This window comes from Halalkalibacter alkalisediminis (assembly GCF_028610705.1).
Lineage (GTDB): Bacteria > Bacillota > Bacilli > Bacillales > Bacillaceae_D > Halalkalibacter > Halalkalibacter alkalisediminis.
Map to the genome: position 1 here is coordinate 1 of NZ_JAQQWT010000013.1, position 103,272 is coordinate 103,272.

Consider the following 103,272-nt stretch of genomic DNA (forward strand, 5'->3'; position numbering starts at 1 on the left):
TGGCGGAATTGGCAGACGCGCTAGACTTAGGATCTAGTGTCTTATGACGTGGGGGTTCGACTCCCTTCACCCGCATTTTAAAAAAACCATACAAAATGTATGGTTTTTTTAATTTAATCTATTTTTTATTTAGAATCCATTTTATCTTTTTTTTCAGGAACTACATCAATGCCTCCAGGATGGAAAGGATGACACTTAGCTATTCTTTTGATCGTTAACCAAGCGCCTTTGAGTGCACCAAACCTCTTAATGGATTCTAACCCATAGTGTGAACAAGTAGGGTAAAAACGACAGGTTGGGGGTTTTAAAGGAGAGATAAAGCGTTGATAGAATGTAATAATTAGCAGAAACAAACTTTTCATAATAACAACCTTTCAAAAATATTTAAGTTTTAAAGAAGGAAATTACATACCGACGTCTAATTATAACAAATATCGACAATAGAAAGGAGGATAGTACATCTTTCTGCGAAAGGTTAATGATTTGCCATTTTTGCCCCGAATACTCCCCGAATTAAAAAACTACTGAGGTGATGAAAATGAATAAGCTTAAAAAAGAAGATGGATTTACTCTTGTAGAGATGCTTATTGTATTAATGATTATTTCCGTGTTGCTCTTGATTATCGTACCTAATATGAGTAAAAATACGGATGTTGCAAATGGAAAAGGTTGTGAGGCAACTGTTAAATTGTTGCAAGCTCAGGTACATGCATTTAAGTTAGAGACAGGAAACTTACCTCTGACACTTGAAGCATTAGAAGCAGGTAATTACGTTGAAAAAACAACTTGTCCTAATGGGGCAACAGTTGGTTACGAGCCATCAACTGGGAAAGTAACTCCCTCCACACAATGAAAGATTCTAACTCCGGTTATACTCTAATTGAACTTCTTATTACTCTCTCCTTGCTCTCCATTTTAATCAGTCTACCATTGGTGAATTTCCCAAAATTGCATGCTACCTCCCAAGAGGCCGATATCATTGCCAAACAAGTACAAGATACTCTTATTCTCGCACAGCAAGTTGCCATGTCAACTGGTCGAGCGACTCAAATAAGAGCTGATAATTCGATGAAAGAATTAACGATTCGATTTGCTCCTTATGATGATTACTCTGTAACCCCTTATCAACATCCAGATATGACACTTGAGCTTTTAACGATTTCTCCATCTAGTATTGCCTTTCTTGCTAATGGCCACCCTTCCCGTTCTGGAACATTCTTACTACGAATTGGTTCTCACCGCTATAGATTTACTGTTTATTTAGGGAAAGGAATGATCACTTATACGAAATTATAAAGGATTCACCTTTATTGAAGTAATGGGAGCCTTGTTCTTAATCGTACTTTTTTCTGCAACGGTTGTTCCCATGCTTTCAGTTGTCTATTTAGAAAGAGTGACAATTCGAGAAGAGTTAAAGGCACTCACTTTAGTAGAAGAATCTATTCATGAGTTTCTTATTGATGGAGTTCCTCGATTTAAAGGGATTGATGCTTTTGAAATTCGAAGTGAGATCGTAAGCAGTGGAATTGTGAAGACATGTTCGAATTGGATTGGCTCCAATGGGAGGGAATATGAACATTGTTTGCTGGCTAAGAATTAAAAAAGGATTTACCTTAATAGAAGTTTTGTTGGTATTGTCTCTTTTTCTGTTAGTTGTTTCGTTTTTTACCCCTTTTTTCTTAACCGTAACAACAGGGTATCAAGTAGAAAAAGTCACATTTCAACAAGTAACGATGTTCTACAATCATATCTCTCAGGACATAAAATTGGCTTCAGATGTAAAAGTAGAGCAAGGTTCTTTGATTTTGCGAAGAGAGGAAGAGAAGAACATAGAAATTAGATTGTTACCTAGTGGTCAGGTCAGACGCACAAGTGATGGAGAAGGCAACGTTTTACTCCTTGAAGACGTACAAACTTTTTCATGTCGTATACAATACCAACTTCTCCGTTGTAAGGTCGTGATCAGAAATTTAGATTCTTTTAATAAATCGTTTTTACTACCTCATAAGTACGAATGGGAGGGCTCATGATAAATGAGAAAGGATTTATTTTACCAACAACGTTATTTCTTTGTCTTTTGATCATTCACATAGTGATGCTGCAAGTTCATCTTTATCAAACAGAGAAACGTTTTATCTATGAACAGGAACGATTCCTCCAACTTGAAGCTCTTCTTCAAGTTGGAATAAAAGAATTTCAAGAGGGAGAGTATGAACCGGTTCTCAATCAGACTTTCTTGTTTTCTTATGAGACAGGTACGGTTGCTTTTACCATCAGAAGTTTGCATGATGGCATTAGTTCTATCTACGTGACGGTTAGCTTGAAATCGGGACACAAACGTTTAGCCGGATTTAAGTATATTTGGGAGAAGTCTGAAATCATTAATTACTGGGAAGTGATAAACCCAGATGTTTCCACTTTCCCACTTCCAATAAATGTATAAATGGTCGTCCTTTCCAATTTAGTCCAGTAATAAAAGTTACAATACTGGGGAATACTAACTTCTAGAAATCCATAGAGGTGAGAAGATGTCATTGAATGATTATGTTAAGTTCTTGACGCAGCAGGCTGTAATTAGAATGGATCAACCCAAAGAAGAGAGAAGAACAAAAAAATTAGCTAGAAAAGTCGGTAAACAACCTTTTACTACTCAAGCTTTTGGAATGATTCCTTTAGGAATTTCATTGTTCTGGAAAAAACATAAAAAGAAAAAGTAATTGCGTAGCTCTGTCTATGACAGTTGCTTCGCTTTTTCTTTGTCATTAATTGTTGAAAAAGAAAAACAAGTTATTTATTTGCGACCTTAACTGTACTATAATGGGAAGAAGATGGTAGTTTGGGAGTGAATAATATTATGGAACAAGAACAAAACACATTGAAAATTACTAGTGTGTTATCTGATCCAACACGATTCTCTATTTATCAATATGTTTCAAAAAAGCGTGAGAATGTAACAGTACAAGAAATTGCTGATCAATTTAGTATTCATCCAAATGTTGCACGTCTTCACTTAACTAAACTTGAAGATGTCAAAATGATTATCTCCGAAACGCAAAAAACTGGTAAAGGTGGTCGGCCTAGCCGCTTTTATAAACTTTCAAATGAAGTTATTCAATTGCAGTTTCCGTTTAGAGATTATCAACGTTTATCGAAAATGGCAATCGAGTCATTAGTTGAACTTGGTGACGTTGGCATAGAAGCCTTACATAAAGTTGGATATAAGTATGGACGAGAAAGTGCAGAACTTTATGTTCAGCAATTCCATATAGACATAACAACCCTTTCAATGGAAGACAAAGTGAAAATTATTGAAGAAATTGCTATTAACCAAGGACTCAGCCCTGAAATTAAATATGTGAAAGAAAAGGACGAGATTGAGTTTAGTATTTACAACTGTACATTTAAAGAATTAATGTCGGAGCACTCTATCTCACTTTGCTCAATGCACCACGAGTTATTTAGAGGGATTTTTTCACTGTTTGTAGGAGATCATATTCTTAAAGATAACACCAAATTAACTGATCCTAAGGCAAAGGCTTGTTCTTACGCTGTAGTAAAGCTTTTCAATTGAGAGAGCGACACAGTTTTGCCATTGTTCAAGCATTTACAAATAAAGAGACAGTCGATATAATAAGTCTGTACTCTATCATTTGATATCCTAAGCAAATAGTGCCATCGTCGGCAATAATTTGTGCGTGAAGGAGGGGAAACAAATGGACCGTATGTATCGTGTTTTAGCATTCTGGACAGGAATCTTTGCTGTTCTATTCTTTGTAGGAGATATGTTTAATGTGGCGTTGCTATTCTTCGCACAAACTGGTGCACTTTTAGCATTAAGCTATTTAAATTTATCTGAACGTGTGTATATCTATATTTTTGGCGCCTATTTAACGATATTCTTCGTTGGCTTCACGTATTATTCAACTTTCTTATTGGTACCAAGCTTTGGTGGACATTAATATTTGGTACATATACACTGATGAAAACCGTCCCTTTCTTGAAAGGGGCGGTTTTCTGTATGGAAAATGTTCCCTGATTGAACAATACAGTTATGGCCAGCAATGAACAGATCTAATAAAAAAAACGACCTCCAACTCAGTTGGAGGCCACATGGGGAGTAAATCGTATTGATGTAAGAACATTGAGGGGAGGGGGACTCCCATTCAAAGACTCACCAATCTAATTCTATTTTATAAACACTTTATCACTATGTCAATAGTAATAACAAATTGTAGAAGTTTTAGCATTAATATATAATGCTGGTTTTATCCATAAAATGGACTCACAAGTATTAGCGATTAAATAAGAAAAAAGTTAGGACTCTCAATGTCCTAACTCTTGTTGGGATGACTCAATTTTAGAAACCGGATAAGAAAGGGTTACTATCCATTTCAGATCCAATTGTGGTGGTTGGGCCGTGACCACAAGCAACTACAGTGTCTTCAGGGAGTTCAAGGAGCTTTTGGTGGATGCTTTCAAGTAGTTGTTGATGATTGCCACCAGGTAGGTCTGTCCGACCAATGCTTTGGGCGAACAAAGCATCACCAGAGAAGACAATTGAGTGCTCTTTTGAATAGAAAGAAACACTCCCTGGTGAATGTCCTGGAGTCTCTAATACCTCAAACTGAAAAGAACCCAACCTAAGTGTTTGTTCGTTTTCAATCGTATGATCTGCTGGTCTGGCTGTGATAGCGTTAGAACCTAAAAAGCGTTCTGATCCATTTTTTGACCCGTCTGGAAGCCAATCTTGTTCTTCTTGATGTATGTAAACAGGGCATTTAAATTCATTGCGGACGTCATCAACCGCTCCAATATGATCAAAATGAGCGTGAGTCAAAAGGATAGCCAGAGGTTTTAGATTTTGCTCTTTTAACCATTGTACGAGAGCAGGGCCTTCACTACCTGGATCAATAACAATGGCATCTTTTGCCTCGTTTTGAAGTACATAAGCGTTAGTCTGTAACGGTCCTAGTGGAAGTTGAGTCCATTTCATATTTGTAGCCTCCAAAAAAATAAGATAGTTCCATCATACATTATCGAAATCAGCTCGACAAACATTTAAAAAAAGAGTAAAATAAGACCAAAATGCCCATGCTAATTAAAGAGTTTAGTTTTGTGCTAGCTTTGTCAAAATTTAAGGCTGACAACGTTCTCATATAGCTTTATAATAGGACTAGTTAAGCTGGGTTCTTAGTTTCTACATAAGGAGGTTAAGTCAGTATGATCTTATCTATTATCCTTTTAATTGTAGCGCTTTTAAGTGCTGTTGCGATTGTTCGTGAAATTAAAAGAAAGAACTTCTTCGCAGTTGGCTTTGCAGGAATCTCATTTGTTGTGTTTGGCTGGTTTTCAATTGCGACTATCATTGCAATCATTACAACAGGTGGAGGAGCTCCTGTAGCTCACTAAGCCGTATGAAAAGGCGAACTACTTCGTGTAGTTCGCCTTTTTTCTTTGGTAGTTTTTATTAATCAATCAGATGTACATTCTGATAAGCTATAAGTTTTTAGAAAACTTGCTGTTGAAGATAAAACATCCCACCATTAACGATCGAAACATGGATGTTCGGTTCATACTGTTCTTTTAGAGCTTGTTTTTCTACGTGATAACTTTCTGGTTTTTCTTCTTCATCCTCATAAAACGCTTCTAATAATTTTTGGTCAGCTTCCCATCGTTGAACCGCTTCTACAGCCCAAGTTTCGTCTTCGTTCTCTGCGTATGTTTGGACCATCTTTTGTAGGCGGATTAATCCACTATTAGCGGTAATTAAAGGAGATAGTTTAAAACAATAGTCAGGAATGTTAGGAGTCAGGTCTTTTCGTCGAATCCGTTCATAAAACTGCGGAACGATTTGTCCATGGATGAGATTGAGTCCAAGTGACAGCAAAACGTCCTTTTTACGATCACACTGAAAGGATACTTTTGCATTTAAACAAAGCCAAGGTTGCAAAGGGATCGATTTATTCCCAGAAGCGTCTATTCGCTCAAAAAGACGGATAAACCCGCCTAGTTCTTTTGTTGAGTCAAATAATTGGCGCAACCGTGGTGAACCAAAATGAATTTGTTCCCCGCGGATATCTTCAGGTACTTGAGTTTGATCTGTAATAAAAGTTACTTGCATGGGGCGAGGTTCGCCACCGGTCTTCTCAAGGTAATGCCAATAAAAAGGCCGATTCATAAGGAGTTTATCTAGCTCAATAGAAAGTTGAACTTGCAAATAACCAGAATGGTTCTCAGTTATTGGACTATCATTTGCTTCGAAATATCTTTCTAAGAAATTATGAACTTGAGGCTGTTGCATCGATTGTATCCTCCTCATTTGCTTCAGCTGCTTCTTCGGCGGCCTCATTCATAATGGCGGCTAAATGCTCAAATTTGATTCTCATTTCGCCTTCAGAGTCTGATTGTAAAAGAATGTCTTGAACATGCTCTTCAACAGAAGGAAGTTCAATTTTGGTTAAGATATCATCTAGTTCGCCGATAACGGATTCAAAGAGATGGATCTTTTCATACAATAACTTAAGAATGTGTTGTTCAACCGTATCCGTAACAGCAAAATTATAAATACGTACATCTTCTTTTTGACCTAAACGATGGATTCTTCCAATCCTCTGTTCAATTCGCATGGGGTTCCAAGGCAAATCATAGTTAATAATGTGACTACAAAATTGAAGGTTGATCCCTTCTCCTCCTGCCTCAGTTGCGATTAACACCTGAGCATGGTTTTGAAAGAGCTGTCTCATCCAATCTTTTTTTCCGCGTTTAAATCCACCTCTAAAAGGAACAGAGGATATACCATTTTGTTTCAAATACCACTGCAAGTACAGTTGCGTAGCGCGATACTCTGTGAAAATGATCACTTTATCATCAATCTTCTTAATGATTTCAAGTGCTTTTTCCGCTTTTGCGTGACCATCGATTTCTCCGATTTTATTGAGGAGTTTTTCAGCGTCAGGTAAAGTACGACCTTCTGTATGTGCGCGCTCAACCATATTTTTTAAAGTCATGAAGGCTGCTTCTCTACTACTACAAAGCTCTCGTTTTAACGTTAATAAAGCAAAGTGACTAGATCCATCTTTTAATTGCTCAATTTCAGTATAAAAAGCACGTTCCGATTCACTAAATTCAATTGGGACGGTTTCAACAATTCGTTTGGTCCACTCGATTCCTGTTTCTTCTCGGCGGTTACGAACCATTACTTTATTAACGAGTTCTTTTAATTTTTCCTCATTTTTTGGTGAGCGTTTGTTGGATCGGTATTCTTTTTCAAAAGAAGTAATATCACCTAGGTGTCCCGGTTTTAAGAGTGACACTAGATTAAAGATTTCTTCTAACTTATTTTGAACAGGAGTTGCTGTTAATAGAAGGCAGAATTTCTTCTTTAGATGCTTAATGAATTCATAGTTCTTAGTTTTTGGATTTTTAAGTTTATGGGCTTCATCAATAATGACTAAATCATATGGTTGATCAAGCACGATGTCACGATGTGGTTGCCTTTTCGCCGTATCAATTGAAGCGACTACAACATCACATTGCTCCCATACGTAAGATTTTCTCTGAGCAATCGCAGGAATATGAAACTTTGTATTTAATTCAATGGCCCACTGAGACACAAGAGAAGCCGGTACTAAAATAAGAACTTTTTTGACAAGTCCCCGAATCATGTACTCTTTTAAAATGAGACCAGCCTCAATTGTTTTTCCAAGTCCCACTTCGTCAGCCAATATTGCTTTACCATTCATTTGTTCAATGACGGTATTTGCCACTTCGATCTGGTGAGGAAAAGGCTGTAATTGTGGGAGGTGCTTTGGTGCTTGTAATCCATGAAACTCGGGTATGACTTGATGTTCTTCAGCTTCATAAGCGAGTTTAAAGAGCTCCCAATTGGACCAGGGGCCATCTTGGTCTAACCTTTCTAAAAAGGTGTCCTTCCACTTCTGGTCAAAATGAATATCTATATTCACTATTTCTCATCCTTTCGAACAAACTTGAGTCAATATCCGAATGAAAACGACAAAATTCTATTAAATCATTTGATTTCAGAAAAAAATGTTGCGTCAAACCGTTCAACTTGATAGGATATTAATATAAATTCCGAATTAACCTTGCGTTATAAAAAATTTATAGTATAACGCTAGTATGTACCAATTGTAAGAAATTCATGAGTATAATTAGGAAACAATTGAATTCATTGCGGATGAGAATAAGGGGAGAGATTGCAGAACGTTGCAACGCCGAAGGAGCAAGTATTTGATAATGTGTTATCAATACGAATCTCTCAGGCAAAAAAGACTCTTATTTGACGCAACTCTGGAGAGTGCTTATAAAGCCACCTACGAAGACACTATATTCTGTGATTTTAGAATATAGGAAACTTTCTGGTATCAGGACAGAGTTATACACGCTTAAGTGTATAACTCTGTCCTTTTTGTTTTTTTATCTGAAGAGGAGGTAATCGAGAATGACAGATTTAAAGCGAACACCATTATTTAGTCTGTATAAAGAAAGTGGAGCTAAGACCATTGATTTTGGTGGATGGGACTTGCCTGTTCAATTTTCTAGTATTAAAGATGAACACGAAGCGGTCAGAACCAAGGCGGGGCTATTTGATGTTTCTCATATGGGTGAAGTCGAAGTGAAAGGTCAAGGGGCGCTTGATTATTTGCAGAAGCTCATGACCAATGATGTTTCTAAGATTGTTGACGGTCAAGCGCAGTATACGGCGATGTGCTATGAAAATGGTGGAACAGTCGATGATTTACTTATTTATCGTAAGTCAGAAGATGATTTTTTGTTGGTCATTAATGCGTCTAATATTGAGAAAGACGTTGAGTGGATGGAGCAGCATCTGACTGCAGATGTAACGATTAAGAACATTTCGAATGAGGTGGCACAATTAGCCATTCAAGGTCCACTTGCAGAGAGAATTTTACAAAAAGAAACAACTCATGACTTATCGTCTATTCGCTTTTTCCGATTCGCAGATCATGTTCAAATTGGAGGAGTAAATGCTTTAGTTTCTAGAACTGGTTATACTGGTGAAGACGGATTTGAGATTTACTGTGAAGCATCTGAAGCTCCTAAGCTTTGGAGTTTATTGCTAAAAGCTGGAGCGTCAGATGGACTTGTTCCGTGTGGTCTTGGTGCGCGTGATACGCTTCGCTTTGAGGTTCGCTTGCCATTATATGGTCAAGAGCTTACAAAGGAAATTACACCACTTGAGGCTGGAATTGGTTTTGCTGTGAAAGTAAATAAAGAAGCTGATTTTATTGGCAAATCCGTGTTGACGAAGCAAAAAGAAGAAGGTTTAACTAGAAAACTTGTTGGAATCGAGATGATTGACAAAGGAATTCCACGTACTGGGTATGAGGTCTTTGTTAACGACAAGCAAGTTGGTTTTGTAACAACTGGAACTCAATCTCCAACACTAAAAAAGAATGTCGGTCTTGCCATTGTTGACATTGCTTACACCGAGCTAGGTACAGAAGTGGAAGTACAAGTTCGTAAAAAGCGTCTTAAAGCTAAAGTAGTATCAACCCCTTTTTATAAAAAGTCGTAGGAGGAACCGTATATGAACCATCGCTATTTACCAATGACAGAAGCTGATCAAAAAGAAATGCTTGAGACGATTGGAGTGGAGTCAATCGAAGACTTATTCTCTGACATTCCAAACGACATTCGTTTCAAAGGAGAAATGGATCTCAAGGAAGCACTAAAAGAGACGGAGCTCGTTTCTTATTTTCAAGGTCTAGCAAGTAAGAACGTTTCAATTAAGCAAGTGCCTTCTTTCTTAGGTGCAGGTGTGTATGAGCATTACATTCCTTCTATTGTGGATCACGTGATTTCCCGTTCAGAGTTTTACACAGCTTACACACCCTATCAACCTGAAATTTCGCAAGGAGAATTACAAGCGATTTTTGAATTTCAAACAATGATTTGTGAGTTAACAGGTATGGATCTAGCCAACTCTTCTATGTATGATGGTCCAACTGCTTTAGCTGAAGCAGCTATGTTAAGTGCTGGACAAACGAAAAAGAAAACGATCCTTGTTTCAAAATCAGTGCATCCTGAAGCTCGTGCTGTCCTGCAGACGAATGCTACAGGTCAGCGCCTAAACGTCATTGAAATCGATACCGAAAACGGTTTGACCGATCTTGCCAGGTTAAAAGAAGTATACGGAGATGATACGGCTTGTGTGGTCGTCCAACATCCTAACTTTTTTGGGAATCTTGAACCTTTAGCTGAACTAGAGCAGATTACTCATAGTGGAAAAGCGTTGTTTGTCGTTTCAAGTAATCCACTTGCCCTTGGCTTATTAAAACCACCTGGCCATTTTGGAGCGGACATGGTTGTAGGAGATGCTCAACCATTTGGGATTGCTACTCAATTTGGAGGGCCACACTGTGGTTATTTTGCAACAACGAAGAAACTAATGCGTAAGGTACCAGGTCGCTTAGTCGGTCAAACCACAGATGAACATGGACAACGTGGGTTTGTGTTAACGTTACAAGCTCGTGAACAACATATTAGACGTGAAAAAGCGACATCTAATATTTGCTCGAATCAAGCTTTAAATGCACTAGCTGCTTCTGTTGCAATGACTGCAATTGGCAAAAACGGTGTTAAGGAAATGGCTTATCAAAATGTTCAGAAGGCAGCTTATTTGAAACAACAATTAAAGGCTAATGGCGTAGAAGTCGTTTTTGAGCAACCAACATTCAATGAGTTTGTCGTCAAGAGCGGTAAACCTGTTTCAGAAGTAAATGAAATCTTATTAACTAAAGGTTTTATTGGTGGCTATGATCTTGGACGAGATGATGCAGCACTAGAAGGACAAATGTTAATAGCGGTAACTGAGGTACGTACGAAAACAGAACTTGATCGTTTTGCTAAAGAATTGGGGGCTCTAGTATGATGACAACAAAAGATCAGCCACTTATTTTTGAACGTAGTAAGCCAGGCAGAGTAGGACATAGTCTTCCCACTTTAGATATTACAGAACAGAAAATAGAAGACTTGATCCCTAGTGAATTCTTACGAGAAGTAGAACCTGAGCTTCCTGAAGTATCCGAGCTTGAAATTATGCGTCACTACACCGCTTTATCAAAGCGAAACCACGGTGTAGATTCTGGCTTCTATCCACTCGGTTCTTGTACGATGAAATATAATCCAAAAATTAATGAGAATGTTGCTCGTTTTGAGGGGCTTGCTCATATTCACCCATATCAACCAGTTGAACAAGTTCAAGGTTCACTAGAGATGCTTTATGAATTGCAAACGTCATTAGCAGAGATTACTGGAATGGATGAAGTGACATTGCAGCCCGCAGCAGGAGCTCATGGTGAATGGACGGGGTTAATGATGATCCGTGCTTATCATGAAGCCAATGGTGATTTTGAACGTACAAAAGTAATTGTTCCTGATTCTGCACATGGAACAAATCCTGCATCCGCAACGGTTGCTGGCTTTGATTCAGTCACGGTCCGTACGGATGATAATGGTCTTGTAGATCTTGATCATTTGCGTGAAGTGGTTGGGGAAGATACGGCCGCACTTATGTTAACCAATCCGAATACACTTGGATTGTTTGAGACATATATTGTAGAAATGGCAAAAATCATTCATGACGCTGGTGGAAAGCTTTATTATGATGGAGCCAATTCAAATGCCATTTTAGGGATTGCAAGACCTGGAGATATGGGCTTTGATGTCGTCCATTTGAATCTTCATAAGACGTTTACAGGTCCACATGGCGGTGGGGGGCCTGGATCGGGTCCGGTTGGTGTGAAAAAGGATTTAATTCCGTTCCTACCAAAACCTCTTATTGTGAAGCGAGATGATCGTTATGATTTTGATTATGATCGTCCACAATCGATTGGTCGGGTAAAACCATACTATGGTAACTACGGAATCAATGTTCGGGCTTATACGTATATTCGGACAATGGGTCCAGATGGATTGCGCAAAGTATCGGAGTACGCTGTTTTGAATGCGAACTATATGATGCGCAGGCTAGAGCCTCACTTTGATTTACCATACACACAACATTGTAAGCATGAATTTGTGATTTCAGGTCGTCGTCAAAAGAAATTAGGCGTACGCACGTTGGATATTGCTAAGCGTTTACTAGACTTTGGTTATCATCCACCAACGATTTACTTCCCGTTAAATGTGGAGGAATGTATGATGATTGAGCCAACAGAAACAGAGTCGAAGGAAACATTAGACGAATTCATTGATGCGATGATTCAAATTGCTCGTGAAGCAGAAGAGAATCCAGAGATTGTTCAAGAAGCTCCACATACAACCGTTATTTCTAGACTTGATGAGACAACAGCTGCCAGGAAGCCAATTCTGAAATATGAACAAGTCTAAGCATAACGCTTAGACTTGTTAGAAAGACTCAGGGAGAACAATCTTCCTAAGTCTTTTTTTATTTCTTTTTAATTTTACCAGACCACTTTTTAAATCCACCTTGTAGATGCGACAAATCTTCTACTCCACGCTTCTTTTTCAGCAATTGAGCAGCTTGTCTACTGCGAGCACCGGATTGGCAATATAAATAAACTGGTTGATCTGTACGTACTTCATTGATTCGTTGGCGAAGCTGCGACATTGGAATGTTGCGTGCTCCTAAGATGTGACCACCATCATACTCGCGTGGCTCGCGCACATCAATAAGTTGAGCTTTGCGATATCCTTTAATGAAGTCGTCTTGTGTTAATGTTTTCAAATACTTTGGATTATAAAAGCGCTTAAACACCGTATAAGCCACAAAACCAAGCAGAATTAGCCATAAATATACCATATGTTAATCTCTACACTCCTTTACGTACTTCCGTCATTATTTATTATAATAGTCGTTGGACATTTACGCAATAAGATCTCACCCAGCATATAGCTTGGCTAGTGAAGGTTCGTTTGTTAAAATGACTAAGAGAAATGAATGAAAGAAGCGATGTATAATGAGAGAAACATGGCGTTTTATTGATTCAGGAGAGTGTTCTCCTGCTTATAATATGGCATTGGATGAGGCGTTACTTGATTGGCATAGCAAAGGGTTAATCCCGCCTACGATTCGTTTTTATGGTTGGAATCCGGCAACTCTATCAATCGGGTATTTTCAAAAAGTTGAAAAAGAAATTAATCTTGAGAAAGTCCACGAGTACGGTTTAGGCTTTGTCCGCAGACCTACAGGAGGTCGGGGGGTTCTGCACGACAAAGAGTTAACGTACAGTGTTATTGTGTCAGAAGACCATCCAGAGATGCCTGCTTCGGTAACGGAGGCGTATCGTGTCATTTCTCAAGGTATATTAGAGGGTTTTAAAGATGTTGGGCTTGATGCATACTTTTCTATTCCAAGAACAGATGAAGAGAAAAATGCGTTGAAAAATCCACGTTCTGCAGTTTGTTTCGATGCGCCTTCATGGTATGAACTTGTTGTGGAGGGACGGAAGGTTGCTGGCAGTGCTCAAACTAGACAAAAAGGTGTCATTTTACAGCATGGGTCGATTATTTTAGATATTGATGAGGATAAGCTTTTTGATTTGTTCAAGTATTCAAGTGATCGATTACGAGAACGAATGCAAAGAAATTTCAAGAATAAGGCAGTGGCGATCAATGCACTACGAAGTGAGCCATTAACAATGGAAGAAGCGAAAGAGGCGTTTAAAAGAGGGTTTGAAAAAGGATTAAACATTGAATTAGAGCCTTATACACTAAGTGAAGAAGAAGAAAAAGCGGTGAAAGAGATCTCAAAAAACCGCTACGAAAACGATGAATGGAATTTTAGAAAATAATAACTCAATTGGGGAAATGGTTGGAAAGAGCCAATAGGGGCAAGTAAAAAGCGTATTCATTGCGCTTTTTTTATTTTTGCGTCAGAGTCACGGTGGGTTTGTAGGACATAGTATCCCTTATATTCACTAAATAAGTACTTTTGGGAAGGCAAGCGGATATGAGATCCGTTATTTGTTGAAAATGTAGAGAAAATGGATGTAATTGAACAGAACAACGGAACTGATGTCCTTGATCGCTTTAAACGCAACGTTTAGGGGGTAATAGCGGAAATCATGTTCGCTCATACTAAAAAAAAAACGACGCTCTATATCTTGCATAGACTGTCCTCATAAAAAGAGGAGGTATAAATCAATTCGATTTATACCTCCAAACACATACTAATTAGATTTTGGTAAGATATCTTTGAATTTAGCCTGTAGATCCTTTGTGACTGGACCGACATCAAAAGTGGTAGAAAGTTGTCCTTTAACCGATTTGATTGGCGTAATTTCTACCGATGAACTTGTAATAAATGCTTCGTCTGCATGTTCAAGAACTTCAACAGGGAATGGTTCTTCAACCACAGAGTATTGGTGTTGTTCAGCTAATTCAATAACAAGCTGTCTTGTAATTCCATTAAGGATTAGGTTCGTAGCAGGGTGAGTGTAAAGAACCTTATCTTTTACTAAGAAAAGATTGGAGGAAGACCCTTCCGTAATCGTTCCGCTACGATGGAGGATCGCCTCCTGACAATTTTGGTCAGCTGCCTCTCTTTTGACCATAACGTTTCCTAGTAAGTTAATGGTCTTAATATCACAGCGTAACCAACGAATGTCATCTGTTAGCCAAACATCGACACCGTTTTTCTGTGTTTCTTCAAGATTTTGTGCAGGTTGTGTAAAAGCGGTAAAAACAGCTGTTGAATTTCTTGTGTATAAATGATTTCTCGGTTCTACACCTCGAGTAACTTGGAAGTAGACAAGGCCATTCATAACCTTATTTTTTTCGAGAAGCTCCATAAGCAAATCGATCATCTTCTTTTCTTCAAATGGAAGAGGGATTTCTAATTTTTCTGCGCTTGAGCGAAGTCGGTCTAAATGATGGTCCATGGCAAAAGGTTGTCCATGATAAACTTTAATCACTTCATATATACCATCACCAAAATAATAGCCACGATCTTCAAAATTAATAGAAGCCTCTGCCTTAGGTAGTAGTTGTTCATTTTGAATAATATATTCCATTGCAAATTCCTCCTGCAGGTATCACTTTGTAATTAACATTAATGATGTGAAAGTACGCTTCTAGAATATCATAATTAACCGAATAGGAACGAAATTTTTTTGTCAAATATTATGGTTGAAACGATAACTTAGGCTGTAGCAAGGCTTTGAAATAAAATGAAATCTGGCAAGAGACGAATTGGTTCAAAATGTCGAAAAAAAGCGGATTAAAGCCTATTAAACTCGTTTATGCTTCTTTTTTTTAGCCATTTCGAAGTTGACAAAATAACGAGAAATGAAAACTAACACAATATATGGTGTATTTTAAATAAAAGTGAGCACAATATATTGAATCTGTAGTCGGACTTGTGGTAAGCTTACCCAAGAATAATTTGTACATGGACGACCTTAAAAGTTAGCAACTAGATTGATAGCATAGATAGCCATGTAATTTTGAGGAGGAGAAGCGTATGGCGATGGCGATGTCGAATGTGTTACGCCTTGATGTAGAGCGTTTAAATAAGGATATCGAACTTTTTTCACAAGTACACCCAATCACGGAGGACATGCATATTCAGAAAAAAGGTGTATCGAGGCTTGTCATGTTAGACCGTTACACGTTTAAAGATACAGAAAAGAAGACATTAAAAAATGGAGATTTTGTTGTTTTGACGGTTAAAGACGATCCTAAGTTTCCTGCACGTGGGTATGGATTTGTAGTTGAACTTGATCGTGAAAAGAATCGTGCGAAAGTGCTTGTCGATGAGGATTTTCGTGGTGTTTTAGACGGAGAGGAAGCAGAAAGCGGAATCGTCTATCGTTCATTAGATACAATTGAAAAGCCACTAGAACTATATTATGAGCAAATCGCAAAACGGAATGCTACGGGCTTAGCTTCTGTGGAGACGACAGAAAAGAAAAGGCAAGAAGCGTTTGAACAGTTCTATGAGCAACTTGTATCAATGAACTTTATCCCAGCTGGACGTGTTTTATATGGCGCTGGAGCGGAAACAGATGTAACGTACTTTAACTGTTATGTCATGCCATTTGTTCAAGATTCGAGAGAAGGGATTTCAGAACATCGTAAGCAAGTCATGGAAATCATGAGTCGTGGCGGTGGAGTTGGTACGAATGGTTCGACTTTAAGACCACGTAATACATTAGCTCGTGGAGTAAACGGTAAATCATCCGGATCAGTTTCTTGGCTTGATGACATCGCAAAGTTAACGCATCTTGTTGAACAAGGTGGGTCAAGACGTGGTGCCCAAATGATTATGCTTGCAGACTGGCATCCAGACATTTTAGAATTTATTATTTCTAAAATGCAAAACCCACGTATTTTAAGATTTTTACTTGAAAATACAAAGGACGAAGTAATTCAAAAGCTCGTCAATGACAAGCTTTCTTTAACGCCATTGAATGCAGTTGAAGAATCCATGTACCAAGGAATCTTGAACTACAGAACGATTCCAGGTCAAGGCGGTTTTGACCAAAAGGTTATTAACGAAGCAGAAGAGAAGCTTCAAATTGGTGGAACTTATTCGGTTAATAATGCTGAGTTTCTTACAGGTGCTAACATCTCAGTTTGTTTAACGAAGGAATTCATGGAAGCTGTAGAAAACGATGAAGAGTATGCCTTACGCTTCCCGGATGTTGAGAATTATAACGAAGAAGAAATGGCTGTTTATAATGCAAAGTGGCATGAAGTAGGCGATGTTCGCGAATGGAAAGAACGTGGCTACGGAGTTAGAACGTACCGTATTATTAAAGCTAAGGAACTTTGGAATCTAATTAATATCTGTGCAACATACAGTGCAGAACCGGGAATCTTCTTTATTGATAATGCGAATGATAAAACAAATGCAAAAGCTTATGGACAAAAAGTCGTAGCAACAAACCCATGTGGGGAACAACCATTAGCGCCTTACTCAGTTTGTAACTTAGCAGCGATTAACTTAGCTGAAATGGCAGATAAAAAATCAAAGCAAATCGATTTTGATAAGCTAAAGAGAACAGTTGAAGTCGGCGTACGGATGCAAGATAATGTTATCGATGCAACCCCTTATTTCCTTGACGATAATACAAAGCAAGCGAAGGGTGAACGTCGGGTAGGTCTAGGTGTAATGGGTCTTCATGATTTGTTAATTTATTGCGAATCTGTTTACGGATCTGAAGAAGGTAATCAACTAGTTGATCGTGTGTTTGAGACCATTGCAACAACTGCATACCGAACAAGTATTGATTTGGCAAAAGAAAAGGGAAGCTTTCCGTTTCTCGTTGGTCAAACTGAGGAAGAAACGAAAGAGCTTCGCACGGCTTTTGTAAATACAGGTTATATGAGCGAGATGCCTGAGGATATTCGACAAGGGATATTAGAGCATGGTATTCGTAATTCTCATTTATTAACGGTCGCTCCTACGGGTAGTACAGGGACGATGGTAGGTGTCTCAACAGGACTTGAGCCATATTTCTCATTTTCTTATTTCCGTAGTGGTCGTTTAGGGAAGTTTATTGAAGTAAAAGCCGAGATTGTTCAAGAGTATCTAGATGCGAATCCTCATGCAGATGAACATCATTTACCAGAGTGGTTTATCTCAACAATGGAACTTTCTCCAGAAGCCCATGCGGATGTTCAATGTATCATTCAACGCTGGGTTGATAGTTCACTGTCGAAAACGGTAAATGCTCCTCGTGGTTATACAGTTGAACAAGTTCAAGGCGTCTATGAGCGTCTCTATAAAGGTGGGGCAAAAGGCGGTACGGTTTACGTAGATGGTAGCCGAGATGCACAAGTATTATCATTAAAAGCAGAAGAAAACCGTTTTGATGATGAGTCATCCCAAGTAGAATCAAGATCAGAAAGCAAAGTAGTCCTAGTTAATACGGTTGCTGAAGTGAGATCTACAAATGTAACGATCGGTTCGGAAGTTGGAAACACTTGTCCTGTATGTCGTGAAGGACAAGTTGAAGACATTGGTGGATGTAACACGTGCACAAGCTGCGGTGCGCAGTTGAAGTGTGGTCTTTAATTAAAGGTATGGTAAAAAAAAGCGTATGGGATCTGTGAACAGATCCATACGCTTTTTTTCTATTCTAAAAATCATAATGACCTTTTCTTTTTTCTATTATCTGGCTTGTCTTATTTGTTCGGATGTACACAAGCTATAAAAAAAAGAGAGGTGCATTTTCTTGAAAGCTTTTACACCACAATTGGTTTATATTGAACCAGGGGCGTTAGAATATCCTTTGGGCCGCGAATTAAAAGATAAATTTGAAAAAGAAGGCGTAGAAATTAGAGAAACAACATCGCATAATCAAGTCAGGAATATACCAGGAAACAATGAATTGCAACAATATCGTAATGCAAAATCTACCCTTGTTATTGGTGTGAGAAAAACACTTAAATTTGATACTTCAAAGCCATCTGCTGAATATGCACTTCCACTTGCAACTGGATGTATGGGCCATTGTCATTATTGTTATTTGCAAACGACTCTCGGTAATAAACCTTATATTCGTACTTATGTAAATTTAGAAGAGATCTTTGATTCGGCCGATCAATATATTAAAGAGAGAAGTCCAGATATTACTAGGTTTGAGGCAGCTTGTACTTCTGATGTTGTCGGTCTTGATCACCTTACTCATTCACTGAAAAAGACCATTGAACATATGGGACAAACGGACTTAGGACGGTTACGTTTCGTAACAAAATACCACCATGTTGATCACTTGCTAGATGCGAAACATAATGGGAATACGCGGTTTCGTTTTAGCGTAAACTCTGATTACGTCATAAAACAATTTGAGCCAGGAACATCTTCATTTTTAGAGCGAATTGAAGCAGCAGGAAAGGTGGCCAAAGCTGATTATCCATTAGGTTTTATCGTTGCGCCATTAATTCTGCATGAAAATTGGAAGGAAGGCTACTATGATCTTTTCGAACGATTAGAGGCTATTCTTCCTTTATACGCTAAGAAAGATTTGACCTTTGAATTAATTCAACACCGTTTCACAAAAACAGCTAAAAATATCATTCAAAAACGTTATCCTAAGTCCAAGCTTGAGATGAATGAAGAGGAGCGAAAATATAAGTGGGGTCGATATGGACGTGGGAAATACGTATATAAAAATGAACAAGCAGATGAATTAAAAGAGACGATCCAAACGTACATTGATCGCTTTTTTCCAGAAGCAAAAATGGAATACTTCACATAAACTTGTCTCTGTGCATTGTCCTCTTCGTATATTTTGTTGTAAAATAAAACTGTTGTTCATTTTTCAGTAACATTATAGTAAGAAACAGAATAAAGTAAAACACAGTTTAATTTGCACGTTTTATCACTATTAGTAATGGTAAAAAATGGAGGGGACACTATGCCAACACCTAGCATGGAAGATTATTTAGAAAGAATATATATGTTAATAGAGGAGAAAGGTTATGCCAGAGTATCCGATATTGCAGAGGCATTAGAAGTCCATCCTTCATCAGTCACAAAAATGGTACAGAAATTAGATAAGAGCGAATACCTAATATATGAACGGTACCGTGGATTAGTTCTTACATCAAAAGGAAAAAAAATCGGGAAACGCTTAGTGTATCGCCATGAGCTTCTAGAAGATTTTATGAAAATTATTGGGGTTAATGATTCTCATATTTATCAAGATGTGGAAGGAATTGAGCATCATCTTAGTTGGGATGCGATTGATCGAATTGGAGATCTTGTGCAATATTTTCAAGAGCAAGAAGAACGAGTTAACGCACTTAGAGATATTCAAAAAAGAAATGAAGAAGAATAACAAAAAACATTCGCAGGTTAATTGCGAATGTTTTTTGTTATTCTTCTTAGTGTGATAATAAGAAAAAAAGAGGTAGTCCCACTCAAATAGTGTCATATCGTATAAGTGGGAGGTGATTTCTAGTGATTGTAGATGGCGTATTTGCAGGGGGCGGTGTCAAAGCTTTTGCATTTGTTGGTGCTCTGCAAACAATGGAAAAGAGAGGTTTCCAATTTGATCGATTGGCAGGGACGAGTGCAGGTGCGATCGTTGCTGCACTTATTAAAGTTGGTTATACAAGTGATGAGATATTTAAGTTACTTGATGAATTAGATATAGAATCATTTAAAGATGAAAGAATGTCGATTCTACCTTTTACTATAGCCAAATGGGTTCATATGTATTATCGACTTGGTCTATATAAAGGGAATGCACTAGAAGCATGGTTGAAAAAGGTTCTAGAAGCAAAGGGAGTTAGAACGTTTGGAGATTTACCAAGAGGGTCTTTACGTATCATTGCATCAGATTTATCAAAAGGTAAATTACTGGTTCTTCCGGACGATCTAGAAAAATATGGAGTCATCCCTGATAAGTTTCCTGTAGCTAGAGCGATTCGAATGAGTTGTAGCATTCCATTCTTTTTTGAACCGGTGAAAATTTATGACCGTGGAAGTGGAGGGAAGGCATCTTATATCGTAGATGGTGGGTTGTTAAGTAATTTTCCTCTATGGTTATTTATGGATGGTAATGTAAAAAGATGGAAGAGGCCAGCGATCGGATTTCATCTGAAACCACAATTAAGTGAAATACCTCCCAAAAAAATTAATAATGCAGTCACGCTATATCGAGCGTTATTCGAAACGATGACATCAGCGCACGATTTAAAATATGTAGATGCAGATCATGAGAAAAATGTTGTCTTTATCCCAGTTCTCGATGTCAAAGCTACAGACTTTGAACTCTCAGAGGAACAAAAAGAAAAACTAGTCATCCTAGGAAAAGAAGAAACCAGTCACTTTTTAAAAAATTGGAGTTATTAAAGATCTCCTTCCAAAAGGCGATCTTCCCTTTTGGAAGGAGATCGATGCATGAGAGAAGCCGCCGCCATGACTTAAGCCTTCTGAGCGATCTTCTCAGAAGGCGCGCGGCGAGTGGAACCATGCAAAAGGAGAAGGAAAAACCAAGAAAAAAGGGCGATCTTCCCTTTTGGATGGAGATCTTCAATATAGCTATTTAAACAAAAGAAGAGTCGAGTGTTAGAAAAACGCTCGACTCTTCTTCTTTTGTTTCTTACCTTCAATTACTTTTAAGTGATGAGCCTCACGACGTTTCGTAGTGGAACGTATAGGCTTCTTTTTTGTTTGAACAGATGTTACTTTTTTGCTTTTAAATCCCGCGCTAGGTGGCGGGGGTGATTGTCGTTGTGTACTTGTGCGCTTTGCTTTTTTTAACTGCGCTCGACTAGGTCCTGACTGTGATGGAAATAACGGTGTACCGTATCGTCGAGACATGAACCAACGATAAATAAGAAAGATGACAGCAATAAACCCAACCATCATTAAAATTCTTGTTAAAAAGCCAAGTGGATTAAAAAGAAGCTCGTAACCAAGCCCAATAATGGCAAAAATCATAACAGCCGGAATAATGTACTTCATGATCGAACGCATGTATCTGCACCTCCAATATATTGACGATCAAAGGTTATACAATTTCTTTTGCTTTACATAAATCGTTTTCTAAACTTTTTTCACGTTCTAGTATCTTGTTAAAAGACGTAATGGCTACGGCGACTTGATCATTGGTGGGTTCCCTTGTTGTAAAGAGTTGAAGGGAGAGCTCTGGATAACCAAGCCACTTCAAAATGGGAATATTTCTGACCTTATTTGTTACTTGAAGTACTTCGTAGGAAATACCTAAGACAACAGGTAGGAGTAGAATTCGATGATAAAGTCGTTCCCAAATGTTATCAAAGGGGACCATAAGATAAACCAAGACCCCAACAATAATAGTAAACAAGATAAAACTACTCCCACATCGATAATGTAGCCTTGATTGGCATTGAATTTGATCGATAGTTAATGGTAAATTCCGTTCATAACAATTAATCACTTTATGTTCAGCCCCGTGGTATTGAAATACTCTTCGAATAAAAGGGGTAAGTGAGATAAAGTAAATGTAAGCTAAAAGAAGAGAAAAGCTTAATGAATCCTTCTATTAAGTTTTGAGCAACATGACCGGATACAAGAAAACGTAAACTTTCTGCGATAATAGCTGGTATGACTGTGAATATTAATTTTCCAAAAATAAAGGAAAGAACTCCAATAATAGCGACTCCAAAAAACATCGTTAATTTAGAGGAATATTCAACAGGTACAATAAAATCATCATTAACTGGATCCACAGTATAACGTTCTGTAGAAAAATTAAAATGCTTCGTGCCAACGCTACTAGATTCAATAATCCCTCTTATAAAAGGAATTTTTTTAAAATTTGTACCCAGGGTTAGATTCTTTTTTAACCTCGAAAGAGTCATGCGAACCATCTTTTCTAAGGATGGTTTATTACGGTTGTGTGCTTACCACCAAACATAACATCTTCTACGACGGCTTGCCCACCGTAATCAGATTTTGAATGACTAGATATGATGATACCAGCCTATCCTACATTTCAGATGTTTTTAATTAATTCTACATGAAATAATTAAAATCCTCTATTATAACTGCTAGGTCATACATCATAAAAAAACTTTTTTTTACAGTATACCCAAATTATTAGGTCTTCATTCTAGGTGTACAAGATAAATTTTATGAGTTTTCAAGTTTATTACCGGACATACTAGGCATGGAGGTGGTCATTTTGGAAAAAGAACATATGGCAAGAAATAGACAAGAAGAACAGATGTCGTACCCAATAAAAGTAGCCTTAATTGGTTTCTTCGGTGGATTAATTTGGTCCCTAATCGGATACTTCACTTTTTATTTTCACTTTATTCGAGTAGGCCCTGCTCTTGCTTTGATGCCTTTTGCTTTAGGAGATTGGAAGGATACGTATATTGGTCAATTAGTTGGAGTAGCCGTCATATCAGTTCTATCCATTGGAGTCGCTTTTTTATATAGACTTATATTACAGAAAATCAACAAAATTTGGGTAGGGATAGGTTTCGGATTAGTTCTCTGGCTTCTTGTTTTCTACGTACTAAACCCGATCTTTCCTGGACTTAAATCTGTTCAAAATCTTGATTTAAATACGATCATTACTTCAATTTGTTTGTATGTCCTTTATGGTACATTTATTGGTTATTCCATTTCTTATGAATATGCTGAACAGCAAAGAAATGTGTAGACTTCTCCTAATAAGCTTTGTGCTACAATAAGATATGTAGTGTTCCTAAACAAGTATAGGAATAAATGATGGTGCATGTGTGATTAAAAGAAAGGTCATGTGGATAGCCAATTCTTCTGAAGAATTCACAAGACCTCTTTATGTGCACCTATTAAAGGAGAGGGTATAGGATGAGTCGAATTGAAGCAGTACGTTCAAAATTAAAGGAATTTGAGATCGATGGTTTACTTGTTACGAGTTCTTATAACAGGCAGTATACAACCAACTTTACTGGAACGGCAGGGGTTGCTCTAATTTCGGAACAAAAGGCCATTTTCATTACTGATTTCCGCTATGTCGAACAAGCGAAAGAACAAGCACAAGGATTTGAGATTGTTCAGCATACTGGTCCTATCTATTTAGAAGTAGCTAATCAGGTTGCAAAGCTTGGTTTAAAAAAGCTTGGATTTGAACAATCACACCTTACATATGAAGCCTATCAGATCTACGAAAAACATATTGAAACAGCTTCACTAATACCCGTTTCAGATTTGGTAGAAGGGATTCGTCTTATAAAAGATGAAAAAGAAATCAAAATGATTCAAGATGCAGCTGATATTGCGGATGCCGCATTTGAGCATATCCTTACTTTTATTAGACCAGGTATAACAGAACTAGCTGTATCAAATGAGTTAGAATTTTTCATGAGAAATCAAGGTGCTGCGAGTTCATCCTTTGATATTATCGTTGCGTCAGGCTATAGATCAGCTCTTCCACACGGTGTGGCGAGTGAGAAGGTAATCGAAAAAGGGGAATTAGTCACATTAGATTTCGGTGCATATTTAAAAGGCTACTGTTCTGATATTACGCGAACAGTCGCAGTAGGTAATGTCAGTGAAGAGTTAAAAGCTATTTATAATACGGTGCTAGAAGCTCAGCTTTTAGGAATGAAAGGAATAAAGCCAGGCTTAACAGGTAAGCAAGCAGATGCTTTAACTCGTGATTATATCACTGAGAAAGGCTATGGCGATTATTTTGGGCATTCTACGGGGCATGGTCTGGGAATGGAAGTGCATGAAGGACCATCACTTTCCATGAAATCTGAAACGATTCTTGAGCCAGGAATGGTCGTAACAGTGGAACCTGGAATTTATATCTCAGGGGTAGGTGGTACAAGAATAGAAGACGATACACTTATTACAAAAGATGGGAATAAATCATTTACTCATTCAACAAAACAATTATTGATCATTGGTGAATAATTTTTGAGGAGAAAGTTTTTCCAAGCTGTGGTATAGTAATGATTGTGACTGAATGTTCAATAGATTTGGATGTAAAGATGGAGGAATAATTAATGATCTCAGTAAACGATTTTAAAACAGGCTTAACCATTGAAGTAGATAATGGAATTTGGCAAGTAATGGAATTTCAACATGTGAAGCCAGGTAAAGGAGCTGCTTTTGTTCGATCAAAGCTGCGTAATTTACGAACTGGATCTGTGCAAGAAAAAACATTTCGTGCGGGTGAGAAGGTTTCAAAAGCACATATTGAAAACCGTCGTATGGCGTACCTTTATGCATCTGGTGATATGCATAATTTTATGGACAACGAATCGTATGAACAAATTGAATTACCAACAGCTCAAATTGAACATGAATTAAAATTTTTAAAAGAAAACATGGTTGTTCAGATTATGAGTTACCAAGGTGAAACCCTTGGAGTAGAAGTGCCAAATACAGTTGAACTTGAAGTAACGGAAACAGAGCCTGGAATTAAAGGTGACACTGCTTCAGGCGGAACAAAGCCAGCTACGCTCGAAACAGGTCTTACAGTTCAAGTTCCTTTCTTCGTTAACCAAGGTGATGTTCTAATCATTGATACTCGTAACAGTTCTTATGTATCTCGTGCATAGTAAAAAGGCAGACCGGATCTCATTTATGTAGAGACTGGTCTGTTTTTTTGTAACGAAAGTACAAGTTGCTACCATACATCATGATGTTGGGATGAAGAAGTCCTGTTGGTAGGGCTTAGAAAAAGATTCATGTAAAAAGACGAACTAGTGAATTCAAAACTAGCTCGTCTTTTTTTGTTCTGAATGGAAGTCTTCTTTCATAGGTTGTACAAAGTGACTTTTAAGTTGAGGTGGAAGTATGAAGACCTGGTTCTACACAGTTGAGATGGCTTTACTTGTAATGGTTGGTTTGCGAGTGGTTTCGGGCTTAATCGAGCTAACCGTAGCAGGATTAATTTTGAAATTTAATAGTATTGAAAAAGCGGTTGCATTAAATGCTGTACTTGCGATCGTTGGTCCAGCCATCTTTATTTCATCAGTGGCCATTGGTTTAATCGGGATGTCTGATCGACTTTCCGTTTCGAAGTTCGTTTTTATAGGAGCAGGGGTCTTGTTAATTTTAGTTGGTATTAGAAAGTAAGTAAGGAGGGCAAAGCGGTGATGTTACAAGACGTTGCAGCAATATTACCAGGAAACATTAGAGAAATGCTTAAACATTTATCACCAGCAATCATAGAAAAAACCGAAGAAATCCGCCTCCGAGTAGGGCGTCCTCTAGAAGTCATTTCTGGAGGGATTCCCTATTATCCAAATGTTAACGAACGTCATTACCTCGTTCAAGCTGAAGATGCAAAATTTTTATTAAGTCAATTGAGTCAATATTCCATGTATGCCTTTGAAGAAGAGTTACGACGTGGTTTTATCACAATCAAAGGTGGACATCGAGTTGGATTGGCAGGAAAAGTGGTTCTAGATCACGGACAAGTTAAAACATTAAGAGATATAAGCTCATTCAATATAAGAATTGCTAGACAAACAATTGGTGTTGCGGACCGGCTTGTCTCACAATTATATGACCAAAAATGGTTAAACACTCTATTTATTGGTCCACCACAAACAGGTAAGACAACGATGCTACGAGATGTAGCACGATTGATAAGTCAAGGGATGCCTAGTCGAAACATTGCACCACTTAAAGTAGGGATTGTTGATGAACGCTCGGAAATAGCGGCAAGTATGAAGGGGGTTCCACAGCTTGAACTTGGTGCAAGAGTAGACGTTCTAGATGGATGCCCTAAGGCTGAAGGAATGATGATGCTCATTCGCTCGATGAGTCCAGATGTGATTATCGTCGATGAAATTGGGAGAGAAGAGGATGTTTTTGCTGTTCAAGAAGCGCTTCATGCCGGTGTAAAAGTAATGACAACTGCTCATGGTTATTCGCTTGAAGATATTGAGCGGCGCCCGGCATTAAGGTCATTGCTCGAATTGGATGCATTCGAACGTTGTGTTGAGTTAACAAGAACTACCCATGCAGGGGTGATACGACGAATTCGTAATCAACAAAGGAGAGACGTGGTGAGAGCAAAGTGAAGCTAATTGGTGCGGTAGTTATTATTCTCGCTACAACTTGGCTCGGATTTGAGTTTGCCAAACGATTAAGTGAAAGACCAAAGCAATTAAGGCAATTAAAAGTAGCAATCCAGTCGCTAGAAGCAGAGATCATGTATGGCTTAACGCCGCTCGCCGAGGCAAGTGAACATATTGCGAAGCAAATGCCAAAACCAATTTCCTATTTCTTTGAACACTTTTCAAATCGATTGCTCACAAAGCAAGAGACCGCATTTGAGGCGTGGGAAGAAAGTTTAAAAGAAACATGGAATTTAACTTCTATGCTAGATAGTGAAAGAGAAGTCATGATGCAATTTGGTGCAACGCTTGGCCAACATGATCGAGAGCAGCAGCAAAAACAGATTAAGTTGACACTGGCTCATTTAGAACGTGAAGAACATGAGGCTAAAGAACGGCAACATCGTTACGAGCGAATGATTAAGAGTCTAGGATTTCTTACAGGATTGCTAATTGTCATTCTTATGCTCTAGAGCAACAGTAGGAAATAGGAGGAGGAGAGGTCGTGGTGTACGATGTTAACACCATTTTTCAGATAGCAGGAATCGGAATAGTTGTGGCTATGATTCATACGGTACTAAAGCAAATGGGAAAAGAAGATTGGGCTCACTGGGTAACTTTAATTGGCTTCGTTGTTGTTTTATATATGGTTGCTACAATTGTAGATGATCTTTTTCAGAAAATAAAAGGGGTTTTCCTGTTTCAAGGGTAAAGGGGTGAGTTGCGATTGATATTATCCAAATTGTCGGGTTAGGGCTTATCGCAACCTTCCTAGCCTTGGTTATAAAAGAACAAAAACCGTTGTTTGCCTTTATGTTAACCGTTTTTGTAGGAATCTTAATTTTCCTGTTTTTAATAGATGAAATTGCGAAGATTATCAACATGCTCCAAGGAATTGCTGAACAAGCAAATATGAATATGATGTATCTGCAAACGATCTTAAAAATAATTGGGATTGCTTATATCGCGGAGTTCGGTGCACAAATAGCAAAAGATGCCGGACAAGCTGCGATAGCATCCAAAATTGAACTAGCTGGTAAAATTCTGATCTTAGTTATGGCAATTCCCATTTTAACAGCTGTAATTGAAATGGTTCTCGCTCTTTTACCTTCATAAAGAAAGAGCGAAAAAGGGAGGGACAAGCGTGATTCGGTTCATCGTCCAAGCAATAATCGTAGCTTCCATTCTGCTTATATGTACACCTATCAGTCATGCTGAAAATGAACCGTTGGACGAGCAGGGCTTCGTTGAAAAACAAATAGAACAACTCCAGTTAGATGAAGTTCGAGCTTATTGGGAAGAAATTTCTACAGAATACGGAGGTTTCCTACCTGAAAGTCAGAAAGGAACATTTATGGAATTCGTTCGTGGTGAAAAGCAATTCTCTATAAAAGAATGGGGACTAGGGCTTCTTCGCTTTTTGCTACACGAGTTACTTGTCAATGGAAAGCTACTTGGTTCGCTGATTTTATTAACCGTGTTTTGTATGATCTTACAGTCTCTTCAAAATGCATTTGAACAACACACAATCAGTAAAGTAGCTTATGCAATCACTTATATGGTACTAATGATTATCGCTTTAAATAGTTTTCACGTTGCGATCACATATGCCTCGGACGCTATTAGTAGCATGGTTCATTTTATGATAGCTCTTTTGCCTTTGTTACTGGCGATGATGGCCGCGATCGGTAATGTTACATCAGCTGCTTTGTTTCATCCATTAATCATTTTCTTTGTAAATACAAGTGGTTTATTAATTCAGCATGTTGTGCTCCCTTTGTTATTTTTGTCAGCTGTATTAAGTATCGTCTCAACTTTGACGGACCACTATAAAGTTACAAAGCTCGCCACATTCCTAAGAAATATAGCCGTAGGTACTTTAGGCATATTCTTGACAATCTTTCTTGGTGTTATCTCCGTACAAGGGGCAGCAACTGCTGTCTCAGATGGAATAACAGTTCGAACCGCTAAATTTATTGCAGGAAATCTAGTCCCCGTTGTCGGTCGAATGTTCACAGATGCAGCAGACACCGTACTCTCAGCATCCGTATTGTTAAAAAATACAATTGGAATTGCAGGATTAGGGATCCTTTTAATGCTATGTGCATTCCCAGCGCTGAAAGTACTATCCCTAGCTATCATCTTCAACCTCTCTGCCGCTGTATTACAGCCACTAGGAGGGGGACCTATCATCGAGTGTTTATCCATTATCGGAAAAGCCGTTATATTCGTCTTCGCAGCCATGGCCGTCGTCTGCCTCATGTTCTTCCTAGCCATTACCATCATGGTCGCAGCAGGGAATTTATCGATTATGATTAGATAGGTTTTGTTCAAAAAGGTACGAACTTCACCTTTTTGAACAAAACCGACGCGATGAGCGTAGTCGCTGCCATTTCTTAAGCCTTCTGAACGATCTTCTCAGAAGGCGCGCAGCGAACGAAGCCATCGCAAACATGTTCGCACAGAGCAAGGCCGAAGGTACGAACTTCACCTTTTTGATAAAGACCGACGCGATGAGCGTAGCCGCTGCCATGTTTTAAGCCTTCTGAGCGATCTTCTGGAGAAGGCGTGCTAGCTGAGCGGAGCCATCGCAACATTTTCACAGAGTAAGGCCGAAGGGCGTCATTTAACAAATCCACATCCAATATCATCCCGAAGAAAGGAATGAGACAACAATGGTTTTTTTGACAGAATGGCTAACGAATATCATTCTATTAATTTTACTAGCCACTATTCTAGAATTAATGCTGCCCAATTCGAATATGCAACGTTATGTCAAAATGGTTGTTGGCTTGCTTTTGCTAGTGGTTATGCTTCAACCGTTACTTTCTATTTTTACTGAAGACGTTGACGAGTGGCTTTTTTCCTTGTCAAATGCGACCGAGCAAACAGAAAAATCTATAAATAATCAAATAAATTTACAAAAAAGAGAAATAGAGTTGGGACAACGTGCATATCATTTAGAACAGGTGGCTGTCCAACTGGAGAGAGAAGTGGCAGAGACATTGCTTGAACAGCATGAGCTGATTATCAAACATGTCAATGTTAAATTGGATGACGATGCACTTGAACAAGTAGATAGTTTTGATCAGCAAATGAATGAAGAACAAATGATTAATGCATTAAAAGCTATTCATGTGTATGTTCAATCAGCGTCTGAATCAACTGTTGAACAAGAAAGATCAAGAGACGTTTCACCTGTTCAAGTTGTTCATATTGATACTTCTAAACCAAGAGCAACTACGGACGAAAAAGAGGAGACGAGTCATGATTTAGAACCAGTTCAACAATTTCTCTCTGAAAATTGGTACATCCCTAAAGATAAGATTTCACTAGCTTGGGAAGGGGGGAAACAAGCAGAATGAATCGCGACGAACAGAAGGATCAACAATGGCTACAGAATTTGTTTAAGAAGCAGGATAAAGGAAAAAAAAGGCGCTTGCCGCTTCACTATCTTTTGCTTCTTGGATGTGTAGGTCTTGCGCTCATGATTACGGGCAACCTTCTGACCAATCCAGCAGGAGACGAAGAACATTCCTTACCCGTCTTTAATGAACAAGAAGAGGAAGAGGATGAGCCAGTATTCAAGAGGAGCTCGTCAGTGGAGCCAAATTCGATGCAAGACTATGAAATGCGCTATGAAAATCAGTTAAAAGAACAACTTGAAAAGATTGTCGGAATCTCAGACGTATCTGTCATGATTAATTTAGCAGATACGGAGCGCAATGTGTACGAACGAAATACGAATGAAAAGCAACAGCACACAGATGAAACGGATCGTGAAGGTGGAACTAGAAAAGTAGAAGATACCTCTCGTGACGAACAACTAGTCATCGTTCGAAACGGCGACAAAGAAGAACCCATCTTAGTACAAACAGAAAAACCATCAGTGCGCGGAGTTTTGGTTGTAGCTAAAGGGGTGGAAAACGCTCAAGTGAAAAGTTGGGTGGTAGAAGCAGTAAGTCGATCATTAGATGTACCAACACATAGAGTTTCGGTTATGCCGAAGAAAACTAAGGAGGACTCATAAATGGTATTGAAAAAGCAGACAGTTTGGTTGTTAACAATGTTAAGTTTAATTATTGTACTTTCGGTGTATTATGTATCATCTCCAACAGCTCCAGGTGAAGAAATTGCGTTTGTCGACGAAGGTCAAGAGGAACAAGAGCTAGACTTTGATATTGAAGAGCTAACAAATGGCGATGCGAACGAAGTAGTTGTTAACATTGCTGAAGAATTAGACGAGGCTGAAGAAACAGAATCAGGTATGATTTCTTCTATCACAACAAATGAAGCTTTTGCATCTATTCGTATGGAGCTTCAAGCATCACGTGACCGCATGGTTGAAGAGTATACAAATATTCGAGCATCTGCAGATGCGTCTGCTGAAGAAAAAATTGATGCACATGAAAAAAGCATGGAACTACAACGTTTAGGTCAAAAAGAATATCAACTTGAAACATTAATTATTGCTAAAGGTTTCGAAGATGCACTTGTATTAGCTGAAGATAATAAAGTACGAGTGATTGTACAAACAGAAGAGCTTTCTGCAGCAGAAGCGAACGAGATTCTTAGCTTAACACTTAATCACTTAGGTACTCAATCAGATGTAACTGTAGCTCACCAAGCTTCAAAATAAAAAAAGAAGCAAAGTCGCCGTTTGGCGGCTTTTGTTCATTCACAAGCTAAGTGAAGCCTTAATTAACCATTTTGGGTGAGGAAGGTTGTCAAAGGAATCAAATGAAACCTCTTTTCTGCTTCTCCAATAGCATAAGAGTCTTTGCTAAAGAATAAGAGATAACAGATAAACGAAATATCAGAATGTTCATTAAGTGTCACTCTCAACCTTCTATCTGTATAAAAAAATCAAAACCAATCTTACAAAGGATGCAACTCGACATTTGACTATGATATAATACGCAAAGTAACTAATGACAGAGGAGCGATTCGAAATGGAATGGAATGATTTAACAGAAGGTGCAAAAGCCGTTTTGGAACAAACACGCAATATTAAAAATGATAATATCCAAATTGTCGAATTTGAAATTGGCTTTGAACAGCAATTCGAAGAAGACGATCAAGATACATACAAAGTCTCAATTCAAGAAGAGGATTACCAAAGCTTAAAGCGTTATACACAGGAAAATGAATATGGAGATAAATTTCATATGGCGCGTAATAAGGATATTGTAAAAATCATTCTATTAGAAAACGGTAAGATTCCAGATAACCTTTCGGAATTCCCAGTTTTCCGCCAATATAAAAAGGAAGCTTTAATAAAAAATGAAGTTGAAGCAGAAACAGAAACAAACGTTGAGACTTCTCAAGAATAAAGACTAAAGGCTGACTCCTTGTTTTTGCCGATACTTCTCGTAAACGGCTTCCTAAAAAGAGTCAGTCTTTTTTGTTAGTAACGATAGAAGGGATCTAGTCCTTTCTGTCGAAATCATTATGTTATAATAACGGTAAACTATCATTTAAACTAGAAATCCATGTCCCATTTAAGGACAAGCGAAATGAGGGAGTGTACAAAGATGTTAAAAGTACAAGAATTAAAAGAATTAATAAAAGCGTTGGATCAATCAAGCCTAGATGAATTAAAGTTCGAACAAGACGGTACTAAATTAGTTTTGAAAAAACAGGGCGCACCAGTACCTACTGTTGAAAAGGTTGTGGAAGTATCTAGAGAAGCAGTACCAGTAGCGGCACCAGTTGTACAAAAAGAAGAACAAGTAGTTGCACAAGCAGAGTCTGTAACTCCAAAGGCGCAAGAGTCAACAACAAATGCAAATGTACATACAATTACATCACCGATGGTAGGAACATTCTATTCGGCTCCATCACCTGATTCAGATCCTTATGTAAAACAAGGTGCTCAAGTAACGGAAGAATCTGTTGTTTGTATCGTTGAGGCTATGAAGCTAATGAACGAAATTGAAGCAGAAGTTAAAGGTAAAATTGTTGAGATTCTCGCTGAAAATGGGGAGCTTGTTGAATACGGTCAACCATTATTCGTTGTAGAGCTGTAATAGGAGAGATTAGATGATAAAAAAAGTCTTAATTGCCAATCGTGGAGAAATTGCTGTACGTATTATTCGTGCATGTAGAGAGTTAGACATTGAAACGGTAGCGGTGTATTCGGAAGCAGATAAAGATTCCTTACATGTTCGATTAGCTGATGAAGCTTATTGTATTGGCCCAACAGCTTCTAATAAAAGTTATTTAAATGTAACGAACATTATGAGTGTTGCTACGTTAACAGAGGTTGATGCGATTCATCCTGGTTACGGGTTTTTAGCAGAAAACGCAGACTTTGCGGAAATTTGTGCTGCTTGTAACATTACATTTATCGGTCCAAGCCCATATGCAATTAACCAAATGGGTACAAAGGACGTAGCTAGGGAAACAATGGCAAGTGCAGGAGTTCCTATTGTACCAGGCTCAAAAGGCATCGTCGAGAATGTAGAAGCGGGATTAGCCGTTGCAGAGGAAATTGGATTTCCTGTTATCATTAAAGCAACTGCTGGTGGAGGCGGAAAAGGAATTCGTGTTGCTAGAACCGCTGAAGAGTTAAAAAAGGGTATGAATATTACTCAACAAGAAGCTGCAACTGCTTTTGGTAATCCTGGTGTATACATTGAAAAGTACATTGAGGATTTCAGACATGTTGAAATTCAAGTACTAGCTGATAATCACGGGAATGTGATTCATCTGGGAGAACGAGATTGTAGTATTCAAAGAAGATTACAAAAGCTTTTAGAAGAGACACCATCACCTGCTATTTCATTTGAAACAAGAGCTGAGATGGGAGCAGCAGCGGTTAATGCAGCTAAAGCAGTTAGCTATTCTGGAGCTGGTACGGTTGAATTTATTTATGATCACATAAATGGAAATTTTTATTTCATGGAAATGAATACCCGTATCCAAGTAGAGCATCCTGTAACAGAAATGGTGACTGGGATTGACCTCATTAAAGAACAAATTCGCGTAGCAGGTGGAGAAGAATTGACACTTGCTCAGGAAGATGTTACTTTCCAAGGCTGGTCCATTGAATGTCGAATTAATGCAGAAAACCCGAAAAAGAATTTCATGCCGTCTCCAGGTAAGATTACAAAATACTTGGCACCAGGTGGTTTAGGGGTTCGAATCGACTCTGCGGCCTACCCAGGTTATGTGATTTCACCATTTTATGACTCTATGGTTGCGAAGGTTATCACGCACGGAGCGACTCGAGCGGAAGCGGTAGCGAAAATGAAACGAGCACTTGAAGAATTTGAGATTGAAGGTGTGGAAACAACGATTCCTTTCCATCTTCGACTTTTGAATCATGAGACGTTTATTTCAGGTGACTTTAATACGAAATTTCTTGAACAACATGATGTTATGTCCGTCAAACTAAAATAATGAGGAGGAACATAATATGAATGAAAATCATATTCTCGAACTCGAAGAACAAAAGTCTGAACTCGGTAAAGTAGAAATCTCACCAGAAGTTATTGAAGTTATTGCAGGGATTGCCGCATCAGAAGTAGACGGTGTAGCAACTATGCGTGGAAACTTTGCGACTGGAGTAGCTGAAAAGTTAGGTCGTAAAAACCATGGAAAAGGCGTTAAAGTCGAGCTTGCTGAAGATGGAATTACAGTAGATGTTTCTGTTGTAATCACTTATGGTGTAGCAGTTCCGGAAGTGGCGAATTTGATTCAATCAAATATTAAACAAGCATTACAAACAATGACAGCAATTGAATTACAAGCGATTAATGTTCATGTTGTAGGCGTGCAATTTGAAACAGCTGAACCTGTCGAAGACGAAAACTAATAGATGATAGTTTTTGGGCAGTTGAGGTATATCCTCGACTGTCTTTTCGTGGTTTTGGGCTATAATAGAACAGAAAAGATGAATAATCGGGTTACCGGTTACTTTTAAATTCAAACTACAATGAATAGAGCCGCTAACTTTGTGTCAGAATTGTATCATGTATAAATAGTCTATGAGTACCCATCAAAGGAGAAATGGGGTTAATACTCTTTACATATTTATAAGATGGGGAACCGTTCTTGTGCGCGCAAACATAATGAGATTGAGCATGGTTTGGTTGAAACCGAAAGATAAACATGAATTTAATCTAAATTGTTCTGTTTTAGGGTGCCATGATATGCTATTATCAACATATTAATTGTACAAGTATGTGATTTCGCTTGAGCATACATTCAAAAAGGAGATTTACAAATGAACCGAAGAGTAGCAAGACTTAGAGCCGCACAAGCGCTCTATCAGATTGATTTAACAGAAACAGATATAAACTCAGCAATAGAGAGTGTGCTTGATGAAGGAGAAACGGCAAGTGATTTTATGACTAACCTTGTAAGAGGGACAGTTGAACAAAAACATGTCATTGATCCATTAATTTCAGCAAGTCTTCAAGGCTGGACGATTGATCGAATGGGGCTTGTTGACCGTGCGATTGTTCGTATGTCACTTTATGAGATGAAATTCATTGAAGATATCCCTGTAAACGTAACATTTAATGAAGGCATTGAATTAGCAAAAGCATTCGGCGGGGAAGAATCTGGTAAATTTGTAAATGGAGTATTGTCCAAAGCAATGGAGGAAATTTAAAACTAAAGGAGTGGAGTAGTATGACAGCATTATTGTTAAATGGAAAAGAGTTGGCAGCTAAAAAGAGAGAGCAATTGAAAAAAGATGTGGAGCACTTAACGACAAAAAATGTGGTTCCAGGATTAGCAGTTATTTTAGTAGGGGAAGACCCAGCTTCACAAACATATGTCAAAGCAAAGCAAAAAGCATGTGAACAAGCTGGTATCCATTCTGTGTTAATTAAAAAGTCAGACACCATTACTGAAGAAGAACTACTAGCGGAGATTGAGCTTTTGAATCAAGACAAATCGATCGATGGGATATTAGTTCAACTTCCTATTCCAAAACATATCTCAGAACAAGCTGTTATTGAGAAAATTGCCCCTGAAAAAGACGTTGACGGTTTTCACCCGATTAATATTGGGAAAATGATGACCGGTGAAGATACATTTCTACCTTGTACGCCTTATGGGGTTGTAGAGATGTTAAAAGAAGCTGAGATTGATTTAGTCGGTAAGCATGTTGTCGTTGTTGGTCGCAGTAATATTGTTGGTAAGCCAGTTGGACAATTATTGCTAAATGAACATGCGACAGTTACATATTGTCATTCTCGCACTAAGAACTTACGTGAGATGACGAATTTAGCCGATATTTTGATCGTAGCGATTGGTAGACCTAACTTTATTAACGCAGAGGACGTCAAGCCAGGTGCTGTGGTTGTTGATGTAGGCATTAACCGAGTCGATGGAAAATTATGTGGTGATGTAGACTTTGATAGTGTGAAAGAAAAAGCCTCTTATTTAACCCCCGTTCCAGGTGGAGTAGGTCCTATGACGATTACAATGCTTCTGGAAAATACGGTCCAATCAGCACGAAAGCGTTTATAGGGTCCAATCATGTCAACACGTAATATTTGGTCGATTTCTGAGGCGACGCGCTACATTAAGTCGCTTTTAGAAGAAGACTCTATCCTTCATAACGTATGGTTAAGAGGAGAACTTTCCAATGTGAAGTTGCATAGTCGGGGGCATCTATATTTTACGATTAAAGATGATCAATCTAGAATGCAAGCTGTGATGTTTGCAGGGCATAACCGATACTTAGCGTTTAAACCGGAAAATGGAATGAAGGTAATCATCCGAGGTGAGGTAAATGTTTACGAGCCTTATGGACAATATCAATTTTATGCTAAAGAGATGCAGCCGGATGGAATCGGTAGTTTATACTTAGCTTATGAAAAACTAAAGGCTCAGCTTGAGCGTGAAGGCTTATTTGATGCGGAGAGAAAAAAGACGATCCCTACATTTCCAACTCGGATTGCGGTCATCACATCACCTACAGGAGCAGCGATTCGGGATATTGTGACTACGATAAAACGTCGTTACCCGATCGCTCAAATTACCTTACTTCCTGTTCTCGTTCAAGGAGAGCAAGCACCTGAATCGATTATTCATGCTATCAAGCAAGCGGATCTCGCTAAATGCTTTGATTGTTTAATTGTTGGTCGTGGTGGAGGGTCCATAGAAGAGCTATGGGCTTTTAATGATGAAGGAGTTGTTCGAGCAATTGCAGCTACTGAAGTACCTGTCATTTCTGCAGTTGGACATGAAACAGATTTTACAATTAGTGACTTTGTAGCGGACCTACGAGCGCCGACACCAACAGGGGCAGCGGAGCTTGCCGTACCTGATATAAGAGAAGTACAACGCTCTCTTCAGTTGATGCAGAAACGATTGAAAAAATTGATGAACGATCGGCTTGTAACAGAAAACAACAAGCTCGAGCGCTTAAAACGATCGTATGCTTTTCGATATCCAGAACAGTTAATCCGTCAAAAAGAACAACAGTTAGACGGATATATTGATCGTTTAAAACGTTCAATCGTAGCAACGGTAACAGAACCAGCCAATCGATTAGGTTACTTAGATAAAGCACTTAATCGATTGCATCCCCATGTTCGTGTTGGACAAGCAAGAGATAGAAAGCAACAAGTACAAGATGCATTAATCAAAGCCATGAAGCAACACCTGAAAGAGAAGCGTCAGCCGTTTGAAAAGGCGATCGGAGACTTGAATTTGCTAAGTCCACTAAGAATGATGGATCGTGGCTACAGCTTAGCTTACAACAAAGAGAATCATACACTTGTGAAATCGGTCGAACAGGTTAATAGCGGAGCAAAATTAGATATTCGAGTAAAAGATGGAACGATTCATTGTCTAGTTGAAGAAACAGAGATAGCGGAATAGGAGGAGAGAAAATGGCTGAGAAAACTGAATTAAGCTTTGAAGAGGCGATGGCCGAATTAGAGCAAGTAGTAGAGCGGCTTGAACAGGGGGACGTTCCACTTGAAAAAGCGATCACGATGTTCCAAGAAGGAATGGCATTGTCCAAACAATGTCATGAAAAGCTAGAACAGGTAGAAAAACAAATGGACCAAATTCTTCATGAAGATGGAGAGATTGAGCTTTTAGATTTTCAGGAGGATGAATAACTGTGGGTGAACAGCTTCGTTATTTTCTAACTGAGATAAAAGAGAAAATTGAGGAGCAATTACCAAGACATATAGATAAGCTTGCAGCTCCTCAGACCTTAAAAGAAGCCATGGTCTATTCCCTTAATGCCGGAGGCAAAAGAGTTCGTCCGGCTTTGGTACTAGCCACACTAAAAAGTTTCGGAAAACCAGTCGACGATGGATTTGACGTAGCATGTGCAATTGAAATGATTCATACCTACTCTCTTATTCATGATGACTTGCCCGCTATGGATGATGATGACTTAAGACGCGGAAAGCCTACGAACCATAAAGTATTTGGAGAAGCTTTGGCTATTTTAGCGGGAGATGCCTTATTTACATACAGCTTTGAACTCATTGCTACTATGCAAGGAGTTTCGGCAGAGAAAAAACTTTTGCTTGTTCAAGAGATTGCAAAAGCCTCAGGTCCAGAAGGAATGGTCGGTGGACAAGTAGCTGATATGGAAGGGGAAAATCAGTCCCTTTCGATTGATGAGCTTATGTATATTCATGAACATAAAACAGGTGATTTATTATCTGCTTCTATTATTTCAGGGGCTATTATTGCGGGTGCAACCTCTAATGACCTTATTAATCTAAAAATGTTTGCAAAAGAATTAGGACTTATGTTTCAGATTAAAGATGATATTCTAGACGTTGAGGGAGATGCGGAAACAATTGGTAAGCCGATTGGTAGCGATGATGGTAATAATAAAAGTACGTATCCAAATCTTTTAGGATTAGATGGTGCAAAAGCCAAGCTTAATGAGCATAAAGATAAAGCAAGAGAACATTTAGCTAAAGTAAATATGGATCAGCAATTACTATTAGCTTTGACTAACTATGTAGCAGAACGTGACCATTAATTCAAAGCATTTCCATTGAGCTTACAATAGGTGCATGCTATAATAACGAGACACGAGAGTGGTGCAGTATTCTAGTCAGTTCTCCGTTCTTGAAGGCGGGGCTAAAAATCCGCCAAAGGGCACATCGATGAAGCTCCTTGTCTTGGCTTGAGGCGCCCAGCCTTGGGTCTTGACTGGGAGATAAGGTAGTAGGGCGATCCACAAAGGCATGTGGGCGTTGACCCTCCTACCGTGGAGGCCTTTTGCTCGGTCCTTGCACGAGTAAGGTACAAGAGCAAAGGGTATGAACCTGCAACGGCAAGCTAGGGAGCTTGTCTGCAGCGTAGCCTGCCTTGAGTGGAGGAAGAGGGGATTATGGAAATGAGGGTTTGCTCTGTCGGCCAACAGAGCATCACCTTTACCCATATGAAATCTACTCTGCAAAAGAGGATAAAAGAACGGCAAGGAACTGCCGAGGAAATCTCCTAGACTGTTCAATAGACATTTAAAGAGGATTGCAGTGTAGACTAAGTGGTAATCCAGTCTGACGCTTGGTGACAACGTCAAATTCAGTGTAAAGGGAAACCGCCTTTGCGGCGACGCATTGGTTCTGAATTGGGAAATCCTACTGGACCTAAGCTACAGAGTTTACTCTTTAAATGACCACTCCTTTATTTCTATACATAGTCTATTTTTAAAAAGGTGATTTTAAGACAATTATGAAACCTCTTCAGAAATCAATACATTGGAGTTTGGGTATTGCCGTTATCACACTCGTGCTAGCGGCTATTTTTTCAGTTATTTCCACATTTATATTAAGTGGTGTTACATGGGCAATTGGAATGGGGATCGTTTTCATTATTGTCTTTTTAGGGGTGTTCTTTGATACAATAGGGGTAGCCGCTACTGCAGCTGATGAAAAGCCATTTCATGCAATGGCATCTGAGCGCTTGCACGGCGCAAAGCATGCGGTCTTAATTACAAGAAATGCAGATAAATTTGCTAACTTTTGTAACGATGTCATCGGTGATATTTCGGGGATTATTAGTGGTACTGCTTCTGCTTATGTGGTCTTACAGCTTTCGTTACAGCTTGGCTATAATGATACCTCCTATCAGCAATTTGCAATATCGATTCTTTTTACAAGTGTGGTTGCAGCCTTAACTGTAGGTGGAAAAGCAGTAGGAAAAACATTGGCGATTCACTATTCTACTCCGATCATCTATCAAGTTGGTAGATTATTATACATTTTAGAGGTAAGATTAAAGATAAAAGTGTTCTCAGCTACTAACGGGAAGACAAAGAAAAAAGACAAACTGACTCGAAAGTGAGGGTTCCTTTATGAAACTAGAGGAATTTAAAGACCCAAGCGAACTTAACGATTATTCAAAGAAACAATTAGAGGAACTAGCAGAAGACATTCGTCACTTTTTAATTGAGAAATTATCAGTAACGGGTGGGCACCTAGGACCTAATTTAGGTGTGGTTGAGCTTACACTCGCCTTACATCATTTATTTGATAGTCCTAAAGATAAGTTCATTTGGGACGTAGGGCACCAAGCGTATGTACACAAAATACTTACCGGTCGTGCCGATCAATTTGATAATTTACGACAGTACAAGGGTCTATGTGGTTTTCCAAAGCGAAACGAAAGTGAGCATGATGTTTGGGAAACGGGACATAGTTCTACCTCTCTTTCTGCTGCGATGGGAATGGCTACAGCTCGTGACATTAAAGGTACGGATGAAAGTGTAGTCGCTATTATTGGGGACGGCGCACTAACAGGTGGGATGGCTCTTGAGGCATTAAACCATATTGGTCATGAGCAGACCGACTTAATTGTCATTTTAAATGACAACGAAATGTCTATCGCACCAAACGTTGGCGCGCTTCATAACGTGCTAGCACGTTTGCGTACTGCTGGTAAGTATCATAAAGCAAAAGAAGAACTTGAGCAGCTAATTAAAAAAATACCTGCATTAGGTGGGAAGATTGCTTCTACTGCTGAACGTGTAAAAGATAGTTTAAAATATCTACTTGTTTCAGGTATCTTTTTCGAAGAACTGGGCTTTACTTATTTAGGTCCAGTTGATGGACATGACCTTGATGACTTAGCAGAAAATTTAAAGTATGCGAAGAAAACGAAAGGTCCAGTACTTGTCCATGTCTTAACGAAAAAAGGCAAGGGGTATGAACCGGCAGAAAATGATGCTAAAGGAACTTGGCACGGGCTTGGGCCATATAAGATAGAGTCTGGTGAAGTTGTTAAAAAACCAGGACCACCAAGTTATAGTGGTGTTTTTGCGGAAACGCTAAAGAAGATTGCTCGTGAAGACAAGCGTATTGTGGCTCTAACTGCTGCTATGCCTGGTGGAACAAAGCTTGATTTATTTGCCAAAGAATTTCCAAAGCGTATGTTTGATGTCGGGATTGCTGAACAGCATGCGACGACAATGGCCGGGGGGTTAGCAACGCAAGGAATGAAGCCAGTCTTTGCCGTGTACTCAACCTTCTTACAGCGTGGATACGATCAAGTCGTTCATGATATTTGTAGACAAAACTTAAATGTTGTCTTTGCGATTGACCGTGCTGGACTTGTTGGAGCAGATGGAGAAACGCATCAAGGTGTGTTTGATATTGCTTTCTTACGCCATCTTCCTAATATGAAAATATTAATGCCAAAAGATGAAAATGAGCTGCAACATATGATTTACACAGCGTGTAAATATGATGGTGGTCCGATTGCGGTTCGTTACCCACGTGGCAATGGATATGGAATTAAAATGGATGATGAGTTGAAGCAACTTCCGATTGGGAAGTGGGAAACATTAAAGGATGGAAAAGACGCCTGTATCTTAACTTTTGGAACGATGATTCCAGTAGCAGAAGAAGCGATGATTCAATTGGAAAAGCAAGGGATCTCAGTTAAGCTAATTAATGCAAACTCTGCTAAACCATTAGATGAAGAACTTTTACATCAGCTTGCAAAATTAAATGTTCCTGTTTTAACGTTGGAAGAAGCTGCTTTACAAGCAGGTTTTGGAAGTGCTGTACTTGAGTTTTTCCACGATAACGGCTATCACAATGTAGAAGTGAAACGTATGGGAATCCCTGATGAATTTATCGAACATGGGAGTGTCTCAGAATTGCTCGAAGAAATTGGGCTGACTTCGGCCAATGTGCTGGATCAGGTTATTACGCTATTACCAAAGAAAAGGCAAAGGGCGTAACAGACGTGACAAAGAAAGAACGAATAGATGTCTTATTAGTTGAACGTGGACTGATTGAAACGAGGGAAAAAGCAAAAAGGTCGATTATGGCCGGGCTAGTCTTTTCTGGAACGGAAAGAGTGGATAGGCCTGGATTAAAGGTGGACACTGAGACTCCTTTGGAAGTCAAAGGAAATCCACTTCCGTATGTCAGTCGTGGTGGTTTGAAGTTAGAAAAAGCGATCGAAGAGTTTAATCTATCGCTAAAAGATAAAATTGTTTTAGATATTGGGGCCTCTACAGGTGGATTTACGGATTGTTCGTTACAAAATGGTGCAAAAGCCGTTTATGCTCTGGATGTTGGCTATAATCAACTTGCTTGGAAGCTACGTCAAGACGAACGAGTAACAGTCATGGAGCGTACGAACTTTCGATATGTGAAGCCTGAGGATTTAACGGAAGGGTTACCTCATTTTGCAACAATTGATGTTTCTTTTATATCTCTTAAATTAATTCTCCCTGTCTTGAGCACGTTGCTCGTGCAAAACAGTGATGTCGTTGCACTAATAAAGCCTCAGTTCGAAGCTGGAAGAGAACAAGTCGGGAAAAAAGGGATTGTCCGTGATAAAAAAGTCCATGAAGAAGTAGTGACGAGAATTACCGAATATGCCACTCAACAAGGATTTGATGTTGCAGGACTGAGTTTTTCTCCGATAAAAGGTGGAGAAGGAAATATCGAATTTTTAATGCATTTGCATTTTACTGGTGAAAAAGAAATGGGAAGTCTTTCTGAGACGATATCTTCAAAAGATGTAGTGGAACAAGCGCATGAACAATTAAAAGTGAAGCAAGAAGACCAGTAAGAATAAAAGAGGAACGAAAAAGGACTAAACGATTAGGTTTGGTCCTTTTTTGTACGATTTAATTCTTCTTTTGGCCTTCTTCCATACGATCATGCGTTTCTTTTTTGTAGAAAAGGCGAGAAACAGCAAGACCGATGCCACCAAGCAATAAAAATAAAATGGCTCTTATCAAAATCGATACAGTTGGTAAATCAATGAAGACGACTTTGAGCAGGGTAAAGAAGATCAGAAATATACCAAAGAGACGGAACAGTTTATCTCGGTTTATATGGCCGTAGATGACGTTAGCAGCTGCGTATAAGATCCAAGTGGTTGATAAGACCATGGATTCTACTTTTGCATCGTTTGTTATTAATAAAGAGAGTTGCGAAAAATAGAGAAGCCCTAAAAAAGCCATGACGGTTTTAACAACGGTGAATAAATCTTTTTTATGACGTAACGTCTGATTAAACTTGATTTGTAACAAGAAGCAAACCATCAAAATGGTCCATGCAAGTGTTTCAATAGACGGAAATTGCTCAATTGGAAACACAAGAATACTAAATGCTCCTAGGGCAAAGATGCTAAAACCTATCCACCTTTGCAACTTAGAATGGAAAAGAAAGCTTAAATAAACAACGAGCGAACCTTCAATAACAAGAAAAATTCCAAGTGCGGATTGCTCAAAATGATCTATTAAAAACAGTAATAGAACGAGAGCGGTATTTGAGAGAAAGACAGAGCGCTTATCTAATTCCATTTTGATAAAAGCTACGATCAATATGTAGGATACTGTAACAACTAGTAACCAAAAGGAAGAAGTAAATGTTGCGAGAATCCAAAATGACATTAATACTGAACTTGTTAATACGGTAAATGCAACTTGTTCTTTTAATGTTTGTCGATAGAGAAAGTAAAGTATAATCATCAAGTGCTGGACCAACGTTACCAGTGCAAGTGTACGTATATCTTCGTTCCATTGGATCAAGGCAAAAATAAGAAAAGATAAGTGGAGCCCATACGTAACAACAAGGTAAAGAGACTTAAGCTTAGAAGATAAAGCCAACATCATAAAAACAATAAAAACAAGGAGTTCGTAAATAGAAAAAAATAAAATGTTGCCACTGTCTGATTGGAGTAAGAACGGAACTAAAAAGGCCCCAACACTGCTTACAATACCAATGGTTTGCGATTGAAATTTTCTTGTGAGAAGAAAGCCAAGTGTTACGATGATAATGTGTAAGCTAAACGCAATGGGTGTTGAGATTAGGTGATATAAAATATGAGCAGCGAAGGTCGTTAAAAAGAAAATAGCTACTGCGCCACCTAATAAGACTTGACTGAGAACAAGATTTTGTTTTTGCCATTGTTTACGTCCAACAAAAAGAAGTAGGAAACCAGCTGCATAACCAGCAGCAATACGAACAAAATCATTAATCAAACCTAATTCTGTACCTGCTTTAAACCCCCAGATAACTCCTAATAGTAAAACAAAAATAAAAACTCTTGGTAGCCAAACTTGACCTATTTTCTTTTCCCAGTCGATTGTACTTTTTGGTGGAGTACTTGTTTCTTGAGAATCAGGTCTAGTTAGCTTAGGGGAATGAATGAGCTTTTTCTCATCTTTTAAAATCATGACCTTTTTTTCTCTTTTTAGGGCTACGATTTCATTTTCTAGCGTCGTTACCCTAGCCTCTAACTTCTTTATCCGTTCATCCTCTGTCATGTTAAAAGTCACACCACTTCCATTAAATGTTAAGTAGACTATTCGATCTATCTATCACCAAATCCTCTACTTGTTAAAGGACAAATTTTTTTCTTTACATTTTGTTAGGTTTTGTCGACTCTTTGGTTGTATTAAGACAAGAATCCGTAGATAATGGAGAGAAGAGATTGTGGAAAGATTGGGTGGGAAAAATGAATAAAGGGCAAAGACATATTAAAATAAGAGAAATCATTGCGAATTTTGAAATTGAAACACAAGATGATTTAGTCGAGCAACTACGTCTAGCAGGGTATAATGTCACACAAGCAACAGTGTCTAGAGATATTAAAGAACTTCATCTTGTAAAAGTTCCAATGCTTGATGGACGTTATAAATATAGTTTACCGGCAGACCAACGCTTCAATCCACTTCAGAAACTTAAGCGTTCTTTAATGGATAGTTTCGTTAGTATCGATCTTTCGGAAAACTTAATTGTGATGAAAACATTGCCGGGTAATGCGAATTCGATTGGAGCGTTAATTGATAATTTAGATTGGACCGAAATAATGGGAACGATCTGTGGTGATGATACGATTCTAATTATATGTAAAAATCGTGAAGAATGTCCTGCCATTACACAAAGGTTTTTAGATATGCTATAAGGATGTGACTGAATGTTAATCGAATTATCAATTAGGCACTTTGCCATTATTGAAGAATTAACGGTCCAGTTTGAAAAAGGGTTAACCGTATTAACAGGAGAAACAGGTGCAGGTAAATCAATTATTATCGATGCCATTGGACTGTTGCTTGGCGGAAGAGGTTCATCTGAATTTGTTCGCTACGGGGAGAAACGAGCTGAAATTGAAGGTTTGTTTATCGTCGGAGATACTCATCCTGGTATAAAAAAGGCAATCGAATATGGAATAGATGTTCAGGACTCGATGTTCATCTTAAGGCGAAACATTACGTCTCAAGGAAAAACCATATGTAGAGTGAACGGAAAATTAGTTACGCTTGCGATATTGCGTGAGATAGGACAAGCCCTTGTCGACATTCATGGACAGCATGAGCACCAGACGTTGATGCATGCAGAACAACACATCTCCATGTTGGATGGATTTGCTCAAAACAAACTTTCATCTGCTTTGATCGAATATCAAGGCCTTTTTAGGAGAGCACGCCAATTGCAAAAGCAGTTGCTAAGCTTAAGTAAAAATGAGCAGGAAATGGCTCAGAAAATTGATTTATTTCAGTATCAATTACAAGAAATAGAGCAAGCTAATTTGCAGCCGAATGAAGATCATTTATTAAGTCAAGAACGGCATAAGCTCGCGCATAGTGAAAAATTATTCTCCCATCTACAAGACGGTTATTCAAGTTTATATGGTGAAGGAAGAGGACTTGACTTTCTTTCAACTACTGTTTCTCATTTGGAAGAAGCTACCACTATTGATGAAGAATTAAAAGACTTGTTCGAATCCGTAAGCAATAGCTACTACTTACTTGAAGAAGCAGCTTTTACACTTAGAGACCGAGTAGAGCAAATTGAGTTTGATCCAAGTCGTTTAGAGTTCATAGAAAGCAGGTTACATGATATCCAGCGCTTGAAACGAAAATATGGTTCGACTGTAGATGAGATATTGGAACATGCTGCTGTAGTTGAGGAAGAACTAGATTCGATCATTCATAAAGATGACCGCATTAGTAAGCTTCAAGAAGAAATAGATGGATTATGGAAAGATCTCTTAGTTGAAGCAAAAGGTCTAACAGAAATTAGAAAGCAGGCGGCAATCGAGCTTACTGATGCTATTCACAAACAGCTCCGTTCCTTATATATGGAAAAGACGACTTTTGATGTTCGAGTTCTTGAGAAATCAACAAGTAAATATTCACCAACCATTGACGGTAAGGTGATCCCTTTTAGTCATGATGGAATTGATCTAATTGAATTTTACTTGTCAACCAATCCTGGCGAACCGATGAAGCCTCTCTCTAAGGTTGCTTCAGGGGGGGAGATCTCTAGAATTATGTTAGCGATCAAATCAATTTTTTCGAATCAGCAAGGGGTAACATCTGTTATTTTTGACGAGGTCGATACAGGTGTAAGTGGTCGTGTAGCCCAAGCAATAGCTGAAAAGATTCATGGCATTTCACTTGGTTCTCAAGTACTGTGTATCACGCATTTGCCACAAGTAGCAGCTATGGCAGACTCTCACCTTTATATACAGAAGGCTGAAGAAAATAAGCGCGTGAAAACATCAGTGAAAATACTTACAACTGAGGAAAAAATTACGGAGATCGCTCGGATGATTTCAGGTGTAGAAATTACAGATTTGACATTAGAGCATGCAAAAGAACTGTTGGAACTTGCCGAAAAACTTAAACAACCCGTTTAATATAGCAAACCTAAAATAAAAAGCTACTTAAGAAGCTAAGACTAACCTTTAACTAATTTTAAAGAAACGGCAATGGCTCCACACGTTGCGCCTTTAAGTGAACCCCACTCATAACAGGCTTAAGATCAGGTGGTTGCACTCATTGCTTAGAGCCCTGAAAAAGTTAAGCTTTTTTCAGGGCTCTCCAAAAATAGGTTAGCTTTTTCTTTTTGTTCCAGTTATAAATGTTCCACCTGAAGGCAACATTAGTAATACAGCCAATAATGGAGGTGTGGGCAAGGAGCTAGGGGAGTGAAGTGAGTGAGAGGCGATGCATGGAGAAAAACAATAGGTGTCCTTGTTCTGCTATTCGTAATTAGCTTGGGGTTTTCAAATGAAGTCCGTGAATGGGCAAGTATCCCAACAGCAATGACTGTGTTTGAAGGGGAATTAGCGCCAATAGTTGAGGCGACAGAATCACTAAGTGCAGTAACTGTTTCAACTAATACTGCGGCACAAGCTTTCCAACCTAGCGGAGCAAGTGAAAATGAAGTTATTGAAAATGTGTCACTAGAAGTTGCTGGGTTTCCAGTGAAAAGTATTGATGTTAAGTCACTACCTATAACAGAAGTAATACCAGGTGGTCAGTCAATTGGAGTGAAGCTGAACACGGAGGGAGTTTTAGTCGTCGGTCATCATTTAGTCGATACGGACGAGGGTAGTTCTTCTCCGGGTGAAACTGCAGGGATTGAAATAGGTGATATGATCCTGAAAATTGACGGTCACGAAATACAGCGCATGAGTCAGGTTGGTGAGTATGTTCAAGCCGCTGGTGACGAAGGGCGCCCGTTAAAAATGGAAATCAAACGTGATCATCAGACAATTGAAAAAGATTTAAAGCCGTTAAAAGCAAAAGGAGAACATTCATACCGAATGGGTCTTTATATTCGAGATTCAGCTGCTGGTGTCGGGACGTTAACCTTTTATGACCCAGAATCAAAAAAATACGGGGCATTGGGTCATGTTATTTCAGATGTTGATACACAAAAACCAATTGTTGTACATGATGGTCAAATTATTCGTTCATCTGTCACATCCATTGAAAAGGGCAGTAATGGAGATCCAGGTGAAAAATTGGCTAGTTTATCTGAGAAACGCGAAGTTTTGGGTACAATTGAAAAGAATAGTTCCTTTGGAATCTTTGGAACACTTAAGGAAGCTAACTTAAAAAATGACATCCACGATAAAAAGATGCCAATTGCCTTATCTACACATGTTAAAGAAGGTCCTGCTAAAATCTTAACAGTAGTTGAAGGTGAACATGTAGAAGAGTATGATATTGAAATTGTCAGCTCTGTACCTCAAAAACAACCTGCAACAAAAGGAATGGTTATTAAAGTAACCGATCCTAAGTTGTTAGAGGCTACTGGTGGAATTGTCCAAGGCATGAGTGGAAGTCCAATTATACAAGATGGGAAAATTATCGGAGCTGTTACGCATGTGTTTGTTAACGATCCAACTAGTGGATATGGTTGTCATATTAGCTGGATGTTAGAAGAAGCAGGAGTAACAGATCATTTCTCAAATAAACAGGAAGCCAAAGCGAGTTAATTCGTTTTGGCTTCTTTTCTTCTGGATAATTTGTGGTATGATTAGAGGAGATAAAGAAAATTCGACAAAACGATAGCTGGCTTTTTGTCAAAATGCGAATATGGTCGAAAAAACAAGTAAATTGAAGTAAACATTAGAAAAACTTTAAAAAACAAATAAATTCCGAAAAATAAAAGGTATTTTAAGATCGTTGTCGAAAAAGTAAAAGTATGACAGAAAAAGCGGGAACAGAGGAGGATTTTTTGTGCAAAAAGTTAACGTTTGTATTGCCGATGATAATCGTGAGTTAGTCAATCTGCTCAATGAATACATATCAGCTCAGAATGACATGCAAGTGGTAGGGACAGCTTATAATGGGCAAGAATGCTTGGGATTAATCGAGGAAAAAGAACCAGGTGTACTGATTCTTGATATTATTATGCCTCATTTAGACGGGTTAGCTGTGTTAGAAAGAATTAATAAATCAGGTATGAAAAAGAAGCCTCATATTATTATGTTAACAGCGTTTGGCCAAGAAGATGTAACGAAAAAAGCTGTTAATCTAGGTGCTGCTTATTATGTACTGAAGCCATTTGATATGGAAGTCCTAATTTCAAATATCCGTGACATTAGTGGGCAAACGAGAAGTTTTCTACAATCTCCATCAACGCAATCATTTATATCATCACCACAACAACCTAAAGATAGAGGGTTTAATTTAGACGCTAGTATTACGAGTATCATCCATGAAATTGGCGTTCCTGCTCATATTAAAGGATACATGTACTTAAGAGAAGCTATTACAATGGTGTACAATGATATTGAACTACTTGGATCAATCACGAAAGTGCTTTATCCAGATATTGCAAAGAAGTTCAACACAACTTCAAGTCGTGTCGAGCGTGCGATTAGACATGCTATTGAGGTAGCGTGGAGTCGTGGGAACATTGATTCAATCTCAAGTCTATTTGGCTACACGGTAAGTCATTCTAAAGCCAAACCAACAAATAGTGAATTTATCGCCATGGTTGCCGATAAATTAAGAATTGAACATAAGGTTTCTTGAAAAGACAAGACCTAAAAATTCAAATTCCATTTGGAGTTTGTTTTTTTTTTTTTTTTTTTTTTTTTTGATTTGAGAGGTACCAATCTGCATCCATTAAAAATGTTCTAATAAATTTGTGGAAATCTGCTTATATTATGAACAAACGGTGCAAAGAGGGTTTTCATATGGTAGAGCTTATTAAAGGACCTATTTATGAACATAAACAAACAAAAAAGTTACTCCATTATTTGCCGAGCCGGAGTATGGTCTTTCTTTGGCACGAAGACCTAGATGGGGTAGCAGTGGATGGCTTAATAGCAGCTAAAGTAAAAGCTGTTGTTAATGGCAGAGCATCAATGAGTGGTCGATATAATCAGCACCATGTAAGAAATCTTCTTCGAGCGGGGATTCCAGTCTTCGATATTACATCCTTAAATGTAATAGAAGGCAAAGAATTGTATCAAGGAGAAGAAGCAATCATCTTTCAAAATGAGCTTTATATACAAGGTTTCGAAGAAAGTGAGCCGACATATATAGCTAAGTTAGTTGCCTATTCGGATGAACTAATTGAATTGAAAGATAAGCAAGCTGTCGCCAATTACTCACAACTATTTCAAGATTTTGTTCATAATACATTGTCATATGCAAAGAAAGAGTGTGATTGGTTTACAGAACATGTGACTATACCAAGCTCCTTTCATACGATTAAAGATAAGGAAGTCTTTATCGTAGCAAGAAATACAAATTATGAGAAAGATATACGTGCCTTGCGTCACGCATTACTAAAAAAAGAAGTGGTGATCGTAGCGGTTGATGGGGCTGCTGATGGTTTATTGAAACAAAGAATCTGTCCGGACTTTATTATAGGGGACATGGATTCAATTAGTGCTCAGGCTTTCGAATGTGGAGCAACCTTATTATGTCACGAGCATCCAAATGGTTCTTCTCCAGGAAGGGACCGACTTGAACAGTTAGGTTATCAAGTAGAAACGATTAAATTTGTCGGTACGAGCGAGGATGTGGCAATAACAGCTTCCTACCTATCAGGAGCCAATCATATCTTCTTAATTGGCTGCCGAATTGGAATGACAGAGTTTCTTGAAAAAGGAAGGCCTGGAATGGGGTCAACCTGGTTAAGCCGAATTCAAGCAGGGGAGAAGTTGACAGACTTAAAAGGAATTCATACATTAATGGGCAAAGGAAATGTATTCTCCTTAGCTTGGCGGAGGAATAATCGATTTAAGACTAAGATCGTAAAATCCATTCAGAACCTTCTTCCTGACAAAATAACGCCTTGGAAGAAGAAGGAGGTCCTTCGTCATGATTGATGTTACTTATATTATTCCTGCCTATAATGAAGAAGGCAGAATTGAGAAAACACTACAAGCGTTAAAGAACATCACTCATTCAAGTGAAATTATCGTCGTAGATGATGGTAGTACTGACCGAACGGCGGAAATTGCAAAACAATACGCTGATCAAGTGATTTCTTACCCTGTTAATAAAGGAAAAGGCTATGCTCTAAAGCAAGGTTGGCGAGAAGCGAATGGGACCTTTATTGCGTGTCTTGACGCCGACCTAGAAGAGACAGCGGAAGAAATCCTCTCTTTGATTGAACCAATCAAAAAGGGAGAGGCGGATATTGCGATTTCCATTATCAAGCCAGGAAAAAGGGCAGGGGCTGGAATTGTGAAAAAAAGAGTACAAGCACTTGTTTACAAAAAAACAGGTGTGAAGTTAGAAGCCCCCTTATCGGGACAACGTGTGTTTCATCGAAAATGGCTCCCAATGCTTCTGAACAAAACCTATAAAGGGTTTGGTATAGAAACTCAAATGACAATTGATTTACTGTGTGCAGGAGCAAGTTATCTCGAGGTAGCGACAACGATGAAGCATAGAGAAATGGGACGAGATCTTAAGGGCTTCTATCATAGGTTGAAGCAATGGGTTGATATTGAAAAGCAATTAAGAGGGGTTCAGTCATGATGGCCTTTTTTATTTCAGTTCCCATTATTGCTTACTTTAGTATGATTGCCTTTAAAAGAATGAATCTTAGTGTGAAGAATTACGAAGGGAAGGATGTGCCATACAGCTTAGGGGTTCTAATCTTTTATAGCTACTCGTTTCTGTACGCATATCCTCCGCATATAAATCCAGCTTTTTCCGTTGCTTCCTTTGCTTTTCTTTTAAGTATCTGGTTATTCGGTTTACTTGATGACGTCTATGGAAAGCCGTACCCTAAAGGTTTAAAAGGACATATGATGTACTTCTTTAAAAATCATATATTGACTACTGGCTTACTTAAGGCTGGCGGTACAATTGTGGCTGCTATCCTGTTTCTCTGGGTGAGTGAATTAAGATCCTATTTCGCTTATGTTGTCGCTTTCTTGCTAATAACGGGCTTGCCACATGTGATGAACCTTTTTGATACAAGGCCACTTCGTGTATGGAAATTGACCGTAAGTTTGACGATTTTAATCATGATTTTCAACCCTCTACCTTCTTTTCTATTTGTACTCATGCTTTTAATGGTATTTTATATTTGGTATGTGTTAGAAGGATCTAGGAAGGCCATGTTAGGAGACAATGGTGCAACCGTAGTTGGAGCTATTTTGGCTGTCGTTGTTGTGAACCACGTATCCTTCTCTGTTCAATATAGCTTTCTTGTGTTTGTGTTAGCGATGATATTAGTGGCAGAAAAATATTCTTTTTCTGCTTTTATTGAAAAATCTCGGTTTTTAAGAACAATTGATCAAATTGGGATTATAAAAAAAGGATGAAAAATGCAAAGGCCCCTAGTTTTAAATTGCTAACTAGGGGCTGATCAAGGTATTTATTTCTTTTTAAACCTGGGAGCAATTTTCCCATTTTTGCGATCGCGATAAAAAATAAACCCTCCAATAAAGCTTAAACAAACAATAAAAAGAATAAGCCCACTAAAAAATTGCAGTGTTAGATTAGAAAACGGGCTATTTAATATTTGAAAGATCGTATCTCTCATTAATTTAATTCCATACCCGGCAATTACACCTGGTATGACCAAGATCATTAAAGCTAAAAAGCGTCCCATATTTATGCCTCTTTCATTCTGAGTATGTCGAAAGCAGGTTACGTCACTCTTTTCATGTAACGATTTGCCTGTGTTGAAGAAGAAACCTTTACCTTCTATATTAACTAAAAACTTTACGTGTGTACATGTTTAGTAGTTGCATTTTTGTGTCATTTGCGTAATAGTAAAGGGAGAATTAATACTAGAAGTTAAGACCAAGTCTTAAAAAGGGGGAGTGTGAATGAAACGAGCTATAATTATTGGAGCGGGTCAAGGTGGAACTGCTTTGTTTCATTTACTAATGGATATGGAACACATTCAAGTAATGGCCGTGTTTGATATCAACCCATCTGCCCCTGGATTAAAGAAAGCTCATAGCTGTCATGTAGAGGTGGGGAACGATTGGAAAAAGTGTGATTATGAACACATCGATTTTGTTTTTGAAGCTACAGGAGATCCCAATGTATTAATTGATTTACGGAAAACCCTAAAGCCTAGAACGATGATTGTTCCGTCACAATTAGCTAGTTTATTTTACTCATTGATGAAAGAAAAAGATCAATTGATTCAAACGTTGAATGAACAGATGTCAATTCAAGAGACGATTTTAAATTCTACATATGACGGCATGATTGCAATAGATAACAAAGAAAGAATCCTTATATTTAACGAGGCGGCAGAACGTATTTCTGATATAAAGGCTAAGGAAGCAATTGGAAAGTCTATTAAGGAAGTATTGCCTTCAAGTGGACTTCCGCGCTTACTGAAAACAAAGCAAGTCGAACACCATCGTACGCAGCAATTTGAAAATGGCACAAGTGTCATTACAACAAGGGTGCCAATGTTTGAAAAAGGGCGTTTTATAGGGGCGATGGCTGTCTTTAAAGATGTGACTGAAATCGTTGAGATTTCAGATCAAGTAACGAACCTTAAAAAGATCCAGACGATGCTTGAAGCCATTATTCACTCCTCCGATGATGCCATTTCGGTTGTTGATGAAAATGGCAGTGGGATCCTGATAAACCCTGCTTACACGAGGCTAACGGGTTTATCACCTGACCAAGTAATAGGACATCCTGCAACAGCTGATATTTCTGAAGGGGAAAGCATGCATTTACAAGTCCTCGAAACAGGGAAAGCTGTAAGAGGAGTGCCACTAAAAGTTGGACCGAACATGAAAGACGTCATCGTCAATGTCGCTCCGATTATCGTGGATGGAAAAAAAAGAGGAAGCGTCGGTGTCATTCATGATGTATCAGAATTGACATCCTTACATAATCAGCTTGAAAAAGCAAAAAAACGCATCCAAACGCTCGAAGCTAAATACTCTTTTGATGAAATCGTTGGAAGCTCGGATGAAATGCGAGTGGCTAAAGAGCAAGCAAAATTAGCTGCCTCTACACCAGCCACGATTTTATTGAGGGGAGAATCAGGGACTGGGAAAGAACTGTTTGCTCACGCTATACACAATGAGAGCGGACGACGAGGCCAATCATTCGTTCGAGTTAATTGTGCAGCGCTATCTGAGAATTTGTTAGAGAGTGAGCTATTTGGTTATGAAGAAGGTGCTTTCTCAGGGGCAAAACGAGGAGGCAAGAGAGGACTTTTTGAAGAAGCGGATAACGGGAGCATCTTTCTCGATGAGTTAGGAGAGCTCTCGAGTTCTATGCAAGCCAAGCTTCTTCGAGTATTGCAAGAACAAGAAATTGTCCGAGTGGGTGGGACCAAACCCATTACGATTAATGTTCGGATTATCACGGCAACCAATGTTAATCTTGAAAAAGCAATTGCGGAAGGACGTTTTCGTGAAGATCTTTACTATCGATTAAATAAATTTCCTATTTACATACCTCCTTTACGTGAACGAACGAATGATTTAAAAGTACTAGCGGTTCATTTACTCTCGAAACTAAATAAAGACTACGGGCGCTATGTCCAATCGATTTCAGATGAAGCGATCGACTATTTAAGTGCTTATCATTGGCCAGGGAATGTCAGAGAGTTAGAAAATGTGCTAGCTCGAACGATGATATACATGGAACCGTCGAATCAATATGTAGAACGACATCATTTGCCTACCTTAAATGAAGGAATTTCAAAGGTCACAATAGAGAAGCTCGTAGAAAAAGAGTTAGATGGGAACTTACAACAATTAATGACTAATTATGAAAAGAATATTCTCACTCAGACATTAGAGCGTTACAATGGCAATCGAACAAAAGCAGCAAAATCCTTAGGGATATCGATTCGATCACTTTATTATAAATTAGAAAAATACAATCTTGCATAAAATTGCATGCAGTTTATTGCATGTCAGTGAAAAAACTTGCATGTTTTAATTTTGGAATGTGATCGTTTTGTGAAGACTGATAAGGGTTTACCACCATGACTCGGTTATGGCACGATACTTGCAACAAAGAGAGTGACTACATCTTGATGCCAGGATGACTTATTCAAGGAGGCTACAACATGGAATTATTTTCATATATGGAAGATTACGATTACGAGCAAGTGGTCGTATGTCAAGATAAACTATCAGGATTAAAAGCGATCATTGCGATTCATGATACAACACTCGGACCTGCTCTTGGGGGAACGAGAATGTGGATGTATAACTCTGAAGCTGATGCGTTTGAGGATGCGCTTCGTTTGGCGAAAGGGATGACTTATAAAAATGCGGCTGCTGGTTTGAACTTAGGCGGCGGGAAAACCGTTATTATCGGTGACCCACGTAAAGATAAGAATGAAGAGATGTTTCGTGCATTTGGTCGCTACATCCAAGGTTTAAATGGTCGTTATATCACAGCTGAGGATGTTGGAACAACGGTTCAAGACATGGATACCATTTACGAGGAAACAGACTATGTAACTGGGATTTCACCTGCTTTTGGTTCGTCTGGAAATCCTTCTCCTGTAACGGCTTACGGTGTATATGTTGGAATGAAAGCAGCAGCTAAAGAGGCGTTCGGTTCAGATGATTTAGCTGGTAAGACGATTGCGGTTCAAGGGGTAGGGAACGTTGCCTATAACTTATGTAAACATCTACATGAAGAAGGTGCGAACTTGATCGTAACGGATATTCATAAGGAATCTGTCCAACGTGCTGTTACAGATTTTAATGCTAAAGCTGTTGACGTAAATGATATTTACGGAGTAGAGTGTGATATTTTTGCTCCTTGTGCGTTAGGAGCGATCATTAATGATCTAACGATTCCACAGTTAAAAGCAAAAGTCATCGCTGGTGCGGCAAATAACCAATTAAAAGAAGAACGTCATGGTAGCTTGATTCATGAAATGGGGATTGTATATGCTCCAGATTATGTCATTAACGCTGGTGGCGTAATTAATGTAGCGGATGAGTTAAATGGCTATAACAGTGAACGTGCTCTGAAAAAAGTAGAAGGAATTTACCAAAACATTGAGAAGGTATTTGATATCTCAAAACGAGATCGAATTCCAACATTTAAAGCTGCAGATCGTATGGCAGAAGAACGAATTGAAAGAATGAGAAGGTCTCGCCGACAGTTTTTACAGAACGGACACCATATTTTATCTCGCCGCTAATATAGAGAAGCGAATATGTTGAAGTTGTGAACGAGGAGGAGAACATGGAATGGCTGAAGAATATGATCTTGTCATCTTAGGGGCAGGGACTGGTGGCTACGTAGCTGCTATCCGTGCAGCTCAACATGGAATGAAAGTTGCAGTTGTAGAAAAAGAAAAACTTGGTGGTACCTGCTTGCATAAAGGTTGTATACCGAGTAAAGCATTGTTAAGAAGCGCAGAGGTTTTTGCGACAACAAAGCGTTCAGAAGATTTCGGTGTTGTGACAAGCGACGTTCATCTAGATTTTCAAAAAGTCCAGGAACGAAAGAACGCCATCGTTGATCAACTGCATCGAGGGGTGCAGCACCTAATGAAAAAAGGAAAGATTGATGTATTTGAAGGAATAGGTCGAATTCTAGGGCCTTCCATTTTTTCTCCTACACCAGGAACGATTTCAATCGAACGAACAGATGGAGAAGAAAATACGATGTTAATTCCTCAATACGTTCTAATTGCTACAGGATCGTCCCCTAGGTCGCTTCCTGGATTAGAAGTAGACGGAAACTATGTTATGACTTCGGATCATGCACTAGCACTTGAACAGTTACCATCGTCTATTTTGATTGTAGGTGGTGGAGTAATTGGAATCGAGTGGGCATCGATGCTTTCGGATTTCGGTGTTGATGTGACCGTCATTGAATTTGCCAAACAGATCTTGCCAACTGAAGATGAAGACATTGCCAAGGAAGCGGCGAAACAGTTAAAGAAAAAAGGCATCAAAATTGTAACGAATGCCAAGGTTCTCCCTGAGACATTAGAAAAGAGCGAAGATATTACGATTCGTGCAGATGTCGATGGTACGGAGCAAACATTCCAGGCAGAGAAACTATTACTATCAGTAGGGCGTAGCCCGAATGTGAACAATATCGGGTTAGAAAACACTGATATCCAATTAGAAAACGGCGCTATTAAAGTAAATGAATTCGGACAAACAAAAGAATCTCATATGTATGCAATCGGTGATGTTATTGGCGGGTTGCAGCTTGCTCATGTTGCTTCTCACGAAGGGATCATTGCAGTTGATCATTTGGCAGGTAAAAAGCCAGATCCAATCAATTATGATTCTGTTCCAAAGTGCATTTACAGTAACCCAGAAATGGCGAGTGTCGGCTTGACGGAAGCACAAGCTAAGGAAAAAGGGTTTAAGATTAAAGTAGGATCATTCCCTTTTAAAGCTGTTGGGAAAGCATTAGTTTATGGGGATGCTGAAGGATTTGTGAAAGTGATTTCCAATGCAGATAACGATGATCTATTAGGTGTACATATGATTGGGCCTCACGTAACGGATCTGATCTCAGAGGCAGCACTCGCAAAGGTGTTGGATGCTGCGCATTTTGAAGTAGCAGAAATGATTCACCCACATCCAACTTTATCTGAAGTCATCGGGGAAGCGGCTTTGGCTGTTGATGGTCTTGCGATCCATTCATAAAAAGCAATACAAGAGGAGGAAGGAAAATGACTGAAAATCGACATCATGCTTTAGGCTTATCAGATGATACTGTGCTTGACATGTATAAAACGATGCTTCTTGCGCGTAAAATTGATGAACGCATGTGGCTATTAAATAGAGCTGGGAAAATTCCATTTGTGATCTCGTGTCAAGGACAGGAAGCTGCACAAGTAGGGGCGGCATATGCTCTTGATCGTAACAAAGATTACATTCTTCCTTATTACCGAGATATGGGAGTTGTGCTAACCTTTGGAATGACAGCACAAGATCTTATGCTTTCTGGCTTTGCTAAAGCAGAAGACCCGAACTCAGGTGGTCGCCAAATGCCTGGTCACTTCGGTCAAAAGAAAAACCGGATTGTAACAGGTTCTTCACCAGTTACAACACAAGTGCCTCATGCGGTTGGAATCGCTCTTGGGGGGAAAATGGAAGGCAAAGATTTCGTTACATTTACCACATTCGGGGAAGGTTCTTCTAACCAAGGGGATTTCCATGAAGGGGCGAACTTTGCAGGAGTTCACAAACTTCCTGTTATTTTCATGTGTGAAAACAACAAGTACGCGATTTCTGTTCCAATTGAAAAACAGCTCGCTTGTGAAAATGTGTCTGATCGGGCAATTGGATATGGGATGCCCGGAATCACCGTTGACGGAAACGATCCGCTAGCTGTCTATCAAGCTGTAAAAGAAGCAGCAGATCGCGCGAGAAGAGGCGAAGGTCCTTCATTAGTTGAAACCGTATCATACCGCCTGACTCCTCATTCGAGTGATGATGATGATCGTGCATATCGTCCTCGTGAAGAAGTGGAAGAAGCCAAAAAATTGGATGCCATTTATACTTTTGCTGATTACTTAAGAGAGCTCGGAATACTTACAGACGAACGGCAAACATCTATCGAAAATGAACTAGCGAAAATTGTAGACGATGCGACGGATTATGCAGAGCAAGCGCCGTATGCCGATCCTGAAGATTTAATGAAGCATGTGTATGCAGAGGAATAGAGAGGGGGAGAAACGAGTATGGCTATAATTTCTTATATAGAGGCAGTGACTCAAGCATTACGAGAAGAGATGGAGAGAGATGAAAAAGTTTTCGTTCTAGGAGAAGATGTTGGAGCACGCGGTGGGGTATTTAGAGCGACCAATGGCTTATATGAACAGTTTGGAGAACAACGTGTGATTGATACCCCATTAGCTGAATCTGCCATTGCAGGTGTTGGGATTGGAGCGGCGATGTATGGAATGAGACCTGTCGCTGAAATGCAATTTGCCGATTTCATCATGCCAGCGGTGAATCAAATCATCTCAGAGGCGGCCAAAATACGCTATCGTTCTAACAATGACTGGCAATGTCCAATAACGATTCGAGCTCCTTATGGCGGAGGTGTACACGGAGCACTCTACCACTCGCAATCGGTTGAGGCGATCTTTGCAAGTGTCCCAGGTTTGAAAATTGTCATGCCTTCGACTCCTTATGACGTAAAAGGCTTACTTAAGGCTGCCATTCGTGATAACGACCCCGTTCTATTTTTCGAACATAAACGTGCTTATCGTTTAATAAAAGGCGAAGTACCAGCAGGTGATTACACGCTTCCAATCGGAAAAGCAGATGTAAAGCGTGAAGGGGAAGATATTACCGTTATTACGTATGGTCTATCCGTTCATTTCGCCTTGCAAGCTGCAGAACGTCTTGAAAAGGATGGGATATCAGCCCATATCCTTGATTTAAGAACCGTTTATCCACTCGATAAAGAAGCGATTATTGAATCAGCTAGTAAGACGGGAAAGGTTTTATTAGTTACAGAAGATAATAAGGAAGGTAGTATCATGGGTGAAGTGGCTGCGGTTATCGCTGAACATTGTTTATTTGATTTAGATGCTCCAATTAAGCGATTAGCTGGACCAGATGTCCCAGCAATGCCTTATGCACCAACGATGGAAAAACATTTTATGATTAATCCAGATAAAGTAGAAGCGGCAATGAGAGAGCTTGCGGAGTTTTAACTAGAAGGGAGGAATCCTAAGTGGCAACAGAAATGAAAATGCCCCAGCTTGGGGAAAGTGTAACAGAAGGAACGATTAGCAAATGGCTCGTTGAACCAGGACAATACGTGAACAAGTATGACCCGATTGCAGAAGTGATGACGGACAAAGTAAATGCTGAAGTACCATCTTCCTTCTCAGGAACCATCAAAGAGCTCCTCGTACAAGAAGATGAAACGGTGGAGGTAGGCGTAGTTATTTGCACGATCGATGTAGAAGGCGAAGCCAAAGAAGAAATAACAAATGAAGCACCCGAACCCCAGACAGCAAAAGCAGCAGTTGTGTCTGAACCTGCAACGGATCAGTCGCAAAAGCGTCGTTATTCACCAGCTGTGTTGCGGATGTCGCAAGAGCACGGTATTAATCTTGAGCAAGTGAACGGTTCAGGAAAAGGTGGCAGAATTACACGAAAAGATCTTCAACGTCTCATCGATAGTGGTGAAAGACCAGCAGTTACACCAGTTGTGGCTGTTAAAGAGGAGTCAACTACTCTAACAGCTAAACAACCAGTCGTGCAAAGTCAAGCACCTTTTAAAAAGGCTGAAGTACCTGTGGCTGCTACAGGAGACTTGGAAATTCCTATAAGTGGAATTAGAAAAGCAATCGCGAGCAACATGGTTAAGAGTAAACATGAAGCGCCACATGCATGGATGATGGTTGAAGTAGATGTAACTAATCTAGTTCACTTCCGTAATCAAATCAAACAAGATTTTAAAGCCAAAGAAGGATTTAATTTAACATTCCTTCCGTTCTTCATTAAAGCAACGGTTGAAGCATTGAAGGAATTTCCACAGTTGAATTCAATGTGGGCAGAAGATAAGATCATACAGAAAAAAGATATTAATATTTCAATTGCTGTTGCAACAGAGGACGCCTTATATGTACCAGTGATTAAAAATGCAGATGAAAAATCGATTAAAGGGATCGGTCGTGAAGTTCAAGACTTAGCTTCGAAGGTTCGTTCAAACAAGTTAAGTGGTCAAGATATGAAAGGTGGCACATTTACGGTGAACAACACAGGTTCATTTGGCTCCGTGTTATCAACACCAATCATTAATCACCCACAAGCGGCAATTTTATCGATTGAATCAATCGTCAAGCGTCCAGTCGTGATCGAAAGCGACACAGGAGACATGATTGCCATTAGAAGTATGGTTAATCTATGTCTATCACTTGATCATAGAGTGTTGGACGGTCTTGTATGTGGTCGTTTCTTAGCGAGAGTAAAAGAAATTTTAGAAACGATGACAGCCGAAACAACATCCATTTACTAAACGTTTTTAAAAAAGCTGAGAACATTTCTCAGCTTTTTTTAAGTCCTCTTACATAAACTGGTTTTGTACTGGTTATTCTATAAGTAATTAAAGGAAAGGGTGACCAATACATGAAACGTTTTCATCAGCTATTCTTATTTGCCCAAATCATGTTAATTGCTTCGATTGTGATAACATCGTTGGCACCTGTACAAGCGGAAGTGTCAGATGATCAAAAAGAAGAAGCATGTTGTGAGCATGATCAAGCAATTAGCAAAGAATTAAAAGTACATCTAGATTTCTATTACGAATTACTCGCAGAAAAATATGCCCCAGATCAAATAGAAAAGTGGAAAGAAATTAGAGTAGAACGCGATTTATTACAAAAAAAATTAAAAGAAGCGAAACAACGAGGCGAACTTGAAAATGGTCAAACAGTTGACAAAACCTGGTTAGACAAACATGCTGAGCTTCAAAACGCATTTAACAATGCTGTTGAAAAACGCGATGAAGATAAGTTAAAAGAAATATTACCTAAAATGTTTGCTCAATATGCTGAATTAAATGCACTCTATAAACAGCGTTTAAAACTAGACCCCATTTCATAATTATTTGCCTGTCTTGATCACTATGATTAAAGGCAGGTTTTATTTTATATTTGCAGTTTACAAATCGTAAGGGTTACGATATAATTCATAACTGTGATAAAGCGTAATCGTTATGGAAGGGGCTTACTATGAAAAAGCGATCGAGTTTGTTTGCTTCTGTTCTGATTCTTTCTTCGTTTTTAGCGGCATGTGGAGGAAATCAAGAAACAGAAGAACAACCAACAACAGAAGAACCTATGGAAGAGACTGTCGAACAACTGGAATTATTCACAACTATTTTTCCTCTAGAAGATTTTGCAAACAAAATTGGTGGGGATTATGTGAACGTAACCAACCTCGTTCCGGTTGGCGCGGATGCACATTCATTTGAGCCAACAGCTAGAGAAATGATTAATGTAGCAGAAGGCGATGCCTTCATTTACAATGGTGCCGGACTTGAGGGTTTTGTAGATGCTCTTATTGAAACAATTGAAGGTGAAGGAGTTCAAGTTGTAAAGGCTTCAGAAGGTATTGAATTGATTGATTTTGATGATGAGCAAAGTCATGCACATGATGAACATGAGGCTGAAGAAGATCATGACCATGCGCACGATGAGCATGAGGATGAAAAAGATCATGACCATGCGCACGATGAGCATGAGCATGAGCATGAAGAAGATCACGATCATGCGCACGACGAGCATGAGCATGAAGAAGAACACGATCATGCGAATGATGAGCACGAGCACGAAGAAGAACATGATCATGCACACGATGATCACGCTCACGATCATGATGAAGATCCACATGTGTGGTTAGATCCAATCTTATCGATTACACTTGCTGAGAATATTAAAAACTCATTAATTGAGCTTTTACCAGAACAAGAAGAGTATTTCACGTCTAACTTTGAAGAAGTGAAAGCAGAGCTTGAAGTGATCGATTCAGAATTCCAAGCAATGGTAGATGCAGCTGAAAAAGATACATTTTTAGTATCACACGCTGGCTATGGTTATTGGGAAGCACGCTATGGTGTAAAGCAAATCGGAATTGCTGGCATCTCACCAACCAATGAACCTTCTCAGCGTCAACTACAAGATCTAATTGCATTTGCAAATGAGTACGGCTTAGAATATGTCATGTTTGAACAAAACATTCCAGCAAAGGTAGCAGATGTAGTTAGAGATGAAGTAGGTGCAGAAGCACTTTACCTTCACAATCTAGAGGCACTTGTTGCGGAAGATATTCAAAATGGAGAAGATTACTTTAGTTTGATGAGAAGAAATATTGAAGCGTTAGGGACTGCACTTCAGTAATATATAGATGTGAAACCGCAGCGACAGGTACCGCTGCGGTTTTGTCCTTATAAAAGGATGAATCTTACCTAATTTAAAGCAAAATAATTGGTTTTATTGATGGAACGGGTTACAATAAGAATAAAGATCTGTTGAGAGGTGGAGAATGATGCAATTTAACCAATTTAACATGTTTAATGATGTAGTGAATATTGCTCGTCAAGAAATGGTAGAAGCCGGATATGAACAGCTACAGACGACTGAAGAAGTAGACGCAGTCTTGAATAAAGAAGGAACGACACTTGTTATGATTAACTCGGTATGTGGATGTGCAGGTGGCATTGCTCGTCCAGCAGCTGCTTACATGAAAAATTATGAAACAAAGCCTGACCGTTTTGTAACGGTATTTGCAGGGCAAGACAAGGAAGCTACGGCTAAAGCTAGAGAATATTTCACAGGCTATGCCCCGTCATCCCCATCATTTGCTTTAGTAAAAGATGGTAAGATCATGACAATGGTTGAACGCTTTGAAATTGAAGGTCATGAACCAATCCAAGTAGTTCAGAAGCTTGAAAAAGCGTTTGATGAGTATTGCAAAGCTGACTAATAAAATGTAAAAAGAAAGTGACTTAGTTAGGAGTGTCTACCTAAGTCACTTTTTGTGAGTTTGTTGCAACAATTGAATACCAAGTACATCGCACGAAAAAAATATGGTATACTACAGTATAAGTTAAATAAGGAGTGTTCAATACAATGCAAGCTTTGTATGATCAAATTCAAGTATATTTAAATATGGATGAGGAAATCTCATTTAAAGAATTTAACGAATTCTACCGTAAAGTTACAACAGAATTAGGAGATGTTCATGAAACTTTAGACGAAGAGGGCGTTTGGAAAAGCCTTTTCATCGTGGAAAACATCATGTCTAATGCTGAAGGTCGCGCTAATTCAAGCAAAGGATCCGAAGCTAAAAAATACGCAAAAATGGCTCAGCGTCTTCAACTATGGGCGAAAAATCTAGCTGCTCGTTTAGGACAAGTTGGTTATACGGAAGAAGACATCAGTGAGCGTTTCAATAAAATGCTTGAAGAAGGAACTCCGGCTACAGAAGCTAAATAAATATTTGGCGAAGGTGTAAGTAGAAGAGAGTAGTCCTTGACGAGGCCACTGAAAAAGTCCCTTTTAGCAAATTCGGGGAAGTGCAATGGCTCCACACGTTGCGCGCCTGCTATGAGAAACCCACTCATAGCAGGCTTAAAAGAAGGCAACGGTTCCGCTCATTGCATAGAGGCCACTGAAAAAGGTGAAAATCACACCTTTTTCAGTGGCCTCTCCTTGACAACTTCTCTTTTTTACGTTACATTAGAACATGTCGCTTAATCATTGTGCGCCTATGGTGAAAGGGATATCATTCAAGATTCCGGTTCTTGCGTTGTAGGTTCGAGTCCTACTAGGCGCGCCAATTATATGTTGACATTTACCTAGCAATCAAGTATATTATTAATTGTCGCTATACCTTATAACTTGATCCGTTAGCTCAGCTGGGAGAGCGCCACCTTGACAGGGTGGAGGTCACTGGTTCGAACCCAGTACGGGTCATTCATAAGAAAGTTAGTAAAGACGCGCCTTCTCAGGTTTTGAGAGGCGTGTTTTTTGTGTACCTTGAACCTGCCAGTTCCTTTTATTTCAATGAACCAAGTTAAAAGATGCGCATATCACGATTGAGGTGTGCTTGATTGTTTTGGAAAACGACGACCAACAGTGATGAGTGGTTGAAGTGTTCTCGTTCCTTCCATTTTAAAGGGGTGACATGATGAGTCAGTCAAAAATGGTTGAATAATTAAATTAAAAAATTCATCCTATTAAATAATAAATACTTAATGCTTTTGATGAGCGAGAGGGCTTTTCTTTTTAAAATGAACACGGGCTCTAAATTACTAATTAATAACCTCCTGCTAGCGGCGATTACTTTAAATTTCCAAGTGGTAAAAGTGTGGGCGATATGCTAATGTTCTATACAAAGAATAGGTAGGAAGACTTAATTTACTGATTGAACATTTAACAGCGAATGAACTAGATTTATAGTGACGTATAAAATCTTAAGATAAAATGTAAGGGATTTCTTTTTTATCTTATTGGGAAAGAAGGCTGAGATGTTTTTTACATTGCGCAATCGTTTATTTCTTATTTTTACATGTTTGCTAACGATTCCATTTATTTTATTATCAATTATTATTCCAAGTTGGTTTACAACTATAATTAGAGATCAGGCACAAGACTTAACAATTGAAATGATGGATCAGTATTTGTTGTATGTTGACTCGATTACGACACAGGCCGAGGATTTAGGCAAGCAGGTGCTCATTAACGAAACGACCCAAGAGTGGTTAAGGCTGGAAAAAGAGAATGCTGCGGATGATGAGACTTTGCTGATGAAGAATGAACTAAGAAGTTTGTTATCTTCCATGATGGTGAACAATTCAAATTTTATGTCCATTTCCTTACATCTTTATGATGGCACTGGGATTTGGGGGGATAATCCAGACCTTGATGAGGAAGAGTGGTTCCAAGATTTTATTAAACATGAACAACAGTATGCAAAGTCACATATCGATCAATTGCAGCCATATTCAGGTGAAATAAACAGTTATATTTTGCCTCTCTTTGATACAAATACGTTAGTTCCAAGCGGGATCATAAAAATTAATTTTCCATCTGACTTGCTAGAGAAGGCTTTAAATAAAATTAAAATTGGACAAGAAGGTCGAGCCTATTTGATCGACCAAAAAGGGTCAAATGTTTTTCAAGGACAAGTCGATCTCCCTCATATTATTTTAAAACAAGGTTTGGCTGAAATAGCGAATGGTTATCAACAAAAAGGGTTAATCGAAGCGGACCATAATGGCGAAACTTACTTTATGTTTTTTCAAAAATTACCGATAGGAGATTGGATTTTAATTAGTGAAGTGACTGAGTCTGACTTGTTTTCAAAAGTGAACAATTTACAGCGCAACTTACTACTGACGAGTGGTGTTGTATTTATGCTAACAATAGTCGCTTCTTTCATGCTTTCTTCAACGATTACAAGACCACTTGGAAATTTGGCGAAAGCGATGGGATATATTGAACGTGGGGATTTCGCTGGGGCCAAACGCTTTATGCCGACAATAAAATCGCATAACGATGAAGTCGGTTATCTTATTAAAGTGTTCGATCGCACTATTGAACAATTAAAAAAGTTAATCGAAACAGAATACGAGGCGAACCTGCGTCGGAAAGATGCTGAGTACAAAGCGTTATTATTGCAGATTAATCCACATTTTTTAAACAATACTCTAGAAATCATTGGGGGATTAGCCGTTCAAGGAAAAAATAGAGAGGTTATGAATGTCAGTGTTTATTTAGGCAGAATGATGAGGTATTCATTGAATACAAAAAGCAACGTTGTGAAGTTAGGCGAAGAAGTAAGTTATATTAAAAGTTACACAGACATCTTAAAGCTAAGATATGAGGATGCGATAAAAGTTGAAATTGACGAGGAGCTGGAAACAAAACGATTTCCGATTATAAAATTTATTTTACAACCGCTCGTAGAAAATGCAGTGAAATATAGTTTTATTGAAAAATCGTCTGCACAAATCTACATAAAAACGGAAAAAGTTGAAAATAACGTATACATTGTTGTTGAAGATAAAGGGATAGGAATGTCTGAGGAGGTTATTGCTAATTTAGCTAAAGAAGAAATGGATGATGAAACGATGACTGTATTAGAGAGTAAGGGCAACAGTATTGGACTTAAAAATGTAATTGGGCGATTAAAGCTTTACTATGGAAAAGATTTTTCCTATCAAATAAAGTCCGAAAAGAATGTAGGGACACGGATTACATTGTGTATTAATTTTAGGGGGGATATGTGTGATGAAGGTCATAATCACGGATGATGAGATTCAAGTTCGTAAAGGCTTACGGTTTAAAGTCGACTGGGAAGTAGAAGGCTTTGAAATTGTTGCCGAAGCTTCCAACGGTCAAGAAGCACTTGAATTACTAAAAAACATTGATGTGGATTTAATCATTACTGATATGAGAATGCCGATTATGGACGGAGTCGAATTAGCTAAACGGTGTTACGAACAATATCCACATGTAAAGCTGATTGTTTTATCGGGATATTCTGATTTTGACTATGTGCGCGGCTCAATGAAGGAAGGAGTTAGAGACTATTTATTAAAACCCGTTGCCCCTGATGAGTTAGAAGAAGCATTAAGAAGAATACGGAAAGAAATTGAGGAAGAGAAGAAAAGTCAAATTGAATCAGATCGGATGCGTCAGCTTGTCCATTCTCATCTTCAGCAAGTACAAGAACAATATTTCCTTCAATTAGTAAAAGGAGAATGGTTGCAATTTAGGATGGTGAAAGAGAGGCTTCTGCAGCTGCAGTTAGAGGAACTGGCAGATGAAAATGTAACAGTGCAGTTTGCAACGGTAGAAATTAGAGAATCAGAGGATAATCCGAATCGATTAAAGGAATTATGGCTTCCTTTTCAAATGTTATGTAAGGAAATAGCGAAAGAGCATGAAGGAACGTACTCGTTTTACGATCCAAGTTATACGAATATGGTTCAATTCTTGCAGCTGCTCGATTCAAAAACTCCAGAGCAGACGCCAAACTTAGTTAAGTCCATTCAAGAAAAGGTCAAGAATTACTTAAACTTAGAAACGGTCATAGGAATTGGAAATGTTGTAAAAGGTCTTGAAGAATTTAGAAATGGGTATATCTCTAGCTTGCTTTCTTGGAGTCAAAGTCAACTTGGCGGTCAATCACAAGTAATCGATGAGACGGTAGCGAGAGAGGCAGTTTTTGATTTTTCTCCTGATTTTGAACGAAAGTTAACAAATGCTATTGAAAATGTTGATATCGAGATGTTTAAAGAAAATCTTAACAATGTCCTTGGGGGAGCAAAGGCGCAATCTGTTTTATCTTTTACCTTTGTAGCCAACCGAGTACTCTTTCTATTAGGTTCATTGGTGAAGAAATACGATACCGAGACGAAAGATATCCAAAACACGATTTGGAATTGCCAACAAAGTATTTGGGAGCTAAATTCTCAACATAAAGTAATCGAGTTTCTAATCCAATTAGCACAGTTAATTGTTGAAAAAATACGATTAGCTCGTTTTTCAAACAGCAAATTAATTGAAAGTATACGACACTATTTGGACGAGCATTATGCTAATGAGATTTCGCTTACTTCATTATCTAAATTATTTCATATAAATAGTGCTTATTTATCAGAAACGTTTAAACATCAAGTTGGACAAAACTTTAGTGATTATCTCGTTCATTTACGAATGGAGAAAGCGAAGCACTTTCTTAAAGATCAACAGCTAAAAATCATTGATGTGGCTAATTTAGTTGGTTTTTCGAATTCAGGCTACTTTAGTACCGTTTTTAAAAAACATTTTGGGCAAACACCTTTGGAATTCCGTAAATCAGAAGTGTCATAAATTGAAGGCTTAAGGAAAGAAAATGAAAGGGGAAACCAGATGAGCAACAGAGCTGTAATCGTCATTATTCTATGTTTACTTGCAGGGGTGTCATTAATTTATGTTGCCCCGTATTCTAGTGAGCGTGATGAAAAAAATGAGAAAGAACTAATTGAGCTTACGTTTTTACGTAATTTAGCGAACCTAGCGTCTAATCAGGCATATGAAGAGTTGGTTGCTGAGTTTGAAGAAGCTCATCCTCATATTAAGATCAATATGCTTTCCATGTACTGGGCTAATGAATATGAACTCAGGCTCCGAACTGAGTTAGTTGCTGGAAACCATCCAGACATTATGTCCATTGATAGTCCTAACTTAGCTTTATATGCCAATGCCGGTACGCTATTATCGTTAGATCGATACATGAAAGAAGAAGGCGATATTGAAGACATCTTTGAGCACACATTGAAAGGGTTAACCTATCAGGATGAAATTTATCTTGCCCCTATCGCCGAATCTAGTATTGCCTTATTTTATAATAAGCATCTTTTTATCGAGGCTGGGATCCCTTTTCCGTCAAGAGAACAAGCGATGACATGGGACGAGGTACTCGAGATTGCCCAAAAAATTCATAATCCAGAACAGGGTATTTATGGGATCGACCCGGCTCAAGGCTTTGGTGAAGGAGAAGGCCCTGCTTATTTTAAATTGCCATTCCTGTGGCAGTTCGGAGCAGATGTATTAAGTCCAGATGCGACAACTGCTGATGGATATTTAAATTCTGAAGAAGCATTGGAAGCCCTTAAATTTTATCAAGACTTATATTTGAAGCATCGTGTAGCAACGGTCGAGTTGCCTCCTCTTCCTTTTGAATCGAATCAGCTTGCTATGACGGTCTTGGGGTCTTGGCACTTGGTAGATTTTGAAAGTTATGGTTTGGTGTTAGGCGAAGACTTTGGGATCGCACCATTGCCAAAAGCTGATTACCAAGTTACACCAAATGGAGGTTGGGCTCTAGGGATTTCAGCAAAGTCTGAACATCCAGATGAAGCGTGGGAATTTATTAAATTTGCTACAAGCTATAATGCTGTCAAAAAGCATTCGGAGATCACAGGAGATATCCCGGCAAGGTACTCTGTAGTCCAGGAGCTGCCTGAGCTTAAAGAGTATCCAAAAAACATTTTTATTGAACAAGGACAAACCTATTCAAAGAACCGCCCAGTCACCCCAGCTTATCCAGTTATTAGTAACGCTATAAAGGAATTATTTGAAGACATCGTTCTCATCGAAAAAGACGTAAAAGAAGCCGCAGACGAAGCCGTAGAAAAAATTAATAACGCTCTCAACTCGACGCAATGAGTATAGCTACTATATGGTTTTTAGCACCTCGAAAGCGGGTTACTCAGAGAATGAGAGCAGCGAGCGTAGCCATTACCAAGCTACGTTGCATTAGAAAAACCCCTAGAATGACTAGGGTTTTTTTTGTGGAGTCTTGCTAAGTATGCTGAGTGTGTTAGGACACCTGAATATTTTAAACAGCCTTAACCAAAAATATTAAACTATTATCTTCAATGCTTTTGGTAAAGTAAAGAAGAGGTGGACAAACGAATGTTATCACAATGGAGGTGCACAACAATGTTTGAAAGGTATCCATGGTACATGCGACTAGGCACTTTGGCATTTAATTTAGTTTTATTAAACCTTTTATGGTTTTTATTTTCTTTATTAGGTCTGTTTATATTAGGCTTATTTCCAGCTACTGCAGCAATGTTTGCTGTTTTAAGACAATCGATTATGGAGGATGAAGATGTCTCTGTCATTAAACTATTTTGGAGCAAATTTAAATCTGAATTCATCATGTCAAACATTATTGGTTATCTTTTCTTACTTGTTGGCCTGATTTTATACGTTGATTTAAGAGTATTACAATTATTAGATACCGGCCTTTTACAATTAGCTTTAGCGAGCATCACAGTCGTTGTTGGTTTTGTCTATTTACTAACGTTACTTTTTATTTTTCCGCTATTTGTTCATTTCGATTTAAAGATTTGGCAATACCCAAAACATGCTTTAATTCTGGCTGTTGCCAAACCGTTCCAAACGATTATGATGATTGGTGGGTTAGCGATCGTATTTTTTATATATATAAATTTCCCAGTATTAATCTTTATTTTTGGTATGAGCTTAATCAGTTTTGTGATGATGAAAGTAGCATCGTACTCGTTGCCGAGAAAAGAGTTTACCTTGAATGAAGCAGTTGAATAAAGTGAAGTCCTCTAGTTAGCAACTAGGGGATTTTTTATGTCTAATTTCTGCAACCGTTTTCAGATGCCGAAAATATTAAACAAGTTAAACCAAAAATATTGAAATATATTCTTAAAACATTTTGCTATATTAAAGACAAGAAAGCGGTACCTTACTTTAAACACAAGGATTACAGCTTTTTTGAAACATTGATGCAAATCGAAAAAGGTAGGAGGAATAAAAGTTTTCAAGATTCAAGAGTTAGTAAAAGATAAATCTATTACTTAAGGAGGGGTTTTCATGGCTAAAGAGTTGGGCTCGCCGGTTAAGGTTGCTGGTGTTTCTTCTAATAAGGTTCCTAATGTAACCAAAAAGAAACAAAGCCCTCTAAACTATATTAAGAATAATTATATGCTGTATGTATTTTTAGCACCTGCTGTCATCTTAGTTTTTCTATTTAATTATATTCCCATGTATGGAGTGACAATTGCGTTTAAGGATTTTAGTCCAACAAGAGGAATCATGGCAAGTGAATGGGTTGGTTTTGCACATTTTACGAATTTCTTACAATCACCCAACTTTCATCAAATTTTTGCAAATACGATAAAACTAAGTGCTTTTGAACTTCTCATCGGATTTCCTGTTCCAATTATATTAGCCCTTATGTTAAATCAGATGAGAAGAGCAAATATCAAAAAGAACATTCAATTAATGATTTATGCACCACACTTTATATCAGCAGTTGTCATCGGCGGGATGATTTTTATCTTTCTATCACCAGCAGGACCTATTAATGCTATGTTATCGGTTTTCCTGGATCGCCCTATTTCGTTTATGTCTGATCCGGATTATTTTAGAACCATTTTCATTGCTTCTGGAATATGGCAAGGCGCTGGTTTTGCATCGATCATATATGTTGCGGCACTTTCAAATACGGATCCACAGTTACATGATGCTGCAACAATTGACGGGGCATCACTATTACAAAGAATTTGGCATATTGACGTCCAAGTATTAAAACCAACGATGGCTGTCCTTTTTATTCTTGCAGTTGGTGGAATCATGGGTGTTGGATTTGAAAAAGCATACCTTCTTCAAACGGACATGAACTTACCTGCTTCAGAAATCATTGATACCTATGTGTATAAACGTGGGTTACAAGCAGGAGACTGGTCATTTGGTGCAGCAGTTGGATTATTTAACTCAGTTGTGAGCTTGATGTTGCTTGTGTCTGTAAACTATATTGTTAAGCGATTTAATGGTGAATCACTTTACTAGAAAGGAGTTAGTAGGATGAGTAACTTTAAAAAAGAAGAAAAAAGCAACAGGAAGAAAAAACGACTACTGCTTCAAAGTAACTCGAACCAAAATAGATTAATTAACAACTCTAAAACGGATCGATTCATACTTCTTTTAAATAAAGTTGTACTAGGTTTAGTTGTATTAATTGTTACGATTCCTCTTTTATATGTGTTATTGGGTTCGTTTTTACAGCCTCATATTCTAGTAACTAGGGGAATCTCGTTTAATCCTGAGCATTGGACGATTGACGGTTATGTACGAATATTTACTGATGGATCCATCATGAGAGGCTTTTTAAATTCAGTTTTGTATGCTGGGGGTTTTACGCTCATATCAGTTGGATTTTCAATCCTAGCAGGATATTCTTTATCTATTGATAATCTAGTTGGGAAAAAAGCTTTAATGATTTTCTTCCTTTTTACAATGTTCTTTAATGGGGGAATGATCCCAACATATTTACTTGTAAGAGAGCTTGGGATGATTAATACACCTTGGGCGGTTATATTGCCCGGAGCTGTTACCGTTTGGAACATTATTTTAGCTAGAACTTATTTTAAAGCGTTACCAAATGAGTTGAAAGAAGCGGCAAGAATTGATGGTGCTTCTGACTTCAAAATATTCTTAAACATCATATTACCATTGGCTAAGCCAATTATTTTTGTACTCGCTCTATATGCTTTCATTGGGCAATGGAATTCATATTTTAACGCAATGATTTATCTGGAAGACAGGTCATTATATCCACTGCAGTTAATTATGCGGGACATTTTAATCCAAAACGAAGTCCAACCTGGAATGATTGCAGATCAACTTGCAAGGGCGGAGATGCAAAGGATAGCCGAGATGATCAAGTATTCATCGATTGTTGTGGCAAGTTTACCGTTATTAATTATGTACCCATTCTTCCAAAAATACTTTGAAAAAGGTGTTATGGTCGGGTCATTAAAATAAAAAAAGTTAAGTGGGGGATTGTTATGAAAAAAATGTTTAAAACAATGTCAGCAATGTTAATTGGAACGTCACTGCTCGTTGCATGTAGCGGCAATTCTGAAAAAACATGGTCTGAGGATTATGAGCTATCAGATATATCATTTCCATTAGAAGAAGAAGTATCATTAAAATTTTTAACAGAAAGCTCACCGTTAGCACCTGAGGATCCAAATGATAAATTAATTTTTCAGCGCCTTGAAGAACAAACAGGGGTTCATATTGAGTGGAGAAACTTTACAGGAGCACAATTTGGTGAAAGAAGAAACTTAGCGATGTCTAGTGGTGAAATGCCGGATGCAATATTTAATGCAGGGTATAGTGATTATGAATTATTAAATTTAGCAAAAGACGAAGCCATTATTCCTCTTAACGATTTAATTGATAATTATATGCCTAATTTACAAGCGGTGTTTGAGGAAGCACCACAGTATCGAGCAATGATGACGGCTCCAGACGGAAACATTTATTCTTTCCCTTGGATTGAAGAACTTGGAGAAGGAAAAGAAAGTATTCACTCCGTTGATAATTTCCCATGGATTAATGTGAAATGGTTAAATGAATTAGGATTAGAAATGCCAACAACAACTGATGAATTAAAAGAAGTACTAATTGCATTTAGAGATCATGATCCAGCTGGTGACGGACAAACGATTCCGATGTCCTTTATCATTAATGATGGCGGACAAGATCCAGGATTCTTATTTGGCTCTTTTGGTCTAGGTGATAATTGGGATCGTACAGTCGTAACAAATGATGGTGAAGTGAAACTAACGGCAGCAGACGAAGGGTATAAAGAAGCAATTAAATTCATGAATGAATTATATGAAGAGGATTTACTGGATATTGAAGGTTTCGAACAAGATTGGCCGAGATATGTTGCTAAAGGACAAGAAGGACGTTATGGGTTGTACTTCACTTGGGATAAAGGAAATATTTCAGGGATGAACGATGATTATGATCTTATGGCTCCATTAGCAGGTCCTGATGGTCACGTCAATGTGACAAGAACAAATGGAATGGGCTTTGATCGTACAAAAATGGTTATTACAAGTGCAAACCAAAATCTTGAATTAACAGCAAAATGGATTGACCAACTGTATGATCCGACTCAATCAGTACAAAACAACTGGGGCACGTATGGGGATGACTCGCAGCAAAACATTTTTGAATTCGATGAAAGCGCTCAAATGTTAAAGCACTTACCGTTAGACGGTACCGCACCTGTTGAATTGAGAGAGAGAACTTCTATTGGCGGCCCTTTAGCAATACTAGATAGCTATTATGGAACGGTTACAACGAAACCAGACGATGCTGCATGGAGACTAGGTTTAATGGAAGAAGTGATGGTTCCACACATGCAAGCAGAAAATATTTATCCTAGAGTTTTTCATAGCAGAGAGGAACTAGATCGACTTTCGACAATTGAAGCAGATTTAATGCCTTTCGTTAATAGAAAACGAGCAGAGTGGATCACAAATGGGAAAGTGGAAGAAGAATGGAAAGCGTATTTAGTCGAATTAGATCGTCTTAATTTCCAAGAATGGTTAGAAATTAAACAAGCTGGATATGATCGTGCAACAGAATAAAAATGGAGGTTATGAAAAAAATGACAATTAATTCCCTAGCAACATACAGACCAAAATTACACTTTGCTCCTAAAAAGAATTGGATGAATGATCCTAATGGTATGGTGTATTTCCAAGGAGAATACCATCTATTCTTTCAATATCATCCGGATGGAACAACGTGGGGTCCCATGCACTGGGGCCACGCGGTTAGTAAGGACATGATAACTTGGGAGGAGCTCGATATTGCATTATATCCAGATGAACATGGAACGATTTTCTCTGGCAGTGCGGTTGTCGATTGGAACAATACGTCTGGTTTTTTCCCAGACGAGCCAGGACTAGTCGCTATTTTCACGCATCACTTAGAAGGAACGGAAGGAAAACCTTCAGTTCAAACTCAAAGTTTAGCTTTCAGTCATGATAAAGGAAGAACGTGGACAAAGTACGAAGGGAATCCAATTCTTGGTCATGATACAAAAGTAGACTTCAGAGATCCGAAAGTGTTCTGGCATAAGGAAACTGAAAAATGGATGATGTCATTAGCGACAGGTCAAACGATCACCTTTTATTCTTCACCAAACTTAATTGATTGGAAGTTTGAAAGTGAATTTGGTGAGGGATTTGGTTCTCACGATGGCGTGTGGGAATGCCCAGATTTATTTAAATTAAAGGTAGAAGACAGCGATGAAGAGAAATGGGTGTTGATTGTAAGCATTGGAGATAATCCTGAATTTGATAATGGGTCATTTACACAATATTTCACTGGCTCCTTTGATGGTTCCACCTTTACTTCAGATCATGAATCGATTAAATTGCTCGACTTTGGAAGAGATAATTATGCAGGTGTGAGCTTTTCGGATATCCCTGAAGAGGATGGAAGACGCATCTACCTTGGCTGGATGAGTAACTGGAGGTATGCGAATCAAGTCCCAACAGAGGGATGGCGCAGTCAAATGACGTTGCCGCGAGAGCTTTCTGTTCGGAAAGTTGGAGAAGACTATAAAGTTATTCAAAGATTGGTAGGAGAACTCGATTCTTATTTTTCTGAAAAGGTTGACATTGACGAGTGTATCGTAGAAGGAACAAAAACAGTAAAAGTTGAAGAATCGTATGTTGATTTGACTTTAAATCTTGAGAGAGTGGATGCAGAACAATTTGGCATCACTGTGCATCATACAATAGAGCAACATACGACGATTACATTTGATTCATCAAAGAACGTATTGGTATTAGACCGTAAAAAGTCAGGACAAATTGACTTTTCGGATATGTTCTTACTCGATCAAGAGGTGAAGCTTGAGAATACAGACAAGGTTCAACTGCGTTTAGTTGTTGACTCTTCATCTTTAGAATTACTAGTTAATGATGGGGAGTATTCTCTAACAAGTTTAGTGTATCCGGATAAAGCTTGTGAAGCGATCTCGATTCATACGTTTAATGGAACGATCAAAGCTGCTGGTTACGTCTCATTCCCTTGTAAATAAGTAGAGAAAAAAATGTAAGACATCAGGGAGGAAACGGTTATAGGAGGGTGAGTTAGCCTCTCTATGTTTCCTCCTTTTTCTATCACATTAACCAAAACAGAGGTGAACAGGAATGAATTCAAACTCATCCGTTATTTGTATAGGAGAGGTATTAATAGATTTTTTCTGTACAGATATTGGAATTGATTTAGTCGGTGGGCAGAATTTTGAGAAACAGGCAGGTGGTGCCCCGGCTAATGTATGCGCGACGATTGTCAAACTTGGCGGTACGGCAATGTTTAGTGGGAAAGTTGGAAATGATCCATTTGGTCACTTTTTAAAAAAGACATTAGATGAAGTAAAGGTGGATACATCAATGCTTGTGTTAGATGATGAAAATCCTACAACGTTGGCATTTGTCTCATTAAAGGAGAATGGAGAAAGAGATTTTGTTTTTAATCGAGGGGCTGATGCCTTTTTATCTGAAGAAGAGCTAGATCAAGACAAACTAAAAGAAGCGAGCATTTTGCACTTTGGCTCAGCGACAGCTCTATTAGAAGACCCGTTTCGTTCTACTTATTTGAACTCGATCCAATCGGCTAAAAAAGAAGGGCAGTTTATCTCATTTGATCCTAATTATCGCTCAGACCTTTGGAAAGGAAGAGAATCCATTTTTGTGGATCTCGTTAAGCAAGGAATCGCCCTAGCTGATTTTGTCAAAGTCAGTGATGAAGAACTAAGCATCATTTCTGGAGCTGATGAGTTAACAAAAGGTGTTCAAGTTCTCCATCAACTAGGAGCATGCTTAGTTGCTGTGACATTAGGGAAAAACGGAACACTGATTTCGAATGGAGAAAAGCAAGAGGTTATTCCTAGTATAAAAGTTACTTCAATAGATTCTACAGGTGCAGGCGACGCCTTTGTCGGTGCTATGCTCTTTCAATTAGCTAAGGAAGAAGAACCAAAGAAAACAATAGGGGACTTTGACCAAATCAAAAAGATCACGACTCTCAGTAATAAGGTAGGAGCAATCGTTTGTACGAGAGTAGGAGCCATTTCTGCGATACCAACAAATGAAGAGGTTTTTCAAAAAGGGTGACTCTCCCTTTTTGAAAAACCTCGCAAAAGGAGACAGTATTCGGTGTTACATCATGTACTAAATGAAGTCTTAATTGAAGCATACAACAAAGCCGTTGAAAATGGTCGAATGAAGAGTTTATAGAAATATTGGAGATGGAGTTAGCAAAGAGGGGGCTCTCTTTCAGCCTCTTAATCATTAGTAGATAGGGTTAAAGCCCGAAAGTTATTGGACCCTTATGAAGCAGATTTTGAGTCACTATTATCCTGTTTTAAGATTCTTGAGGAGGTTGTCGTTTTTTATGAAGAAAAGATACGTACTAGTTGTTGTTACGGCACTGATTATGATTGTAGGGTATGTTAGTGAAACGAGGTCAGAGGTTGCCTCGTTCGCTGCTGTTACTGATGATTATTACACAGAAAAATACCGTCCGCAATATCACTTTTCAACTCCACAGGGGCGACTTGCTGATCCAAATGGACTCATTTATTTCGAAGGAGAATATCACTTGTTCCACCAGAAAATGGGAACTTGGGCACATGCTGTCAGTAAGGACATGCTTCATTGGGAGCACCTCCCCATTGCGTTAGAGCATGATGAACTGGGCCAGGCTTTATCAGGAACTTCAGTCATCGATTGGAACGATACGACTGGCTTTTTTGATGGAGAAGCAGGTATGGTAGCTATTTATACAAGTACAGAGGGAGGTGAGTCTCAAGGGATTGCTTATAGCAAAGACAATGGACGAACGTGGGAGCGCTATGAAGGAAATCCAGTCATTGAAAATCCGGGAATAAAAGATTTCCGTGATCCGAAAGTATTTTGGCATGAAGAAACGGAAAAATGGGTGATGGCTGTCACTACGGATAAAAGTGTTACATTTTATAACTCTCCTAACTTAATTGATTGGCAATACCAAAGTAAATTTGGCGTAGATGAACAAGGCAATGAGCACGGTACTCATGTTGCTGTATGGGAAACGCCGGATTTATTCCGTTTACCGGTCGATGGGAATGAAGAAAAGCAAAAATGGGTGCTTACAGTAAGTGTTGGAGACAATCATGTCACGGACGGGTCGACCAATCAATATTTTATTGGAGAATTTGATGGATATACATTCACAAATGATAACCGACCTGAAGAGGTACTAATTACAGATTTTGGTCAAGATTTTTATGCAGCTCAGTCATTTAACGAACTTGCAGAGGGGGACGATCGACGTATTTGGTTGGCGTGGATGGCTAATTGGCGTTACCCTTATCAGTCGCCGACCTATCCTTGGATGGGCTCGATGTCGATTCCACGTGAAGTAACTTTAAGAACAGTTGAGGACGGTAGCATTCGCTTATTCCAAGAGCCGATTAGGGAATTAAAGGACATTCGTGCAACCGAACATTCGATAGACTCTTTTACTTTAGAGGGGGAACAGGTAATAGAAGACTTTTCTGGAGTATCCTACGAGTTTGAAGCAGTTATCGAATGGGAAGAAGTTGAACAATTTGGGATACGCCTCCGACAATCTGCTGAGGAAGAAACGGTCGTTGGTGTTGATCTGAATTCAGAAACTATTTTCCTAGATCGAACGAAAGCTGGTCTTGATACGTTAATTGATAGAAATGGGGAGCGGTTTCAATTTGGAAAGCGGTTTGAAGCTGACTTTCCAGTGGAGAGAGAACAGATTAAAATTCACGGTTTGGTGGATGAATCCTCAGTTGAACTCTTTATCGATGACGGGGAAATGGTTTTTACGAATTTGATTTATACTAAACCGACCAATAGTGGCATTGAGTTGTATGCAGAAGGTGGTAGTGTTGAGGTCGTCTCACTCGATTTCTTCCATTTACATTCGACGTGGCGTGAGGCTCCGGCCGAAGGGGAAATCGAACGAATTGTGGTCAGTGAAGAGTATTTGAATGTAAACATTGGCGAGTCAAAGGAGATTATTGCAAACGTTAAGCCAGATTGGTTAGGTGAAATCGAACCACTTGAGTGGGAAGTAAGTGAGCCAGGAATGGTCGAAATGAACAAAATCGATGATAAAACTGTATTGATCACCGGTGTTGAGCCAGGATTAACAAACCTAACGATACGTGATCCGAATGGAGATAGTTCAAAAGAAATGATTATTCGGGTTTCAGATGGCAGCCATTCAGCTTATATAGATGGCTGGGGACCTTCTCCTCTATCTGGGGAGCAGTCGGGTCATTGGAACATTATTAATGAATCAAGTGTGACGAGTCGCCTTGAACATAACCATGAATGGGCCAAATTGTATAGAGAAGAACTTATCACTGGTGACTTTCTCGTTTCTGCTGATATCCAATGGGTCAATCAAGGAGCAGAGGGCTTCCCAAAATACGGACTTACGATTACGGACGAAGAAAAGACAACGGTGTCTGCCTTTTTTAACAAAGATATCAATATGTTAGAAACGTATGCAGAATTTCGTGGTGAAGCGATTGGCTGGGAAGGAGTCAGATTACCACAAAACACAAATCTTCAAGAAGCACAAGCATTAAAAGTCGAGAAATTGGGGGATACGTTTACCTTCTATTTTAATGATAAAGAAATGTATGAAAGAACAGTAGAGATGGTAGGGAACATCAGTGTAGGGATAATAAGTGAAAATACGGAGGCCGATTTTACAAATTACGTCATACAGAGTACTACTTCAGAAAGTTACTGTCTTCAGGATGTAATTGAAATGGTTAAAACAGCTGATATTACTCCGGTTGGAATCAAGCAGTCTTCTTTGTCTCATTTAGATAACGCTCAAAAACATTTTGAGCGCGCACAACAGCTTTATGATGACGGAAAAACAAATCAGGCAACAATGCAAGAAGAAAAAGGCTATAAAAGCGTCCAAAATTTTCTGGAATACATTCAGCAAAGAATTGAAAGACAAATTGCTGAGGAGGTAAAAGAAGAGTTGGTCAGAATGGCGAATTATATTATCGAACACGAGACGGAGTCATTGAATAAATGACAGCTAAAAGGATGATCAATACACTCAATAGATAATCGTATAAAAAACGCTTTTTTCAGATTTTGAGAGACACATTTTTTTACGGGTAGAAAAAAGTAGTACAGGATAAGAGCTGACACAATCAGAAAGAGAAACATCGAAAAAATAATAGATACCATTTGAATGGTTTTCTAACTCAGGGTCGTATAGTATTGTATTTTAATATGTAATTGGGCCACTACATGCTGAGTTTTAAAAATTTGAAACTAAACGAACGTTGAAAGGAAGGGAGATAGATGAAAAAAAGGTGCTATTCATGGTTTGACGGTGATTTTTGGTATGGCCATTGTGGTGTCTTTCTTTAGTCCTTTCTCTAGTGACCATGAAGATAAAGATGATACAAGTAATGGTACGGATCAAATAGAGCTGACATTCTTGCTCAATTATGGAACCCCTGCGGAAAATCAAGCATATGAAGAATTAATTTCTAATTTTGAAGAAGGCAGTTGAGAAAATAAATACAAGGTTAGAAGAAATAAGGCATAAGGAATTCCTCTAGTTACGCAACTAGGGGATATTTTTTAGGCTTACGTGGTGCTGCGAGCTTAGAGAAAGGGTCTTTCCTCTTAATTATAATCGATTTTAACTCCCGAATATTTTAAATGTTTACATCTAAAGAAATTGAAATCTCCGCTCTAGCACTTTTGTTATAGTAAAAAACAAGACAAGAATAGAACTTAAGCGTTATCTTTTCTGAAAATTATTAACAGGTAAAGGTGTTTATGGTTATAATTTATTTCCTTATTAATGAAACAGCATTGCCTAGAAATATGAAATGACGGGGTATCAAATGGTAAAAAGGTTATTCGTTCTGCCTCTAGTTATCGTTGCATTGTCTTTTATTTTTAAATCAATTGATGAAAAACCTACAGTAGTCGTTGTATTAAAAGATTTAGATTCGGAATATTGGAGGATTGTTGAAGCGGGTTTGAGAAAAGGATTTGAGGATTTTGATATAGAGGGTGAAATTATTGCTCCCACTAACTTATCATTTTTAGAGCAGGTTGATATGTTAGAGCGTGTGCTAATAGAAAAACCTGATATCTTAATAATCTCCCCTATGTATCCAAATTATAGTATTCCTACTTTAGAACGGTTTATTGAAAAGGATATTCCTGTTTTTTTATTAGATACCGATCATCAATGGGATAATAAAACAACCTATATCGGTACGGATAATGTTGCTTTAGGTAGAAGAGCAGGAGCGTTACTCGGTTCACAGTTGCAGCCTGGAAATGAAGTAGCATTAATAGGAGTAGATTTATATAGTCCAGTTGCATCTGAACGGATGCAGGGAGCTACTTTAAGTTTAGAGGATGCAGGAATTGAAATTGTTGCGAAAAAAGTAAATGTATACTCTGAACCATTGAAAATCAAAGAAGAGATTGAAAAAATTATAGAAACCCATCCTAAAGTGAAAGGGATTATCGCTACCAATGACACTCTGTCATTAATTGCTTTTGAGGTGATGGCAGCGTATGGGTTGAACATGCCAATTATAGGAACAGATGGAACGAACGATATGATTGAATTGATAGAAGAAGGAGAGCTACCTGGGACCGTAGCACAGAATCCTTATGATATGGGCTATTTAAGCGTTGAAACCGTAAAGAAAGTGATAAATGGTGAAAATGTTGACAAACATATTGATAGTGGAGTCGACATCATCATTAAAGGCAATGCGAAACAAAGGTTAGAGTTCCAGAAAAGAATGTTGAAATGAAAGAGGCTAGTGAAATTGTTATCCAATATGAACCAACCAATCCCTATGATCGTAATGTCGTAGCCGATATCGTACAGTTATCGAAAAAGGCTCCTTTCAAATTGGTAATATCAAGAAGGCCTTAGACATTTGAAGTATCTTAAACGCTTTTAGAGTATAATACCGTTCAAATTTATACTTTCATACTCTTGAACATGTGTGAGTGGGTAATCGGTAAAACTAATTATTTATTAAATATGTAAAAGAGAAAGTAAATGTATACGATGTATTCTATAAAGATAAGTGTAGATTTTAAAGCTAACCTTCATAAGATATCATGCTATTTTTCAAAGAAAAAGAAAGTCTGTGATACTAACTTGATCCCAGACTTAAGTAAATTATGTTTTCTAAAGTGAACTTGAGTTTTTTCACACTTTTAAAAACCGCACTACAATAGCTTTACGCACACCCTTCACCTTACGGAAATAAGTGCCCCGACATTGACAGGGTGGAGGTCACTGGTTCGAACCCAGTACGGGTCATTTCCTAAAAAGCTAGTAATGACGCGCCTTTCAGTAATTGAGAGGCGCTTTTGTTATGCTTAGAAAACATAAGGATGCCGACATTTTGCCGACGAATTTTTAAAAAAGCTGATTTTAAGATGAATTTCGATTGCTTTTATGCATAAATAATGAATCCAATTTATCAGCTGCTGATTGATCAACTTTTTGTAAAACATGACCATAGGTATTCATAGTCGTCTTGATGTCGGCGTGACCTAATCGATCAGCTATGACTTTTGCATGTACCCCCTGATTAATTAATAAAGTTGATGACGTGTGTCGGAGAGCATGAAAATTAATATAAAGGAAATCATGTTTTTTTAAAAACCTCTCCCAGAAGCGATTAATAGAACATGGATGGTATGGTTTTCCACTCTCATTAGCAAAGATGATAAAATGATTCTCATCCCACAATTTATCCATAGCCAACCTTTCTCTATTCCTTATAGACTGTAGCCTTCTAAAGGTTGAATAAGTTATATGGTAAAATCAACTTTTTGAAAAAAAGGTTGTTTTTACCAGTTGCTTAGGGCTATAATCTTATTTATTAACACAAACAAATTAATAGAATAGGTGGATGGAATTAAATGAATTTTAATACTTATAAGGGCTCTTTTGTTATTGCTATCTGTATCTCTTTATTCTTACTGTTCTTACCAATGCAAACTTTTGCTTATGAGGTCTACAAGGATTTTTCTGCAGAAATTTTTAATTCATTATCAGATGAGCAGATTAGAGATTTAGAGTCAAAAGGGTATACACCTGGGGCTCTCGCTGAACAATTAGAAATAGGTAGAGGATATGATGAATTAAGTAAGATTGAGTTAGTAGAGGAACAAGTTGTTTATCACAAAGTAATTGAGTACTTTCCAGCAGGATATCAAGAACCGGATGAGCACAATGTATCTGCTATGCTATTTGATGAGTTTGAGAGAGCTAGCAGTGATGAGTTTTATAGTGAAGTTATAGAATTGACGGAGGAGGAATTTTTAAAAGAGATCGAGGAGGAAGATGAGTCAGTCACTCTTTTTTCTACAACCGATGAACATAGGACTAGCACATCATACAAAAGAATGGCTACTATAATGTATAGGATAAATAGAGATAGATACCGAGTTTCTAATAAAGTGGATTGGACGAAAATGCCTATTCACCGAAAACATGATATTATTGCTATAGCTCTTAATAAGAATACTTCTCCATTGAAAGGGACGGAATGGGCGAAACAAACTTGGACATCTTCTTCAGGTACAAACCCAGGAAGTGCTACTTATACAACGAATAGTTCTAAATGGGAAAGAAATGCGAGTGGTTACGGTTTGTATTTTAAGTTAAAACAAGGTTTTACTGATACTGGGAATACACCTGTGGGTCGCATTACGATGTATATGGAATATGAAGCAGGACCTAATGTGAGCAACGTAACACTTGTGGATGGATATGGACATTATTATCATCTTGAACACCCCGTTAATATTACACCGAGCTTTACAATTGGAGCTGGCGGAGTAGGGGTTTCAATCAGTGGTGGATACCAATCAGAATACACTAGACATAGACCTGAAACCCACGTTCAACTTTTTAGATAAATATCTAAAAATAACGTTAGACTAATATTGGTCTAACGTTATTTTTAATATTTAAGTAGAGTCTAAACCTTATTTAAGAATTTAAAGAAAGAAATAATAAACCATAAAGTACTTACTATTATTAAAAAAATTGATAAATAAAATAGTAAAAAGTTAATTTTTCCTATTCCTAATTTAGAAATTGAGAGGAAAAGTATGCCAAACAGTAAGTAAAGTTGAGGTAATATATACTTTTGCATGAGTTCGCCCCTTTTGATGGAAATTTCTTCTATATACTATCATTATTAACCCGAGATAGCAATTTATTTTTGAGTGTTAACTCACTATCTTAATGAACTTTTAAGGTACTTATCTATTGCAATATCCTGATATACTTATAGTATGGAAGAAATTCCAAATAAAATAGTAAATGACATGAGTCTATACTATTCGAGTTGTAATACTATGGTTTTTCATTTTGTGTTTATCCATGACAATTAAGTTTACCTTTTGAGACATTCCTACGAGCGGGGATGTCTTCTTTTTATACCTCTATCGTCTAACGGATAAAGACACGTGAATTCTAGGTATGTTATGTGGATTCGATTCCTGCTAGGGGCTTTATGGGTCTTGTGTTACTAAGGAAGACCGCAACCGAGCGCACAAGGGGCGGGAAGAGGTGCATGAGTTATAATCCTTTCCAATCTCGTTAATTAATCGAGGTTGCATCCTAGGTTATAAGGAGAAGAACAAACAACCATCCACTCTTCGGAGTGTAAAAGTCAAGCTAACGATGTACATTTTTGATCATTTAAGAATGTATAAAATTAATCATCATCTTTTTCTAAGTGATCCTTAATTCTGTATGATGGACCAACCATGTTAACGACTGTTGCGTGGTGTAAAACACGATCTAAAATGGCATTTGCTAATTTAGTATCCTGGAACACTGCATCCCACTCTTTAAAGCTAATATTTGTAGTTAAAATCGTACTTTTCTTTTCATATCTCAAATCAATTAGCTGAAAGAATAATTTGGCATCTTCTTTGTCAATTGGAAGGTAACCAATTTCATCGATAATTAATAACTTATATTTCCCATAGTGCTTTAATCGAGCTTCTAAGCGGTTGGGAGCCTTTATTTCTATTAAAGACAACTGAGGGAGTACTGAAAAAAGTTGAAATAGGATAGGTGGGAATATTTCTTCAGTAAATGTGAAACCTGGTGATAAAGTCTTTTGTGAGATAACTTTGGCGATTTTAAAAGAAGATATTCTTCCAAGCGGTTGTGATTAAGATAAAGAGGATTCATTTAGAATAGAGATTTAACCTGAGTAATGGGTACGAAAAAAAGACCTGTTTTCGGTTTTCTATACAGATCAATCGTGTATGAAAATAGTTACTTTAAAAAAACACAATAATAACTTTATTAGATACGCCCTTCTCCATTCTCGGGGGCGTATTTTTGTTGTCTGTATAGAGTTACTGTTATCCAATTTTTGATAGACATGGGTGTGTTGATGTATAGATAGAGAAGTGAATAGAGGATAAGACTATATTAAAATCTCTACTGTTCATCATGATTTGGAAGGGGTGTCTATTATTACGATGTATCCCGGCATTCTCTATAAACTCATCTAAACAGTGTTTAATTTTTTAAAAAGGGGGCTTTATATTAAGCGCTTACAATATTTTTCACAAATATTTTTTAAAAAAGATTAAGATGCAAAGAGTGTTCGAGTTAAACAAACTGTAGGAAAGGAGGAGTGTAAACATTCATGAAAATGTTCTTTTACTCGGACAGAAACTAAATAAAGCATTCAATCCTCATTTTTACAGAAAGGTGTGACAAAGTTGAATCGATTAAAACAAACAGTTGCTGCGGTAATGGCTGGTGTAATGATTTTAAGTCAACCATCATTTCTATCTGGCAGCGTTTTAGCAAATGAGACAAAACCTCTTATTGAAAATGTGACAACAGATAAAGCCATGTATAATCCAGGAGACCATGTTGAAATTCGGATTGATTTAGAAAATAAAACGAGGAATGACTTTACGGGGACAGTTGAGATCAACGCAACGCATCTAGAACAACAAGTTGGATCAACCATTGAACAATCATTTTCCTTAGCAAACAATGAAGAAGATCGTATAATCGTAAACTGGGAAGCGCCGTCAACAGATTTTAAAGGATATTTAATTGAAGTAGATATTAAAGATTCATCTAATAATCTGATAGATTCAGACACGGTGGGTGTAGATGTTTCATCATCCTGGACCAAGTTCCCGCGTTATGGTTATGTTTGGGATTTTACAGAGGACGTTGATGCTGCACAACGAATTGAAAAACTTAAAGATTACCATATTAATGCATTACAATATTATGATTGGAAATATCGTCATCACAAGCCCATCCCAGATGATAACAGAGAATTTTGGTTGGATTGGACGGGCAGAGAAATTCATGCTGATTCCATTCGCCGTTATATTTCGGAAGCCCAGAATAATAATATGGTCAATATGGCTTATAACATGGCATATGCTGCAGTCTCAGGCTATGAAGACGATGGTGTAAAGCAAGACTGGGCTTTATATTACTCTGATAACAATCTGAGCGGAGAAGGGCATTTCAAATTTAAAATGATGGATGAAACCCCAACTGGAATTACTCATTTATACTTTTTTGATATGAGCAACCCTGAGTGGCAAGAGTATATTTTTGCTGAAATTAATAACATGTTTGACTCATTTGAATTTGATGGCTGGCACTCTGACACAGTTGGTGAATGGGGCGAGATGCAAACAGCTGATGGCAGAACGCTCTATGTAAAAGATACGTATACAGAATTCCTTAATAATGCTAAGGAAGCAATTGGAGATAAATACTTAGTTTTCAACCCGGTTGGAGCTCAAGGAATTGAAAATGTTAATATAAGCAAGGTTGATGTTCTTTATACAGAAATGTGGCCATGGGATAGAGACAGAGATGGTGAGCTTTACGATTCTTATTACTCTTTGAAGAAAGCCATTGAGAGAGCAAGAGAAGAGAGCGGCGGGAAATCTTTAGTCATTCCGGCATATATGAGCTATGATTACGGCGAAGCGAATCCAGGGAGCCCGTTTAATGCATCAGCTGTTCTATTGACTGGTGCGTCAGTATATGCAGCAGGAGGTTCTCGTATTGAGCTTGGTGACAATGGAAATATGTTAAGCAACGAATATTTTCCAGCTCAACATTTATATATGACAGAAGAATTAGAGCAACGCATGACTAAACAATATGATTTCATTGTTGCCTATCAAAATTTACTGCGTGACGGGCAAACCGAAACAAACAATCGAATTGAAGTGATAGATTTTGAGAATACTCCATATGGTGATCCTAACACGGTTTGGACTTATGGCAAAAAAGATGGTGATTATGAGATTATACAAATGATCAACTTATTAGGTGTTAGTAAAAATGATTGGCGAGCAAATGAAGGTCAAAAAGACACACCAGAAAAAATCACTAATTTTGATCTGAAATACTATTACTCAGATGAAATAAATTCTGTTTGGCTGGCATCACCAGATAAAGATGGCGGTCGTTCCGAACAATTATCTTTTACAAAGAGCCGTGATGAATATGGTAAATATATTAGCATTACCGTACCATCTTTAGAATATTGGAACCTGATTTACATGAGCAGTGATGATCCGATTGCAACTAGTAAGGCTGAATTAAATCAATTGGTGGAGCGTTTTATTGAAAGCGGTGACTTGAATGGTCCGTTGGTGAAGCAGCTTACTAATTCATTTAAACAAGCAGAGCACCATTTAGAGAAAGGTTCTATTCAACAAGCTATAAAGTTTTTAGAAGACTATGTATCTCATCTATCTCGGAAATCAAATGAGCGAAACGTCTCACAGGAAGCAAAACAACCTTTAATGGAAATTATCGAAGCTTTGATTTCCTACTTGAAAGCTGAAGAAGAAGAACTAACAATCCCAGCTGAAATTTTCAACGGTGGTTTTGAAAGAGGAGACCTCAGAGGTTGGGATATAACAGGCAGCAATGTTGGTGTCGATCATAATGATGTTTACAATGGTAACTATAAGGCTTATTTTTGGAGCAATAGGCCATATGAACAAAAAATAGAACAGGATCTTTCTCGAATGGAAAATGGTTCGTACACAGTAACGGCAATGGTGAAGCAAAATACAGGTACACCAACATTAAGCAGAATGGAATTAACAGGTTTTGGCGGTGAAGCTGTTTATATTGATATTCCACATGGCAATGAGTATGTCAAAATCAGCGGAACTGTTGAGGTTACAAATGGACAGATAAATATAGCATTCTACCAGACTGCTGAGGGATCTGTAAATTTACAAATTGATGATGTTGTAATTGTTAAAAATTAGAGCAGAATAAATTATGTAACTTAAAGAGAGTCATGACTAGTTTCAAAGGGGTCGTGGCTCTTTTCATTTTTAATGATGTTTAAACAAGATACTCAAAAAGTGTTTTTTATTACACTTTTTATATTAACAAAATGCACCCTTTCATTTATTGGTAAATTACGGATTTTAAATCGTAACTAAAGCCACCTTCATAGTAATGTAAACGGTTCCTTGTTAACGCTTTCCGATAGATAATAAGCATGTACTTATAAAACAAGGGGGAAGTAAAATGAGAAAATTAAAAACATCTTTATTGTTATCAATGCTAGTTTTTCTTATTGTTGTAAGCGCTGCATGTTCATCAAGCGATGATACTTCAAGTAATAATGATGGGTCAGGCAAGCAAGATAAAGTAGTGCTTGATTACTGGCACACATATGGAGAACAGGAAGAAAAAGTATTAGTTGAAGAGATTAAGCCAGCGTTTGAGGAAGAACATCCTCATATTGAATTAAAGCTTACTAGGCAGCCTCACGAAGGGCTAAAGCAACAAGTCATCGCTGGTGTGGCTGGTAATGCAGCACCTGATTTAATGAGAATGGACATTGTTTGGACATCTGAATTTGCTCAGTTAAACGCTTTAGCGGAAGTAAGTAGTTTTGATGGTTTTGAAGAAGTGGAAAATCAATTGTTTGATGCACCAATGTCAACAAACTTCTATGATGGTGGTTATTACGGATTACCAATAAACACAAATACAAAAGTAGCAATCTATAACAAAGAAGTACTTGAAAAAGCAGGTTTAAGTGAACCGCCAACAACAATGGAAGAGTTGGAAGATGCTGCTCGTAAAGCCGTTGGGGCAGGAGCAGCTGGGGGAATTTCAATTGTTGGAGTAGGTCAAACTTGGGATTACCTTCCATATTTTTGGAGTTTAGGTGGAAGGTTAACAGATGATGAATTTACACAGTTTGAAGGACATTTAAATAGTGTTGAAAGTTTACAGGCTTTAGAAACAATCGTCCGTTGGAATGAAGAGGGATTAATTAGTCCAACCATGCTTGGAGGTCAACCGGGAACTTGGGAAGGAATTGACAGAGGCGAGTATTTGATGATTGATGATGGACCATGGTTCTTCAGCATTTTGATGAATGAAGAAGGCAAAATAAGTCCGCTAGATTATAGTGTATGGGCACCAATCCCTGAAGGTGTGAATGGAAGTCGTTCAGTAATTGGTGGAGAGAACCTAGTTATCTTTGAGAGTTCCAAAAATAAAGAGGCTGCATGGAAATTTGCTAAGTGGATGACAGGAGAAAAGGCACAAAAGATTATGGGAGTTGGTACTGGCTTAATCCCGACAAACATGGCGGCAGCACAAGACCCAGAGTTCTTAGAATTACCATTTATTGAAGCATATGTTGAACAGCTCAAAACAGCACTGCCTCGTACCCCATTACCACAATGGTCTGAGGTTGAACAAGTTATTACATTAAATATTGAAAAAGTTCTTCGTGGTGAAATGGATGCTAAAGAAGCACTAGATGATGCTGCGAAAAAATCTGATAACATTATTAACAAATAAAATGAACAGTCAAAAGAACACTTCAAGACGATTTGAAGTGTTCTTTCACCAAAGTGATTGCCTAAAGGGGTGAAAAAATTGAGTCAACTAGATGTTCAGGTTCAGACAGGGCAGAAGAAGCCGAAGAAAAAGGAAAGAGTTAGCCTGAAAAAAGGGTTACAGCAATGGAAGGAAGTCTTTCCCTTCATCATATTAGGCTTAATTGGAACAGGGGTATTCGTCATTTATCCATTATTTAAAGGGATCATTATGAGTTTTCAAGATTACAACATTATGCCAGGAGCAGAAAGCCCATGGGTAGGGTTTGATAATTATACCCGTGCATTTGAAGATCAAAAATTTGGCTATGCTGTTCGAAATACCTTTCTAAATACAATCGTGACAGTACCAATCAATTGGTTTTTAGGGATCTTTTTTGCTGTATTAATTAATCTTCAATTTATCAAATACAAAATTACATTTAGAACCTTATACTATTTACCAATTATTACGTCTTGGATTGTAGTTGCTTTTCTATTCCGTTATTTATTCGCTTCAGGTGAAGGTGGCTTTATTAATTACGTCCTTTATACACAGTTAGGAATGATCGATCAACCCATTAACTGGCTGCAGAATCAATGGACAGCTATGTTTGTCATTTGGGCGTTTCATATTTGGAAAACAGTAGGATGGACAGTCGTTATTTATTTAGCTGCATTACAAGGCATACCAAAGTCTTTATATGAAGCAGCAACCATTGACGGGGCAAATGGTGTGAAGATGTTTCGCTATATTACGATCCCAATGCTTGCACCGATCACGATATTCGTTGTAATTCAATTGGTTATGGGTGCTTTTAACATCTTCCCGCAAGTGTATTTCTTGACTGGTGGGGGACCAATGAATCAAACAGAAGTTATCCAGAGTATGATTTATACAGAAGCTTTTAATAACATGAACTTTGGTTATTCCTCAGCACTTGGGGTCATGATGGGATTAACGATTTTTATCATTACTTGGAGTCAGCAAAAGAAAATCGGGAAGCAGAAGTTCTATTAAATTTAATAGGTTAGGAGGGAGAGCTATGAAAAATAAATCAGAGTTATTTTGGAAAATTGTCGTATATGCAATTCTGATTCTTGGTGTTATTGCGTTTGTATTCCCCTTTATTTATATGATTTTAACGACTTTTTTAAAGGGAGCCTACTCATTACCAAGGCCGAATGAAGTATTGGCAGCAAGACCGAATTTTGATAACTATGTTGAAGTGTGGACTGGATACAACTTTTATCGATATTTCTTAAACAGCATATTGGTAGCGGGTGTTGCAATGGTTGGAGGTCTGCTATTAGGAGCAATGAGTGCCTATGCATTTGTTCGTTTTGAGTTTCCTTTTAAAGAGTTTATATTTAGAAGCTTCTTATTTACGATGATGATTCCACTTGTATTAGCGATTGTGCCGCAATTTACAGTCATTAATAGTCTTGGATTAGTTAATACGTATCTAGGATTGTGGTTAATTTACATTGGTGGTGGAGTAGTAGGATCAACTTTCTTCTTACGAGGATTCTTTGAGACGATTCCTAAAGATTTAGAAGAGTCTATTTTAATAGATGGTGGGGGGAATTGGAGGATTTTCTGGCACATCTATTTACCGCTATCAAAGCCAGCATTAGGTACAATGGCCATTTTCGCCTTCTCGGGAACATGGGATGAATATTTTGTTGCCTTAACCATTATTAAAGATGAAGCGATGCGAACGTTACCAATTGCATTAATGATGTTCCAAGGACAACATGCAAGTAACTGGTCATTAGTTTTCGCAGCATCGATTATCGCAATTTTACCGGTAATCGTCATATATATTATTTTCCAAAAGAAATTTGTCAAAGGTGGAGAATCAGAGGGAGCTGTTAAAGGCTAGAGCATCCTTTAACAAATTAAAAGAGTAGGTGGTTGAATGATAAATCCTATAACATATAAATTAATAATCGTTATGGTAGTCGCAGTCATAATCATATCGGGGTGTTTTGCGTCCGAGCAGTCTGGTGCACTTTATGAATCTGAGACACTTGAACAAGGCACATGGATAGATGAGATTTCTACTAATCTAGCGGCTTATCACCCGGGATATCCCGTTACCTTTTCCCTTACGTTACATGAAGAGATAACAGACGGTAGTTTGCTTTTGTACTATAAGCATTTAGATCATCTTGTTTATGAAGAAGAAATAGATCTAACAGACGAGCAACAAATGACATGGGAGTGGCTTCCTGAAGATCAAGACTTCACAGGATATATGGTTGAAGTCTTTCTGAAGAATGGTAAGGACGTTGTAGATCATGTGAATATTGCTGTAGATGTTTCCTCTGATTGGAGTAAATTTCCGAGATATGGCTATTTGGCTGATTTTTATGAAATAGCAGAGGAAGACCAACAAGCTGTCATTGATAGGCTTAACCGTTTTCATATAAATGGTTTGCAATTTTACGATTGGCAAGATATGCATGAAAATCCATTACCAATGGAAAACGAAGAACCTGCTTCGCAATGGTATGATATCGCAAATCGGATTGTGAAGTTAGAAACAGTAGAAACTTATATTAAACTTGCTCATGAGAAGAATATGAGAGCTATGAACTATAACTTGTTATTTGGAGCGAGTAGACATTTTGAAGAGGAAGGAGTTAAGAGAGAATGGGCCCTTTTTAAGGATTCTGCTGCAGAAGAACAGGATGTACATCCTCTTCCTACTGCATGGAAATCCGATATTTTCTTATTTGATCCGTCAAATGCTAAATGGCAAGAGTTTCTTTTTGAGAAAGAAAAACTTGTTTTTGAACATTTACCATTTGATGGATGGCATGTTGACCAACTAGGGGATCGATCTAAAGTATGGAATCCGGAAACGGAACAAGTTGAGAATTCTCCATTATGGAATGCCAAAGGGGACGTTGTTGACCTTGCTGAAACTTACCGACCTTTTATCGAAAATGCCAAAGAAGCTTTACAAGTTGATTTTGTGCTTAATGCTGTTTCACAGTATGGACAAGAAGAAATTGCTAAGTCACCTGTGAACTTCTTATATACAGAGTCTTGGGATCAACCACTGTACCAAGATCTAAAAGAAATTATTGATGATAATTGGACGTACAGCAATGGAGAATTACAAACAGTGCTTGCGGCGTACATGAATTATGATCTGGCTAATTCTTTAGGTGAATTTAATGCACCGGGAGTCTTGTTAACCGATGCTGTCATATTTGCTTCAGGTGGAGCTCACATCGAGCTAGGTGAAAATATGTTAGCAAAAGAATACTTTCCTAACAAATCATTAAAAATTACAGACGAATTAAACGAACAATTAATTCGTTATTATGATTTTACTGTTGCATACCAAAATCTTTTACGTGATGGGGCAGAGGAAGTAGAAAGTACTGTTTCATCTACAAGTGAGATTCCTATTTCGAGTGAGGCAGAAGAAGGAGCTGTTTGGACTTTTACGAAAGAAAAAGATCACAAAAATATGATCCATTTTATAAATTTCACTGAAGCTACTTCGATGGAATGGAAGGACCGAATGGGTGAACAGCCTGAACCAGAGTTAAAAGAAGATGTATCAATAGTTGTCAAAGCGGAGAAAGAAGTTTCGAAAGTATGGACGGCATCACCAGACGCATACCATGGATCAACTGTTGAATTGGATTTCGAGCAAGAGGGTGACGAGCTTTCATTAACAATGCCTTCCTTAAAATATTGGAATATGGTAGTGATTGAGTACAAGTAGTAATTTGCTTAAAGCATAAAGAGAAAGATATGATGGTACCAAGAAATAACGGATGTAAAGAGGGATTAAACAATGACCAATCAAAACATGAATAAAAATCGATTTGCTACAAAAGTAGTCATTGTTATTTTGATTGCTAGTTTAATCCCGACTTTATTTACTAGCATATTCTTTTATGTATCATCCTCAAACATTATTAAAGAAAATGTTAGGGAATCGTCCTTACAGATTACTCGCCAAGCTGCAGATTCATTGTCTTTTGCGCTATCAACGGGTAGTGATATGTCAGATTTGATCTATAGTAATGAGAGACTGCAGGATATAGTGAAACAAGATTTAAATCAAGAGCTTACTTTTGATGAAAGGCAACAAAATAATCACCATATGGTTTCTTTTTTAAACTCTAATATGTATGCAAGTTCATTTGTACACATGATTTACGTATTGAAAGATGAAGGAAGAAGTTGGGGAAGTGGGACTTTTTCAGAGGTGAAATTTAATAAATATAACTTGGAGGAACTTGATTGGGTAAACGAAGCAGTTGAACGAGATGGTGAGTTATTTTGGCAAGGACTCCAATACGACCCATTCAGTGGTGCTGGTGAAAATATAGAATTAGTTTTGCCTGTTAGTCGGGTAATGAAAGATTTTAACCATTTAAATAATATCGCTTTTATTCAAGTATTGCTTGATGGATCAGCGATTCTAGACAAAATTAATCAGATTAAATTAGGGAAAACAGGTCGTTTTTTTGTCGTAGATGAACAAGGAAGAATCATGATTGATTCTGATATTAACAAGATTAATGATCCTATTAAAAATTCAACGTTATCTGATCACGTTATTAAATGGAATGAATTAGAGTTTGAATTTCAGGAAGATGGAATCGATTACTACGGCGTAAAACAACCTATTTCAAATGGTTGGACAATAGTAGGGGTTGTTCCAATTCATGAAATTACCGATCAATTACTTACTATACAAACAGTTGTTTTTCTAACCTCTCTCATATTTGGTGTGCTTGCGATAATAATTGGAAACTTCTTCGCAAAGCGAGTGACTGATCCGATCAAAATTCTAACTGGCCAGATGAAACGCGTAGGTGAAGGAGATTTTCATGTTAGGACAAGTGTTCAGACATCTGATGAAATTGGAGTCATGAGCTTAGAGTTTAATCGAATGCTTGAAAAAGTCGAGCAGTTAATGGATCAAGTGAACAAGGAGCAAATCCAAAAAAAGGAAGCGGAACTACGTGCGGTAAAACACAGGATTAATCCGCATTTTTTATTTAATACACTAAGTACAGTTAAATGGTTGCTGAATTTCAAGCAGGTTGAACGAGCAAACACAGCTTTATCTGCATTGACAAGATTACTAGAAGCAAATATGGGGAAAAATGGTACGTTTGTTACCATTAAAGATGAAGTTGACATTATTGAAAAGTTCATTGAAATCATGCAAATTCGTTATGAACAAACCTTTGCTCTAAAACTTAATATTGAACCTGAAATATATGAATATCTAATTCCACAAATGCTATTACAACCTATTGTTGAAAACGCCATTTTCCATGGAATTGTTCCAACAGGTAAGGAAGGAACCATAGGAATAATCGGAATAAGGAAAGACGCTGGAGTCGAAATTACGGTACGTGACAACGGCCGTGGAATGGAAGAAGTAACACTAAATCAAATTAGACATGTAACATTAACACCTAATACATCTCTTGGAATTGGATTACTCCATGTGTTTGATTCAGTTAACCTTTATTTTGCACCCAATTCAACAGTAGAGATTTACAGTGATCCTAATGGTACGGCAGTAAAACTGAATTTAAAACCGAAGGACTTAAGAGGTGAAACTCATGTATAACGTCGTAATTGTAGATGATGAACCAGTCATACGCTTTGGTTTAAAAGCTTCTGTGGAATGGGAAAAAGAGGGATTATCTCTTGTAGGAGACTTTCCAAATGGTGAGACTGCCTTTCATGTTATGGAAGAAACACATGTTGACATTTTAATTACCGATATCAAGATGCCCATTATGGATGGGTTAACTCTCATGAAGAAAGCATTAGACATTAACCCAAAGCTGAAAGTAATTTTAGTCAGCAGCTACAACGAGTTTGAATATGTGAAAGAAGGTTTGAAATATGGAGCGGTTGACTATGTTTTAAAGCCAACGTTAGAACAAGAGGAGTTTGTTCAATTAATTCAGAAGTGTGTTCATAAGTTGAATGAAGAGAAAAACATCGAAAATAAATTAAAATTTGTCGATCAAACAAATTCGTTGATGGAACGTAAAAAGGCTGAGCAGGAATTAAAACGAGCGCTTTTAGATGAAAAAGGTTTTTCTAGTGACTGTAAAATAATGAGCCTGTTATCGGGCGAGGTTCTCGTAGTTTACATGAAGCTGAATAACGTGGCAAAAATTGACGATGAGTACGGTGCTTTATTTAAAAAGTTCACCATAGAAGAAATTCAAGAGCGCTTTTACTCTAATTTTACAAAAGGGGTTTGTATTTCAATAGGAGATACAGAATTAGTGTTTTTTTTTCATTCAGATATTCATCCAATTACAGTAATTGATCAGATAAAGGACGAAGCCATTATAGGATCAGCACTGCAATTTTCATTTGGGTTTGATACTATTTCTAATATTTCTGAAGCGAAACAGGGATTAAAAAGAAGTATGTCGGCTTGTGAAAGACAATTTTTTCATCCGAGTGAAATGGTTTATTACTATAAAGAACCTAAGAAGAAAACAACAAATCATACAAAAGTAGAAGAGGTCAAACATTTCATTTTACCAGTTGATGAGGAAAAGGTAACAAAGTATTTAGAACAACTTTACCTTCAATGGAAAAAGGAAGAATTGCATCCCTCAGAAATAAAGCAAGAAGCAAGTGAGTTTTTATCTAACTTGTTTTTGAATAAACTTGACCTAACATTATTGCTAGATAAATGTGAAGAATTAGGTCAAGCTGAATCGCTTGATGAATTAATCATTATGATGAAGAAGCATATGCAAGAATGCATGAAGCTTGTTTCCGAACAAAAAAGTAAGCCAAGAAGTGACAATGAGCTTATGGAACGAGCAATAAATTATATTCACCAGCATTATACTAATGAGTTAACTCTTCAAATGGTTGCTGATCACATTCATATAAGCAGAAATTATTTTAGTGTTTTGTTTAAGCAATTTAGCGATCAAAAGTTTATTGATTATGTGATTGATCTTCGCGTTAAAAAAGCAAAAGAATTGTTAGTGCAAACGTCATTAAAAGTATACGAAGTAGCGGGGAGATCTGGATTTAATGATGTTAAGTATTTTAGTAAGTTGTTCAAAAAATTAACAGGGTATTCTCCTGTTGACTATCGAACGTTTCATCAAAAATAGGGGGTGTCTAAGGTGGGGATTGTACGACGTACAATGATTCTAATGTTTATGATTGGGGTCGTTATGATAACAGGTTGTGGGAATCATTCTATTATTGAAAACAATCAACCTGCTTTAGAGTCTACTCCTGTTAGAGAAGAAATTGTCGTTTGGCATACGTATAGCGAAAAAGAAACACAAGTTTTTGAAAATATCCTCATTCCGCTATTTGAAGAAGAGTATCCATTAATTAAAATAATCCCTGTTAGACAGTCTTATAACGCCCAATTAAAATCAGCTATTATTTCAAGGGCATCGGCCAATAAACCTCCTGATATTATTCGCATGGACGTTGTATGGGTGCCGTCATTTGCAAAACTCGACCTACTTTACCCAGTAAGTGAGTTTGAAGACTTTGATCATATCAAACATCAGTTTTATGAAGAACCTTTACAATCCAATTTCTATAATGGGAATTATTATGGTGTTCCTCTAAATACAAACACAAAGGTATCTATTTATAACAGAGAGTTACTAGAAGCTTCGGGTTATGACCAACCTCCTGAAACAATGGATGAATTCAAGAACCTGATTAAAAAAGATCAGTATGTGATTGGAGTATCCGGATTAACGACCTGGGAAACATTGCACTATTTCACTGGTTTTGGGGGAAGTGTTACTGATCCAGCTAATACTAGAGCGACAGGCTATTTAGATAGTAAAAAAAGTGTCGATGCGGTTAATCAGTTATTAACCCTTTACCAAAGTGGGAAGTTATCTCCAGGACTTTTAGAGGGAAATGCAAATACTTGGCAAGGGGTTATAGATGGCAATTATTTTGTTATTGATGAAGGGCCATGGTTTTATAGTGTGAATCACCCAGAGGACATTGAATTAATTAATGAGTTAACAGTTGCACACCCATTTCCAATAAGTGATGGAACACGAGCACCTTTAGGCGGGGAAAATCTTGTCATTTCAAAAGCGACTAAACATAAGGAATCTGCGTGGGAATTTTTAAAATGGATGACTAAAGTAGAGCAACAAACTTACTTGGCTCAGACAGGTCTAATTCCGGCAAATAGACTAGTTGAATTATCAGGTTTCTTCGACGCATTTCCTTATTATCAGACGTACTTAGATAGTCTAGATGATGTTCTCTTACGACCGACTGTTTCTCAGTGGTTAAATATTGATGCAATCTATGAAGAATATTTAACATTAATTTTAACTGAGAAAATAAGTGTAGAGGAAGGATTACAACGAGCTGCAATTGAGATTGACCAAATTCTTGAAGACGAGAAAGGAAGATGAAAAATGGAGAAAAAGTGGTGGAAAGAAAGCGTTGTGTATCAAATTTACCCTAGAAGTTTTATGGATAGTAATGGCGATGGAATCGGGGATATCAAAGGAATTACGTCAAAACTTGATTACTTGAAGGAATTAGGAATTGATGTCATTTGGCTATCACCAGTCTATCAATCACCGAATGATGATAACGGTTATGATATTAGTGACTATCAAAATATTATGGATGAGTTTGGCACAATGGAGGATATGGACGAGCTATTAGCAGAGATGCATGCACGCAATATGAAGCTGATGATGGACCTTGTTGTCAACCATTCATCCGATGAGCACAAGTGGTTTGTGGAATCTCGTAAATCTAAAGATAATCCCTATCGTGATTATTATATTTGGCGCCCTGGCAAGGATGGAGAAGAGCCAAACAATTGGACATCCTTCTTTAGCGGATCAGCATGGCAATACGATGAAGAAATAGAAGAATATTTCCTTCATTTGTTTAGTAAAAAACAACCAGATTTAAACTGGGAAAATCCAACATTACGAAAAGAAATCTATGACATGATGACATGGTGGCTTGATAAGGGAATTGATGGTTTCCGAATGGATGTTATTAACCTTATTTCAAAAGCGGAGGGTTTACCTAGTGCACCGGGGGGGGAAAAGTACGATTGGGGTGGAGAGTTCTTTATGAACGGTCCGCGTGTTCATGAATACTTACAAGAAATGAACCGTGAAGTCCTTTCAAAATATGACATGATGACCGTTGGCGAGTGTCCTGGGGCTTCAACCAAAGATGCAGCAAAGTATGCGAATGAAGAAGGTACTGAATTAAATATGATTTTCACCTTTGAGCACATGGATTTAGATTCTGGTCCAGGGGGGAAATGGGACGTCAAGCCATGGAAATTAGCTGATTTAAAAGCTGTTATGACAAAGTGGCAAAAAGATTTAGAAGGAAAAGGATGGAACAGTCTTTATTTAAATAATCATGATCAACCAAGAATGGTCTCGAGATTAGGAAATGATCAAGATTACCGTGTGGAATCGGCCAAAATGTTAGCAACATTTCTTCATATGTTACAAGGCACCCCTTACATTTACCAAGGTGAAGAATTAGGGATGACGAATGTTCAATTTGAATCAATTGAAGAATACAACGATATTGAAATTCAAAATATGTATCGCGAAAAAGTCATCGAAGGCAATGAGGATCATCAAAAAGTCATGGAAGCCATATATGTAAAAGGGCGTGATAACGCAAGAACGCCGATTCAATGGGATGATAGTGAAAATGCCGGATTTACAACAGGTACACCTTGGTTAAAAGTGAATCAAAACTATAAAGAAATCAATGCCAAATATGCTTTAGAGGATAAAGAATCCGTTTTTTACTATTATCAAAAGTTAATAAAATTAAGAAAAGAACTAGATATTATTGTGTATGGCACATACGATCTTATTTTAGAAGAAGAGGAGAACATTTATGCATATACACGTACATTAGCTGATGAAAAACTGCTTGTAATGTGTAATTTTACAGCAGTAGAGACAAAGTTTAATCTGCCGGAACACATTCCATTTACATCATCGGAATTACTAATTAATAATTATGATGTACAAAACTGTTCGGATATTTCATCTATTAAACTAAGACCTTATGAGTCACGTGCATATCTATTGAAGTAAGAGAAGAAGAAAAAGCAGCTACGGCTGCTTTTTTTCGTTAGAGTGACAGATTTAGTGTTCTTTCTTCCTTATTTGGTGTATAAAATTAACCGATTTCACTAAGGGTGTTCTACTTTTATGAAGATCGATCTAGAATAAAAATTAAATATATTTCTTAAGGAGCGGTCTATATGATTAAAAGAAATGTAGTTTCTGTTGGATTAATTGGGCTTGGTGGAATGGCAAATGCGCATCGCAGGATGATTTCAGAATTAGAACAATTACAGCTAATGGCTCTTTGTGATGTTAATTCTGAGCTTTTGAAAAGAATTGGAGAAGAAGAAGAAGTAAAAGAAGAGAAGCGTTTTAATGATATGGAAGCATTGATTGCAGATCCTGATGTTGACGTTGTCATTTCAATCGTCCCTAATCATTTACATGCCAAGGTATTAGAACTATGTATTCAATATCAAAAGCCGATTATGGCAGAGAAACCATTCACTTTAAATTTTGAGGAAGCAGAGGATTTAGCTAAATTGTATGAAAAACTACCAATACCATGTATGATTGGTTTTTCTTATCGATATATTCCTTCCTTTCGTTATGCGAAAAAGCTTTTAGAAGAAAAGAAGATTGGTTCAATTCGTCATATTGCTGTTCGATATCTCCAATCATTCGGAGCACCTTTATTTGAGGTACCTTATGCTTGGCGTTTTAATAAAGCGGTTACAGGTACGGGTGCGCTAGGGGATTTAGGTGCTCATATGATCGATAGTGCTAGATTCTTTGTTGGAGAATTTCAATCTGTATCAGCATTAATGGAGACGTTTGTTCACGAAAGAAAAGATCCAATCAGCGGAGAAATGAAAAAAGTAGATGTGGATGACTACGCAAGTTTCCAAGCAGTGCTTGAAGATAATGTTCTTGGAAATTTTGTTACTACAAGGAATGCAATTGGGTCTGGGAATCAGCACGAAGTAACAATCTATGGTGATTATGGTACGATTCACGTTAATTGTGAACGCCCTGATGAGATCGACCTTTGGACCAAGGAGGAAAATGAAGAAAGGCCTACTTTTAAAACGAAAAAAGTTCCTGAACATTATCAAAAACAACAATTGCAAGACTTTGCAGATCTAGTAACGGACAATCAGCAAGTGGGAACTCCGACTTTCGATGATGGATATCAAAATCAAAAGGTACTTGAGAGAATTATCGAATCTGCCAAAAGAGGTCAATCTGTGAAAGTAGATTAATAAAGGTTAGTTAAGAAGGGGAGATTTTTACTTTTTGTGAACAACCACTAATTTTAATTTTATGGAGGATTTTATGAGTGTTACTAAAGTAAGTGGTTAGACGGGAGCTAATAGAAGAATTATGCAGATTTTTATAAGGAGACTAAAGAAGAAACACGATTGTAATATCTCTATTTGGATAAGGAGATGAATCTAATGAACATGTGGATAGAAAAAATTAAAGGTATAATTTAAATGGGGAATATATCGGAACATATCGAGCTGAAATCAAAGAAGATGGTAATTACCTTTTCAAAATGACTTTTTATTTTGATGCTATAAATAATAGATGCAAAAATCCTTATCAAAAAAGAAAATAAGTTAGTTCAAATATAGAAGTGCTGAAGAGAAAGTTTAGAACTTCATTACCTACAAAAGCAAAAGAGAAAGCAATAACACTTGAGTGTAACTTTCAAATACGTCAAAATCTATCCCTTATGGCAGTGGTCCAAATGATGAAGCAATAACAGTTACTGTAACAGCAACAGCTTTAATACTACCAAGGTACTTGAGTCCGAAGTAATTGGTTCAAAGTATATTCAAGATAATCCGTTCAATCCCATTTGCGACACCCCACAGAACCCCAATGAGGATCGCCATGCTACTTGCGGGAGTAAAAATGGCAACAAATATCTTGACTTTGCCTAAATAATAGAGGAACTTGTAAATCGAACTCCTTTTATTCTAAACAATCTTTTTCTTGGTTTCCCCACTAACAAAAATCCGTTCACTTCTTTCATCAACCGTTAACAAGAATATTTCTTTAATGCTCTCAAAACCATGTCTCTCAACTTGTTCCTGTAGCCATTCATTAGTATGACCTAATTTATTTAAATTTGAATTATTGACCTTTCCCTCTAATATTAATACCGATGGATATCCTTTTTCTGGGGGATCTTTCATCAAGTCACTAGGTGTTAGTGAATCATATTTAGATTTTTTTATAACACTAATCTGGCCATTAGGTTCTAGGATGGCGTAATCAATTTCTGTTAAATCACTTGCTTGGTTTAACCGTAAGTCCATCATTAGTGATTCAACAGTAATTTTGGCTTTACGCAATTCGTCTACTAAAATATGTCCTTTATTAATGATAATAATTGGTTCTGCTTCTACAATACGTCTAACCCTGGCGTTCTTAAGAGCCAAGTAAGATAAGGTAAGGTGTAACCCAGCAATAAATGAAGCTGCAGCCAACGGACCACCGAGCGCGATATCACCACTTGATAATGGTTCTCCGACTACATCCCCTATAATGACGGCGAAGATAAAATCAATGGGATGAAACGATACCATTGAGCGTTGTCCTAGTATTTTTACTACCATAAAAATATAAATATAAATAATAGTAGCCCTTATGATAAATCCATATATGGGCAAATCCTCTGCACCATGCCAAACCTCCAACAACTTCCCCTTCTTTCTATCTATTATTATTACCACCATGTCCCTTTTGTATTTTTCTATACTAACCAGTGATGAAATTTAGTTTTTTACGATGGATTCAGGATAAATTTAAGAAGCTTTCTTCAATGTTTCAGACGTTTCCTACCTAATCCATTTACGATGATAACCACCAGATATGGATATCTTACGCGACCACGATCTGTCGCAAAATATCGATCGGATTACTATGGAGGCTTCCGAAACTACATCGTTTTAAAGTGACACAAAAAAAGAAGGATGATGATCATCCTTTTAAATGAGAAGAACACAGGTCTATGGGGTTGGCGCCTCAAACAATCAACACAAGGCTGAAAACATTGCTCGTTTGAACTTGCAGAACATTGAGAAATCAAGGTGGAGGACTCCACCTGATGTTTAACCTTTCTAAATATACTTAATTAGGGTGGGAGTTAAACTCACAAAGAAAGCTTTAACTAGTAGAAGAGGAGTATGTTATATATCTCTTAGAAGTTTTGGTTTTTGCTTATTAAATTGATCAGAGAATGGTATTGCTTAGGGGTATCAACATCAATAAAATGAATTTTTTTATTATCTTTAACGATTATTCCTTGATTATTGTTTCTAATAATTTGGCGAGCACCTGTATCCCCTTCTAACTTCCAAATTTCTTGGAATAAAGTTGAATTAAAAATAATTGGTGGTCTTTTGATTCCATTGAAGGACGAGGCGATAAAGTCAGGCTTCTTACTATTATAAATAGTTATTAATCCACTAGTGTTGCACTAAAGAGATTTCAATATTAAAAATACTCAAAATGTTCAATTACTTAAATCCGTGCATAAAAAAAGTCCTTTATAATGGATAGGTCAGGTGGTAATCCCGTCCAAATCCAATAAAAAGGACCAATCTCATGGATAAGATTACACGAAAAACTTCATTTGGACAATGGTTTTCACCGATAAATCATGAATT

93 protein-coding genes, 2 tRNA genes, 2 pseudogenes and 1 riboswitch are annotated in these 103,272 nt (G+C 37.9%); of the genes and pseudogenes, 83 read left to right on the forward strand and 14 right to left on the reverse strand.

The window, feature by feature from the left end; all coding sequences use genetic code 11:
- Window positions 1–125: 125 nt before the first annotated feature.
- Window positions 126–362 (reverse strand): membrane protein insertion efficiency factor YidD, encoded by a 237-nt coding sequence (gene yidD, locus PQ474_RS16150; protein WP_273845355.1) that lies wholly within the window; start codon window positions 360–362, stop codon window positions 126–128.
- 176 nt (window positions 363–538) lie between these two features.
- Between yidD and comGC the strand changes: the two genes are divergently transcribed.
- The 8 genes from comGC (at window position 539) to PQ474_RS16190 (ending at window position 3,959) form a co-directional block, all read left to right on the forward strand.
- Window positions 539–853, forward strand: coding sequence for a competence type IV pilus major pilin ComGC (comGC, locus tag PQ474_RS16155; protein ID WP_273845357.1), 315 nt, complete (start codon window positions 539–541; stop codon window positions 851–853).
- Window positions 850–1,296 carry a competence type IV pilus minor pilin ComGD gene (gene comGD / locus PQ474_RS16160; RefSeq protein ID WP_273845359.1) on the forward strand — a complete coding sequence of 149 codons (447 nt, stop codon included), beginning with the start codon at window positions 850–852 and terminating at the stop codon, window positions 1,294–1,296. Before comGC ends, comGD begins: the two co-directional genes overlap by 4 nt.
- Window positions 1,297–1,327: 31 nt before the next feature.
- Window positions 1,328–1,600 (forward strand): hypothetical protein, encoded by a 273-nt coding sequence (locus PQ474_RS16165; RefSeq protein ID WP_273845360.1) that lies wholly within the window; start codon window positions 1,328–1,330, stop codon window positions 1,598–1,600.
- A complete protein-coding gene (locus PQ474_RS16170; RefSeq protein ID WP_273845362.1) occupies window positions 1,572–2,030 on the forward strand; it encodes a ComGF family competence protein in 459 nt (152 codons plus the stop codon). The genes PQ474_RS16165 and PQ474_RS16170 overlap by 29 nt, the downstream gene beginning before the upstream one ends.
- On the forward strand, window positions 2,027–2,443 hold the full coding sequence (comGG, locus tag PQ474_RS16175; RefSeq protein WP_273845365.1) for a competence type IV pilus minor pilin ComGG: 417 nt from the start codon (window positions 2,027–2,029) through the stop codon (window positions 2,441–2,443). The genes PQ474_RS16170 and comGG overlap by 4 nt, the downstream gene beginning before the upstream one ends.
- A gap of 85 nt (window positions 2,444–2,528) precedes the next feature.
- Window positions 2,529–2,717: a YqzE family protein gene (locus PQ474_RS16180; protein ID WP_273845367.1), complete on the forward strand. Its 189-nt coding sequence runs from the start codon at window positions 2,529–2,531 to the stop codon at window positions 2,715–2,717.
- Window positions 2,718–2,854: 137 nt separating this feature from the next.
- The gene (locus PQ474_RS16185; protein ID WP_273845370.1) at window positions 2,855–3,571 is read left to right on the forward strand and encodes a helix-turn-helix transcriptional regulator; all 717 of its coding nucleotides are present in this window, start codon (window positions 2,855–2,857) and stop codon (window positions 3,569–3,571) included.
- Window positions 3,572–3,713: 142 nt separating this feature from the next.
- The gene (locus PQ474_RS16190; protein WP_035666192.1) at window positions 3,714–3,959 is read left to right on the forward strand and encodes a DUF2626 domain-containing protein; all 246 of its coding nucleotides are present in this window, start codon (window positions 3,714–3,716) and stop codon (window positions 3,957–3,959) included.
- A gap of 398 nt (window positions 3,960–4,357) precedes the next feature.
- Here the strand turns inward: PQ474_RS16190 and PQ474_RS16195 are convergent, their stop codons facing one another.
- Complete coding sequence (locus tag PQ474_RS16195) at window positions 4,358–4,993, reverse strand: MBL fold metallo-hydrolase (protein WP_273845376.1); 636 nt, start codon at window positions 4,991–4,993, stop codon at window positions 4,358–4,360.
- A gap of 227 nt (window positions 4,994–5,220) precedes the next feature.
- Here PQ474_RS16195 and PQ474_RS16200 point away from each other — a divergent pair, with 227 nt between their 5' ends.
- A complete protein-coding gene (locus tag PQ474_RS16200; RefSeq protein ID WP_227938523.1) occupies window positions 5,221–5,409 on the forward strand; it encodes a DUF2759 family protein in 189 nt (62 codons plus the stop codon).
- A 97-nt stretch (window positions 5,410–5,506) separates the two neighbouring features.
- Here PQ474_RS16200 and PQ474_RS16205 read toward each other — a convergent pair whose 3' ends face one another.
- Window positions 5,507–6,301: a YqhG family protein gene (locus PQ474_RS16205; RefSeq protein ID WP_273845383.1), complete on the reverse strand. Its 795-nt coding sequence runs from the start codon at window positions 6,299–6,301 to the stop codon at window positions 5,507–5,509.
- Window positions 6,279–7,964, reverse strand: coding sequence for a DEAD/DEAH box helicase (locus tag PQ474_RS16210; protein WP_273845384.1), 1,686 nt, complete (start codon window positions 7,962–7,964; stop codon window positions 6,279–6,281). The genes PQ474_RS16205 and PQ474_RS16210 overlap by 23 nt, the downstream gene beginning before the upstream one ends.
- Window positions 7,965–8,197: 233 nt before the next feature.
- Window positions 8,198–8,305: riboswitch (glycine riboswitch) on the forward strand.
- Between the two features lie 156 nt (window positions 8,306–8,461).
- On the opposite strand from PQ474_RS16210, the gene gcvT reads away from it, so the two are divergent.
- The 3 genes from gcvT to gcvPB are packed head-to-tail and all read left to right on the forward strand — an operon-like array spanning window position 8,462 to window position 12,375.
- Window positions 8,462–9,559: a glycine cleavage system aminomethyltransferase GcvT gene (gcvT, locus tag PQ474_RS16215; protein ID WP_273845385.1), complete on the forward strand. Its 1,098-nt coding sequence runs from the start codon at window positions 8,462–8,464 to the stop codon at window positions 9,557–9,559.
- A gap of 12 nt (window positions 9,560–9,571) precedes the next feature.
- A complete protein-coding gene (gene gcvPA, locus PQ474_RS16220; protein ID WP_273845388.1) occupies window positions 9,572–10,915 on the forward strand; it encodes an aminomethyl-transferring glycine dehydrogenase subunit GcvPA in 1,344 nt (447 codons plus the stop codon).
- Window positions 10,915–12,375 (forward strand): aminomethyl-transferring glycine dehydrogenase subunit GcvPB, encoded by a 1,461-nt coding sequence (gene gcvPB / locus PQ474_RS16225; RefSeq protein WP_273845551.1) that lies wholly within the window; start codon window positions 10,915–10,917, stop codon window positions 12,373–12,375. Before gcvPA ends, gcvPB begins: the two co-directional genes overlap by 1 nt.
- 58 nt (window positions 12,376–12,433) lie before the next feature.
- Here the strand turns inward: gcvPB and PQ474_RS16230 are convergent, their stop codons facing one another.
- Window positions 12,434–12,808 (reverse strand): rhodanese-like domain-containing protein, encoded by a 375-nt coding sequence (locus tag PQ474_RS16230; protein WP_273845390.1) that lies wholly within the window; start codon window positions 12,806–12,808, stop codon window positions 12,434–12,436.
- Window positions 12,809–12,962: 154 nt separating this feature from the next.
- Here PQ474_RS16230 and PQ474_RS16235 point away from each other — a divergent pair, with 154 nt between their 5' ends.
- Entirely contained in the window at window positions 12,963–13,799 is an 837-nt protein-coding gene (locus PQ474_RS16235) for a lipoate--protein ligase family protein (RefSeq protein ID WP_273845553.1), read from the forward strand.
- A gap of 378 nt (window positions 13,800–14,177) precedes the next feature.
- Here the strand turns inward: PQ474_RS16235 and dat are convergent, their stop codons facing one another.
- Window positions 14,178–15,020 (reverse strand): D-amino-acid transaminase, encoded by an 843-nt coding sequence (gene dat / locus PQ474_RS16240; protein ID WP_273845392.1) that lies wholly within the window; start codon window positions 15,018–15,020, stop codon window positions 14,178–14,180.
- 449 nt (window positions 15,021–15,469) lie between these two features.
- On the opposite strand from dat, the gene PQ474_RS16245 reads away from it, so the two are divergent.
- From PQ474_RS16245 to PQ474_RS16260, 4 genes are all read left to right on the forward strand, one after another.
- Window positions 15,470–18,028: a vitamin B12-dependent ribonucleotide reductase gene (locus tag PQ474_RS16245; protein ID WP_273845395.1), complete on the forward strand. Its 2,559-nt coding sequence runs from the start codon at window positions 15,470–15,472 to the stop codon at window positions 18,026–18,028.
- Between the two features lie 160 nt (window positions 18,029–18,188).
- The gene (splB, locus tag PQ474_RS16250) at window positions 18,189–19,214 is read left to right on the forward strand and encodes a spore photoproduct lyase (RefSeq protein WP_273845398.1); all 1,026 of its coding nucleotides are present in this window, start codon (window positions 18,189–18,191) and stop codon (window positions 19,212–19,214) included.
- Between the two features lie 159 nt (window positions 19,215–19,373).
- Window positions 19,374–19,796, forward strand: coding sequence for a transcriptional regulator MntR (gene mntR, locus PQ474_RS16255; RefSeq protein ID WP_273845400.1), 423 nt, complete (start codon window positions 19,374–19,376; stop codon window positions 19,794–19,796).
- A gap of 122 nt (window positions 19,797–19,918) precedes the next feature.
- Window positions 19,919–20,815 carry a patatin-like phospholipase family protein gene (locus tag PQ474_RS16260; protein ID WP_273845402.1) on the forward strand — a complete coding sequence of 299 codons (897 nt, stop codon included), beginning with the start codon at window positions 19,919–19,921 and terminating at the stop codon, window positions 20,813–20,815.
- 216 nt (window positions 20,816–21,031) lie between these two features.
- Here the strand turns inward: PQ474_RS16260 and PQ474_RS16265 are convergent, their stop codons facing one another.
- Together PQ474_RS16265 and PQ474_RS16270 are read right to left on the reverse strand one after the other, a co-directional pair.
- Complete coding sequence (locus tag PQ474_RS16265) at window positions 21,032–21,442, reverse strand: SA1362 family protein (RefSeq protein WP_273845404.1); 411 nt, start codon at window positions 21,440–21,442, stop codon at window positions 21,032–21,034.
- A 34-nt stretch (window positions 21,443–21,476) separates the two neighbouring features.
- Window positions 21,477–22,418, reverse strand: a pseudogene (locus tag PQ474_RS16270) (DUF1385 domain-containing protein).
- Window positions 22,419–22,616: 198 nt separating this feature from the next.
- Between PQ474_RS16270 and PQ474_RS16275 the strand changes: the two are divergent.
- The 9 genes from PQ474_RS16275 to spoIIIAE all read left to right on the forward strand — a co-directional run bounded on the left by PQ474_RS16275 (window position 22,617) and on the right by spoIIIAE (window position 28,840).
- Window positions 22,617–23,117, forward strand: a complete 501-nt coding sequence (locus PQ474_RS16275) for a YqhR family membrane protein (protein WP_390187370.1) — start codon at window positions 22,617–22,619, stop codon at window positions 23,115–23,117.
- A gap of 170 nt (window positions 23,118–23,287) precedes the next feature.
- Entirely contained in the window at window positions 23,288–24,358 is a 1,071-nt protein-coding gene (locus PQ474_RS16280; protein WP_273845409.1) for a M24 family metallopeptidase, read from the forward strand.
- A gap of 92 nt (window positions 24,359–24,450) precedes the next feature.
- Window positions 24,451–25,008, forward strand: coding sequence for an elongation factor P (gene efp, locus PQ474_RS16285; protein ID WP_273845412.1), 558 nt, complete (start codon window positions 24,451–24,453; stop codon window positions 25,006–25,008).
- 238 nt (window positions 25,009–25,246) lie between these two features.
- Window positions 25,247–25,528 carry a YqhV family protein gene (locus tag PQ474_RS16290; RefSeq protein ID WP_273845413.1) on the forward strand — a complete coding sequence of 94 codons (282 nt, stop codon included), beginning with the start codon at window positions 25,247–25,249 and terminating at the stop codon, window positions 25,526–25,528.
- 20 nt (window positions 25,529–25,548) lie between these two features.
- Window positions 25,549–26,481, forward strand: a complete 933-nt coding sequence (gene spoIIIAA / locus PQ474_RS16295) for a stage III sporulation protein AA (RefSeq protein ID WP_273845555.1) — start codon at window positions 25,549–25,551, stop codon at window positions 26,479–26,481.
- Window positions 26,478–26,990 carry a stage III sporulation protein SpoIIIAB gene (gene spoIIIAB, locus PQ474_RS16300; RefSeq protein ID WP_273845416.1) on the forward strand — a complete coding sequence of 171 codons (513 nt, stop codon included), beginning with the start codon at window positions 26,478–26,480 and terminating at the stop codon, window positions 26,988–26,990. Before spoIIIAA ends, spoIIIAB begins: the two co-directional genes overlap by 4 nt.
- A gap of 32 nt (window positions 26,991–27,022) precedes the next feature.
- Entirely contained in the window at window positions 27,023–27,229 is a 207-nt protein-coding gene (gene spoIIIAC, locus PQ474_RS16305; protein ID WP_034630453.1) for a stage III sporulation protein AC, read from the forward strand.
- A 14-nt stretch (window positions 27,230–27,243) separates the two neighbouring features.
- Window positions 27,244–27,633, forward strand: a complete 390-nt coding sequence (gene spoIIIAD, locus PQ474_RS16310) for a stage III sporulation protein AD (RefSeq protein ID WP_273845557.1) — start codon at window positions 27,244–27,246, stop codon at window positions 27,631–27,633.
- A 52-nt stretch (window positions 27,634–27,685) separates the two neighbouring features.
- Window positions 27,686–28,840 (forward strand): stage III sporulation protein AE, encoded by a 1,155-nt coding sequence (gene spoIIIAE / locus PQ474_RS16315; RefSeq protein WP_390187383.1) that lies wholly within the window; start codon window positions 27,686–27,688, stop codon window positions 28,838–28,840.
- A gap of 73 nt (window positions 28,841–28,913) precedes the next feature.
- Here spoIIIAE and PQ474_RS16320 read toward each other — a convergent pair whose 3' ends face one another.
- On the reverse strand, window positions 28,914–29,156 hold the full coding sequence (locus PQ474_RS16320) for a hypothetical protein (protein WP_273845421.1): 243 nt from the start codon (window positions 29,154–29,156) through the stop codon (window positions 28,914–28,916).
- A gap of 36 nt (window positions 29,157–29,192) precedes the next feature.
- On the opposite strand from PQ474_RS16320, the gene spoIIIAF reads away from it, so the two are divergent.
- The 15 genes from spoIIIAF (at window position 29,193) to PQ474_RS16395 (ending at window position 42,546) form a co-directional block, all read left to right on the forward strand.
- Window positions 29,193–29,882 carry a stage III sporulation protein AF gene (gene spoIIIAF, locus PQ474_RS16325; RefSeq protein WP_273845424.1) on the forward strand — a complete coding sequence of 230 codons (690 nt, stop codon included), beginning with the start codon at window positions 29,193–29,195 and terminating at the stop codon, window positions 29,880–29,882.
- Complete coding sequence (gene spoIIIAG, locus PQ474_RS16330; protein ID WP_273845425.1) at window positions 29,879–30,547, forward strand: stage III sporulation protein AG; 669 nt, start codon at window positions 29,879–29,881, stop codon at window positions 30,545–30,547. Before spoIIIAF ends, spoIIIAG begins: the two co-directional genes overlap by 4 nt.
- A complete protein-coding gene (locus PQ474_RS16335; RefSeq protein WP_273845428.1) occupies window positions 30,548–31,156 on the forward strand; it encodes a SpoIIIAH-like family protein in 609 nt (202 codons plus the stop codon).
- A gap of 313 nt (window positions 31,157–31,469) precedes the next feature.
- Entirely contained in the window at window positions 31,470–31,850 is a 381-nt protein-coding gene (locus PQ474_RS16340) for a hypothetical protein (protein WP_273845432.1), read from the forward strand.
- A 201-nt stretch (window positions 31,851–32,051) separates the two neighbouring features.
- On the forward strand, window positions 32,052–32,546 hold the full coding sequence (gene accB, locus PQ474_RS16345) for an acetyl-CoA carboxylase biotin carboxyl carrier protein (protein WP_273845436.1): 495 nt from the start codon (window positions 32,052–32,054) through the stop codon (window positions 32,544–32,546).
- A 13-nt stretch (window positions 32,547–32,559) separates the two neighbouring features.
- Entirely contained in the window at window positions 32,560–33,921 is a 1,362-nt protein-coding gene (gene accC / locus PQ474_RS16350) for an acetyl-CoA carboxylase biotin carboxylase subunit (RefSeq protein ID WP_273845438.1), read from the forward strand.
- 16 nt (window positions 33,922–33,937) lie between these two features.
- Complete coding sequence (locus PQ474_RS16355; protein WP_273845441.1) at window positions 33,938–34,336, forward strand: Asp23/Gls24 family envelope stress response protein; 399 nt, start codon at window positions 33,938–33,940, stop codon at window positions 34,334–34,336.
- Between the two features lie 411 nt (window positions 34,337–34,747).
- The gene (gene nusB / locus PQ474_RS16360; protein WP_273845444.1) at window positions 34,748–35,137 is read left to right on the forward strand and encodes a transcription antitermination factor NusB; all 390 of its coding nucleotides are present in this window, start codon (window positions 34,748–34,750) and stop codon (window positions 35,135–35,137) included.
- A 20-nt stretch (window positions 35,138–35,157) separates the two neighbouring features.
- Window positions 35,158–36,003 (forward strand): bifunctional methylenetetrahydrofolate dehydrogenase/methenyltetrahydrofolate cyclohydrolase FolD, encoded by an 846-nt coding sequence (gene folD / locus PQ474_RS16365; protein ID WP_273845446.1) that lies wholly within the window; start codon window positions 35,158–35,160, stop codon window positions 36,001–36,003.
- 9 nt (window positions 36,004–36,012) lie between these two features.
- Complete coding sequence (xseA, locus tag PQ474_RS16370; RefSeq protein WP_273845449.1) at window positions 36,013–37,362, forward strand: exodeoxyribonuclease VII large subunit; 1,350 nt, start codon at window positions 36,013–36,015, stop codon at window positions 37,360–37,362.
- Between the two features lie 11 nt (window positions 37,363–37,373).
- Complete coding sequence (xseB, locus tag PQ474_RS16375) at window positions 37,374–37,607, forward strand: exodeoxyribonuclease VII small subunit (protein ID WP_273845452.1); 234 nt, start codon at window positions 37,374–37,376, stop codon at window positions 37,605–37,607.
- A 2-nt stretch (window positions 37,608–37,609) separates the two neighbouring features.
- Window positions 37,610–38,494, forward strand: a complete 885-nt coding sequence (locus tag PQ474_RS16380; protein WP_273845454.1) for a polyprenyl synthetase family protein — start codon at window positions 37,610–37,612, stop codon at window positions 38,492–38,494.
- A 698-nt stretch (window positions 38,495–39,192) separates the two neighbouring features.
- On the forward strand, window positions 39,193–39,804 hold the full coding sequence (locus PQ474_RS16385; RefSeq protein ID WP_273845457.1) for a hypothetical protein: 612 nt from the start codon (window positions 39,193–39,195) through the stop codon (window positions 39,802–39,804).
- A 10-nt stretch (window positions 39,805–39,814) separates the two neighbouring features.
- Complete coding sequence (gene dxs / locus PQ474_RS16390) at window positions 39,815–41,704, forward strand: 1-deoxy-D-xylulose-5-phosphate synthase (RefSeq protein ID WP_273845459.1); 1,890 nt, start codon at window positions 39,815–39,817, stop codon at window positions 41,702–41,704.
- 5 nt (window positions 41,705–41,709) lie between these two features.
- Window positions 41,710–42,546, forward strand: coding sequence for a TlyA family RNA methyltransferase (locus PQ474_RS16395; RefSeq protein ID WP_273845461.1), 837 nt, complete (start codon window positions 41,710–41,712; stop codon window positions 42,544–42,546).
- A 58-nt stretch (window positions 42,547–42,604) separates the two neighbouring features.
- On the opposite strand, the gene PQ474_RS16400 is transcribed toward PQ474_RS16395, so the two are convergent.
- A complete protein-coding gene (locus PQ474_RS16400; RefSeq protein WP_273845463.1) occupies window positions 42,605–44,251 on the reverse strand; it encodes a DUF2339 domain-containing protein in 1,647 nt (548 codons plus the stop codon).
- A gap of 191 nt (window positions 44,252–44,442) precedes the next feature.
- On the opposite strand from PQ474_RS16400, the gene ahrC reads away from it, so the two are divergent.
- From ahrC to PQ474_RS16435, 7 genes are all read left to right on the forward strand, one after another.
- Complete coding sequence (ahrC, locus tag PQ474_RS16405; protein ID WP_273845465.1) at window positions 44,443–44,892, forward strand: transcriptional regulator AhrC/ArgR; 450 nt, start codon at window positions 44,443–44,445, stop codon at window positions 44,890–44,892.
- Between the two features lie 12 nt (window positions 44,893–44,904).
- Window positions 44,905–46,629, forward strand: coding sequence for a DNA repair protein RecN (recN, locus tag PQ474_RS16410; RefSeq protein WP_273845469.1), 1,725 nt, complete (start codon window positions 44,905–44,907; stop codon window positions 46,627–46,629).
- 300 nt (window positions 46,630–46,929) lie between these two features.
- The gene (spoIVB, locus tag PQ474_RS16415) at window positions 46,930–48,219 is read left to right on the forward strand and encodes a SpoIVB peptidase (RefSeq protein ID WP_273845471.1); all 1,290 of its coding nucleotides are present in this window, start codon (window positions 46,930–46,932) and stop codon (window positions 48,217–48,219) included.
- A 244-nt stretch (window positions 48,220–48,463) separates the two neighbouring features.
- Window positions 48,464–49,264 carry a sporulation transcription factor Spo0A gene (gene spo0A / locus PQ474_RS16420; protein ID WP_273845473.1) on the forward strand — a complete coding sequence of 267 codons (801 nt, stop codon included), beginning with the start codon at window positions 48,464–48,466 and terminating at the stop codon, window positions 49,262–49,264.
- A 164-nt stretch (window positions 49,265–49,428) separates the two neighbouring features.
- The gene (gene steA, locus PQ474_RS16425) at window positions 49,429–50,571 is read left to right on the forward strand and encodes a putative cytokinetic ring protein SteA (RefSeq protein ID WP_273845474.1); all 1,143 of its coding nucleotides are present in this window, start codon (window positions 49,429–49,431) and stop codon (window positions 50,569–50,571) included.
- On the forward strand, window positions 50,564–51,229 hold the full coding sequence (locus tag PQ474_RS16430; protein ID WP_273845476.1) for a glycosyltransferase family 2 protein: 666 nt from the start codon (window positions 50,564–50,566) through the stop codon (window positions 51,227–51,229). The genes steA and PQ474_RS16430 overlap by 8 nt, the downstream gene beginning before the upstream one ends.
- Window positions 51,226–52,023, forward strand: coding sequence for a hypothetical protein (locus PQ474_RS16435; protein ID WP_273845478.1), 798 nt, complete (start codon window positions 51,226–51,228; stop codon window positions 52,021–52,023). The genes PQ474_RS16430 and PQ474_RS16435 overlap by 4 nt, the downstream gene beginning before the upstream one ends.
- Window positions 52,024–52,076: 53 nt before the next feature.
- Here PQ474_RS16435 and PQ474_RS16440 read toward each other — a convergent pair whose 3' ends face one another.
- Window positions 52,077–52,313, reverse strand: coding sequence for a DUF2627 domain-containing protein (locus PQ474_RS16440; protein WP_273845480.1), 237 nt, complete (start codon window positions 52,311–52,313; stop codon window positions 52,077–52,079).
- A gap of 220 nt (window positions 52,314–52,533) precedes the next feature.
- Between PQ474_RS16440 and PQ474_RS16445 the strand changes: the two genes are divergently transcribed.
- The 24 genes from PQ474_RS16445 to PQ474_RS16560 all read left to right on the forward strand — a co-directional run bounded on the left by PQ474_RS16445 (window position 52,534) and on the right by PQ474_RS16560 (window position 81,402).
- Window positions 52,534–54,582: a sigma 54-interacting transcriptional regulator gene (locus tag PQ474_RS16445; RefSeq protein ID WP_273845482.1), complete on the forward strand. Its 2,049-nt coding sequence runs from the start codon at window positions 52,534–52,536 to the stop codon at window positions 54,580–54,582.
- 179 nt (window positions 54,583–54,761) lie between these two features.
- The gene (gene bcd / locus PQ474_RS16450; RefSeq protein ID WP_273845483.1) at window positions 54,762–55,856 is read left to right on the forward strand and encodes a branched-chain amino acid dehydrogenase; all 1,095 of its coding nucleotides are present in this window, start codon (window positions 54,762–54,764) and stop codon (window positions 55,854–55,856) included.
- 49 nt (window positions 55,857–55,905) lie between these two features.
- Window positions 55,906–57,327, forward strand: coding sequence for a dihydrolipoyl dehydrogenase (lpdA, locus tag PQ474_RS16455; RefSeq protein WP_273845484.1), 1,422 nt, complete (start codon window positions 55,906–55,908; stop codon window positions 57,325–57,327).
- Window positions 57,328–57,353: 26 nt separating this feature from the next.
- Window positions 57,354–58,349 carry a thiamine pyrophosphate-dependent dehydrogenase E1 component subunit alpha gene (locus PQ474_RS16460; protein WP_273845485.1) on the forward strand — a complete coding sequence of 332 codons (996 nt, stop codon included), beginning with the start codon at window positions 57,354–57,356 and terminating at the stop codon, window positions 58,347–58,349.
- 18 nt (window positions 58,350–58,367) lie between these two features.
- A complete protein-coding gene (locus PQ474_RS16465) occupies window positions 58,368–59,351 on the forward strand; it encodes an alpha-ketoacid dehydrogenase subunit beta (RefSeq protein ID WP_273845486.1) in 984 nt (327 codons plus the stop codon).
- 20 nt (window positions 59,352–59,371) lie between these two features.
- Window positions 59,372–60,664, forward strand: coding sequence for a dihydrolipoamide acetyltransferase family protein (locus PQ474_RS16470; protein ID WP_273845487.1), 1,293 nt, complete (start codon window positions 59,372–59,374; stop codon window positions 60,662–60,664).
- 110 nt (window positions 60,665–60,774) lie between these two features.
- Window positions 60,775–61,251, forward strand: a complete 477-nt coding sequence (locus PQ474_RS16475; protein ID WP_273845488.1) for a hypothetical protein — start codon at window positions 60,775–60,777, stop codon at window positions 61,249–61,251.
- A 128-nt stretch (window positions 61,252–61,379) separates the two neighbouring features.
- Window positions 61,380–62,546 (forward strand): metal ABC transporter solute-binding protein, Zn/Mn family, encoded by a 1,167-nt coding sequence (locus PQ474_RS16480; protein WP_273845489.1) that lies wholly within the window; start codon window positions 61,380–61,382, stop codon window positions 62,544–62,546.
- Between the two features lie 148 nt (window positions 62,547–62,694).
- Window positions 62,695–63,132: a BrxA/BrxB family bacilliredoxin gene (locus tag PQ474_RS16485; RefSeq protein WP_273845490.1), complete on the forward strand. Its 438-nt coding sequence runs from the start codon at window positions 62,695–62,697 to the stop codon at window positions 63,130–63,132.
- A gap of 146 nt (window positions 63,133–63,278) precedes the next feature.
- The gene (locus PQ474_RS16490; protein WP_273845492.1) at window positions 63,279–63,644 is read left to right on the forward strand and encodes a hypothetical protein; all 366 of its coding nucleotides are present in this window, start codon (window positions 63,279–63,281) and stop codon (window positions 63,642–63,644) included.
- 268 nt (window positions 63,645–63,912) lie between these two features.
- Window positions 63,913–63,987, forward strand: a tRNA-Arg gene (locus PQ474_RS16495).
- A gap of 64 nt (window positions 63,988–64,051) precedes the next feature.
- Window positions 64,052–64,124, forward strand: a tRNA-Val gene (locus PQ474_RS16500).
- Between the two features lie 554 nt (window positions 64,125–64,678).
- Window positions 64,679–66,466, forward strand: coding sequence for a sensor histidine kinase (locus PQ474_RS16505; RefSeq protein ID WP_273845494.1), 1,788 nt, complete (start codon window positions 64,679–64,681; stop codon window positions 66,464–66,466).
- Window positions 66,444–68,030 carry a response regulator transcription factor gene (locus PQ474_RS16510; protein WP_273845560.1) on the forward strand — a complete coding sequence of 529 codons (1,587 nt, stop codon included), beginning with the start codon at window positions 66,444–66,446 and terminating at the stop codon, window positions 68,028–68,030. The genes PQ474_RS16505 and PQ474_RS16510 overlap by 23 nt, the downstream gene beginning before the upstream one ends.
- A 39-nt stretch (window positions 68,031–68,069) precedes the next feature.
- Window positions 68,070–69,368: an ABC transporter substrate-binding protein gene (locus PQ474_RS16515; protein ID WP_273845497.1), complete on the forward strand. Its 1,299-nt coding sequence runs from the start codon at window positions 68,070–68,072 to the stop codon at window positions 69,366–69,368.
- A 276-nt stretch (window positions 69,369–69,644) separates the two neighbouring features.
- Window positions 69,645–70,274, forward strand: a complete 630-nt coding sequence (locus PQ474_RS16520; RefSeq protein WP_273845498.1) for a YesL family protein — start codon at window positions 69,645–69,647, stop codon at window positions 70,272–70,274.
- A 390-nt stretch (window positions 70,275–70,664) separates the two neighbouring features.
- Window positions 70,665–71,531, forward strand: coding sequence for an ABC transporter permease (locus PQ474_RS16525; protein WP_273845562.1), 867 nt, complete (start codon window positions 70,665–70,667; stop codon window positions 71,529–71,531).
- A gap of 15 nt (window positions 71,532–71,546) precedes the next feature.
- On the forward strand, window positions 71,547–72,506 hold the full coding sequence (locus PQ474_RS16530; protein WP_273845501.1) for a carbohydrate ABC transporter permease: 960 nt from the start codon (window positions 71,547–71,549) through the stop codon (window positions 72,504–72,506).
- Window positions 72,507–72,529: 23 nt separating this feature from the next.
- Window positions 72,530–74,131, forward strand: a complete 1,602-nt coding sequence (locus PQ474_RS16535) for an extracellular solute-binding protein (RefSeq protein ID WP_273845504.1) — start codon at window positions 72,530–72,532, stop codon at window positions 74,129–74,131.
- Window positions 74,132–74,151: 20 nt separating this feature from the next.
- Entirely contained in the window at window positions 74,152–75,597 is a 1,446-nt protein-coding gene (locus PQ474_RS16540) for a glycoside hydrolase family 32 protein (RefSeq protein WP_273845506.1), read from the forward strand.
- 112 nt (window positions 75,598–75,709) lie between these two features.
- Entirely contained in the window at window positions 75,710–76,675 is a 966-nt protein-coding gene (locus tag PQ474_RS16545) for a carbohydrate kinase family protein (protein ID WP_273845510.1), read from the forward strand.
- Between the two features lie 280 nt (window positions 76,676–76,955).
- Window positions 76,956–79,640, forward strand: a complete 2,685-nt coding sequence (locus PQ474_RS16550; protein WP_273845512.1) for a GH32 C-terminal domain-containing protein — start codon at window positions 76,956–76,958, stop codon at window positions 79,638–79,640.
- Between the two features lie 318 nt (window positions 79,641–79,958).
- The gene (locus PQ474_RS16555; RefSeq protein ID WP_273845515.1) at window positions 79,959–80,129 is read left to right on the forward strand and encodes a hypothetical protein; all 171 of its coding nucleotides are present in this window, start codon (window positions 79,959–79,961) and stop codon (window positions 80,127–80,129) included.
- Window positions 80,130–80,469: 340 nt separating this feature from the next.
- Window positions 80,470–81,402 carry a sugar ABC transporter substrate-binding protein gene (locus PQ474_RS16560; RefSeq protein WP_273845518.1) on the forward strand — a complete coding sequence of 311 codons (933 nt, stop codon included), beginning with the start codon at window positions 80,470–80,472 and terminating at the stop codon, window positions 81,400–81,402.
- 635 nt (window positions 81,403–82,037) lie between these two features.
- Here the strand turns inward: PQ474_RS16560 and PQ474_RS16565 are convergent.
- Window positions 82,038–82,367: a tyrosine-type recombinase/integrase gene (locus tag PQ474_RS16565; RefSeq protein ID WP_273845521.1), complete on the reverse strand. Its 330-nt coding sequence runs from the start codon at window positions 82,365–82,367 to the stop codon at window positions 82,038–82,040.
- A 164-nt stretch (window positions 82,368–82,531) separates the two neighbouring features.
- Between PQ474_RS16565 and PQ474_RS16570 the strand changes: the two genes are divergently transcribed.
- Entirely contained in the window at window positions 82,532–83,533 is a 1,002-nt protein-coding gene (locus PQ474_RS16570) for a hypothetical protein (protein WP_273845523.1), read from the forward strand.
- An 806-nt stretch (window positions 83,534–84,339) separates the two neighbouring features.
- Here PQ474_RS16570 and PQ474_RS16575 read toward each other — a convergent pair.
- Window positions 84,340–84,651, reverse strand: a pseudogene (locus PQ474_RS16575) (ATP-binding protein); the annotation flags it as partial.
- Between the two features lie 715 nt (window positions 84,652–85,366).
- Between PQ474_RS16575 and PQ474_RS16580 the strand changes: the two are divergent.
- The 10 genes from PQ474_RS16580 to PQ474_RS16625 all read left to right on the forward strand — a co-directional run bounded on the left by PQ474_RS16580 (window position 85,367) and on the right by PQ474_RS16625 (window position 100,854).
- Complete coding sequence (locus PQ474_RS16580; protein WP_273845525.1) at window positions 85,367–87,919, forward strand: glycoside hydrolase family 66 protein; 2,553 nt, start codon at window positions 85,367–85,369, stop codon at window positions 87,917–87,919.
- A gap of 268 nt (window positions 87,920–88,187) precedes the next feature.
- On the forward strand, window positions 88,188–89,480 hold the full coding sequence (locus PQ474_RS16585; RefSeq protein WP_273845527.1) for an extracellular solute-binding protein: 1,293 nt from the start codon (window positions 88,188–88,190) through the stop codon (window positions 89,478–89,480).
- Window positions 89,481–89,558: 78 nt separating this feature from the next.
- A complete protein-coding gene (locus PQ474_RS16590) occupies window positions 89,559–90,518 on the forward strand; it encodes a carbohydrate ABC transporter permease (protein ID WP_273845528.1) in 960 nt (319 codons plus the stop codon).
- Between the two features lie 25 nt (window positions 90,519–90,543).
- Window positions 90,544–91,383, forward strand: a complete 840-nt coding sequence (locus PQ474_RS16595) for a carbohydrate ABC transporter permease (protein WP_273845532.1) — start codon at window positions 90,544–90,546, stop codon at window positions 91,381–91,383.
- A 36-nt stretch (window positions 91,384–91,419) separates the two neighbouring features.
- Window positions 91,420–93,246, forward strand: a complete 1,827-nt coding sequence (locus PQ474_RS16600; protein WP_273845534.1) for a glycoside hydrolase family 66 protein — start codon at window positions 91,420–91,422, stop codon at window positions 93,244–93,246.
- Between the two features lie 72 nt (window positions 93,247–93,318).
- Window positions 93,319–95,118 (forward strand): sensor histidine kinase, encoded by a 1,800-nt coding sequence (locus tag PQ474_RS16605; RefSeq protein WP_273845536.1) that lies wholly within the window; start codon window positions 93,319–93,321, stop codon window positions 95,116–95,118.
- Window positions 95,111–96,646 carry a response regulator transcription factor gene (locus tag PQ474_RS16610; RefSeq protein ID WP_273845538.1) on the forward strand — a complete coding sequence of 512 codons (1,536 nt, stop codon included), beginning with the start codon at window positions 95,111–95,113 and terminating at the stop codon, window positions 96,644–96,646. Before PQ474_RS16605 ends, PQ474_RS16610 begins: the two co-directional genes overlap by 8 nt.
- 12 nt (window positions 96,647–96,658) lie before the next feature.
- Entirely contained in the window at window positions 96,659–97,939 is a 1,281-nt protein-coding gene (locus tag PQ474_RS16615; protein ID WP_273845540.1) for an extracellular solute-binding protein, read from the forward strand.
- A gap of 3 nt (window positions 97,940–97,942) precedes the next feature.
- On the forward strand, window positions 97,943–99,619 hold the full coding sequence (locus PQ474_RS16620; protein ID WP_273845542.1) for a glycoside hydrolase family 13 protein: 1,677 nt from the start codon (window positions 97,943–97,945) through the stop codon (window positions 99,617–99,619).
- A 170-nt stretch (window positions 99,620–99,789) separates the two neighbouring features.
- A complete protein-coding gene (locus tag PQ474_RS16625; RefSeq protein WP_273845545.1) occupies window positions 99,790–100,854 on the forward strand; it encodes a Gfo/Idh/MocA family protein in 1,065 nt (354 codons plus the stop codon).
- A gap of 723 nt (window positions 100,855–101,577) precedes the next feature.
- On the opposite strand, the gene PQ474_RS16630 is transcribed toward PQ474_RS16625, so the two are convergent.
- Entirely contained in the window at window positions 101,578–102,303 is a 726-nt protein-coding gene (locus PQ474_RS16630) for a DUF421 domain-containing protein (protein WP_273845548.1), read from the reverse strand.
- Between the last annotated feature and the right edge of the window lie 969 nt (window positions 102,304–103,272).

Coding starts and splice junctions, on each gene's coding strand:
- yidD (WP_273845355.1), bottom strand. CDS start 362: ATGAAAAGTTTGTTTCTGCTAATTATTACATTCTATCAACGCTTTATC.
- comGC (WP_273845357.1), top strand. CDS start 539: ATGAATAAGCTTAAAAAAGAAGATGGATTTACTCTTGTAGAGATGCTT.
- comGD (WP_273845359.1), top strand. CDS start 850: ATGAAAGATTCTAACTCCGGTTATACTCTAATTGAACTTCTTATTACT.
- PQ474_RS16170 (WP_273845362.1), top strand. CDS start 1,572: ATGAACATTGTTTGCTGGCTAAGAATTAAAAAAGGATTTACCTTAATA.
- comGG (WP_273845365.1), top strand. CDS start 2,027: ATGATAAATGAGAAAGGATTTATTTTACCAACAACGTTATTTCTTTGT.
- PQ474_RS16180 (WP_273845367.1), top strand. CDS start 2,529: ATGTCATTGAATGATTATGTTAAGTTCTTGACGCAGCAGGCTGTAATT.
- PQ474_RS16185 (WP_273845370.1), top strand. CDS start 2,855: ATGGAACAAGAACAAAACACATTGAAAATTACTAGTGTGTTATCTGAT.
- PQ474_RS16190 (WP_035666192.1), top strand. CDS start 3,714: ATGGACCGTATGTATCGTGTTTTAGCATTCTGGACAGGAATCTTTGCT.
- PQ474_RS16195 (WP_273845376.1), bottom strand. CDS start 4,993: ATGAAATGGACTCAACTTCCACTAGGACCGTTACAGACTAACGCTTAT.
- PQ474_RS16200 (WP_227938523.1), top strand. CDS start 5,221: ATGATCTTATCTATTATCCTTTTAATTGTAGCGCTTTTAAGTGCTGTT.
- PQ474_RS16205 (WP_273845383.1), bottom strand. CDS start 6,301: ATGCAACAGCCTCAAGTTCATAATTTCTTAGAAAGATATTTCGAAGCA.
- gcvT (WP_273845385.1), top strand. CDS start 8,462: ATGACAGATTTAAAGCGAACACCATTATTTAGTCTGTATAAAGAAAGT.
- gcvPA (WP_273845388.1), top strand. CDS start 9,572: ATGAACCATCGCTATTTACCAATGACAGAAGCTGATCAAAAAGAAATG.
- gcvPB (WP_273845551.1), top strand. CDS start 10,915: ATGACAACAAAAGATCAGCCACTTATTTTTGAACGTAGTAAGCCAGGC.
- PQ474_RS16230 (WP_273845390.1), bottom strand. CDS start 12,808: ATGGTATATTTATGGCTAATTCTGCTTGGTTTTGTGGCTTATACGGTG.
- dat (WP_273845392.1), bottom strand. CDS start 15,020: ATGGAATATATTATTCAAAATGAACAACTACTACCTAAGGCAGAGGCT.
- PQ474_RS16245 (WP_273845395.1), top strand. CDS start 15,470: ATGGCGATGGCGATGTCGAATGTGTTACGCCTTGATGTAGAGCGTTTA.
- mntR (WP_273845400.1), top strand. CDS start 19,374: ATGCCAACACCTAGCATGGAAGATTATTTAGAAAGAATATATATGTTA.
- PQ474_RS16265 (WP_273845404.1), bottom strand. CDS start 21,442: ATGCGTTCGATCATGAAGTACATTATTCCGGCTGTTATGATTTTTGCC.
- PQ474_RS16275 (WP_390187370.1), top strand. CDS start 22,617: ATGGAGGTGGTCATTTTGGAAAAAGAACATATGGCAAGAAATAGACAA.
- PQ474_RS16280 (WP_273845409.1), top strand. CDS start 23,288: ATGAGTCGAATTGAAGCAGTACGTTCAAAATTAAAGGAATTTGAGATC.
- efp (WP_273845412.1), top strand. CDS start 24,451: ATGATCTCAGTAAACGATTTTAAAACAGGCTTAACCATTGAAGTAGAT.
- PQ474_RS16290 (WP_273845413.1), top strand. CDS start 25,247: ATGAAGACCTGGTTCTACACAGTTGAGATGGCTTTACTTGTAATGGTT.
- spoIIIAA (WP_273845555.1), top strand. CDS start 25,549: ATGTTACAAGACGTTGCAGCAATATTACCAGGAAACATTAGAGAAATG.
- spoIIIAF (WP_273845424.1), top strand. CDS start 29,193: ATGGTTTTTTTGACAGAATGGCTAACGAATATCATTCTATTAATTTTA.
- spoIIIAG (WP_273845425.1), top strand. CDS start 29,879: ATGAATCGCGACGAACAGAAGGATCAACAATGGCTACAGAATTTGTTT.
- PQ474_RS16335 (WP_273845428.1), top strand. CDS start 30,548: ATGGTATTGAAAAAGCAGACAGTTTGGTTGTTAACAATGTTAAGTTTA.
- PQ474_RS16340 (WP_273845432.1), top strand. CDS start 31,470: ATGGAATGGAATGATTTAACAGAAGGTGCAAAAGCCGTTTTGGAACAA.
- accB (WP_273845436.1), top strand. CDS start 32,052: ATGTTAAAAGTACAAGAATTAAAAGAATTAATAAAAGCGTTGGATCAA.
- accC (WP_273845438.1), top strand. CDS start 32,560: ATGATAAAAAAAGTCTTAATTGCCAATCGTGGAGAAATTGCTGTACGT.
- PQ474_RS16355 (WP_273845441.1), top strand. CDS start 33,938: ATGAATGAAAATCATATTCTCGAACTCGAAGAACAAAAGTCTGAACTC.
- nusB (WP_273845444.1), top strand. CDS start 34,748: ATGAACCGAAGAGTAGCAAGACTTAGAGCCGCACAAGCGCTCTATCAG.
- folD (WP_273845446.1), top strand. CDS start 35,158: ATGACAGCATTATTGTTAAATGGAAAAGAGTTGGCAGCTAAAAAGAGA.
- xseA (WP_273845449.1), top strand. CDS start 36,013: ATGTCAACACGTAATATTTGGTCGATTTCTGAGGCGACGCGCTACATT.
- xseB (WP_273845452.1), top strand. CDS start 37,374: ATGGCTGAGAAAACTGAATTAAGCTTTGAAGAGGCGATGGCCGAATTA.
- PQ474_RS16385 (WP_273845457.1), top strand. CDS start 39,193: ATGAAACCTCTTCAGAAATCAATACATTGGAGTTTGGGTATTGCCGTT.
- dxs (WP_273845459.1), top strand. CDS start 39,815: ATGAAACTAGAGGAATTTAAAGACCCAAGCGAACTTAACGATTATTCA.
- PQ474_RS16400 (WP_273845463.1), bottom strand. CDS start 44,251: ATGACAGAGGATGAACGGATAAAGAAGTTAGAGGCTAGGGTAACGACG.
- ahrC (WP_273845465.1), top strand. CDS start 44,443: ATGAATAAAGGGCAAAGACATATTAAAATAAGAGAAATCATTGCGAAT.
- recN (WP_273845469.1), top strand. CDS start 44,905: ATGTTAATCGAATTATCAATTAGGCACTTTGCCATTATTGAAGAATTA.
- steA (WP_273845474.1), top strand. CDS start 49,429: ATGGTAGAGCTTATTAAAGGACCTATTTATGAACATAAACAAACAAAA.
- PQ474_RS16430 (WP_273845476.1), top strand. CDS start 50,564: ATGATTGATGTTACTTATATTATTCCTGCCTATAATGAAGAAGGCAGA.
- PQ474_RS16435 (WP_273845478.1), top strand. CDS start 51,226: ATGATGGCCTTTTTTATTTCAGTTCCCATTATTGCTTACTTTAGTATG.
- PQ474_RS16440 (WP_273845480.1), bottom strand. CDS start 52,313: ATGGGACGCTTTTTAGCTTTAATGATCTTGGTCATACCAGGTGTAATT.
- PQ474_RS16445 (WP_273845482.1), top strand. CDS start 52,534: ATGAAACGAGCTATAATTATTGGAGCGGGTCAAGGTGGAACTGCTTTG.
- bcd (WP_273845483.1), top strand. CDS start 54,762: ATGGAATTATTTTCATATATGGAAGATTACGATTACGAGCAAGTGGTC.
- lpdA (WP_273845484.1), top strand. CDS start 55,906: ATGGCTGAAGAATATGATCTTGTCATCTTAGGGGCAGGGACTGGTGGC.
- PQ474_RS16460 (WP_273845485.1), top strand. CDS start 57,354: ATGACTGAAAATCGACATCATGCTTTAGGCTTATCAGATGATACTGTG.
- PQ474_RS16465 (WP_273845486.1), top strand. CDS start 58,368: ATGGCTATAATTTCTTATATAGAGGCAGTGACTCAAGCATTACGAGAA.
- PQ474_RS16475 (WP_273845488.1), top strand. CDS start 60,775: ATGAAACGTTTTCATCAGCTATTCTTATTTGCCCAAATCATGTTAATT.
- PQ474_RS16480 (WP_273845489.1), top strand. CDS start 61,380: ATGAAAAAGCGATCGAGTTTGTTTGCTTCTGTTCTGATTCTTTCTTCG.
- PQ474_RS16485 (WP_273845490.1), top strand. CDS start 62,695: ATGCAATTTAACCAATTTAACATGTTTAATGATGTAGTGAATATTGCT.
- PQ474_RS16490 (WP_273845492.1), top strand. CDS start 63,279: ATGCAAGCTTTGTATGATCAAATTCAAGTATATTTAAATATGGATGAG.
- PQ474_RS16505 (WP_273845494.1), top strand. CDS start 64,679: ATGTTTTTTACATTGCGCAATCGTTTATTTCTTATTTTTACATGTTTG.
- PQ474_RS16510 (WP_273845560.1), top strand. CDS start 66,444: ATGAAGGTCATAATCACGGATGATGAGATTCAAGTTCGTAAAGGCTTA.
- PQ474_RS16515 (WP_273845497.1), top strand. CDS start 68,070: ATGAGCAACAGAGCTGTAATCGTCATTATTCTATGTTTACTTGCAGGG.
- PQ474_RS16520 (WP_273845498.1), top strand. CDS start 69,645: ATGTTTGAAAGGTATCCATGGTACATGCGACTAGGCACTTTGGCATTT.
- PQ474_RS16525 (WP_273845562.1), top strand. CDS start 70,665: ATGCTGTATGTATTTTTAGCACCTGCTGTCATCTTAGTTTTTCTATTT.
- PQ474_RS16530 (WP_273845501.1), top strand. CDS start 71,547: ATGAGTAACTTTAAAAAAGAAGAAAAAAGCAACAGGAAGAAAAAACGA.
- PQ474_RS16535 (WP_273845504.1), top strand. CDS start 72,530: ATGAAAAAAATGTTTAAAACAATGTCAGCAATGTTAATTGGAACGTCA.
- PQ474_RS16540 (WP_273845506.1), top strand. CDS start 74,152: ATGACAATTAATTCCCTAGCAACATACAGACCAAAATTACACTTTGCT.
- PQ474_RS16545 (WP_273845510.1), top strand. CDS start 75,710: ATGAATTCAAACTCATCCGTTATTTGTATAGGAGAGGTATTAATAGAT.
- PQ474_RS16550 (WP_273845512.1), top strand. CDS start 76,956: ATGAAGAAAAGATACGTACTAGTTGTTGTTACGGCACTGATTATGATT.
- PQ474_RS16555 (WP_273845515.1), top strand. CDS start 79,959: ATGGCCATTGTGGTGTCTTTCTTTAGTCCTTTCTCTAGTGACCATGAA.
- PQ474_RS16560 (WP_273845518.1), top strand. CDS start 80,470: ATGGTAAAAAGGTTATTCGTTCTGCCTCTAGTTATCGTTGCATTGTCT.
- PQ474_RS16565 (WP_273845521.1), bottom strand. CDS start 82,367: ATGGATAAATTGTGGGATGAGAATCATTTTATCATCTTTGCTAATGAG.
- PQ474_RS16570 (WP_273845523.1), top strand. CDS start 82,532: ATGAATTTTAATACTTATAAGGGCTCTTTTGTTATTGCTATCTGTATC.
- PQ474_RS16585 (WP_273845527.1), top strand. CDS start 88,188: ATGAGAAAATTAAAAACATCTTTATTGTTATCAATGCTAGTTTTTCTT.
- PQ474_RS16595 (WP_273845532.1), top strand. CDS start 90,544: ATGAAAAATAAATCAGAGTTATTTTGGAAAATTGTCGTATATGCAATT.
- PQ474_RS16600 (WP_273845534.1), top strand. CDS start 91,420: ATGATAAATCCTATAACATATAAATTAATAATCGTTATGGTAGTCGCA.
- PQ474_RS16605 (WP_273845536.1), top strand. CDS start 93,319: ATGACCAATCAAAACATGAATAAAAATCGATTTGCTACAAAAGTAGTC.
- PQ474_RS16610 (WP_273845538.1), top strand. CDS start 95,111: ATGTATAACGTCGTAATTGTAGATGATGAACCAGTCATACGCTTTGGT.
- PQ474_RS16620 (WP_273845542.1), top strand. CDS start 97,943: ATGGAGAAAAAGTGGTGGAAAGAAAGCGTTGTGTATCAAATTTACCCT.
- PQ474_RS16625 (WP_273845545.1), top strand. CDS start 99,790: ATGATTAAAAGAAATGTAGTTTCTGTTGGATTAATTGGGCTTGGTGGA.